Origin of the sequence: Kribbella capetownensis, assembly GCF_004331485.1 — a bacterium.
GTDB lineage: Bacteria > Actinomycetota > Actinomycetes > Propionibacteriales > Kribbellaceae > Kribbella > Kribbella capetownensis.
Window position 1 is genome coordinate 564,687 of the sequence record NZ_SJKD01000001.1, and the last position, 110,652, is coordinate 675,338.

Here is a 110,652-nt window from a genome sequence, read left to right on the forward strand (position 1 = left end):
TGGTCCCCAGCTCGACCCGAGTGGTGCTCGCCGCGACCGCACTCAGCAACGTCCAGGCCTCGCGCATCCCATACATCCGGCCGTCAGGGTCGCGGTAGAAGAAGTGGTCCGCGACCCAGACCGAGTCCAGCCCGTTCTGATCAGCCGCCTGCGCAACCGCCCGCACATCCCGCCACCCCGGCATCCCGCCGTCAGGCCCGTCCTCCCCGCCCAGCGGAAGCATCACACCGATCTTCATGCACTCAACTCCAAGGTCCGGCGCCGCCTCTGCGGTCGACACTGATGTGCCGCCAACGTACGCATATCGCGAGATCATGGCGATATGACGAGGCCGTACGCCGATCGGGCGGCTGCCGGGCGAGCGCTGGCGGCTGAGCTCGGCGAGGTGGCCGGGTCCGTGCTGGTGCTGGGCCTGGCGCGCGGCGGTGTGCCCGTCGCCGCGCCGGTCGCCGAGTCACTGGGCGCGGAGCTCGACGTACTGATCGTCCGGAAGCTCGGGTTGCCAGGTCAGCCTGAGCTGGCGATGGGCGCGGTCGCGGGCGTCGGCGACGAGACCCACACGGTGCGGAACGAGCAGGTACTCCGGGGTGTCAACGAGGAGACTCTGGAGACAGTCCGCGAACGCGAGATCCGCGAGCTGCGCCGGCGCGAGCAGGCGTACCGCGGCGACCGGCCGCCGGTCGACGTACGCGACCGGGTCGTGATCCTGGTCGACGACGGTCTTGCCACCGGCTCGACGATGCGAGCCGCGGTCGAGGCGGTACGACGCCAAGGCCCGGCCAAGGTGATCGTCGCCGTACCGGTCGGTGGCCCGGACAGCTGCCACCGATTGTCGGCAATCGCCGACGAGGTCGTGTGCGCGTGGATCCCGCGGCACTACGCCGCGGTCGGGCAGGCCTACCGCAACTTCGCGCCGGTCGCGGACGACGAAGTACGCCGGGTGCTCGCCGGACGGAGCTGACGACACAGCGCGGCGCCCTGGAGGTGGCCCAGGGCGCCGCGTTGCTGCCGGCCGCCGGCTTCCGACTCGGCGACCGGTGTCCGGTGTCAGCCGAGACGTGCCTTCAGGTGGTCGAGCTCGACCTTGAGCGTGGTCGGGACCGTGTCGCCGAGCTTGGCGAACCACTCCTCGATCAGCGGGATCTCGGCCTTCCACTCCTCCGCGTCGACCTTGAGCGCGATGTCCAGCTCGTCCTCGGTGAGCTCGAGGCCGCTGACATCCAGGCCGTCCGCGGTGGGCACCCGGCCGATCGGAGTCTCGACCGCGTCGGCCTGGCCCTCGATCCGGTCGATGACCCACTTCAGCACCCGGCTGTTCTCGCCGAAGCCCGGCCACACGAACTTGCCCGCGTCGTCCTTGCGGAACCAGTTCACGTAGAAGATCTTCGGCAACTGCGCCGCGTCGTGCTGCTTGCCGACCGTCAGCCAGTGGTCGAAGTACTTGCCCGCGTCGTACCCGAGGAACGGCAGCATCGCCATCGGGTCACGCCGGACGACACCGACCTGACCGACCGCGGCCGCGGTGGTCTCCGACGACAGCGTCGCCCCCATGAAGACGCCGTGCGCCCAGTCGCGCGACTCGGTCACCAGCGGCACCGTGGTCGCGCGACGGCCGCCGAAGATGATCGCCGAGATCGGTACGCCGTTCGGGTCGTCGTACTCGTCGGCGATGATCGGGCACTGCTTGATCGGAGTGCAGAACCGGCTGTTCGGGTGGCTGGACAGCTCGCCCGAGTCCGGCGTCCACTCCCGGCCCTTCCAGTCGGTCAGGTGGTTCGGCGGCGTGGGCGAGTAGCCCTCCCACCAGACGTCGCCGTCATCGGTGAGCGCGACGTTGGTGAAGACCGAGTTGCCCTTCTCGATCGTGCGCATCGCGTTCGGGTTGGTCTTCCAGCCGGTGCCCGGGGCCACGCCGAACAGGCCGAACTCCGGGTTCACGGCGTACAGGCGGCCGTCCGCGCCGAACCGCATCCATGCGATGTCGTCGCCGAGCGTCTCGACCTCCCAGCCCTCCAGCGTCGGGTCGAGCATCGCCAGGTTGGTCTTGCCGCAGGCGCTCGGGAACGCGGCCGCGACGTAGTGGACCTTCTTCTCCGGCGAGATCAGCTTCAGGATCAGCATGTGCTCGGCCAGCCAGCCCTCGTCCCGCGCGATCGCACTCGCGATCCGCAGCGAGTAGCACTTCTTGCCGAGCAGCGAGTTGCCGCCGTACCCGGACCCGTACGACCAGATCGCCCGCTCCTCGGGGAACTGGACGATGTACTTCTCGTCGTTGCACGGCCACGGCACGTCCTTCTGCCCGGCCTCCAGCGGTGCACCGACCGAATGCAGGCACGGCACGAAGAACGCATCCTCACCGAGCTTCGCCAGTACGTCGGCACCGGTGCGGGCCATGATCCGCATCGATGCAACCACGTACGCCGAGTCGGTGATCTCGACCCCGAACATCGGCTTGTCCGCGGTCAAGGGGCCCATGCAGAACGGGACGACGTACATCGTCCGGCCGCGCATCGAGCCGCGGTACAGCCCTGTCATCAGGGCCTTCATCTCGGCCGGGTCCATCCAGTTGTTGGTCGGACCGGCGTCCTTCTCGTCGACTGAGCAGATGAACGTCCGCTGCTCGACCCGGGCCACGTCCGAGGGATCGGTGCGAACCCAGAACGAGTTCGGCTTCTTCTCCTCGTTCAGCCGGACCATGGTCCCGGCCTCGATCAGTTCGCCGGTCAGCTTGTCGTACTCCGCGTCCGAGCCGTCCACCCAGTGGATCCGGTCGGGCTGAGTCAAGGCGGCGACCTCGGCGACCCAGGCCAGCAAGCCGGCGTGGCGGGTCGGTGCGTCGGTCAGGTCGTACTGCGTGGCGACGGCTGGAAGAGGGTCCGTGGCTGCTGCGGGGGCGGTGGTCTCGGTATGGGTCGGGCTGGCGGTTGTCGTCATCGGCGGCTCATTCCCTCTCGGCTGTCGGGCCCGGCGGCCGCCCGGTCCCTCGACGCTGAGGGGGGTACGGCGTCGGCCGCCGGGGTCTCCGGCGGTTCGATTCAGCTGACTGGCGGTGTGATCGCTCGCATACCAGTGCGTCCAGTGGACGTATACCAGTGCGCAAGTGGTACTACGGTACGCGACGGACCCAAGGGCTGTGAACCACCAGAAAGTGAAGCCGGTCACAAAGTTTTCGCGACAATCGCTTTCCGGCGAACCTTGTGAAAATGAGAACGGCCCGCGCTGGTCGCGCGGGCCGTTGCGGAGATCTTGCGGCGGATCAGCTGGTCTGCCGCCAGATGTCGTTCAGCACCTGCTGCACGGTCTGCTCCTCACCGGGCACTCCAGTGACCGCGACGCCGACCAGCCACCACTGGCCACCGCTGCTGAACGCGCGCGTCATCATCAGCGCGAACGGCTTCGTCTGCTTCACCGTCAGCCAGGTCCGGTTGTCCTTCGCGGCCGCCGGCACCGGCGCCTTGAACACCTTGGTCCACTGCTGGTCGAACGACGACCGCTCTGCCAGGCAGCCGGCCAGGTCCTTGCACGGGTGCAGCGCGATCCGCAGGTCCGGCGTGAGCCTCGGGTTGCCCACACCGTCATCGGTCTGCACCCGGCGGTACGCGATCGTCGACGACTCGCCGAGGAACGACACCGCCGGCGGCCGCGGCCAGCCGATCGCGAACGGGAGCTCGGCCGTGGTGATCACCTGCACGTCGCTCCCGGCCGGGTAGGTGAAACCGAACAGGCCTGGGCCGCCGTCGGGCCGCAGGTACGGCGCTGTGGTGACCTTGCGGAACGCCGGGAGGAGCACAGTCTCCGGGAACGGGGATGGGCTGATCGCGGCCTGCGGCGCGGCGTCGGGCTTCTCGTCCTTGACCGAACTGCCGATCGCGGCGCCGACGGAGTACGTGACGGTGAAGACGATCAGCACGACGATCGCGACCACGAGGTAGATCCAGCCGCCGATCTTGCGGCGATACTGCCGGGCGATCTCGATCTTCGAGGGCTGGGCTTGTGCTGCTGGCGCTGCTTGAGGTGCGGGTCCTGCTTCTGGTGCTGGTCCTGCTTCTGGTGCCGGCGCGTAGGACGGGAGGGCGCCGTTGCCGGATGGCGGCTGGCTCGGCGGCTGAGCGCCGTACTGGCTGAGCTGGGCGCGGACCGCCTGCAGCGACTCCTCGTCATTGCCGAGGATGCCGTCGAGCGGGTCGATCAGCCGCTCGGCGCCCGACTGTCCGGGGATGAGTTGCGTGATCGCGTACGGACGCGTGGCGCTGAAGTTCGCGGCCCAGAGCGGCGTCTCCTGCTGCTCAGGGTCGAGCGCGGCGTCCCGGCCGGCGCGGACCAGCCGGTCCCGCACCACCGCGTCCCTCGCAGCCGCGTCACTCAGTACCAGCGCGACAACCTCCATGCCGGTGAAGCTGCGGCCGCGCCAGAGCTCCGCGAGCGGGTGCCGCAGCAACCGCTGGTCGAACTCGTACCCGGAGATCTCCGGCGTGCTGTTCATCTGCTCTCCCAGATCGCCCGGTCCGCCAGCACCAGCACCGCCTGCTCCGCGACGTCGGCCTGGATCGGGCTGGCCGTGTACTCGACCTGTACGACGATGTCCGCCCGCTGCACCAGCGTCTTCACCGTGAACGACTCACCCGCCACACCCCGCACGGTCCGCGCCGACTTGGTCGGGTACTGCCGGTCCGGCACCTTGTCCATCGGCGACCGGTCAAAGGCCCGCTTCGCGGTCTGCTCCGGGGTGAACGGCGGCTGCCCAGCCCCCGCGTCCGCCCCGGCGTACGGCGTGATCGTCACCTTCACCGACGCCGACGTGAAGCTGCTCGACTTCTGGCGACTGACCGCCGCCTCGCAAGTCACCGTGGCCGTCCCACCCTGGTTCATGGTGATGGGCGCCGTACCGCTCGATGCCTTAGGCAACATCACCGACACGTCGCCGATCCGGGCACACACGTCGGCCGGCAACGTCCTGGCCGGCAGGATGTCCTCGGGCTCCACCGGCTCCCCGACCGCGTACCCGAACCCCGCACCCGCGACGGCAGCCACTCCGCACGCGATCGCCGTACCCCGCACCAGTCGACTAGCCATGCCCGCGACCTTAACCACGCACCGGTCCTCTCTCGCCCATCAACCACCCGCCTAGGACGACCAACCCCGCCCACCCGGTTCCACCCGCGCGCCGGTGTCTCTCCCACGCATGCGCTACGCGCGCCCCTCCGTCGCGTGCTCGCGCACACTCCCACCCACCCAACCTTGAGGACGGGCTTTCGCCCGCAGTCGACTACCGAGGCGATCGAGACGCTGGTGCCATTGGACGGTGCTGGTGTCTACCCGCGCATCCGGCAGTCGACTACCTGGACCGGTGGTGGTGCGCCTAGTGGACGCTCCCACTCGGCCGGCTCCGGTCTCGGGGCCCTCGGCAACGACCTGAGGACCGACTCAGTCGAGGAGTGTTTTCACGGAGCCGCCGGACTCGCTCAGCTTGCTGCCAAGGCCTTTCAGCGCGTCGCCGACCGTGGCGAGGATCCCGGACAGATCCTGCAGGTTGCCCGCCAGGCTCTCGATCTCCGTCGCGACCCCGCCGATCTGACCGCTTCCGTCGTTCAGTGTCTTCGCCGCGGCGTCCCCGATCCCGGGGATCTTGTCCAGCTCGCCGGCCAGCCCCGACAGCATCCCGGCAGCCGAGTGCAGCTTGTCCTTGGCGGCGTGCATCGTGCTCGCACTGCCACTCAGCGCCTTCCGCGCGCCGCCCTCCCCATCGTCCCCGACCAGCGCGCCCGCGGCCTTCGCCGCCTGCTCCCCGGCGTCGGCCAGCCCAGACCCGATCGTCTTCAGCAAGTCCGGCAACTTCCCGAGGAACCCGACCGCGTCGTCCGGCAGGCCGCGGACCAGATTCAGCACTTTCTCGAAGTCGTCCGAGTTCTCCATCACGAACCCGACCGCCTTCTTGACGTCCCCCAGATCCCGCCCGCCGAGCAAGTCCTCGATACCCATATCCCGGATCGTAGAGCGGCCCATACCCCGCCGTACGAGCGCCGCACCGCTCCCCCCGAGGCCGATTGGCCTCCACCCACCTCCCCCATGTATCGTTACTCGACGTTGTCCAGCGCTCGTAGCTCAACGGATAGAGCATCTGACTACGGATCAGAAGGTTGGGGGTTCGAATCCCTCCGAGCGCGCAGCAGAAGCCCCAGGTCACGAGCTAGTTGACCTGGGGTTTCGCGTGTCCGGGGCTCCCGGTTGCCAACAGCCTTGCTAACACGGTGCCAGGGCTGAGGGCTCTGGGCCGTCTTCCGGGTCGTCACGTTCTGGGTCGACGGCGGCGGCGAACACGTCAGCGATTCCGGCCGCGCGCTGGCGGATCACGTGCGCGTAGACCCGAAGCGTGATCGACGGATCGGCATGCCCGAGCCGGTCAGCGACGACGTGCACCGGTATGCCAGCCAGCAGCAGCATCAGCATCGTTGCGTGAACATGGCGTCGGCCGCCCTTGGTTGTCCCTTCGACTCGCTGCCCAGCGACCATTCCGACCGATCCACGGATGCGGACAGCCGGAGCGTTCCAGTCGAGATCTGGCCAGCGGAGATTGAGCAGCTTGGCCGGGTGTGGACGATCACGTTCTGCCCCGTGGCTGAGAAGTGTTGCGTACCACCGTCCTAACGGCGAGACTCCCTGGCTATCGCATTTATATGAGTGCTGTCATTTCTGTCGGGAGGACGGATGTACCGTCAGGTTGAGCCTCACGACCACGGCATGCTCGACGTCGGTGACGGGCACAGCGTGTACTGGATGGCGTGCGGCAACCCGGATGGCAAGCCTGCGCTGTACGTGCACGGCGGCCCTGGCTCGGGGTGCGGCGCACGTTCCCCCGGCCAATTCGACCCCGCCGTCTACCGCGTCGTCTCGTTTGACCAACGCAACTGCGGCCGGAGCACCCCTCACGCCAGCGAGCCCGTGATCGACCTGTCCACCAACACCACCGACCACCTGATCCGCGACATGGAGCAGCTGCGCGAGCACCTGGGCATCGACAAGTGGCTGCTGTTCGGCGTTTCCTGGGGTTCAGTGCTCTCGCTGACCTACGCGCTGCGCCACCCGGGGCGCGTCTCGGAGATGATCGTGACCGCCGTCGCCACCGGCAGGCACTGCGAGGTCGAGTGGCTGATCCGCGGCTTCGGCGGCCTGGCCCCCGAGGCGTACGAGCGCTTCCTCGCCGGCGTACCCGATCCGGGCGAGGACATCTCGGCCGCCTATCACCGCCTGCTCATGGACCCCGACCCCGCCGTACACCGCAAAGCAGCAGAGGACTGGTGCGCTTGGGAGGATGCAATCGCCACTGTCCCGCCAGGCCGCGACATCGAGCACGAGCCGTGGGAGCCCCGGTTCCAACTCGCCTTCGCCCGACTCGTCACGCACTACTTCGGCAACCGCTGTTGGTTGGCAGACGACCAACTGGCCCGCAACGGGCACGTCCTGCAGGGCATCCCCGGCGTCATCGTGCACGGGCAGCTCGACCTCGGCGCACTCACCGGCAAACCATGGGTGCTGCACCACGCCTGGCAGGGATCCGAACTGGTGATCGTCGAGCACGGCACTCACGCCGCCGGAACGGCAGAAGCTGTCATGGCCGCAACCGACCGCTTCGCCAAAGCCCCCGTGCACTCTTCATAGCGACGACGCGGGACGACGCCAACACGACCCCTGTGTCGAGCATCAACTGTCGGACGCGTGTCGCACATCAACCGACGGAGCACACCCTCCGGCCGGACTGCGGCCGGACTGTGATCCGACAACAGATCCGCGACACATGTTCGCGACCTGATGTGCGGCACATGGCCTAGGAAACTGTGGGGTTGGCGCCCCGTGGCCGCTGACCTTTGATGGTCCGGACGGCTTGGGTGGTGGCGCGCCGGACGGCTTGCGTGGTGATGCGGCGTACGACCAGGTCGTCGTTGCCGGGGAGCTCGATGGCCGGGGTCGTCTCGTCCACGAGCACCGTGCGAGAGCGGGCGCCTGCACAACGTTCTTGCCTTTGTGGGCTCGCGTTCGGCGGCACCTGTGGTTCAAGTACTGGTTCGAGCAGATGTGGGTGTGGGCCGAGTACGCTGAGCTGGATGGGACTGGCTGGCATCCCACTCTCTGGAGAACCACATGCGCAGCACCGGTAGTGGCGCGTGCCCGCTCCGCGCGCATGTCGATCCGCGCCTCTTGCGATTCAGCGCCGGGGCCACAGCAACCGTGCTCGCCGTCGTACTGCTCATCGTTGAGGTTGCCCGACCATTGAGTCTCGGCCTGCTCGCCTCCCAGGTCGCCGTGTTCGCGTTCACCGCGTTCGTGAGTTTTCAGTGGTCGTTGTGGGCGCAGATCTTTGCCCGTGTCATCTGGCCGCGGATCGCAGCGCCGGCCAAGTTGGAGGATGCTCGGCCGCCGAGATTCGCCCAGTTCGTCGGCTTCGTGTTCACCGCTCCGGCGCTGATCACCTTCGTACTCGGCGTCGATGTCGCCGGCTACGGCCTCACCGCTCTGGCCTTCGGCGTGGCAGCCCTCAACGCATCCATCGGGCTGTGTTTGGGCTGCAAGGCCTACCATCTGATCCGCCGACCAAAACCTGCCTGAGTCTGGTCGACCGCAGGCCCCGCCACGTCCAGCGCGACGTCCCCAGCCGCGCCGCACGGTGCAGCGGCGTCAGGGCTCAAGCTCCAGCCCTCACCGAGGCCGGCGATTGTGTCGGTGCGTCCGCACGAAGTCGTCGTCGAGCCCGACCGGCAGGTTGGTCTCGAGCCGTACGTACGGCTGGTCAGTCCGGGCGGCCCTTCAGGCGGCGGCTGACTGCGCGCTCGACCTCACGGCTCGCCTCGCGTTCGGCGAGTGCATGCCGCTTGTCCCAGGTCTTCTTCCCGCGGGCGAGGGCGATCTCCACCTTCGCGCGGCCGTCCTTGAAGTAGAGCGTCACCGGGACGATCGTCAGCCCGCCCTCATTGACCTTGCGTTCGATCTTGTCGATCTGGGCACGATGCAGCAACAGCTTCCGCTTGCGGCGCGAGCCGCCGTTGAACCAGCGGGCTTGCGAGTACTGCGGGATGTGCACACCGTGCAACCAGATCTCCCGGTTCTCGACCTGCGCGAAGCCGCCGATCAGCGACGCCCGCCCGGCCCGAAGCGCCTTCACCTCCGGCCCCTGCAGCACGATCCCCGCCTCCCAGGACTCGCCCAGGTGGTAGTCATGGGCAGCCTTGCGGTTGCGCGCGACCACGGGTTCGGCGTCTGGCTTCTTCACACGCTGATTCTGCCCCGACAACCCACCCAACGAGCCACCTGGCTTCCGTCGGGGGTTCGGCGTCGTACGAAACGCAGTACTAGCCGGCCAGCTCGGCGACCGTGGCCAGGTACTGCCGTGGTATCTCGGCCCGGGTTCGGAGCTCGATCGGATCGGCGTACGGAACCAGGCGTAACCACGACACGAGCCGGTGCACACCGACCAGCGCCTCGGTGGCGGCGAGGTTCCTCCGCAGCACCCGTGGGTCGGCGTCGAGGTGATCACGCCATACCGCGAGATAGACGTCGAGCAGTTCGGCGTGGTCTGTACGAGACAAGGGCGCTCGAGTCCATTCGGCCACTGAGTCGAGGAAGCCGTGCAGCGAGACGAACGGATGACCCCAGATCGCGTTGCCGAAATCGAAGAACCGCGGCCGGAGTACGCCGGTCGAGCGGTCGGCGAAGATGTTCGCCGGGTACACATCGTTGAGCTCCAGGTCGAGCGGAACGATGTCGCTGAGGGACGCCGTACGTCGATCCAATACCTCAGCGGCGACCTGAACTCGTTTCAGCATGTCTGGCTCGGCCCGCAGCGGATGTCCAGGCTGCAGCGACGCCCACTCCTCGACCACGGCGCGCACTCGATCACCTGCCGTGCTCGGTGCGAGCTCGATGATCCCGGGGTGGTCGGCGACGTTGAGACGGCCGAGGAGGGTGCACTGAAGTTGGGCGAGCGCGCGGACGACGATCCGGCGCGTCGGCTGATGACGGACGTCAGGATGCGTGAGCGTCCTTCCCTGATCGTCCGTGAGCAGCCAATTGCGTGCGCGATCGACTGCGATCGGCACGATGACGTCGTACGGCGCGAGCCGCGCCAACGCGGCGGCCAAACCGGCCTCGAACCGATGGCCAGGATTGTTCTCCTTGAACCACACCAGTCCCTCGACGGACGGATAACAGCGCACCACGGACCAGAAACGCGCCCGATAGGTAACAGCCTCACCACCGATCCGACGCCCCTGCTCAGCAAGGCGACGCCCAACCCAAGAATCTACCGTCTGCGTCCACTCCGCCGATGTCCAACGACGGACCCATTGCCCATCAGCATCTGGACCAAGCGGCCTAGCCGGCGGCGGACAGTGCGGCACCCCCGGAACGCTAACGCCCCGCGCCGGCAGGGGAACCACGACACACGCGACGCACGGATCTGCCGAGGTCAATGCGGCTGATCTTGGTGCCGGGCTGTCGCTAGCATCGTCGCCATGGCGACGCGGCTTGTTCAAATCAACATGAAGGCTCGGGACGATTCCGTGCTGGGCGGTTTCTGGGCGGAGGCACTCGGGTGGGGAGTCTCGAGCGAGGGACCCGGCGTGACCAACCTCGAACCCGAGGGCTTCGTCTACCCCGACCCGGTCGCCGTCGTTCTCGACCTCGTCGCCTCCGCGGAACCCAAGACGGTGAAGAATCGCGTGCACGTCGACCTCGCCACCACCTCGGCGGCCCATCAGGCGGAGCTGGTGGCGCGCTTGAAGGGTCTCGGCGCAACACTCGCCGACGTGGGCCAGGGCGACGTCCCGTGGACGGTCATGGCCGACCCGGAGGGTAACGAGTTCTGTGTACTGGACTGGCACGACGCGATCCGAGACACCGGACCGATCGCCACGGTCGTGGTCGACTGCGCGGACCCGCGAGCCATGGCTCGCTTCTGGGGCCAGGCCATGGACTGGACTCTGCACAAGGTGACCGATCACAACGCGGTACTGCGCTCCGCCAAGGGCGTCGGCCCGTACCTGCAGTTCCTCCGCACGCCCGACGTGAAGACCGTGTGGAATCGAGTCCATCTCGACCTCCGCCCATACCCGGGTGACGACCCGGAGCCCGAGGCGGCCAGACTGCAGACTCTCGGCGCCACGGCCATCGACCTAGGCGACAGCAATGTCACATGGACAGTCCTCGCCGACCCCGAAGGCAACGAGTTCTGCCTCCTCGCCCCAGCCTGACCCCAACCTTTCTTCACCCACCCACCACGGCGACGAGGCTCCGATTCCGCGACCCACCCCAGCCGGCATGCCCGGGATCAGCTCGGCACGTCCGGATCCACCGCGGAGAGTGTGAAAGCTCGGAACTGCCGATGACAGGAAGTTCGTGGAGCCTCCGGTCTACCCTGTGGCTCATGGCTACCGGGGCTGGCTCGACACCCATCGACACCTTCGAGAGCACGCGCCGAGCCATCTCGTCGAGTACCCGGTTGACCCGGTTGACCCGGTTGACCCGGTTGACCCGGTTGACCCGGTTGACCCGGTTGACCGGTTGACCGGTTGACAATGATCTGTTGCTGCTGATCCAGTGCGAGATCCATGGACCGGGTCCACGGCAGCACTGTCTCGACGTACCGCATGCTGCCGTCGTCGGTCTGTCCAGGAGCTCTGATCAGCCTGCTCCGCTCCTTGTGGAGCACGAGGACAATCAAAAGTCGCTGCCCGCCGGTCGCCGAGCACCATTTCAGAGCCGAGTCGAGAAGCTCCGCCGTGGCCGCGGTGGCCTCAGTGAGCTGCCCGGCTCTGCCGCGATCCTTGCCTTCGCATGACGGCCGCCAGGGTCCTCGCCAGGTGGTGAGGACCCTGGCGGTGGGGTCAGGTGGCCTTTGGTTGTGGTTTGAAGCGGCGGACCTCGTGGGGCCAACCGCAGCCTTCTGCGATCTTGCCGGCCCACATGTTGGCCGTCTCGTCATCGGGCACGTCCACCACAGCGAACCCGCCCAGGAACTCCTTGGTTTCGACGTACGGTCCGTCGGTGATCAACACCTCGCCGCTCGTGGGGTCGGCGCTGTAGATTCGGCCGTCCTCCTCCTCGAGTCCCCCGGCGAAGACGTACACGCCGGCGGCCTTCATCTCGTTCACGACCGCCATGGCGCGCGGCCCGCGCCCACGGAACCACTCCTCAGGGTGGTCACCCACCCACTGCTGGTTGAAGTAGATGAGGTACTCGGGCATGTCTGCTCCTCCGGCTCCAGCGGACCCCATGTCCGCCTCCACCAACGCTACGAACGGCCTCCGGTCGATCCGACAACCGACACCAAAAGAATTCGCGGGCGTTGGATCTCCCGGGTCCTGGGCCTACGATCCCGAGGGTGGCGCAGTACATTTTCAACCTCGTGCCGGCGGACGCGGCGAACGGCCAAGCCGTGCGCGAAGTGGCCGCTAGGTGTCTGCGCCCCGGCATGTGGGGCATCGACGCCGACGAGGCGTACGCCGACGAGCTCGCGCCCGGCGATCAGGTCCTCATCTATCTAGGCGCACCCGAGCGCGTGTTCATCGGCCGCGCCGAGCTCGCCTCGGCCGTCCATGATTGGACACCGTCCGAGGCGCAGGGCTATCCGGGCGATCCCACTCGCGGAGTGTCGCTGGCTCAGATCGAGGAATGGGACCCGCCCGTACCGATGCAGTCAGTGCTGTCGCGGATCCCGTCCGAGAGAGCAAGAGCCGACTTCCAAACCGGCGTCGTCCTCATCACACCCAACGAATACGAAACCGCCCTCGCCGTAGCAACCGAACGATAGCCGCCAGCACAACCACAAGCTTGCCTGCGCAGCAGCTACAGCATCGATGACTTCTCAATCCGACGGGCCCCGCTCCCGGGCGGCCGTGCGGTCCTGACGACGTACGGCTGGAGACTCGGTCGTATCAATTGGCACCGCGCGGGTCGAGGTGGACCGATGATTTCCAACAGTCGTTCGGCTCTGACCGCCAGGAGTTGTATCTCGCGATCGATGTCCTTGCCGTCGAGAATGAACTCGAGCGAATCCTCATCGGTCTAGTAGCTGCGGATCACCTGTTCAAGTTCGTCGGCCGATGCATTCTCCATGTGGAGACGTCCGGCGAGAGCGACGATATCGGCAGCGTCTTTGCGGCGCTGGGCGACCAGCTTGGTGGCCAGCAGGAACTCGTCGGTGGCGTAGGTGATGTGTAGACCTGGCCCGTCGCCGCCTTGCAATGCGCCTTCCGGCAGCGGTGGCATCCAGGAAGTGGCTCGGGTGTTCAGCCAGTCCTCGGGGAGCTTGCGTTGGCTTGCCATCTCGCGTGCTTCGTCGACCACGACCTCGTCCCGCGTGATGGCGTCGATGTCCTCCGTACGCCGGGGGTCGTCGTTCGAGGTGACGGCAATCGCAGCGCCTCCGACGACGAAGACCGATGCAGGCGTGCCACGCGTCTTCAATCGCTTGTCGAGCTCAGAGAGGAGATCGACGATTTCGCCGGCCGTGAATTCGTGGCGTGAGCCGGTCATGCAGTCACCAAGTCACGAGCAGGAACAAAGATGTTGGCCCGGGCCAAGTAGTCCGGAGTTTGCTCGATGATCTCGTCCGGCTCCAGGAACGGATGCTCGGGGACCCATGGATCCGAGAGGGCCTCGACCTTGCTCCATTCGGGTGGCTCTTCGCCTGCTGCCTCGAATTCGTGTGCAGTCAGGATGGCGAGCAGCGTATCGAAGCCCGCCTGGCCAGTCGGGCCCGGCGCTGCCTCCCAAGCTGCTTCCGAACCATCGTGACGGCCTAGCAGCAAGCGCAGGTGGTCGCGGCCCTGGAGCAGCATCCGCCACGCCCGATCCTCATCGCTCGCCTCGCGAATAGCCGTCGCTGTAGCCGGGGCGGTCATGATCCGATACTCACGCGCCCTCTGTAGGGCATGAGCAATCCGCCCGGCCCGCAGGACGAACTGCGCCGTCGGTTTGGTTTTGCCAGATCGGTAGGTGGAGAGGCGGGGAGCAGAAGTACGGAGGGCAGTGGCGAACGCAGCCTGAGACAGCCCGCTCTCGGCGAGTGCGTGGTTCAGCAGTTCGATAACCGCCTGGCTGTCCTTGCCCATCGTGGCACCCCTTCATCCCTTATCTAATCAGATAATAGTCCGGTTGTCTCACGAAGCCAACGCCAAGACCTTCCGGTCGCCATCGGCTCCGTGCACGCGGATACCTGGTTGCCTGGTTGCGGGGGCTCGCGCAGACTCCGGTCGCGTGGATGATGGTGGGCTTGAGGGGTTGTTGAGGAACGAGCGGTATCCGCGGTCTGCTGGGTACTCGGCTCGGTGGATGGTTGATGGGGCGATGGGGCCGAACCCTGTGTGGCAGGCGGAGGCATTGACCGATCTGATGCCGCTCGAGCCCGGCATGCGGGTGCTCGACATGGGATGTGGCACCGCTCTGAGTTCGATCTTCCTGGCCAAGGAGTTCGGCGTTGAGGTGTGGGCGACTGACCTGTGGGTCAAGCCCGACGAGAACCTGCGGCGCGTGACCGAGGCGCATGTGGAAGATCGGGCTCACCCGATCTCTGCCGAGGCCCATGCGCTGCCGTTCGCCGAGGACTTCTTCGACGCGCTCGTCAGCATCGGCGCCTACCACTACTTCGGCACCGACGACCTCTATCTCGGCTACTACTCACGCTTCGTGAAACGCGGCGGCCGGCTCGGGATCGTTCAGCCCGGTCTCGCCGAGGACTACGAAACTCTGCCGCCACCACACCTTGCGCCGTACTGGAAATGGGACTTCTGCGCCTGGCACAGCCCCGCCTGGTGACGCCGGCACTGGGAGAAGACCGGCCTGGTCACCGTCGAGGTCGCTGACCGGCTGCCCAACGGGTGGCGAGACTGGTTGCAATGGAACGAAGGCTGCGACCACGACAGCGGTACGCCGGGACAGGAAGAAGCGCAGATGCTTCACACCGACGCCGGCCGCACCCTCGGCCTCTCCCGAGTCATAGCCCGCCGCAACAACTAGCCACTGCGCGGCTCTAGGCGGAGGGTCATGCCGAATACTGGGGACCGACTGCGGCGTACGTCGAACAACAGCACGACATATGGGTTACAGGCCTGGCTACGGAGTACCCCGGCTTCTAAGGCTTACGACCAGAGCGCGGAGTTCGAGGAAGAAAGCATGGAGATCACACAGGTTCGTCTTCCGGACGATGCCGACGAGGTCATCGATTTCGTGGTGAAGCGGACCCCGAAGCGGGACCGGGTGATCCTTCGCTCGGAGCTGGACGGGCAGACCGCGCAGAGCCTCCGCGTCCTGGCGGTTCGAGAGCCCGACGGCACGCTGGCCGGCGTGGCCGCGGCCCGGACCTCCGCCAACCTGCCGGCGGGTGCGCTCCTGGTCATCGTGAGCACGCGGGCCGACTGCGGTAGGCGGGGCCTTGGCTCGCGTTTGCTCGCGGCCGCGCTGGCGGGCCCCGGCGACGACGTGACCCGTGTGGTGGGGTGCGTTCTCGACGGCGACCAGGCATCCACGGAGGTGGCTCTGCATTGGGGATTCGAGCTCGAACAGACGTCGATCACGAGTTCATGCACTCTTGCGGAAGCGCCTCCCGCCGAACCGCCCGGAGGTGTCACCGTCGAGGTGTGCGACGACCTGGTGTTCGACGACGAGGAGGCCGTGGAGGCGATGCTTCGAGCCAGTCAGACGAACCCCGAGTTCGACCTCGGGCTGGTGCTCACGTTGCCGGGCCTGCGTGAGACCGCGGCGCCCGGACAGCGACCAGTGGCCGTGCTCACCCGCTTCCATGGGCGACCCGCCGCGATCTCCTTCGCCCTCGCTGACGCCGACCAGATGCACCTGATCTACACCGGAGTCGATCCGAGCCTGCGGGGACGAGCGCTGGGCCGCTCGACCAAGGAGTCCCTGCACACCCACGCGTACGACCTGGGCATCCGGACGGCACTCACCGAGAACGAAGAGGGCAACGCGGGCATCCGCCACGTCAATGACCAGCTCGGCTATACCCCGCACAGTGCGTGGCGTTGGATGATGCGGCCACTTCATTGACGTCACGGCGTGCTCTACTGGCGGCGGCGTCGCTGATGTCGTTGACTGTTGCCCCAGGCGATGGCGATTCAGGAAGGTAGGACATGAGAGCTCTCCTCACTTCGAGCGGGGTCAAGAACGACAGCATCCGCGAGGCGCTGGTTGACCTGCTGGGCAAACCGATCGCCGAATCCAACGCTCTGTTCATCCCCACCGGTCTCCACCCGTTTCCTGGCGGGCCTGGCATGGCGTGGGAAACGATCTGCGGCAAGCGTTCGTCGTTGTTGTGTGGTCTGGGCTGGAAGTCGTTGGGAATCCTGGAGCTGTCGGTGCTGCCGAGCATCGAAACGGACACTTGGATGCCCACGGTCCGGGACGCCGACGCACTGCTGTTCGGGGGCGGCGACCCGCTGTTTCTCGCCAACTGGATGCGGCGCTCCGGCCTGACCGATCTCCTGCCGACGCTGCGCTCCGAGGCGGTCTACGTGGGTGTGAGCGCCGGGAGCATCGCCGCTACCTCCACCTTCGTCGAGACGTTCGTCGATCCGCCCCGCTCGAGTGACGGACCGCTGAAGACAGAGAACGTCGTCTTCGCCACGCCCGAGGGTGACCTCGACAGAATCCTGGTCACGGGACAGGGAGCGGGACTCGTCGACTTCGGGGTGATTCCACACTTCGAGCACCCGTGGCACCTCGACGCATCCGTCGCCAACGCTGAGAAGTGGGCGGCACGGATCCCTGCGCCGACGTACGCGATCGACGACGACACCGCGATCAAGGTGGTCGACGGCGCCGTCGACATCATCTCCGAGGGCCACTGGAAACTGTTCCAGCTCTGACGAACCGAGGAGCTACGACCGCCCCGCTCCACCGACCAGCCAGCCGAGTAGCGGCCTGTGCGGCGGCCAGCTAAGCCTGAAGCGTCTGGCCGTTCGAGCGGCCTTGCTGGATCTGTTGGAGTGACCAAGGGCTGTCGGGGTAGTCGGCGAATGCGTATCTGCCGTCGGCCAGGAGACGTCAGCTGAGACAATTCCATGGTGGGGAATACCTGCACCGACCTCATGCTCGGCAGTGTTTCAGAGCTTGGCCTGTTGCCAGCTACGGCCGGCGATGTTGGGTGGGTGGGTCAACGAGGGCTGGATTGCGTGCCAGGTTGCGTTCCAGGTTTGTGGGCGCTGCTCGAGGGTGTGGCAGACAGCGCGTGCCAGCTCCGCCGGAGTGTGGTCCGTCCATGGGAAGTTGATGAAGACCTGATAGCTGTTGTCGAGTTGGAGTGCTACCCGGAACACGGCCGAGTTCCGGTAATCGTTGGCGGTCCAACTCGGCTTCAAGCCGTGGGCGAGAAGTGCCTGCCGGTCGAGATCGCGCAGGATGAGTCGTCCCGCGGTCCGGTCGGGCGGTTCCCAGTCGTAGTTGGTCGCCAGGCGATCGACTTCGCTGTCGTATTCCGCCGCGGCGAAGGTGACTCCGCGATTGATGGGGGCTTCGTAGAGCCAGTCCCAGTGGACCAGATCGCCATCTCTCACGATCGTGACGTCGGTCGAACCGCAGCCGTACACGCCGCAGTCGCAGCGCGCGATCGGGATCGTATGGGCCTCGGAGGTGGCGACGAGACGATTGTCAGGGACGAAGACGTCGTACGGGTCCATGCCGAGCCCGGCCCCGACCGCCGTCATCTCGACATCGTTGACGTAGACAAGCACCTGGAATCCGCTGCCGGACTCATCGGGTACGTCGGCCACCTCGAACCGGATCGCATCCACTCCAGGACGACGTACGGTCCCACCTCCGGCAGCGACGGCCTGGCCCGACCGGAGGGTTCCCGGCAGGGGAATCCCGAGCTCGTCGAATGTGGTGTCGACCAGCGTCTGGAGATCACCCAGGCGGTCTTGCGGCGAGGCTCCCGCGAGTTCGCGCAGCGCAGGCGAGTCGAGTCCATCCGCGAGAACGGCACATGCGATATCGATCAGATCGTCTGTGCCGAAGCGGGTCGAACAGCCGCTGCTCCGGGACTACCCGGCCCTGGTGGTCGCTCACGACAGCATCATCCGGCAACACCCGTCCCGATAGAACCGATTTCATCAAGCAGTTGGGTGGCGGCGCCCGGCGACTAAGTGGCTTTGCGGGCGATGACGAAGCCGTGGGCGGGGGTCTTCGGGGATTCGGGTTCCCGGATTGTGGTGGTCCAGAGGGTGAAGCCGGCGTCTTGCAGGAGAACGGCCAGGTCGGTTGGTTGTTGGCGGTACCAGGTGATGGAGATGGGGGTGCCGAAGAGTTCGGACCGGTGCCTGTGTTCGGTGCCGATCTGGAAGGCGAGCATGAGTACGCCGCCTGGCGCGAGGACTCGGTGGAACTCGGCGAAGAGCTGTGGGCGCTGGTCCCACGGGATGTGGATGATCGAGTAGTAGGCGAGCAGTCCGCCGAGGGCGGCGTCCGGCAGATCCATCGCCAGCATCGAACCCTCCTCGAACCGGAGGTGCGGGTGGGTACGGCGGGCCAACGCCAGCATCCCCGGCGACAAGTCGATGCCGAACGCATCCAGCCCCAAGTCCGACAGCAGGATCGTCACTCGGCCCGGTCCGCAGCCGACGTCGGCGACCAGATCGTTGCCTCCGGCCCGTACCAGTTCTGCGAAGGTGGCGAACAGCGCACGGTCGAGAGGTCTGTCATCCAGACTCGATGCCACGATGTCGGCGTGCTCGGAAGCAAGAGCGTCGTATGAGTCCCGCAGGGCGGCAGCAAACGAAGCATCCATCACAACCCGGGACACTAATCGGCACCACCGACAAACGGGATCCGCGCGAGGCGGCGGATCGCTGCCTGGCCGTCAGGGGATCCGGGCGAGGCGGCGGATGGCGGACAGGCCGTCGGGGGATCCGGGCCAATGACGGTCGAGGGCCTCGCTGCCTGCTCGACGCGCGACCGAGCGCAGCGCGAACGCCACGATCACCGCATCGTCGGCGTACCCGATCACCGGGATGAAGTCGGGCACCAGGTCAAAAGGCATGGCAAGGTACGCAAGCAGGAGCCAGAGCCGGACCCGCACCCCACGCGGCAGCGTCGGATCAGCGGCAAGCCGACGCAGGAGCCGGACCAGATCGGGCAGCAACAGCAGAGCATCACGGACGCGCAGTTCGTCCGGCCGGCCGATCCACAGCGCGACGATCAGCGCGAGCCAGAGCAGCAGCACGCCACCAACAACGCCCGCCACCACAGACCACCACGCCGCCGACACGCGACCATTCTGCCGAACTCACAGAGTTGATGAGCCGTTCTCCAGGTAAGCGGTTGTAGACAAAGCGCGGGCGTTCAGGGCGGCTGCGACGCGGGCGTACTGGTTGGTGTCGAGGAGGTGCTCGGCCTCGGTCAGCAGCACGAAGCGAAAGGTGCTCGCTTCGGTTGGGTCGAGGGCGATGCGGTCCATCTCGGAGGGCGTGAGTACGCCGCCATCGAAGATGAACGCGACCACCTCAGTGAAGTCCCCCAACTGCGGCACCCAATCCACGGCAAGCAGCGCGCCGGGCTCCACCACGAGCCCCACCTCCTCCTGGACCTCGCGCTGCGCGGCGCGCCGTGGCGACTCGTCACGTTCGACCGCGCCACCCGGCAGGTCCCAGGTCGACTTGTACGGCGGATCGAGCACCAGCAATCGCCCCGCCTGGTCCGTGAACAGGCAGTCGGCGGCCATCCGTTTGGTCGGGAAGTTCGCGGTGAAATGGACGTCGTCAGTCACGTCGCCCAGAAAACCACAGGTGCTCGGCGGCAGTTTCGTGTTTACGCTCTTTCGGGGAGGGTGAGGTGCGGATCCGGCTGCTTGGGGGATTTGGGGTCGATCGCGGGCAGTTGCCCGTCGATGGCCGGGCTTGGCGTCTGCGGAAGGCACGGACGCTGGTCAAGATGCTGGCGCTGACGCGGGATCAGCGGCTGCACCGCGACGTTCTGCTCGAAGCGTTGTGGCCGGACCGGGCGCCGACGTCCGCGGTGAACAATCTCCATCAGGCGCTGTACGTCGCCCGCCGGGTGCTCGCCGGCGACGAGTCGAGCGACGGCCTGCTCGAGCTGCGCGACGACTTCGTAGTACTGCGAGCCAACCACAGCGTCGACGTCGACGTCCGGACATTCGAGCGGTTAGCAGCGCTCTCCCGCGAGAGCGGTGCTCTCACCGACCTGCGGGCCGCGGTCGCGGCGTACTCCGGCGATCTCCTGCCCGAGGACCGGTTCGAGGACTGGGCCGTCCGGCCGCGCGAGGAACTCCGGGCGACCTACTCCGACCTCCTCGTCGACCTCGCGGACGCGGCCGCCGAGGCCGGAGAGGACGCGGAAGCGCTCGGTGCTCTGCAGCGCGCGCTCACCATCGACCCGCTGCACGAACGCGCCGTCCGCAGCCTGATGCGACGCCACACTGCAATGGGCCGATTGTCAGAAGCGCTGGCGCAGTACGAACGACTCAGAGGCGGCCTGCGTACGACGTACGGCACCGATCCGGACCCGGAGACGCAGCGGGCGTACCGCGACCTGCTGACCGGCAGCGTCACAGTCGACGACCCACCGACGACGGTCCGGCACAACCTCGCGCCTGCGTTGACGAGCTTCGTCGGGCGCGAGCGCGAGATCGCCGACGTACACCGCCTGTTGGAGCGAGGCCGCCTGGTCACGCTCACCGGCGTGGGCGGTGCCGGCAAGACGCGGCTGGCGGAGGAGGCCGCTCGCCGGCTGCACGGGTACGCCGACGGAGTCTGGATCGCCGACCTCGTACCGGTCGCGGATCCGCACCTCGTCGCGGATACCGTCGCGGCCGCGCTCGGACTGGACCCCGCAGCAGGCTCAGACTCGTTGCGCACACTGGTCACCCGCCTGGCTCCCCGGAACCTCCTCCTCGTACTCGACAACTGCGAGCACCTACTCCCCGCCTGCGCCGGACTCGTCAGCGCAGTACTGCGAAGGTGCCCCGGCGTCACGGTGCTCGCGACGAGCCGGGAGCCACTGCATGCTCCAGGCGAGGTGACCTTCCGTGTCCCCTCACTCGAGCTCCCGGAGCCTGCAGACACGGGTGATCTGGACCGACTCGGGACTCTGGCGTCGGTACGCCTCTTCGTCGAGCGCGCCCAGGACGTCCGGCCCGGCTTCGTCCTCGACGCGGACAACGCCGGCGCCGTCGTCGAGATCTGCCGCTGCCTCGACGGCATCCCGCTCGCACTCGAACTGGCCGCCGCGCGCGCCTCGCACCTCGAGCCGGCCGAGATCGCCGAGCGCCTCGGCGAAGCGCTTCCCCTGCTGAGCCGGCACGGCGAGATCACCCGGCATGCGACGTTGCGAGCGGCCCTCGAATGGAGCCACGCCTTGCTGTCGGACGACGAGCAAGTCCTGCTGCGGCGACTTGCGGTGTTCGCCGGCAGCTTCTCGCTCCCGTCCGCCGAGCAGGTGTGCGCGGACGAACGGATCCCCGGTCCGACGGTGCTGGACTACCTCGGCCGCCTGGTCGACAAGTCCCTGTTGGTGGTCGACCACGACGGTCCCCGCTCCCGCTACCGCCTCCTCGAGACCATCCGGCAGTTCGCGCGGGAGCGGCTCGTCGCCGCCCAGGAGATCGGACCGCTGGAGGCCGCGCACTGCCGGCACTTCCTGGAACTGGCCTCCGACCAGGACCCGGAGCGCGCCAGCGTTGTCGTCGAACGTCCACAGTTGCTGGACGCGGACCACGACAACCTGCGAGCCGCACTCGCATGGGCGCTCCACCACGATCACGAACGAGCCCTGCTGCTCGGGGTGAGCCTGGCGCAGTACTGGCTGGCACGCGGTCATTTCGCCGAAGGAGCCGGCTGGCTCGAGCGCATTCTCGAGGCACCCGCTCCACCGTCCCCGGAGCGGGAGCGGGCATTCTTCGCGCTGGCGACCCTCGACGCCCGGAGGGGTCTGAGCGACCGACTCCCCGGCCTCGGGGACGAGGCTGTCGCGGGTGCCGCTCAGTCCGACGACCCCGCAGCCGTCGTGTCCGCCCGGGTACTGCGCGGCAGTCTGCTGCTGGGTAGCGGAGACCTCAACGAGATCGAGAAGATCGCCGCCAACGCACTCGTCCGAGCTGACTTCCTGGCGGCGGCGCCCGTAGCCGCTGCCGCCCGTGGGCTGGCCGCGATGGTCGCGCTGTTCCGCGAGGACGTCGTACCCGCGCAGGAACGCTTTGCCGAATGCCTGCGGCGGCTGAGTGTCATCGACGCGACCGCTGTCCCGTTCTTCCCCGCCGTCACGATGTGTATGCCGCTCGCGCCCGTCGACGGATCGCTGGTTCCGGTGTTCGAGGAGACCTTCCTGCTCGGGCGTCGGGTCGGCGCAGTACAGGGCCGTGGTTACGCTCTGTCCGCCTTCGCCGACGCCCATCGGCTGGCGGGCGACCTGGACGCCGCGCTGGACGCCGTACGGCGGTCGGTCGACACGTTCGCCGGCATCGACGACGCGGCCGGGCTCGGCCACGCTCTCAACCACCTGGGGTGCATCGAACGCGACCAGGGGCTGTTCGAACCGGCCGAGGAGCATCTCCGCGAAGCGCTGCGGATCCGCGAGCAGCTGGGAGATCGCCGTGGTGAAAACCTCAGTCTGGCCAACCTGGGCTTGCTGTCCGCCGCGGCCGGTGATGCCGGAACTGGACGACGCCTCACCCGCATCGCCGTCGACCGCGGTGAGGCCGTCGACGACGTACCCGGTGCGGCGGGCGCACTGCTGAACCTCGTCATCGTCGAACTCTTCGCCGGCGAACGGCACGCCGCCCGGCTGCTCGCCGAACAGGTCATCGAGGCCTTCCATCCGCAGGGGTACCTACGCCTCGAAGCGTGGATCCGGCTCCTCGCCGCCGAACTCGCCGACGAGGACGGTGACACCGAGACACTGGCCAGACACGGCCGGGCAGCGTCCGAACTCTTCGCCCGGCTGGGCTGCCACATCGGTACGGCGCGCGCAGCCGCCCTCCCACAGCGCCCGCTCACGGCGCGCTAAGTCACGCTAAGCCACTGCGAAGGCCGACTTCCTAGCGTCGTGTCGTCCAGGAAAACCTCCTGGGCAGGACGAATCAGGAGTAGCGATGACAACGACGCAAGCGCGGCAGGACACGCTCGGGGAGGCCACGCTCGGCGAGCTCGCCGAGGGACTGCGTGGCGAGCTGGTCCGCCCGACCGACCCTTCGTACGACGAGGCGCGGTCGATCTGGAACGCCGCGCACGACAAGAGACCCGCACTCATCGTGCGGTGCCGTGGGGTGGCCGACGTGATCCGGGCAGTCGAGTTCGCCCGGAGTGAGGGGCTCACACTGGCCGTCCGGGGCGGCGGCCACAGCATCCCCGGCTTCTCGACCACGGACGGTGGACTGGTGATCGACCTGTCGCCGATGAACGCAGTGCGGATCGATCCCGATCGGCGCCGCATCGTGGCGCAGGGCGGATGTACCTGGGGAGATGTGGACGCCGAGGCACAGGCTTTCGGCCTGGCTGTAACAGGGGGCTTGGTGTCCACGACCGGTGTCGCCGGATTCACGCTCGGCGGCGGGATCGGCTGGCTCGTCCGCCGGGCCGGGCTGGCCTGCGACAACCTGGTCGGGGCCGATGTCGTCACGGCGGACGGCCGGTACCTGCACACGAGCGAGGACGAGAACCCGGAGCTGCTCTGGGCGTTGCGTGGCGGTGGTGGCAACTTCGGCGTCGTCACGTCGTTCGAGTTCAAGGCGTACGAGGTCGGTCCGACGGTCTTCGCCGGTCTCGTCTTCTATCCCGGTGACAAGGCGGCCGACGTACTGCGGGGATTCGGTGCGGCAGCGGCCTCGGCACCCGACGAGTTGTCGCTGGCAATCAACCTCACCACCGCACCGCCGTTGCCGTTCCTCCCTGAAGAGGTGCACGGGAAGCCGATCGTCGCCGTACTCGGCATGTGGTCCGGGCAGGCGGAAGACGGTGACGCGGCGACTCGGCCGTTCCGCGAGCTCGCTCCTGTGGTGGCGGATCTGTTCGGTCCGATGCCGTACAACGCCATGCAGACGCTGCTCGACCCGCTGTTCCCGCGCGGTATGCGGAACTACTTCCGGTCGGCGTTCTTCAATGACCTCGGGCCGGCGACCGTCGACGCGCTGGTCTCGTCGCACAGTCAGGTGCCGAACGGCGTGTCCGAGCTCCACGTTCACCATCTCGGAGGGGCCATGGGCCGGGTTCCGGCGGATGCCACGGCATTCGGTACGCGGGACCGCGAGTACATCCTCAACGTGGTCGCGCGGACCCCGGACGCCGATGGCTTCGAGACCGCGGTTCAGTGGGCTCGCGCCGCGGGTGCTGCGCTCGGTCCGGATGCGGCGTCGTACGTGAACTTCACCGGCGAGACGAACGAGGACATCGTCCGGGCGTCGTACCCGCCGGCGACGTACCAGCGGCTCGTCGCGGTGAAGGACACCTACGACCCGACCAACCTGTTCCGGCTCAACCAGAACATCCCGCCTTCGGCGGGTTCGGATCGGCGACAGGGGTAGTCGCCAGCTGCACAGGCCCGGCTCCGGATCAGGTGGTCCGGAGCCGGGCTGCGCTGCGGCCCAGCTCATCAGCCCAGTTCTCGGGCTCAGTTTTGAGCTCAGTTCTTGACGAAGTCGGCGAACATGCCGGGCTCGTACGAGCCGCCGGGCGTGCGCGGGATGACGTTCATCCGGTTGGCCGCGTTGATGATGGCGACCAGGGAGATCAGGGCGGCGAGCTGGTCGTCGTCGTAGTGCTTGCGGGCGTGCGCCCAGGTCTCGTCGGAGACGCCCTGGTGGGTGTCGGCCATCCGGGTGCCCTCCTCGGTGAACGCCAGCGCGACGCGCTCCGCCTCGGTGAAGACCGTGGACTCGCGCCACGTGGCGACCAGGTTGAGCCGCGTCGACGTCTCACCGGCGGCGGTGGCGTCCTTGGTGTGCATGTCGACGCAGAAGCCGCAGCCGTTGATCTGGCTGGCCCGGATCTGGACCAGGAACTGGACGGTCTTCGGTAGCGTCGACTGCTCGAGCATCAGCGCGAGGCCGGCGAAGCGCTTGCCGAGCTTGGCGGCCCACTCGTTCTCCATCATGTTGAATCGGGCGTTCATAGCGTCGTCCTTCGGGTGTGATGTTGTGGTCGTGACGAACACAAGATGCCGACAGTCCGATCCGCGTGACAGCACGGTGAAGTGACGCACGCCACCCCACCGGAGCTGTCACAAAACAGCGGGCTCCGGTGTCTGATGGAAAACACCGTTGCCTGCGCAGAGGAGCCACCCATGGCCGGCCCGGACCCAGCCACCGAGGCGTTCGTTGCCCACCGCAACCTGCTGTTCACGGTCGCGTACGAGCTGCTGGGGTCGGCCGCGGACGCGGAGGACGTACTGCAGGAGACCTGGTTGCGCTGGGTGGGCGTCGACCTCGACTCGGTGCGGGACCAACGGGCGTACCTGGTCCGGATCGCCAGCCGGCAGGCGCTGAGCCGGCTGCGGACACTCGGCCGGCGCAAGGAGTCGTACGTCGGCCCGTGGCTGCCCGAACCGCTGCTCACGACGCCCGACGTGGCGGAGGACGTCGAGCTCGCCGACAACGTCTCCATGGCGATGCTGCTCGTGCTGGAGACGCTCAAGCCGACCGAGCGAGCGGTGTTCGTACTGCGTGAGGTCTTCGCCCTCGAGTACGACGAGATCGCGGAAGCCGTCGACAAGACTCCGGCCGCGGTCCGCCAGATCGCGCATCGCGCGCGGGCTCACGTCGCGGAGCGCCGGCCGCGCGGATCCGTGTCCCCGGCTGAGTCCCGCGGCGCGCTCGAAGCGTTCCGCTGGGCGGTCGAGACGGGCGATCTGCAACGACTGCTCGACATGCTGGCGCCGGACGTCGTGCTCCTCGGTGACGGTGGCGGCGTCAAGCAGGCCCTCCTGCGTCCGATTGTCGGAGCCGATCGCGTGGCGCGGTTGCTGGCGGCCGGCCTGCCGAAGGTCGTCGGCGATTTCACCGTCGAACCGATCCAGGTCAACGGCTCCCCCGCGCTGCTCCTCCGCCAGGACGGCGAGATCGAGCAAATCGTCGCCGTACGCCTCGACGACGGCCTGATCTCCGGCCTCTACGTCGTCCGCAACCCCGAGAAGCTCTCCCACCTCGAAGCAGAAACCACCCTCAACCGCTGACCACTCGGTCCTTGACGAACGCGGTAGCGGCCTCGCGCAGCAGAACGCGGCCGTCTTCGGTGAAGTAGCTCCGCAGTACCCACCCAGGTGCGTGGTGAGTACTGCGCAGCCGCCTAGTTGGCTTCCTTGGTGGCCCAGTAGTGCCACTGTGGGGACGCGGCTGGGGAGCGGGTCAGGCCGTCCGGCCAGGTTGCCGGGAGGTCGTGACTCCGCGCCGCGTACAGGATCACCTCCGATGCGATGCGGTCGCCGCGGACGGCGACACGGGCAGCTGTCTCGGCACGCATGTCGGTGAGGTAGTGGATGGCCGGCAGGAACTCCGCGCTCAGCCGCGGACTCAGCCGGCCGACCGGTTCGTCGTCCAGCCGGACCTCGACCACGATCCGGTGCCGGTCGTTGAAGCTGTCCTCCTCCTCGATCGCGTGCATGGTGCCGTACGCCCAGCACTCGCCTTCCGCGCGGAAGAACGGCGCGAGTATGTCGGGATGCACCTCACTGCCCGGTACGACGATGCCGCTGCCGGGCGGCAACAGGTGAAAGCTGCCCGGCGGAGGCAGATTCACCGGGACCAGCATGTGCGGCTGGCCGAGAGCCACCGCCACGCTGGCATGGAACTCGGTGCCCTGGTCGCCCTTGCCGTCCCAGTCCGCCGGTTCCCACTCACTGACCCACAGGTGGCACGGCACCTGCGGTTGCAGGCCTTGCGCCACCAGTTCTGACAACACCGGGTGGTACCGGTGCGCATCGTCCCTCGGCAGGTAGCCGACAACCTTCCCCTGCACCCGTACGGCGATCGATCGGGGGTCGAAACGGTTGTGCGGTTCCGGGACCAGGTCCGCGTCGGTGTCCAAGTCTGCGCCACGCGCTGGGATGGGGTCGGGAAACAGGCTTCGGATCGCCTGCTCGTGCGGAGCCTCCCGCACGACCTCCTGACCACACCACAGGGCGTCTCCCCACAGACTGAACGGAATCAGTTCCATCCGTGCCCTCCAGTCCACTTGACCGGCTTTACTCGGCTCATCCCGTCCAGAACCCTGGCCGTTACACCGAGTGAGCGTATGAAAACTAGACTGCCCAGTGAAGAGCCGTTTCACGCCTGGGGCAAGGGTCTGTTCCCCAATGGTGTCCCAGGCGTCCGTACTGTGGACGCGGATTGTCTTGTGCAGCGAGCGAATCGGCGAAGATCGTGCAAATGCACGGGAAGGAACGTCATGCAGGGCAGTAGTTCAGTCGCTCGATCGAACGCCGGTGGAGCCGTTGACGCGGCAACGATCGAGGCCGCGGTACGGCGAATCGACGGTGTCGCGGTGCGTACGCCGTTACAGCGCAATCTCCGGCTCTCCGAACGCACCGGCGCGCAGGTCTGGCTCAAGCGGGAAGACCTGCAGATCGGCCGGTCGTACAAGCTGCGCGGCGCGTACAACCTGGTCGCCCAACTCGACGACGAGGCCAAGTCGGCGGGTGTGGTCTGCGCCAGCGCGGGCAACCATGGTCAAGGATTGGCGTATACCTGCCACACGCTTGGTGTACAGGGCAAGGTCTATGTTCCGCGTACGACGCCGCGCCAGAAGCGGGACCGGATCGCGGCGCTCGGCGGCAAGCAGATCCAGGTGATCATCACCGGTGACACGTACGACGATGCTGCCGCTGCGGCGCTTGCCGAGGGCGAGGCGACTGGGGCGACGATGGTCCCGGCGTTCGACGACCCGAGAACCGTTGCAGGGCAGGGGACCGTGGCCGTTGAGCTGATCGAGCAGCTCGGTCAGGCTCCCGACGTACTGGTGGTTCCGGTCGGGGGTGGTGGGTTGGTTGCTGGGGTCGCGACTTGGCTGACTGAGCGGCATCCCGGCGTACGGATCGTTGGTGTGGAGCCGTCTGGGGCGGCGAGTATGGCGGCGGCGCTTGCGGCCGGTGAGCCGGTGACGTTGCCGCATCTCGACAGCTTTGTGGACGGGGCCGCGGTACGGCGGGTTGGGGACGTGACACTGCCGTTGGTGGCGGCCGCTGGGGTCGAGATGATGTCAGTCCCTGAGGGGCTGGTGTGCTCGGAGATGCTTGAGCTGTACCAGACCGACGGGTTGATCGCGGAGCCCGCTGGAGCGTTGTCGACTGGCGCCTTGGGCAACGGTCTTGAGGTGCGGCCGGGTGAGACGGTTGTGTGTTTGCTGTCGGGTGGGAACAACGACGTCAGCCGGTATGGGGAGATCCTCGAGCGGTCGTTGGTGCATGAGGGGTTGAAGCACTACTTCCTGGTGACGTTCCCTCAGGAGCCGGGAGCGCTGCGTCAGTTCCTGGATGAGGCGTTGGGGGCGGATGATGACATCACGCTCTTTGAGTACGTGAAGCGCAACAACCGGGAGACCGGTGTGGCGTTGGTCGGTATCGAGATCAGCCGCCCGACGGACCTCGATGGGTTGCTCGCGCGAATGGACGCCGCACCGCTGGAGATCGAACGCATCAACCCAAACTCCCCGGAGTTCCGGTACTTGATCTGAGAGTCGTACCCACGCATCCGGCCTTGAAGGCGGGCCGCTGCGTTGGTGGGTTGGTGCGGGTAGCGGCCTGCAGGTGGGCGGTTGGCCGGGGCCGGGGGTTAGTGGCTGGTGGGTTTGGGGTTTCGGGGGTCGTGGGGGCGGGTGCCGTCGGTCCAGTGGTCGGGGGATTCGCCGCGGTCGGGGTCCGGCCAGAGGTTTTGGGCTTGGGATTGGTGGTGGGTGGATTCGGTGCGCGCCTCTTGGGCTGCTTCGCGGCGTTCGGTGGCGCCGCCGGCGAGGCGGCGGGCTTCGGCTGACTTTTCGTCGGCGATTGCTTGGGCCTTGCGGGCGCGGGCTTCGACCTCGTCGGCGGCTGCTTGCTGGCGTTCCGCGTGGGCGGCCGACGTACGGGCCTGCTTCTCGTGCTCGTAGGCTTCCTGCTGTTTCCGCTCGGCCCGGCGCTTCGACGAGGTTCGGGTTGCGCCGGCGATCACGGCGACCACGATGACCAGAGCGGCCAGCGCGACGACGATCCAGACAATGGTCATTCCGTCCATCGCTCCTCCTCGGCTCGATGTTCGGCCCCCCGGTACCCCGACCTTCCCGCGCCTAACGTGGGCGGACCTGCCCCACTCACCAAGCGCCGCAAACGCTCGACTGAGGAGGGCAACCGAGCGTCAGGCGGACAGAGTGCACGTGCTTGGTGAGTGGCGCAGGTCCGGGTCGAACTCAGACCAGACCGCGGCGAGCGGCCCAGACGATCGCCTCGATCGCGGTGCCGAAGCCGAGCCGGTCGCAGACGGTTCGAGTACGGCGGCGGACCGTTCGTTCGGACAGATCGAGCCGGCGCGCCACGGAGTCGACCGGGAGGCCGGTGGCGAGCAGGCGAAGGAGTTGCAGGTCGTCGTGACTGATCTCGCGCGGTGGCACGCGGCGGGTGAGAGGGCGGAGTTCCTGGGGGAGGACGGTCATACGGATCACCTAGCTCCGAATAGCCGGGACTCGGCGGCGTCCCAGTCGGCCGGTTTTCCCTGCGGCTCGTAGCGCCGCAGACGATGGGTGGAACGGACCAGGGCGCGCATCGCACCCAGGTCCGGCAACGGCTCGCCCAGTGCGCGAGCCTGAACCAGAACGTTGCCCAGCGCGGACGCCTCGACCGGCCCGGCGAGCACAGGCAACCCACAAGCGTCAGCGGTCAACTGACAGAGCAACTCGTTCTGCGAACCGCCCCCGATGACATGCAGTACGTCGACCGGCCGGTCCGCGATCGTTTGCGCTTCCCGCAACGTCCGGCGGTAGGCGAGCGCGAGACTCTCCAGCACACAGCGGACCGCAGCCCCCCGCGAACGTGGCGGCTCCTGCCCGGTCGCCCGGCAGTGTTCGTCGATCCGCGCCGGCATATTGCCTGGAGCAAGGAACTCCGGAGCGTCCGGATCGATCAGTACGGCGAACGCCGGTGCGCCGGCCGCATCCCGCAGCAGTCCCTCGAGGTCGTCGTCTTCCCAGACGCGCTGGCACTCCTGCAGGATCCACAGCCCCATCACGTTGCGCAGGAACCGGATCCGCCCGTCGACCCCACCCTCGTTGGTGAAGTTCGCCTCGCGCGCCTCGTCCGTCAGCACCGGCTGCTCCAACTCGAGCCCCACCAACGACCAGGTCCCCGACGAGATGTACGCGAACCGCTCATCCCCCGCCGGCACAGCCACCACCGAAGAAGCAGTGTCATGCGACCCCACCGCAACAACCGGCGTACCGTCCGCCAGCCCGGTCTCGGGCAACACCGTCCCGACAAGATCCCCGGGTTCCCGCAACTTCGGCAGCAACCCCAACGGCACACCAACCCGCGCGGCCAACAGTTCACTCCACGCCCGAGCCCGTACGTCGTACAGCTGCGTGGTCGAGGCGTTCGTTCGCTCAGCCCCGATCTGCCCGGTCAACCAATAGCCCAGCAGGTCCGGAATCATCAACAGCGTCGACGCCTGCCGAAGCAAGCCGCCCGACTCGGCGGCCAGCTGATAGATGGTGTTGAACGGTAGTTGCTGGAGGCCCGTAATTCCATACAGTTCGGCGGTGGACACCTTCGCGAGGACTTGGTCCATCACGCCGTCGGTGCGGGAGTCTCGGTAGTGCATCGGGTTGCTGAGGAGGCGGCCCGAGGCGTCGAGGAGGCCGTAGTCGACGGCCCAGGAGTCGATGCCTATGCCGTCGACGGGACCCGCCGCGCGGAGTCCGTCGAGCATGGAACGGTAGAGGTGGAGGATGTCCCAGTACAGCGTGCCGCCCACGGTGACCGGACCGTTCCAGAAGCGGTTGATCTCGGTCAGCTCCAACTGCGAGGAACCGACCACGCCGACCATCACGCGCCCGCTGGACGCGCCCAGATCCACCGCTGCGACTCGCTTCATGGGGAAACGACGGTCAGGTCGAGGTGGAGGAGGTCGGCGACCGCGGCCAGGTCCTTCGCCTTGTGACCGGTCCCGAGCGCCCAGTGGTGCGCGACCCCGGACGCGGACCATGCGTCGGTCCACTCACCCGGGTCGCATCCGAAGTCGACCCGCGACGTCGTGTTCCCGATCTGCAGCAGCGGCCCAGGTACGACGATCCCCTCGGACGCGATCAGCTTGAACGTACCGTCCCGCCGCTGCCCGAGCCCGCAGGCAGTCACCGGACCGTGCTTCACGTCGAACTCGACGGACACGCCCCAGCCCCGCTTGCCGTGGTAGACCCCGAGCCCGCGCAGCAACGGCTTCCGCGCAGAGATCGCGAGGTGCGCCGGGCCGTCGTGCCCCATCTCGACCACGTTGTCGGTGAAGTTCAACGCCTGCAGCTCGGTGAACGAGCCGCCGGCACCGAGCTTGTCCATCACCAGCATCGCCAGCGACGTCCGCAACTCGTACTCACCGGCCGCCGGCACACCCCTTGCCGTCAGCAACGAAGCACCCAGGATCATGCCGGCCGCGACCCGTTCGTGCAGCTCGCCGTCGAGCCCGCGGTGGTAGTAGGCCAGCGAGGTCAGGGAGAAGTCTTCGACCAGCCGATCGAGCGCGACCGAGACGGTCGCGCCCCACCGGAAGTCGTCCTCGTCCACCGAATCGTCCAGCGTGAAGATCTCCCGCGCGACCTTCATCCGCTCTTCGGTCTCCGCGGCACTGACCTTCTCGACCCGGACCCGCAGATCGTCGATCTCCAGGATCTCGACATGCCCGCCGAGCTGCGCGGACACCAGCGTCGGGTCGGTGATCACGTCCATCATCCCCGGGTACAGATGCCCGAGCAGACCGTGCCGCCCGTGCCGGAAGGCCGCGCGTACGCCGGCCGCCAGGATCCACCGGTTGATCCGAGCCCACGCACGCTCGTCCTCCAGGTACCCGGACACCGACCGGAAGTCGACCCCACACCGCTCGAACGCGTTCGCCATCTCCGGCAGCGGACACGCACCGCAGTACGCGAGCCATGCCCCGGTGTCGAACGTCGCGTGGTCCATCGCCTCGGTCGGCTGCAGGTTCAGCAGCAGCACCGGTGCGCCGCTCCGCTGCGCGACCGGAACCAGCATCGACGCGGTCATGTACGTCGTCAGGAAGCCGACAATCAGATCGCAGTCCGCCAGCCGCAGCTTCTCGGCCGCCGCCGCACCTTCCTGCGCGTCCGAGATGAACCCGACGTCGATCACCTCGCAGTCCAGCTCCGAGAACCGCTCGGACACCCGCCGCGCGGACGCCTGCAACTGCGGCAGCAGGTTGGGGAACTGCGGCCAGTAGGCACCGAGCCCACCGGCCACCAGTCCGATCCGGGTCTTGCGCGGCTCGACCCACGGCAGTACTCCGCTGCCGTCGACAGACCGGCTCGGGTCAGTCGTCCACATAACAATCTCCCCGAACTACCGTAGGAACGCCGCGGCGACGCCGGCATCGACAGGAACATGCAGACCGGTCGTGTGAGTCAGGTCCCCACCGGCCAGCGCGAAGACGGCCGCCGCGACATGCTCAGGCAACACCTCGCGCTTCAGCAGTGTCCGCTGCGCGTAGTACGCGCCCAGCTCTGACTCGGGTACGCCGTACACCGCGGCCCGCTGTGCACCCCAGCCCTTGGCGAAGATGCCGGATCCGCGGACGACGCCGTCCGGGTTCACGCCGTTGACGCGGATGCCGTACTGACCGAGTTCCGCGGCGAGCAGCCGGACCTGGTGGGCCTGGTCGGCCTTGGCCGCGCCGTACGCGACGTTGTTCGGCCCGGCGAAGACGGCGTTCTTGCTGGAAATGTAGACGAGATCGCCGCCGAGGCCCTGGTCGATCAGCACCTTCGCGGCGGCGCGCGAGACCAGGAACGATCCCTTCGCCATCACGTCGTGCTGCAGGTCCCAGTCCTTCTCCGTCGTCTCCAGCAACGACTTGGAGATGGACAATCCGGCATTGTTGACAATCAGATCGACGCCGCCGAAGGCGAGTACGGCCGCGCGCAGCGCCTCCTCGACCGCCTCGGCCGACGACACGTCAGCGCCGACGGCAACCGCGACGTCGGACGACCCGATCTCCTTGGCCACCGCTTCGGCCGCGGCCAGATCCAGGTCGGCCACCACCACACATGCGCCTTCCGCGGCCAGCCGCTGCGCGATCGCCTTGCCGATCCCGGAGCCGCCACCGGTGACGAAGGCGACTCGAGTCGCCAGCGGCTTCGGCTTGGGCATCCGCTGCAGCTTGGCCTCCTCCAGCGCCCAGTACTCGATCCGGAACTTCTCCCGCTCGTCGATCGGCGCGTACGTCGACACCGCCTCGGCGCCACGCATCACGTTGATCGCGTTCACGTAGAACTCGCCCGCCACCCGCGCGGTCTGCTTGTCCTTGCCGAAGCTGAACATGCCGACCCCGGGCACGAGCACGATCGCCGGATCCGCACCCCGCATTGCCGGACTGTCCGGCTCGGCGTGCCGGTTGTAGTAGGCGGCGTACTGGGACCGGTAGTCCTCGTGCAACTCCTTCAGCCGGGCCACTGCCTCTTCCACCGAGGCGGAGGCAGGCAGGTCCAGCACCAACGGGCGCACCTTGGTCCGCAGGAAGTGGTCGGGACACGAGGTGCCGAGCGCCGCCAGCGGAGCCAGCTTCTCCCGGGACAGGAACTCGAGCACCACCTCGGAGTCGGTGAAATGCCCGACCTGAGGCTTGTCGGTCGACGCGAGCCCACGAATCACCGGGGCCAGCGCGGCTGCCCGCAACCGTCGTTCCTCGGAAGGCAGCGCCTCGAACCCGGAGACCACGGCGCCGAAGGGCTCCGCGACGCCGCGCTCGGCCAGGAAGCGCTCCGCCGTACGGATGATCTCCAGTGAGTTGGCCTCGCACTCGGCCGAGGTGTTGCCCCAGGCGGTGATGCCGTGCCCGCCGAGGACGCAGCCGATCGCCTCCGGGTTCTCCCGCTTGACCGCCGCGATGTCGAGACCGAGCTGGAACCCGGGCCGCCGCCACGGCACCCAGACCACTCGATCGCCGAAGCATTCCGCGGTCAGCTTCTCGCCGTCGGCTGCCGTCGCGAGCGCGATCCCGGAGTCCGGGTGCAGGTGGTCGACATGCGGCGAATCCACCAGGCCGTGCATCGCCGTGTCGATCGACGGTGCCGCGCCACCCTTGCCGTGCAGGCAGTAGTCGAACGCCGCGACCATCTCGTCCTCGCGGTCGACACCGGGGTACACGTCGACGAGCGAGTTCAACCGGTCGAGCCGCAGTACGGCGAGCCCGGCCGGCGTGAGCGTACCCAGGTCGCCGCCGGACCCCTTCACCCACAGCAGGTCGACGGGCTGCTGCGTGACCGGGTCGGTCACCGTGCCCTTCGCCGAGGTGTTTCCACCCGCGTAGTTGGTGTTACGTGCGTCGGCACCGAGTCTGTTGCTGCGCGCAACGAGTTCGGACGCGGTTTCAGACACCCTCATGCTCCCCATCCGGCCTGCTGGCCGTCGGCTCGGTCCTTGACGATCTGTTCGAAGTACCCGCTGCGCTTGTAGGCGGCGACGGGGTCGGCGTCCAGGCCCTGCGACTCGCGCAGTTCGGCCAGCATCGGCCGGACGTCGGTGTTGTAGGCATCCATCAGCGCCGCGTTCGCCTCCAGCACGTCACCCGAGGTCTGGGCCGCGCGGAGCGCGTCGCGGTCGACCAGCAGGGCCTTCGCGGTGGCCTCCTGGACGTTCATCACCGACCGGATGATCGCGGGGATCTTCTCCTCGATGTTGTGGCACTGGTCGAGCATGAACGCGATCCCGCGGTCCGGGTCGAGCGCGTCGCCCCGGACGATCTCGTTCATGATCCGGAACAGCTGGAACGGGTCCGCCGCCCCGACCATCAGGTCGTCGTCGGCGTAGAACCGGCTGTTGAAGTCGAACGCGCCGAGCTTCTTGGTCCGGAGCAGGGAGGCGACGATGAACTCGATGTTGGTCCCCGGTGCGTGGTGCCCGGTGTCGATGCAGACTGTTGCTTTCGGCCCCAGTTCCAGGCAGTGCGCGTACGCCGTACCCCAGTCCGGCACGTCGGTGGTGTAGAAGGCCGGCTCGAAGAACTTGTACTCCAGCAGCATCCGCTGGTCCTCACCGAGCCGGTCGTACACCTCCTTCAGCGCGGTCGCGAGCCGGTCCTGCCGGTCCTGGATGTCATCCTGGCCCGGGTAGTTGGTGCCGTCGGAGAACCACAGCTTCAGGTCCCGGGACCCGGTCGCGTCCATGATGTCGACGCATTCGAGCAAGTGGTCGGTCGCCTTCCGCCGTACCCGGGGGTCCGGGTTGGTGACGCTGCCGAGCTTGTAGTCGTCGTCCTGGAACACGTTGCTGTTGATCGCGCCCAGCCGGACGCCCTGCTCCTTCGCGTACGCCGACAGCCGGGCGTAGTCGTCCACCTTGTCCCACGGGATGTGCAGCGCAACGCTCGGCGCGACGCCGGTGTACTTGTGCACCACGGCGGCGTCGGCGATCTTCTCCTCCGGCGAGCGCGGCACACCGGGCTGGCTGAACACCTTGAACCGGGTCCCGGAGTTCCCGAACGCCCACGAGGGCAACTCGATCTCCTGGCGACTCAGGGCATCCTTCACAGCGTCGGTCGTCATGGTTCTCAGTCCCCTTCAATCGAAAGCGCAGGCAGGTGGAAGATCTCGGGCAGCAACAGGAACGACTCGTCCGGCGGACGGCCGTCATCTGTGCCTTCTTTTTGGCTGGTGAAGAACTCGGTCATCTGGGCCTGCCAGCGGGTGTTCACCTCGGTCGCCGCCATCGCCTTCTGCGCCGCCTCCAGGTCCTCGGACTCGACGTACCCGATCAGCAGGCCGTCGTCGCGCAGGAAGAGCGAGTAGTTGCGCCAGCCGGAGTCCCGCAGCGCGGCCTGCATGTCCGGCCAGACGTTGCGGTGGCGCTCGACGTACTCGTCCAGGCGGTCGGGCCGGACCTGGAGGCAGAAGCAGTAGCGATTCATGAAGCGCCCCTCACAGTGTGAACGGTCAGAAGTTGAACTGGTCGATGTTGGCGGCGGTGAACTCGGTCGGCGGGCCGAGCACGATCTCGCCGTCGGCGCCGATGGTGTACTCGCCGAGCTTCCCAGCCTTGAACTTCTCGCCCTGGGCGCCGGTGATCTGGCCCGAGCTCATGGCGGCGCCGGCGTACGCGGCCAGGTAGCCGATGTCGGCCGGGTTCCAGAGCGCGAACTTCTTCACCGTGCCGTCCTTGACGTACTGGCGCATCTGGTTCGGCAGCCCGAGGCCGGTGATGGCGACCTTGCCCTTGTAGCTGGACGCGCTCACGTACCGCGAGGCGGCCGCGATGCCGACCGTGGTCGGGGAGACGATCACCTTGAGGTTCGGGTACGACTGGAGCAGGCCCTGTGCCTCGGTGAACGACTTCTGGTCGTCGTCGTTGCCGTAGGCAATCTTGACCAGCTTCAGCTTCGCGTTCTCCGGCTTGGCCAGCTCGGTCTGCATGACCTTGATCCAGGAGTTCTGGTTGGTCGCGTTCGGGGTCGCGGACAGGATCGCGATCTCGCCGGATCCACCGGCCAGCTCACTGGCCATCTTCACCAGGCTCTCACCGATGCCCTGGGTGGTGGCCTGGTTGATGAACGCGTCCCGGCACGTCTTCGACGCGTCGGAGTCGAACGTGACCACCTTGATGCCGGCCTTGCGGGCCTGGTTCAGCGACGGGCAGACCGCGTTCGGGTCGTTCGCGGCGACCACGATCACGTTCTGCTGCTGCTGGATCAGGGTGTTGATGTAGCTGACCTGCGACGACGCGCTGGCGTCGTTCGGGCCGACCAGCTTGTACTCGCCTTTGATCTCGCCGACCGCGACCTTGCCGCCACCGACCTCCACGTCGGTGTACGGGTTGTTCAGCTGCTTCGGCAGGTAGGCGATCTTCAGCCCCTCCTTGAGCGGGGCGTTCGGATCGGCCTTGCCCGCGGAGGTCTCCGGGGCCGCCGTGTTCTGGCCTTCGGTGCTCGACTTCGTCGTACCGCCACAGGCGGCCAACGTGAGTGCGACGACGGCCAACACCGCCAGGTTCTTGCGTTGAGACATGGTTCGACCTTTCAGGTGCGGCGCCGTTGCAGCACGGAGCGGGCGAGGTTGGGGGCGAGGACGGAGACGATGAGCAGTACGCCGGTGACGACGTTCAGGGCCTCGTTGGACACATCGGACAGGCGGAGCGCGTTCTGCAGCGACCCCAGCAGCACGACGCCGGCGATGACACCGGGAAGTGCGCCCTTGCCGCCGAAGATCGAGACGCCGCCGAGCAGGACCGCGGCCACCACGGCCAGCTCGAGACCGGCGCCGTTGTCGGCCCGGGCGCTGGAGTAGCGCAGCGTCCACAGCACTCCGGCGAGACCCGAGATCAGACCACTGGCGACGTACAGCCAGAACTTCAACCGGCCCGGACGTACGCCGGCGAACCGGGCGGCCTGTTCACCGGCACCGACCGCGAACACGGCCCGGCCGATCGGCGTCGCGTGCAGGACGACGCCGAAGACCACAGCCAGGACGACGATGATGATCAGCACGTCCGGGATCGACGTACCGCCGATGGTGCCGGTGACCCAGTCGGTATAGACGGCCGGGAAGTCGGCGACCGCGCTGTCGCCGAGGACGACGAAGGCGAGGCCGCGGTACAGAGCGAGGGTGCCGATGGTGACCGCGAGCGACGGCAGCCCGAGGACCGTCACGAAGAGTCCGTTGACCGCGCCGAGGACGGCCCCGAGCAGCAGGCAGAGCGGGATGATCGACTCGATCGGCTGGTTCGCGTTCCACAGGTAGCCCATCACCGCACTGGACAGGCCGAGCGTGCTCGCCACCGAGAGGTCGATCTCACCGGTCACGATCACCAGCGTCATCGGCAGCGCGACCAGGGCGATCGGCAGCAAGTCCAGGACCAGGAAGCCGAAGTTCTGCGAGGTGCCGAAGCTGTCCACGGTCGCCGCGGCCACGATCAGCACGATCACGGTGAGGGCGATGATCGCGACGTTCCAGTTCAGGAACCGGGCCGCGCGGACCTCGGTGAGCTCAGCTGACATGGGAGCCCCGCTTCTTCAGTCCGGCCGCGACCCGAACGGCGACCAGGCGGTCCGCGCCGATCGCGAGCAGGATCAGTCCGCCGACGATCGCCTGCTGCCAGAACTGGTTGATCTCGAGCACCGCCAGCGAGCTGGCGATCGTTGTCAGCAGCAACGCACCGAGCGCCGCACCCCAGACCGTCCCGCTGCCACCGAACACCGCCACTCCACCGACGACCACAGCAGCGACCACGTTGAGCTCGTACCCCGTGCCGGCCGCCGCGTCGATGGTCCCGAACCGGGCGGCGAACAGTACGCCGGCGAGTCCCGCCAACGCGCCGCTCACCACGAACGCCCCGATCGTCCGACGCCCGACCGGGATCCCGGCGAGCCGTGCGGCTTGCGGGCTGGAGCCCATCGCGTACAACTCCCGACCCGTCCGGTAGTTGCGCAGGACAACACCGGTCACGACGAGCACCAGGATCGCGAGCAGGACCAGGTACGGGATCCCCAGCACAGTGGCGTTGCCGAAGTCGAGGAAGCCGGATGGGAGTTCGTCGGCGTTGATCTGGCTGCCGCCGGCCCAGAAGTACGTGATGCCGCGAACGACGTACAGCGTGCCGAGCGTGACGACGAGGGCGGGGACGTTGCCGAAGCGGACGAGCGCACCGTTGACGACGCCGCAGACCGCGCCGACCGCGGCGCCGACGACGAGAACGACGATGACCGGCAGGCGCGGACTGTTCTGCAGCAGCGTGCCGACGGTGAACGCACTCAGCCCGAGCACCGAACCGACCGAGAGGTCGATGTTGCGGGTGATCACCACCACGGCCTGGCCGACCGCCAGAACGGCCAGGATCGCGGTGCCGAGCAGAATGTCGCGGATGCTCTGACCGGACAGGAACCGCGGGTTCGAGATCGTCGTCACCGCGACCAGCACAGCCAGCGCAATGACGATACCGAGCTCTCTGACCTTCAGGACGACATCCAGCGAGGACCGGCGCGGTGCGGGGAGGTCGACAGCCGTCATACCCTCGCCTCCTGCCCGGTCGCGGCGAACATGACGGACTCCTCGGTGGCGTCGCTGCGGCTCAACTCGGCGACCAGGCGGCCCTCACGCATCACCAGTACGCGATCGGCCATCCCGAGCACTTCGGGCAGCTCGGAGGACACCATCAGTACGGCGACGCCCTCGGCGGCGAGGCTCGACATCAGCCGGTGGACCTCGGCCTTGGTCCCGACGTCGATGCCACGAGTCGGCTCGTCGACGATCAGCACCTTCGGATCGGTGGCCAGCCACTTGGCGAGCACGACCTTCTGCTGATTACCGCCGGACAGTGTGCCGACCTCGTCGGAAAGCCTTCCGTACTTGGTCTTCAGCCGTTGCGTCCACTCCCGGGCCGAGCGGCGTTCGCGGCCGCCGGTCAGGAAACCGAGCTGCGACAGCGATCGCGACCTGGGCAGCGTCACGTTCCGCTCGATCGACAGCTCCATCAGCAGGCCCTGCTGCCGGCGATCCTCCGGGACCAGCGCAACACCGGCGGCCATCGCCTGTTTCGGCGAACCGGGCTTGAGCGTCCTTCCGACGACCTCGACCGTTCCCGAATCACGCGGGTCGACGCCGAAGATCGACTGCACCACCTCGGACCGCCCGGAGCCGACCAGCCCGGCCAACGCGACGATCTCCCCCGCGCGTACGTCGAACGAGACGTCGAGGAACACGGGATCGCGGCTCAGACCACGGACGCTCAGGGCGACCGCGCCGGGTGTCACGTCCTGCTTGGGGAACAGCGCACCGAGGTCGCGGCCGACCATCTTGCGCACCATCTCGTCGACCGTGACGTCGGTCAGCAGGTCGGTGGAGACGTGCCGGCCGTCACGCATGATCGTCACCCGCTCGCAGAGCGCGGTGACCTCCTCGAACCGGTGCGAGATGAACATCAACGCGGCACCGTCGTCCCGCAGCGACCGCGCCACGGCGAACAGCCGCTCGACCTCCACCCCGCTGAGCGCCGCGGTCGGCTCGTCCATCACGACGACGCGAGCGTCCGCGGACAACGCCTTGGCGATCTCGACCAACTGCTGATCGGCGATCGACAGGCCACGGGCCGGCCGGTTCGGATCGATCGACACGCCGAGCCGGACGAACAGCTGCGCCGCCTGCTGGACCATCGCGGCCCGGTCGATGGTTTTGAAACGACCCAGAGGCTGGCGACCCATCGCGATGTTCTCGGCCACGGACAGATCCGGGAACAGCGTCGGCTCCTGGTAGATGACCGCGATCCCGGCCGCCTTCGCATCCGCCGGACCGCCGAGGTCGATCGCGATGCCGTCCAGTTCGATCGTGCCGCTGTCCGGACGATGCACCCCGGCCAGCATCTTCACGATCGTGGACTTCCCGGCTCCGTTCTCGCCGACCAGGGCGTGCGCCTCACCGCCGTACAGGTCGAAGGAGACGTCCCGGACGGCGGCGACCGCGCCGAAGGACTTCGACACCTCGCGCACACTGAGCAGCGGGCGGCCGTCGGGCATGGTCACCTCCAACTCGGCGCGGTGGAGTTGCTGAAAGGTTTCAAGACGATTGCATGAACGTAAGCGTGCACGGCTGGAGGCGTCAAGACCTCGCCCGCTTTTCGGCCGCCCTCCGGCGGCCGGACCCGGACGAATGCTGCGGATCCCCCGGCCCGAACAGGTACGCTCCACCGCTAAGACGTTTCAAACCGGTCCATCCCAGGACCACGACACAGGAGGTCGCGCATGCCGGACAGCGCGTCCGAAACCTTGCCTTCAGGAGGCGGCAAGCGGCGGAAGGCCGCCAAGCGCCATACCGCCGGTGTGAAGGCAGTTGCTGCGGCGGCTGGGGTGTCGCTGGGGACCGTGTCGAATGTGCTGAACCGGCCGGAGGTGGTCAGCCCGCTGACCCGGGCCAAGGTCGAGGCGGCGATGGCCTCGCTCGGGTTCGTCCGGAACGAGTCGGCCCGGCAACTGCGCGCGGGCAGCAGCCGGATCCTCGCCTACCTGATGCTCGACGCCGGCAACCCGTTCTTCACCGACGTGGCCAAGGGCGTCGAGGAGGCGGCCCAGGCGGCCGGCCTCTCGGTCTTCCTGTGCAACAGCAACGAGGACGCCGACCGCGAGGCCGACTATCTCGATCTGCTCGAGCAGCAACGCGTCCAGGGCGTCCTGATCACCCCGATCGACCAGAACTCCTCCCGCCTGCGCAAACTCCCCTCCCGCGGTACGCCGGTCGTCGTGGTGGACCGCAACATCGACGACGGCGAGCACTGCTCGGTCGCGGTCAATGACATCCTCGGCGGCGAGCTCGCCATCGCCCACCTGCTCGAACTCGGCCACGAGCGGATCGCCTACGTCGGCGGCCCGAACACGATCGGCCAGGTCGTCGACCGGCGCGACGGCGCCCGGCGGGCCCTGCGCAAGGCCGGGAAACCCCCGGAGAACCTGATCGAGCTCACCACCGGTGCGCTCACCGTCGCCGAAGGAAGGGGCGCAGGGCAACGACTTGCCGGCCTCCCGGCAGCCCGCCGGCCGACCGCCGCGTTCTGCGCGAACGACCTGCTGGCGTTGGGATTGCTGCAACAGTGCGTCAGCCTCGGCCTGCGCGTGCCCGAGGACCTGGCCATCGTCGGGTACGACGACATCGAGTTCGCCGAGGCGGCCGCCGTACCGCTGACGTCGGTGCGTCAGCCGCGGCAGCTCCTCGGCCGGACCGCTGCCGAACTCCTCCTCGACGAGTCGTCGAACCCGGACCACGAGCACCAGCGGGTCACGTTCACCCCGGAGCTCGTCGTCCGGACCTCGACCCGCGGCACCCTCTGAGGCCCGACCGACCGACCGATCGGCCACGCAGGTCGCGCTATCGTGGCGAGGCGACTCGTCCAGTGAGCGGGGTGAGACATGCGCGTCGCCGGCGGGGCTTTGGTGCGGCGTTGGGGCGGCCGCGCTGTCGGCTTGGCCATTACCGGCGCCGGTCTGTACATCGTGGCGCCGAGCCTACTGTCCCTCTTCGGAACCTGGCCACGTCTCGCGGACATAGAACCCTGGTGGTTCCCGGCGCTCGTCGTACTGGAGACCTGCAGCTTCGCCGCACTGTGGTGGCTCGCCAGACTGGCCCTGGCCCAGCGCGCGGGGGACGGGGAGCCATCGCCCGTCCAGTCGGGCTGGGGCACGATCGCGACGGCGCAACTGGCCGGGAACGCTGCCAGCAAGGTCGTCCCCGGCGGCCCGGCCGCCGGCGGAGTCCTCCAAGCCAGGCTCTTGATCCAAGCCGGGCAGCCCGCGGCGGTCGTCGCCTCGGCCCTGACCGCGATCGGCCTGATCACGACCGGCGTGCTGTTGTTGCTGCCCATCCTCACGGTGCCCGCCCTGCTGGTCGGTCCACCCCCGGCCAAGCAACTGGAGCTCGGCCTCCTGGTCTCGCTGGTCCTGGCGATCGTCATCGTCGGTCTCGGGGTCACCGCGCTCACCTGGACCCGGTTCGTGGTGCTGATCGGCCGCGCGGCCGGTCGCGTCATCCACCTCGTCAAGCGCAGCGTGACCGCGGACAGTTGCTCCGCGACGCTGATCGCGCAGCGGGACCGGGTTGCCGCTGCCTTCGAGGGTCACTGGTGGAAAGCGGTCTTCGCGGCGGCGGCGAACCGCATGTTCGACTACGCCGCACTCGTGGTCGCGCTGGCCGCGCTCAACGCACATGCCCGCCCCTCAGAGGTGCTCCTCGCGTACGTCGTTGCGCAGGCCCTCACCCTGATCCCGATCACACCCGGTGGTCTCGGCTTCGTCGACGCCGGTCTGACCGCGCTGCTGGTCGTCATCGGAATCAGTGCCGACACCGCCCTCATCGGGACGCTCCTGTATCGGCTCATCTCCTTCTGGCTGCCGATCCCGGTGGGCCTGCTGGCGTGGACGGGCTGGCGGATCCACCTGCACATCACCCGTCCGTCGAGGAAGAAGGCGGCCGAGCCCCCTGCCGCCGGGGACGACGAGTAGCGGCTACGCGCCGTACGCGGCGAGGAAGACGTCCACCGCCTGATCGGCGAGCTGGTCGAGCTCGCCGGCGACCGGCCCGGCCTGGGTGCCGGCGAACATCGCCCGGTTCATCGGCTTGTACATCACCAGTCCGGCGAATTGGTACGCCGCCAGTGTCGGGTCTTCGAGCTCACGCAGCAGACCGCGCTCAGTCAACCGGGTGAGCGCTTCACCCAGTGCCTCCAAGGACTTCTCGAACCCGGTGGTGAACCAGGCTCCGCAGACCTCCGGGAATCGGTCGGCCTCGGCGATGACGAGCCGGCGTAGCTGGAGCACGCTGCCGGCGGTGAGGCTGTCCAGGAGCCGCCGGGCCAACGCCCGAAGAGCTTCGCGCGGGTCGGTGGCTCCCTCGAGCGTTTCGGCGTACGCCTGGGCCAAGCCGTCCATCAGCTGATCGCTGGTGCCGAGGACGATCTCGGCGAACAGGCGTTCCTTGTTCTCGAACTGCTTGTAGACGGTCTGTTTGGACACGCCCGCCTTCGCGGCGACCTCGTCCATGCTCGCGCCGAGGTAGCCGTGCTGCAGGAAGACCTCGGCCGCCGCGGCCAGGATCGCCCGGCGTTTCCGCGGCGTACGGCCCTCGCCCTCGATCTCGACGGCCTGTCCGGGCTGCCAGACGGCAGTGCGTTGTCGGTACTCCACGCGGTCCTCCTCGGGTCTTCCCGAAAATCATACTAGACAGTCCAGTTCTTCTCTGAGTACTGTACGGTCTAGTTCCCGACGACACCAGAAGGAGTACGACGATGAGCACAGTGAGGTCCGCCGACGGTACGACGATCGCCTTCGAGGCCTGGGGATCCGGGCAGCCGTTGATCATGATCGACGGCGCCACCGCGCACCGCGCGGTCAACCCGTCGAACGCCGAGGTCGCGAAGCTGCTGAGCGACGACTTCCGGGTCTACGCCTACGACCGGCGCGGGCGCGGCGAGAGCACCGACACCCAGCCGTACGCGATCCAGCGGGAGATCGAGGATCTCGCCGCATTGATCGAGGACGCCGGGCAGCCGGCGATCGTGTTCGGCTGGTCGTCCGGTTCACTGCTGGCGCTGGACGCCGCGGCCGCCGGGCTCCCGATCACGGCGCTGGCTCTGTTCGAGCCGCCCGTGGTGGTCGACGACGGGCGCCCGCCGCTGCCGTCCGACTACGTCGAGCAGCTCGATGCGTACGTCGCGGCCGGGGATCGCGGCGCTGCGGCGGAGTTGTTCATGACGGCCGCGGCCAACCTGCCACCCGAGTTCGTCGCCGGCATCCGGCAGAGCCCGTACTGGGCTCCGGTCGAGGAGATCGCGCACACCATTTCGTACGACGGACGCATCATGGGCACGACCATGTCCGGCAACCCACTGCCGGCCGAGCGCTGGGCCGCGGTCGACGTCCCGGTCCTGGTCATGCACGGCGACGCCACCGCGCCGTACCTGATCAGCGGCGCCGAGGCTGTCGCCAAGCTGCTGCCGACCGCGCGTCTGCTCCCGGTCACCGGCGAGAACCACAACGTCGAGCCGCCGGTGCTCGCCCCGGTCCTGCGCGAGTTCGCGCACGACCTCTGAGTCAGCGGATCAGGTGGGCCGTGAGTTGCCAGGACTTCGTGGCGCCTGCCGGGAGGATCTGATGGGTGCCCGCAGCAACGCCGTCGTTGACGGAGAGGGGGTGGCCGGTGCAGGGCTCCAGGACGAGGACGTCGAGGCCGCGCCAGCCTCCGCCGTACGAGGCGAACAGCCAGCAGGACGGTAGGTCGGCGCGGTCCCACGACAGCCGCAGGCCAGTGCCGGCAGACGGATGCCGTACGCCGCACTCGCCGCGTTCGAGCGTGGTGGCGATGAGGAACTCCGAGACACCGCGGCTGGAGGTGTCAGGAAGAGTGCGGAGGTCGTGGCCCGAAGCCCATGGCCAGGTGAAGCTGCCACCGTCTGGCCGGACCCGCGGATCACCGAACTCGTGCATCAGGACGTCGCCGGCCGCGAGGTCGACGACCGTGTCCGAACGCAGCTCGACGGCCACATGGGACTTCCACAGGAACGGCTGATCGGTCCGGCCGGTGTTCGCAATCCGATAGTCGGCAATCAGGTCCGGACCGGCGCCAAGCGTCAGCCGCTTCGTCACCTCGGTCCCCGTCACGGCACCGCGGACGTTCAACTCGAGCCACACCTGACCGGGGTCCGAACCACTGCTCCACTGCCACGGCACGGCCCAGAGTTCGCCGTGGTCAGGCACAGGTTCGCGCGCCAACTCCTCGGGCTCGTCGTTCGGGTACAGCTCGTCCCAGCCGCCGAGGAACTGGTCGTCGTACCCGGACCCGAAGGCGGCCGGCCGGACCGGGACGCGGTCGTTGCGCCAGAGCAGTTCGGCGTCGACGCGCTTGTCGACGATGCTCACGACCTTGCCGCCGAGTCCGGGCAGGACGACGACCCGGGTCTCCGCATTCTCGAGAATCACTGCCTGCTGGCCGGCCAGCGACCATTCGGTCGACAGGCGTGGGCTAGTCGACACGAAGCTGCTCCATCACGTCGGTATCCACCTCAACCCCTAGCCCTGGCTGGTCGAGGGGGACCTTGACCGTGCCGTCGGCGAACGCGATCTCGCGCCGGACCAGGTCGCGTGCGATCGGCGAGGTCGACACGGTGTGCTCGATCAGTCCGCCGTTCGGGATCGAGGCCGCGAAGTGGGTCGACGCCGCCACCAGTACGCCGCTCTTGAACGCGTGCGGCACCAACCGCCGGTGCCGCGTGTGCGCCAGCCAGGCCAGCCGACGCCCCGCGGTCAACCCGCCGCAGCGGGCCAGATCCGGCTGGATCAGATCGAGCTCACCCTCGTCGATCAAGGTCTCGAAGGCTGCGTAGCTGCTCTCCTGTTCGCCGCCTGCGATCGTCAGCGACGTACGGCGGGAGAGCTCGCGGTAGCCGGTGATGTTGTCGGGGGCAACGGGTTCCTCGAGCCAGGCGATGCCGTAGTCCTGGTACATCGCGGCCATCCGCAACGCGGTCTTGGTGTCCCACACCTGGCCGGCGTCGATCATCACGTCGATGTCGTCGCCCACGGCCCGCCGGATCTCCTTGACCAGTTCCTCGTTGAAGTCGCGGTCCTGACCGATCGGCCCCCAGCCGAACTTCATCGCCCGGTATCCCTGCTCGGCATGGTCCGCCGCCGCCTTCGCGGCCAGCAGAGGCGTGTCCGGCATGACCAGACTCGCGTACGCCGTGAGCCGGTCACTGCGTGGGCCGCCGAGCAACCGTGCCACCGGCACTCCGAGGACCTTGCCGGCCAGATCCCACAGCGCGATGTCGACGCCGCTGATCGCATGCATCGTCGCGCCGCCGGAGAAGTAGCGACTGCCCTCCACCATCGCGTGCCAGGCGACCTCGATGTCGAGCGGGTTGCGGCCGAGCAGGATCGAGCGCAGACCACGGGCGATCAGGTGCGACGGCTCCGCCTCGACGACCGCCTTCGCGACCAGCGGCGCCGAGTCGACTTCACCGACTCCTACGGAACCATCGCTGGCCGTGACGAAGATCAGCAAGGTGTCCTGCGTCCCGTCGCAGCGATCCGCGTCCACCGCGGACAACCGGAGGTGGACGGCCTCGACGTCGGTGACGGTCAGATTCGTTGCTGTGGTGGACATTCAGCCTCCGGTGACGGGTTCGGGAGCGTGCAGGACCGCGCCGCCGAGTTCCTCGGTGACGATCTCGCGGATCCGGGGCACCCAGCTGACGAGGTCTTGCGGCGTCGTCCGGCTCACCACAGCACTGATGCTGATCGCGCCGGTCGGGCGGGTCGGCGAGTCCAGGAACAGTGGCAGCGCGACGCAGACGATGCCGAGATCGTTCTCCTGCATGTCGAGCATGTAGCCGTTGCTGCGGCCTTCCGCGAGGGCGTCATGCAACGCATCCGGCGTACGCAGCGTGTGCGGTGTCCGGGCCTCGAGCGGCCCGTACTCGGCGACGTACTGATCGACCTCTGTCCGGTCGGTGAGCTCGTACATCAGCAGCGCCTTGCCGAGACCGGTGCGGTAGGCCGGATTCGAGCCGCCGATCACCGAGCTCATCTGGAACGTCTGCCGGCTGGGCGAGACCTTCGCCTGGTAAACGATGTTGCCGTCGACAAGGACTCCGTAGTGGGTCGTCTCGCCGGTCTCGTCCGCGAGCCGGCGCAGCAGCGGGCCCACGGTGAGACTCGGCGCCCGCGCCTCGTGGTACCCGAAGACGAGCCGGAGCAGGTCGAAGCCGAGATGGTAGGCACCCTGGGCGTCCTGCCGGGCGAATCCCGCCTGGACCAGCGCACCGAGAGCACGATGGGCGCTGGACTTCGGCGCGTCGAGGGCCGCTGCGACCTCGCCCAACCGTGTTCCCGCAGGGTGCTCGGCCAGGTGGCGCAGCACCGCCAGAACGCGTGCCGAACCGGTCAGGGCGCTCGCCTCTACGACACGCTTCCCATCTGTCTCCATCAGCCCCCTGCTTTCGTCCAAACGGTTGACTCCACCCTCATCTTTGCTCCTACTATGCCAACAGGTCCCGCTGATAGGAACAGCGTTCCGATAATTGGAACGAGGGAGTTATGGCACAACGTCTTGCAGTCCGCCCGGCGGCCGAGGAACCGGTGGCGAGTACTCCGCCCCGCCGCGGCCTGACCATGACCCGGCGCCAGGCGTTGTGGTGCTACGTCTTCATCGCGCCCGCCGTCCTCGGCCTGCTGCTGTTCTCGATCGGGCCGATGCTCGCGTCGCTGGGCTTGAGCTTCACGTCGTACGACATGCTGACGAACCCGGTGTGGACGGGTGGGGACAACTACAGCGCCCTGTTCGCCGACCCGATCTTCCGCAAGTCCCTGAGCGTGACGCTGATCTACGGCGTGGTGAGTGTTCCGGTCACGATGATCCTCGCGCTCGTGCTGGCGATCCTGCTGAACAGCAAGCTGCCTGCGCTGAAGTTCTTCCGCTCCGCCTACTACCTGCCCAGCGTGATCAGCGGCGTCGCCGTCGCGATGGTGTGGAAGTGGATGTTCAACGGCGAGTACGGCCTGATCAACGCCGCGCTGGCCAAGGTCGGCATCGACGGCCCGTCCTGGCTGACCGACGAACAGTGGGCGCTGCGTGCGCTGATCTTCATGAGCCTGTGGGGATTCGGCGGCACCATGCTGATCTATCTGGCCGGCCTCCAGGGTGTGCCGAAGGAGCTCTACGAAGCAGCGAAGGTGGACGGGGCCTCGACGTTCCGCCAGCACCTGCACGTGACCGTGCCGATGCTTTCGTCGGTCACCTTCTTCAACCTGATCATGGGCATCATCAACAGCCTGCAGGTGTTCGCCGAGCCCTTCGTACTGACCCAGGGCGGGCCGAACAACTCGACCCTGCTGCTGTCGGTGTACCTGTACCAGAACGCCTTCCAGTACCTGAAGATGGGCTACGCCTCGGCGATCGCCTGGGTCGCGTTCGCGATCATCATGGTGCTCACCCTGCTGGTCTTCCGCTCGATGCCGATGTGGGTCCACACCGAGACGGAGGACGACCGATGACGAAGCGCAAGGGTCTGCCGCTCGGGACCTGGATCCGGCTGATCGTCTTGTCCGTCGGCTGTTTCGCGGTGCTGATGCCGGTGGTCTGGATGGTGCTCACCTCGCTCAAGGCGCCGACCCAGGTGTTCGTGACGCCGCCGATCTGGAAGTTCACCCCGCAGTGGCACAACTACGCCGAGGTGTTCCAGCTGGTGCCGTTCCAGCGCTACATCCTGAACACCGCGACGATCGTCGGCCTGGTGGTCCTGGGCACGCTGCTCAGCTGCTCGTTCAGCGCCTACGGGTTCGCCCGGCTCCAGGCCCCCGGCCGGAACACGATCTTCCTGGCGCTGATGGCGACGCTGATGCTGCCGACCACGGTCACCCTGGTGCCGACGTACATCGTGTTCAACCACCTCGGCTGGCTGAACACCTTCAAGCCGCTGATCCTGCCGGCCTTCTTCGGCTCGGCGTTCTTCATCTTCCTGTTCCGGCAGTTCTTCATGGGCATCCCCCGGGAGCTGGAGGAGGCGGCCCGGATCGACGGCGCCGGCTACCTGCGGATCTGGTGGACGATCTTCCTGCCGCTCAGCTGGCCGGTGATCGCCACCGTCACCGTCTTCACCTTCATTGCCTCCTACAACGACTTCTTCGGCCCGGTGATCTACCTGTCGGACGAGTCGAAGTACACGATCGCCGTCGCCCTGTCCTACTTCAGCGGTTCGCCCCGGATCGGGCCGCAGATGCACCTCACCATGGCCGCGACCACCATCGCCGCGCTCCCGTCGATCCTGGTCTTCCTGCTGGCCCAGCGCTACTTCATCCGGGGCATCGCCGTCAGCGGCGTGAACAAGTAGCCCGACCGTCACGTCGAAGGAGACGATCCATGTCGAAGAACACTGTGAGCCGCCGGATCCTGCTCGGCGGTCTGACCGCCGCCGGAGCGGCAGGCCTGGTCGGCTGCTCCGGCAACGGCAGCGGCGGTCCGGCCGCCGCGCCGGCACCCACCGGAACCGAGCTGGTCGGCAAGACCAACCTGGAGATCTACGCCTGGACGAACGGCCCGACCATCGACGCGAACTTCCGCAAGCGGGTCGCGCTGTTCAACAAGGAGTTCACCGGCAAGTACACCGCGAAGATCAACTTCCTGCCGTACGACCAGTACTGGCAGAAGGTGCAGTTGCAGTACGCCGCGAAGAAGCCGTTCGACATCTACTACTGGGATGTCCAGGCGTACGCCCACTACAAGAAGAACCTGGTCTTCAACGAGCAGCCGGTGATCGACACCACGCCGATGGTGGACGCGAACGCCTACCCGACCAAGCTGTACGACCCGTGGAAGTTCGACGGCAAGAACCTGTTCTGCGTGCCGGAGAACATCCAGTCGATGGCGATGTTCTACAACAAGTCCCACTTCGACGCCGCCGGGCTCGACTACCCGGACGCGACGTGGACCTGGGACAAGGTGGTCGAGACCGCGCCCAAGCTGCAGAAGTCGACCGGCAGCAAGGTGACCCGGTGGGGCCTCGACATCGGCTCGCTCGGCATCTGGTGGGGGATCCAGTCGCTGTCCTGGGCGGCCGGCTCGTCGTTCGTGGACAAGCCGCTGGAGCCGACCAAGTTCCAGATGACCGACCCGAAGGTGGTCGAGTCGATGCGGTTCGTCCAGGACATGATGTGGTCCAAGCACATCGCGCCGCGGCCGGACGAGCGGGCCGGGGTCGCGCAGAACAACGGTGGCTTCGCCTCCGGTGCGTACTCGATGATTGCCGACGGCACCTGGAACATCTCGTCGTTCCAGCAGATGAAGGACAAGTGGGCGATGGCCCCGTTGCCGAAGTACGAGGGCAACAGCGTCGCGCCGTACTGGCTCGGCGGCTGGGTGATCCCGCGGCAGTCGGCCGCGTTGTCGGCGGCGCAGGCCTTCGCGACCTGGAGCGCGACCAAGTTCCAGCCGCAGATGGCCAAGGACCACGACTGGATCCCGCTGCAGAACGCGGCCCGGGAGTCCCAGGACATGCTGAAGGGGATGCCGGAAGGCTTCGAGGCGGCGATGAAGGACCTGTCGAACGCGCGCATCGGCGACATCTACACCGCCAACATGCAGCAGATCTTCAACGAGGTCTACGGCAAGAACTTCGAGCAGCTGCTCAACAACAAGCTCACCCCGGAGGACGCCGCACAGAAGATGCAGGACGCCGCCACCAAGTTGCTCGGCTGAGGAGCGTTATGCAGGCGCTGGTTCTCAGCGACGTCGGGCACTTCGACCTGGTCACCCTCGACGACCCGGTCCCCGGGCCGGGCGAGGTACGCATCGCAGTCACGGAGTCGGGGATCTGCGGATCGGAGCTCGGTGGGTTTCTCGGCACGGACGGCCTGCGTAAACCCGGGCTGGTCTTCGGGCACGAGTTCGTCGGCGTGGTCGATGCGTACGGGCCCGACGTACCGATGGAGCAACACCTGCCGCTCGGTGCGTCGGTCACCGCCAATCCGCTGCGGTCGTGCGGGGTCTGCCCGATCTGCGTGGCCGGACACGAGAACGTCTGCCCGCAACGCAAGCTGCTCGGCGGCCACATCCACGGCAGCAACGCTGGGCTGATCGTCGTACCGGCGAAGGCGGTGCACCGGGTCGACCATCTGCCCGACCCCAGCTCCAGCGTGTTCGCCGAGCCGACGGCGTGTGCGCTGCGGGCGGTCGGACGTACCCGGATCTCGGCCGGTGGATCCGCCCTCGTCATCGGTGCCGGTCCGATCGGCCTGCTCCTGCTGGAGGTACTGCGGTTTAGGGGCGTCGAGCAACTGTTCTTCACCGAGCGGGTCGAAGGACGGGTCGCGGCGGCCGAAGCCAGTGGAGCGACACGGCTCAGCGACGACCCGGAGGCCCTCGTCCGGCAGATCAAGGAGCTCACCCGCGGACTCGGCGCGGACGCGGTGTTCGACGCGGTCGGCAGCGCCGATACCCGGACCTCGGCGACCCTCGCCGCACGGCCGGGCGGGGACGTCTGCTTCGTCGGGCTGCACTCCGCCGACGGCATGCTTCCGCTGCGGGACCTGATCCGCCGCGAGGTCGCCTGCACTACCAGCTTCGCGTACCGGCCCGACGAGTTCGGCCAGGCGGTCGAGCTGCTCGGACGCGGCGAGTTGGTGTTCCGCGGCGAGGTGGTGCGCGCGGGTCTGGCCGACGGACAGCACTGGTACGAGCAACTGATCAAGGGCCATCCGGCGGGCAAGGTCGTACTCCAACCCAGCAACCCAGGGACGTGATCGAGATCGAGACACCGGAACTCATCCCCGCACTGCCGGGAGCCGAGGTCGGACTGGTCCGGCAATCCGTCGCTGCGGCGACCTACGCGGTGACCGTCACTCAGGCTGGTGAGTGGGAGCCGCGGGTCGGCTCCATTGTGTTGCCCCGGGCAACGTCGATCGACGGCTTCACCAGCGGCTGGGGACTCGAGTACCAGCCGGTGACCCTGCCAGTGGACGAGCCGGCCGAGCTCGCAGTGACCACGGGCCGTTCCACGCAGGGCGCCGTACCGTGGCTGGCGATCGAAACCGAGGCCGGTGTGTACGTCGTGACGCTGCACTGGAGCGGGAACTGGCGAATCGCCAGCACACCGGTCGACGACGGCGTACGAATCGACGTCGCGCTGCACCCCGACGGGCAGCGGATCATCCTGGCCGACACCGAGACGTTCACCTTGCCGGAGGTCAGCGTCGCGTGGGGCGAGACGCGTGCCTCCACTTCCGCCGCCCTGGCGCAGCACCTCTCCGAGCAGGTCCCGGCCGGACCGCCGCTGCTGACCGAGTGGAACCACTGGTGGCCGTACGAGGACGCCGAGATCTCCGAGGACGTGTTCCTCGCGAACGCGTCCGTCGCCGCGGATCTTGGCCTCGAGGTCGCGCTGCTGGACGCGGGCTGGTTCGGCCGCCCGGAGGCGGACAGCCAGTGGTTCGCGGAGCGCGGTGACTGGCACAAGGTCAACGCGGCACGCTTCCCGCACGGACTCGCCTGGCTCGCCGATCAGACGCGTGCCCTGGGCATCGAGTTCGGCATCTGGATCGAGGCCGAGGCGATCGGCGCCCGCGCGTCCATCGCCGGCGAGCGGCCCGAGGTGGTCGCCACGGACACGGCAGGTTCGAGCCTCGGCTACGTCTGCCTCGGGTCCCCGGCCGGACAGGCGCACGTTTTCGCCGGCGTGTCCGGTCTGATCGAGACCACCCGCGCCCGCTGGATCAAGTGGGACTTCAACCTCGATCCTGGAGCCGGTTGCACCCGCGACGACCACGGCCACGGCTCGGAGGATGGACTGCTACGCCACTACCTCGGCCTGTACGACGTACTGGATCGGCTGCGTGCGGCCTATCCGGAGACCGTGCTGGAAGCCTGCTCGTCCGGCGGACTGCGGATTGACGCCGGACTGGCCGCGCATGTCGACGCGTTGTTCCTCTCCGACCCGGACTGGACCGAGCACCACCTCACCTGTCTCTGGGGTGCTGCTCAACTGCTGCCGCCTCGTCAGCTACTGCACTGGCCGCAGAGTGAGTGGCGCGGCGAGCATCGGTTCCAGAAGGTCGACTACTCGGGGACGTTGATCACGGCCGCCCAGTTCGACACGAAGATGCGGGCGGCGTTGCTGCATCGGTTCGGTGTGTCGGTGCGACTCACCGAGATGCGGCCGGAGCTGTTGCGGCGGCTACGGGATCACGTGGGCAGCTATCGGTCGGTGATCAGGCCGTTGGTCGAGACCGGCGTACTGGTTCCGCTGACCGAGCAGCCATTGCGCGAGGAGAAGGGCTGGCGTCAGCCCGCCTACCAGCTGACCGCGGACGACCGGCATCTGGTGGCCGGCTTCCGGCTGCACCCGACCGGAGGCTGGGAGCCGGTGCGACCGGTCGGGCTCGACCCGATGGCGACGTACGCCGTGGACGTGCTCGAGGACGGGCAGCTGCGCCGGGCCGAGCGGCGGACCGGGAAGGACCTTGCCGAGGCCGGGTTGGTCGCGACTGCCGGGACCTCGATCCTGTGGCTGTTGAGCCGTGCCGAATGAGGTCGTCAGTCCGGGTAGGGATAGCAGCGGGCGGTGGCGCCGCCGTCGACGGTGATCGACTCGCCGTTGACGAACGACGCCTCGTCCGACAGCAGGAACGCGACCACCCGGGCGATCTCCACCGGTTCGATCAGGCGGCGGATCGGGTGCAGGTCGGCGTACTCCGCGAGCAGGGCCTCGGGATCGTCGGACGCGTCGAGGAACGACTGGGTCAGCGGTGTCATCACCGCGCCCGGACGGACCGCGTTGCAGCGGATGCCCTGGGCGGCCTCCTCGACCGCGAGTTGGCGCGTCATCGCGTCGATGCCGCCCTTCGTCGCGGCGTACACGAACGACTCCGGGAATCCGGCCAGCGAGTGGATGCTCGACATGTTGACGATCGCGCCGCCGGTGCCGCGCAGTGCCTCGGTGGCGACGGCACAGCCCAGCATGGTGCCGATCAGGTTGACCTGGACGATGGCCTGCAGGTCGTTCTCGTCCAGGGCCCTGGCCGTCGTCGGTCGCTCGATCCCGGCGTTGTTGACCCATCCGGTCAGCCGGGCGTGCTCGGTGCCGACCTGACGGGCTCGCTCGTGGTCCGCGCGCCGGGTGACGTCGCCGGTGACGCCGACGAACTTGTCACCCAGCTCGTCGCGCAGGCTCTGCAGCCGGGGTTCGTCACGATCCAGCCCGATCACTGTCCACCGGCGTTCGACCAGGAGGCGGGCGATCGACTCACCGATGCCGTTGGCCGCACCGGTCACCACCACCGCGTTGCTGTCCACGGCCCCAACCCTACGAGAGCCGACCACAATGACTGACTTCGGAATAGCGCATGCCACCGTCGAGGACCACGTCGGTCCGTTCCTTCGCCTCGCGACGAGGCTGACCCCGGCCGCACCCCTTGCCGAGATCGAGCTCGAGGCGAACGAGGCGGTCGTGGAGTGGTTGCATCTGTTCAGCTGGGACGCGGCTGATCGAGGTGTGGTCACGCCGACCAGGAGGTTGGCCGAGGGCGATCTCATCTGCCTGCACGCCGGACCGTACGGGACGGCCGATGCCGTTGCCCAACGCAACGGTGAGCCGATGCGCTTTCCTGACATCAAGGACGGGCATCGCTATCTGGAGGGTGCCGCGCCGGGGCCGGACGACGATCACCAGGATGCGGCTGCGTGGACGCTGGTGGAGTTGGCTGGGCAGTGCGCCGTACTGGCGTGGGAGTACAGCGGTTCGCTGACGATAGAGGTGACGGTCCGGGACGGCCGGACGCGGATCACCAGCCGGCTGCCATCGGACACCTTCCACCCGACTGGCTCGGTGGACTGGGAGGGGCCGGTCGGATGGGTTGCTCTGGTTCCGGGCGGTCTGGATGAGGGTACGGCGGCACTGCGGTCGCTGGTGATCGACGAGGTCGTGACGGCACCTGACCTGAGCGGGATGCCTGGCGACCCGGAATTCCCTTGTGTGGTGGCGAATTCGTGGGGTGTCCAGGAGAACACGTCCACCGAGCGGATCATCGGGATGATGGACGCGACGGCGGCGATCGGTGCCGAGGTCTTCGTGGTGGACAAAGGTTGGGAACGCTCGGTCGGCGACTGGCACGCCAACGACCGGTTCGCTTCCGGTATGCGGTGGCTGTCGGACGAGGCACGCTCGCGCGGTCTGGGCTTCGGTGTCTGGTGTGGTTTCGGGAACGCCGATCCGGCATCACCGGTCGCGCTCGAACATCCGGAGTGGTTGGCCAGCTGGCGAGGTATGACCCCGAAGCTGAGCTTCGGCAACCATGCACTCTGCCTCGGCCATGATCCGGCCCGGGACTGGATCCTCGATGAGCTCCGGCGGATGGTCGACGAGTTCGGGCTGACCTGGTTCCTGCACGACTTCGAGTCCATCGCGCGCTGCGATCGCGAGGATCACACCCACGATGCGGGCGCCGGCGAGCACGCCGCCGAGCGTGCGTGGCACCACATTCTGCGCACCTTGCGGACCGAGTTTCCCCAACTGGTGCTGGAGAACTGCTGGAACGGCGCACGTCCGCTGGACCTGGCCATGGTGCGCAGCCACCACACCACGATCACCGAAGACCACTGCCGTACACACTGGAACAGCCTGGCCAAGGTTGGTCTCGGTCGATACCTGCCGCTGGACTGGCAGAGCGCGTACATGGGCGCCGACGAGCTCTCCCCGCGGGCGCGGATCGCGCCGTACGTGATCGGTGGGCCGTGGGTGCTGATGGACGATCCCGAGACCTGGAGCGACGAGACCCGCGAGGCGATGGGGCAGGCGGCCGCGGTCTTCAAGCGCTGGCGCGGTCCGTTGCGTACGGCAACCGTCCGCCGGCCTATCGTCGACGTCGACTCGGTCCAGGCGACGACCGAGGACGGACGCGTACTGCTCGCAGTCAGTCTGCAGGGTGATGTCGACGAGGTGCACGTCGCACTCGACGGGCTCGAGGGCCGCTACATCCTGTGCGACGAGTGGACCGGCGAGACGCGTCCGGTCACTCTCGACGACAAGGGCTTGAGGCTCGCTGGGAGTGACGGCCTTCTGATCAGCCTGACGCCACTACGCACTGTGGCGGATCGAGCGGATGCGTGACCTCGCGCTGCCACTGGGCGTGATGGGTCCGACCGCTCTGCAACTGCGCTACACGTACCGGCAGCCGCGCCCGTTCGTCCGCGACCCGCCCACCACACCGCTCTGGACGACGTTTGGTAAATCACACCGGATCAGCGCTCCCGTTGGGGGGTGGGGCGGTGAGAGGCTGTGGGGGTGGACAGGGATGGTTTCTGGGGACTGGTCGAGGGTGCGCGGGGTGCGGTGGATGACACCGTCGCGGACCCGGACGGGGTTGCGGACGCGCTGGTCAAGGTGCTCGGTGGACTCGAGGCCGACCAGATCGCGGGGTTCGGGGTCGAACTCGCGCGGTTGCAGGTCGAGTCGTACCGGTGGGACCTGTGGGCAGCGGCGTACCTGATCAACTCGGGGGCCTCCGAGGACGGGTTCGACTCGTTCCGGGGCTGGCTGATCGCGCAGGGACGGGAGGTGTGGGAGGGCGCGCTGGCAGAGCCGGACTCGCTCGCGGACGTGGTCGACGAGGACAGGCCGGAGGACTTCGAGGGGTTCGACGGCGAGGCGATGCTGTCCGTCGGCAGTCACGCCTACAAGAACGTGACCGGCGACGAGGCGGCGTACTGGAAGGCGGTCGAGGCGGAAGCACCGGATACGCCGGACCTGCCTGCCGGCAAGGAGATCGACTTCGACGACGATGACGACCTGGAGACTCATCTGCCCCGGCTGGCCGTGCTGTACGGACAGGCCTAGGCCGGTTCGCCGCCGAGGCGTTCGATCGCGGCACGGAGACGGCGGCGCCAGCCCGGCTGGCCGGCGTCCTGGTCAGCCGCGGCCAGGCTGACCAGGTGCTGCGCCATCTCGAACCCCTCCGTCGTCTGGGGCTCGGTGTCGGTCAGTGGTACGCCGCTCTGCGGTTCGTCATGGTCGAGCTCGATCGGACGGCTCGTCCAGCCGAACCCATCCGGCACCAGCAGCTCAGGCACCAGCGTCTCGTGGCTGAGTGACGTCAGCTCCTTGTCACCGTTGCCGATGCTGAAGATCGTCGTACCACGCCGCCGTACGTCGCTGATGCGTTCCAGCAATGTGTCCGCGGGGTCCTCCTCCGCCACTACCAGCAGAGACTCACCCCGCCCGGTGTCACGCAGACGGTCCAGTCCGATCGCCAGGTGTGGCGGTGCATCCGGTGGTGGCGCCCAGCGGACCAGAGCCGGGCGGATGTCCTCGACCCCGGCCCGGTGCAGTTCGTCGTCCAGGTGCGCCGTCAGGTGCCACGGCTCGTCGTCGGCCGGCCCCAACAGCATCAGACCGCCGTTCCGGGTGGTGAACCTGCGCAGCGAGTGCGCGAACTCCGTCGTCCGGGTGCCGAGCTCGGTGCCGGTCAGCATCTCCCGGAGGAGGGAAGCCCTGGTGAGATCCACAACCCCAAACCTGACACATGTCCGGGGGCACCGCGAGTCAGATCAGGCGGTCGGCCTTGGACTGGAGGTAGTTGCGTTCCGGGACACTCGTCGTACGGCGGGCCGCGTGCAGATAGCTCTCGCGGGCGCCGGCCAGGTCGCCTGACATCTCCTGCAGGTGGGCGCGGACCGCCTCCAGCCTGTGGTTGTCGGTCAGGCGGTCGTCGGACTCCAGTGGCTCGAGTACGGCGAGGCCCTCCTTCGGACCGACCGCCATGGCGACCGCGACGGCGTGGTTGAGTTTGACCATCGGGTTGTCCGACATCTGCTCCAGCACGTCGTACAGCGCAACGATCTGCCGCCAGTCCGTGTCGTCGGCCTGCTCGGCCGTGTCGTGCACCGCTGCGATCGCCGCCTGCACTTGGTAGGGCCCGAGCTGCGTGCGCGACAGCGCATCGGTCACCAGCGACTCGCCCTCGACGATGGTGTCCTTGTTCCACAGCGAACGGTCCTGCTCGGCCAGCGGGACCAGTGCGCCGTCCACACCCGTCCGAGCGGGCCGCCGCGCGTCGGTGAGCAGCATGAGCGCGAGCAGCCCCGCCACCTCGCCGTCGTCAGGCAGCAGCTTGCGTACGCCGCGCACCAGCCGGATCGCCTCCGTGGTGAGCTCGGCACTGTGCAACGCCGTACCCGAGGACGCGGTGTAGCCCTCGTTGAAGATCAGGTAGAGCACATGCAGTACGGCGCCCATGCGCTCGTCCCGCTCAGCCTCCGGCGGCATCTCGAACGAGCTGCCCGCCTGCTTGATGCTGCGCTTCGCCCGGCTGATCCGCTGCGCCATGGTCGGCTCCGGCACCAGGAACGCGGCTGCGATCTGCGCAGTGGTGAGACCACCGACCGCGCGCAGCGTCAGTGCGATCTGCGACGCCGGGGACAGCGCCGGATGGCAGCACAGGAACAGCAGCGTCAGAGTGTCGTCCCGGCCGCCCGGATCGTCGATCTCAGGGCCTGCGGCAACGAACTCCTCGGGCGCAGCCATCTGTGCCGCGTTCTCCTCGCGGCGCCGCCGGGCCGACTCGCTGCGCAGCAGATCGGTGAGCCGACGTGACCCGACCCGGATCAGCCAGCCACGGGGGTTGTCCGGCACGCCCTCGTCCGGCCACTGCTGGGTGGCCGCGAGCAGCGCCTCCTGCACGGCCTCCTCGGCCAGATCGAAGTGGCCGTAGTGCCGGACCAGTGCGCTCAGCACCTGCGGCGCCTGCTCGCGCAGCAGCAGATCGAAGGCAGTCACATCTCAAGCCCGGACGCGTCCATCACCGGCCGTACCTCCACCGCGACGTACTTCGCGTCCGGCATCCGGGCCGCGTAGCCGATCGCCTGGTCGATGTTGTCGCACTCGACCAGGTAGAACCCGGCCAGGTGCTCCTTGGCCTCAGCGTACGGTCCGTCCGTGGTCGTCGTGGTGTCGTCACGCACCGACACCGTCCGGCTCGTGATCGGGTCAGCCAGCCCGGCAGCGCTGACCAGCAGACCCTGCTCGCTCAGCTCACGGGTCAGGGACTCGTGCGCTCGGCTCAGGCCTTCGCGCTGCTCGGCGGACAGGCTCGCCCAGCTCTCCGGGTTGCTGTAGATCAGCAGCATGTACTTCACGGGCACCATCCTGTCGCTCGCGGAGGCCGCTGTGGCCCCCTGTTACCCGGTACGTCGTAACAGCTGTACCCACTTCGACAGATCCGGGATGTCGAAGTGGTCCGGCCAGGCCCGACGTCTCCACCGAGTGACGCTCAGCCGGAGCGTCCCGCCGTACTGGAGATGTTCACATGGTGACCGAGAAGAAGCGCTGGTTCGCGCTGGCGCTGCTGTGCCTGACCGGATTCATGATCATCCTGGACGCGTCGATCGTGCTGGTCGCCGTGCCGTCGATCGAGCGTGAACTGATCTTCTCGAGCGGTGGTGTGCAGTGGGTTCCGAGCGGCTACGCGCTGATGTTCGGCGGACTGCTGCTGCTCGGTGGGCGCATCTCCGACCTGCTGGGCAGGCGGCGGGTGCTCATGACCGGACTGGTGCTGTTCGGTGCGTGCTCGCTGCTGTGCGGGTTCGCCTGGAGTGGTGACGCGCTGGTCCTCGCGCGTGGCCTGCAGGGCGCGGCGGCCGCCGTACTGGCACCGAGTGCGTTGTCGATCGTGATGACGACGTTCCCGTCCGGAGCGGACCGCAACAAGGCACTGGGCATCTGGGGCGCTACCAGCGGCGTCGGCGGTACGGCGGGGTCCCTCATCGGGGGGCCCGTGACCGATGGGCTCGGCTGGCAGTGGATCTTCTTCATCAACGTGCCGGTGTGCGTGCTGGTCCTCGTACTGGCTCCCGTACTGCTGATGGACAGCCGCGGCCCGGGGCGGCGTGGGTTCGACGTGGCCGGCGCGGCCAGTGTGACGGCCGCGCTCATCGTCCTCGTGTACGCCGTCATCGAGGCACCGGAGTCGTCCGTCGGGCGGACCGTCGCGTTGATCGTCTTGTCCGCGCTGCTGTTCGGTCTGTTCGTGCTGGTGGAGAAGCGGTCGGCCGCACCGCTCGTACCGCTACGGATCTTCCGCTCGCGCAGTCTGGTCGGCGGCAACCTGATCACAGTCGCCTGGGGCCTGGCGGCGTTCGGGCTGAACTACATCTACACGCAGTACGCCCAGCTGGCCTTGGGTGTCTCCGCAATCCGCTACGGCCTGATGTCCGCCGTACTCGCGGCGGCCGCTGTGGTCGCGTCGATGGTCGGACAGCACCTGGTCACTCGCGTCGGCCCGCGCGTGGTCGGGTTCGTCTCGCTGGTGATCGCGGGAGTCGGTACGACGCTCATGTGCAGGGTGACCGTGGACTCCGGCTACTTCGAGCTGGCCTTCTGGGGTCTGACGATCTTCGGCGCCGGTCTGGGCGCCGGAACGGTCGCCGGCGCCATCGCCGCCCTCAGCGATGTGGCCGGTGAGGACTCCGGGGTCGCATCAGGTCTGCAGAGCGCCAGCTTCCAGATCGGCGGTGCGGTGGGTGTCGCAGTACTGTCCGCCGTCGCCACTGCGGCCACGACCGGGACCACACCGATCGCGCTGACCCACGGCTACCGAATCGCCTTCCTGGCCGTCTGGAGCTTCATCGTCTTGGGCCTGGCCGGCTGCGGTCTGCTCGTCAGCCGCAAGCAGTCGACCCAAGGGCAACTGGAGCCGGTGACCTCCTGAGATCAAACACTTGTTGGAGGTTTGGGCCCGCCGGAATGGGCACCGGATGTGGGTGGCCGCCATCACCTCCGCCCGGCGGTCCTGAGAAGGAGGCTTCATGCTCATCCTCGGTTTGATCCTGTTGATTCTCGGGTTCCTGCTGAGTATCCCGGTCTTGTGGACGATCGGCATCGTCCTGCTCATCATCGGGGCCGTGCTGTTCCTGCTCGGATCCACCGGCCGCGCCGTCGGCGGACGACGTCATTGGTACTGATCCGGCGCACGCCACAGAACCCCGCGAACCGCCCCGGTTCGCGGGGTTCTGTCCGTCCACGTCGTTACGGTGATCCCATGAAATACGTCGTGATGATCTTCCGGAGTACCGACCGCACCTGGACCGACGAGGACCAGCGTGGGCTCGGCAGGCTGATCAAGCTCGAGAGTGAGCTCGCGGCCAGCGGCGAGCTGGTCAGCTCAGAGGGCCTGCAGCCGCCGGAGGAGGGCCGCATCGTGCGGATCCGTGACGGTGTCCAGGTGGTCACCGACGGCCCGTTCGGCGAGACCAAGGAGCAGCTCGCCGGCTATTTCATGGTCGACGTCGCCGACGACGCGCAGGCCGAGGCGATCGCGGCCCGGGTCTCGGCCGCGGTCGGCGACCGGGTCGAGCTGCGCGGCACGCTGATCTCAGCCTGAGCGGTGCCACGGGAAATCGGCTGAGCGCTTCGCGGTGAACGCCGCGATGCCCTCCGCGAGCTCACCACTGGCGATCGTCTCCCGGTAGCGCCGCAGCGCCGGCGCTTCCGCATCCGTCCCGGCCAGCAGGGCGTTGACCGTCTCCTTGGCCGAGCGGATGGTCAGCTGCGACCGCGACACCATCGTCGCGGCGAACGCCTCGGCCGCCGCCAACGGATCGTCGGCGACGCGATCGACCAGGCCCTTCAGCTCAGCCTCGCCGGCGCTGAGCAGTTCGCCACTGAACAGCAGGTACTTCGTCGTCGCAGGACCAACCAGGTCCAGCAGCACCTTGATCGCATCCGGCGGATAGACGACCCCGATCCGGGCCGGCGTCACTCCGAAGGTCGCGTCCCGTGCCGCGAACCGGAAGTCGCAGTTCACCGCCAGCTCGAGCCCGCCACCGATGCAGTGCCCTCGCACGACGGCGATCGTCGGCTTCGGGAACTCCCGCAAGGCCACCTGCGCCCGCAGGTTGAACGCCCGCAGCTCGGCCATCGGGTCGGCCGGATCGGCTCCGGAGACCAGCTCCCCGATGTCCGCCCCGGCGGAGAAGCTCGGCCCGGCGCCGGTGACGAGCAGGACCTTCACCTCGTCGTCGGCGGCCAGTTCCGCGAGCAGACCGGGCAGCACCTCCCACATCGCGCGCGTCAACGCATTCCGCTTCGCGACGCGGTCGATCACCAGCCGGGCCACCGCCCCGCCCTCGACCCGGAACCCGAGCTCATCCACTCCCGCAGTCAACCAGCAACCCGGCCGCCCCGCCGCGCGCTGGATCACATGGCGCGCTTGACCCGGGACTTGGCGCGCGCCATCCGGAACAGGTAGGCCGGGGTCGGCGGGACCCAGCCGAGCTGCTTCGCCTGACCGAGCTCGTCGCGGTTGGCCCAGTGCTCGACGACCTTGCCGTCCTCCAGCCGGAACCAGTGCGACTGCGTGATCGCGAACGTCTGCCCGGTCGGAGGGAACACGGTGTCCACCGCGCCCGCCGGCGTGTAGACCACGAACGGCGCGACATGCCGCCCGCTCATGGTCGAGTTGATCGCCACCAGGTTGCCGTTGGCAACCACATGGTGGATCTCGTACGCCAGCCCTTCGAACGCGGTCCGCAGCCAGAGTGCTGTCGCGTAGTAACCGGCCGGGCCCCCGACCCGGCACGCCGGCGGCTCGACGTCGTCCTCCCGGTTGACCGCGTCCGGATGGATCAGCGCGTCGAAGTCGGCCCGGTCGCCGTCGGCCATGATGCGGATGGAACGGACGGCGAGCTCACTCGCCGACACGCCTGCTGTGGTACTCATCGCTTCCCCCAATAATTCGATACAGTGTGACTGTACTCAAAAGCATGGGATCGGACATGGCCGAAGTCAAGAGGCAGTACGACGCCACCGGACGGCGCGAGCGCGCCCGGCATCGCCGCCGTGACGTCGTGATCGCGGCGCGCGATCTCTTCGAGACGGACGGTTTCCAGGCGACCACGATCAGTGCGGTGGCGAAGCGGGCCGGCGTCTCGGCCGAGAGCATCTACAAGGGCTTCGGCACCAAGGCCGTGCTGGCGAAGGCCGTCTTCGACTTCGTCATCGCCGGCGACGACGAGCCTGTCCCGATGGCCGAGCGTCCCGAATCCCAGGCCGTCCAGGCCGAGCCCGACGTACGCCGGAAGATCTCGCTGTACGTCGACGGCCTCCTCGTGCGGCAGCAGCGGTCGGCCCGGGTGCAGATCGTGATCCGGGACGGCCGGCTCAGTGACGAGACCCTGCGCGAGACCTGGCAGACGCTGATGGACGAGCGGCTGACCGGGATGACGATGCTCGGCCGCCATCTGCTCGAGACGGGTGACCTGCGCGACGGAATCACCCTCGAGGAGGTCGCCGATGTGCTGTGGACGTACATCTCGGTCGAGCTTTACGAACTCCTGGTTCTGGTCCGCGGATGGTCACCCGAGCGGTACGCCGGGTTACTCAAAAGCGCCGTGATCGACGCTTTGTGTGGACCAAGCGTTTGATCTCAGGACGATCACATCCGGATAGCGGGCAGATCACGCTCGGCACCCGTGGCGGATGTTCGTAATGCGTTAAAACTGTGGGTCGATTGCGAACCCTGCAGGGATCTGTGCTTGACTCCTCCGGTCGATAACGTTTTGGTCTCGGCAGATTGGGTTCTAGAAGTGTCTGCAGGACGGCATAGACAGGCGCGGCACCGTCAACCGCGCTCGAAGGTGATCCGGCCCGGCATCGTGAAGGTGGCGATTCCCGGCGCAGCAGTGGCCCTGGTGGCTACCGGTTCGGCGGCCGCACTCCCTGGTCAGCAAGTCCACCTGAACACCTCGATCGCCAGCTCGTCCCTGCAGCTGGCGCGCGACTCGGCCATCAGCCGGGATGCTCTGCGTCCCCCGCTGGACGTCACCCCTTCGGCTCCGGCTCCGAAGCCGAAGGCGGCCCCGACGGCCAAGCACCTGAAGAAGCAGGCGCCGATCCCCAAGCCGACGCCGACGAAAACCCGCACTGCCGAGCCGCCCAAGGTGACCGGCTCGAAGTACACCACCACCGACGTGAACCTCTGGTCGCTCCCGCTGACCGGCGTCCTGCTGGACGTGCTGCCGAAGGGCACCAAGGTGTCGGTCTCGGGCAAGGTCGACGGCATCTGGGCCGAGGTCGTCAGCGACGGCAAGTCCCGCTGGGTCAAGGCGCAGTACCTGTCCGCCACGAAGCCGGTGGCGAGCACGGCGGGTGCCATCTCCCAGGCCGCCTGCAAGTCCGGTTCGTCGGTCGAGGACGGGCTGACCCAGGACGCGATCCGCGTCCACCGCGCGGTCTGCGCCAAGTTCCCGGACATCTCGTCGTACGGCGGTCTGCGGTCCGGCGACAGCGGTTCGGAGCACTCCAGTGGCCGCGCGCTCGACATCATGGTCAGCGGTTCGGAGGGCCAGGAGGTCGCCGACTGGCTGCACGCGAACTACAAGAAGCTCGGCATCAGCCAGCTGATCTGGTCGCAGCACATCTGGACGGTCCAGCGCAGCAGCGAAGGCTGGCGTTCGATGGAGGACCGCGGCAGCACCACCGCGAACCACTACGACCACGTGCACGTGAGCGTGTACGGCAACTCGGGCACAGTCTGAGCCGAGCGGTCTCGAGCGAACCGGTCCCCAGCCCTCCCGGGGACCGGTTCGCTGTGTTCAGGGGCGGATGTTCGCATTCAGGTGGAAGAAGTTCGCCGGGTCGTAGGCCCGCTTGACCTCCCGCAGCCGGCGCAGGTCGTCCGGTGCGTACGCGGTGTCCGCGCGACCGGGGTCGCCGAGGAAGTTCACGAACGTGCGGCCCGAGTTCGGCACCAGGTCCGCCGCGACCTCCCGGTCGATGATCAGCGAGTACGACGCTCCGCGGTGACCGACCGGTCCGGCGCCGGGACCCGGGTGAGCCATCGCGCCACCCCAGTGCCGGATCTCGACGGTCGGTGCTTCCTCGTTCTCGAAGCCGGTGACCGCGTCGATCACGTCGTCGGTCAGCGTGTCCAGGAAGTCGAGGTGCCGGGCCGGCGTACCTCCCATCGCGGCCTCGCCGTACTCCAGGGTGCGTAGCTCGCCGGCCAGTCGCGGTCCGGCGACCTCGAACAGCGGCTTCAGCAGGTGTTCGGCCAGTTCGGCGTCACCGGCGTACAGGACCTTGATCGCGACGGCGCGCTGTTCGGTGCCGGGTACCCGGGTCAGGACGACGGCGGTGCTCAGTTCGTTGGGGATCGTGGCGGTCCAGTCGCGGTACCGGCGCAGGATGTCGGCGGCGCGGTCGATGCCGTAGTACACGATGCCGGCGTGGACCTGGCGGACCGGGTACAGCCGGAACTCCAGCGAGGTGACGATGCCGAAGTTGCCGGTGCCGCCGCGGATCGCCCAGAACAGGTCCGGGTGGTGTTCGGCGCTCGCGGTGACGAACCGTCCGTCCGCGGTGACGACCTCGGCCCGGATCACGCTGTCGGCCGCGAAGCCGTACTTGCGCGCCAGCCAACCGACCCCGCCGCCGAGCGTGTAGCCGGTGACACCGACGTCGCGGTGCGATCCGGACAGCGGCGCCAGCCCGAACTGACCGGCCGCGTCCAGCACAGCACCCCAGCGCGCACCCGACGCGACCTTGGCGACCCGGCGCTCCGGGTCGACCAGCACGGTCGTCATCTGCGTCGTCTTCAGCAGGATCCCGCCGTCGGCCGGTACACGCGTCCCGTGACCGGTGGCCTGCACCGCGATCGGTACGCCGTACTCGCGCGCCGTCCACACTGCCGCCTGTACGTCGGTCCGGCTGTAGGCCTCGGCGACCACCAACGGCCGCGAGTCCACTGTCGGGACCACAGACTTCCGCTGTACGTCGTACTCCGTCTCACCCGGCAGCCGGATGGCGCCGTTGAACCCGGCCCCCAGCAGCCCTGCCACCACATCACTCGCAACCGGCACCAGCGCCTGCGTCGACATCCGAACCACTCCCTCGCCGTATCCGCTTCTAAAGACACGTCGAAGGACCGGTCCCGTTATCGACACCCCCAGCAAACTTGTCTCGATGACACACACAGTCGAGGCTGACGACTCGGTCCTCACCAAGCACTACACGTCCTGGTCCCGCGACGAACCGGGTCGCGAATGGGCGGCTCTCACCTTGCTGTCGCGCCAGGTCCCGGACCTCGTACCTGCTCCGCTGGCGCGCGGGACCGACTCACAGCCGTGGGTCTCGATGTCGGTTCTCCCAGGTCTGCCGCTCGGCGGCTCGCTCACTCCTGAGCAGCTCGACGGGCTGGGCGAGGCGCTCGGGGCGCTGTGGTCGACCGATCCTGACGGCCTCCCGTCGGTCGGCGTCCCGGCAGTGATCGATCGGACCTCGCGCTCGCTCGCCGTACTGCGCGAAGGCGACGGCGTGATCGCGGACGCGGCCACGGCGGCCGCCGATTGGCTCGGGACCGCGGTGGAGGTGCTGACCGCGGTTCAGGATCCGGTGGTGGGCCACGGCGATCCGAACCTGGCGAACTACCTCTGGGACGGGACCCGGATCCGGATCGTCGACTTCGAGGACGCCGGGCTCGGCGACCTCACGCTCGAGCTCGCCAATCTCGTCGAGCACCTGTCCGGCCGCGAGACGGACTGGAGCACGCTGCTGTCACGCTTCCCCGTCGATCCGGAGCGCTTCCGTGCCGCCCGCTCACTGTGGGCCGCGTTCTCGCTGACGCTCATCGGACCCGGCGGGCCGAGCGCCGCCCGGAACCCTCCCGGTACGGCGGAGGCCCAGGCGGAGCGCGTGATGTCCCTGGTCAGGCCGACAGCTTGAGCTGCTGGGTGCGGTCGACGTCGGCGAGGATGTTGATCTCGGTGATCCTGCCGTTCACGACGGTGATGTCCATGACGCCCATCACCCGGCCGTTGAGGACCGTGACGGTTCCCGGCATGCCGTTGATCAGGGCGTGCTCGGTGTGCGGCGCCATCCGGGTGAACAGCAGCGCCTGCTCGACCACGGCGCGGGCACCGCGGACCAGCTTGGAGACCGCCGGTCCGGCGTACTCCGCCGACGCCGCGCCCGCATCGGCCCGCAGTACGACGTCCGGGTCGAGCAGCTCGAGCAGGGCCTCGAAGTCGCCACCGCGCGACGCGGCGAGGAACGCGTCGACGATCTCCCGCTGACGCCCCGGATCGCCGTCGCCGGCCGGCGCGCCGTGGACCCGGCGCCGCGCCCGGCTGGCGAGCTGTCGCGTCGCGGCCGGCGACTTGTCCACAATCTGCGCGATCTCGTCGAAGCTGACCCCGAACATGTCGTGCAGGACGAAGGCCAGCCGCTCCGCCGGCGCCAGCGTCTCAAGAACGACGAGCATCGCCAGACCGACCGCATCAGCCTGGACTGCCTGGTCCTCCGGGCTCGGACCGTTATCCTGCCGGATCGAGATCGGGTCCGGCACGAACGTGTCCAGCGAGTCTTCCCGCCGCGACTTGCGGCTGCGCAGCATGTCCAGACAGACCCGCGACACCACCGTGGTCAGCCAACCGGCCAGATTGCCGACGCCACTCACGTCCGACCGGTTCAGCCGCAGCCATGCTTCCTGTACAGCGTCCTCGGCCTCCGTGAGCGAACCGAGCATTCGGTACGCGACAGCTCGCAGCTGTCCCCGGTGCTGCTCGAACTCTCGCGCCAGCTGGTGGGTGTCGTTCACAGGGCCTCCCTCATCCCGGTCCACCTCATCTGACGGATCGGGCCACCATGATGTGACAAGACGGTCCGAGGACCCATCATGGGGGCATGCCCACGACCCGTGGTGAGCTGGTCTTCGAGGACCGCTTCGAGGGTGCCGCACTGGATGAGTCGGTGTGGTCGCCGTACTACCTGCCGCACTGGAGCTCCCGCGCAGCGTCTGAAGCCTCGTACACCCTGGGTGACTCAGGTTTGACCCTCAGCATCCCTGCGGGCCAGGGACTTTGGTGTTCCGGGGACCACAAGCCGGATCTGCGGGTGTCGGGGATCCAGTCCGGCAACTACTCCGGCCCGGTGGGGAGCACTGTCGGACAGCAGCCGTACCGCGAGGGTCTGGTCGTCCAGGAAGAGCAGCCGCCGTTCTGGGGCTGGACTCCAAACGGCGGGTACGTCGAACTCCGGGCGCGGGCCGACATCAGTGCACGCTCGATGGTGTCGCTGTAGATGGTCGGGCTGGAGGACAGTCCGGAGCGGTGCGGGGAGATCTGCGTGATGGAAGTGTTCGGCGATGCGGTCGTCCCCGGCGAGACCACCTCGGTGGGGATGGGCCTGAAGACCATCCGCGACCCGTCGGTGCCGCAGGACTTCGAGGCGGTCCCGCTCCCGATCGACCTGCGCGACTTCCACACGTACGCCGTCGAGTGGACCGCCGGCCAGGCCGACTTCTCCGTCGATGACGCTCCGATCCGCACCTGCGCGGGTGCCCCGTCGTACCCGCTGCAGCTCATGCTCGCCGTCTTCGACTTCCCCGACCGCAGCATCGGCAACGACGACGCCCTGGTCCCCACCTTCACCGTCGACCACATCCGCGGCTGGAACGTCGCGCAGGAGCTCGTCGCCTAGAGATTGCGCTGCGGATGATTGCTTGACTATCGTCACTGCCATGTTCCTGCGCGCGGGTATGTGGTGGGCCGTCGACTAGACGGCTGCTTCCGCGTGTAACCAACCGGCCGTCTCCTGCGAGGCGGCCGTTGTCATGTCCTCGTGGGCGGCCCAGCACCCCTGAGGATTGCCGATGGCAACAACGCTCCGGACCTGGTCCGGACTCATCTCCGCCCTGCTGGCCGGCTCCGACCTGACCGAGGCGGACACCGGCTGGGCGATGGACCAGTTGGTGCTGGGCGAGGCGTCGCCGGCGCAGATCTCCGGCTTCCTGATCGCACTGCGCGCCAAGGGCGAGACCGCCGCCGAGATCACAGGGCTGGCCACGGTACTGCGCTCGCACGCCACGCCGGTGCGGATCGGCGGACCGTTCGTGGACATCGTCGGGACCGGCGGCGACCGGACCGGGGTGGTCAACATCTCCACGATGGCCGCTGTGGTTGCGGCGTCGACCGGCGTGACCGTGGTCAAGCACGGCGGGCGGGCCGCGTCCTCGTCGGCGGGCGGCTCGGCCGATCTGGTCGAGCATCTGGGCGTACCGCTCGACCTGTCCGCGGTGGACGCGGCCCGGGTGGCGGCCGAGGCCGGACTGACCTATCTGTTCGCGCCTCGCTTCAATCCGGCCTTACGACATGTTGCGGTAGTACGCCGTGAGCTCGCAGTACCGACGGCCTTCAACGTGCTGGCGCCGCTGCTGAACCCGGCGGACCCGCAGCACGCGTTGGTCGGCGTTGCGAACCCGCAGATGCTGCCGGTGATCGCTCAAGCCCTTGCGCAGCAAGGGAAGACGGCTCTGGTCGCACGCGGCGATGACGGACTCGACAAGCTGACCACCACTGGATACTCCCGCGTGTGGGTGGTGTCCGGTGGGACAGCGTCGGAGGTGGTGTTCGATCCGCGGTCGCTCGGGTTGAGACCGTCGTCGTTGGCTGAGTTGCGTGGCGGTGACGCTGCGTTCAACGCCCGGGTACTGCGGGATCTCGTCGACGGTGAGTCCGGTCCGGTGCGGGACGTCGTACTGCTGAATGCCGCTGCGGCTCTGGTCACGCTGGAGCTCGGGACCGGTCTGCTGCTGCAGCAGCTGGCTGACTGTTTGGAACGGTGTCGCGAGGCCGTGGACAGTGGGAAGGCCGCTGACACATTGGAGCGCTGGACGTTAGCGTGCAGGTGATGCATGAGCTCTTGGATGCGGCACGTGCCGGTGATCAGGACGCCTTCGGACAGCTGGTGGGGCCGTGGCGTGGGGAGTTGCATGCGCACTGCTACCGGATGCTCGGGTCCGATGCCGACGCGGAGGACGCCGTCCAGGAGACGCTGCTGCGGGCGTGGAACGGTCTGCGCGGGTACGACGATCGCGGATCGATCCGGCCGTGGCTCTACAAGATCGCCACGAACCGCTGTCTCACGCTGATCGAACGGCGTGGGCGGCGGGAGCTTCCGGTCGATTTCGACGGCCGCAGCGAGGTCCTGTGGATGGAGCCTTATCCGCAGAGCCGGCTGGAGTGGACTGCCTCGCTGAGTCCAGAGGCGCGAGTGCTGGCGCTGGAGTCGGTGGAGCTGGCGTTCGTGGCGTCGCTGCAGCACTTGTCCGCGCTCCAACGGGCAGTGCTGCTGTTGCGCGACGTACTGGCGTTCGCTGCTCGTGAAGTGGCCGAGCTGCTGGAGACGTCGGTTGCCGCGGTCAACAGTGCGCTGCAACGGGCTCGGGCGGTCGTGAGCTCAGTGCCTCGTCAGCAGTCTGCACTGCCTGAGGCCGCGGAGCGTGACCTGGTACGCCGGTACATGGCCGCGTGGGAGGCGGGTGACGTCGACACGATCGTGGCGATGCTGGCGGAGGACGCGAAGTACTCGATGCCGCCGCTGCCGGAGTGGTTCACCGGTCGGGCTGCGATCCGCTCCTTCCTGGTCGACGGGCCGCTGCGAGACGAGTGGCGGTTCCTGCCGGCGCGGGCGAACGGGCAGCTCGCGTTCGGGACGTACCTGTGGGACGGGTCGCGCTTCGTGCCGGGTGGGCTCGACGTACTGGTGCTGCGCGGGCCGGAGATCGTCGAGGTCGTCTCGTTCCTGGAGGCGGATTTCCCGTCGTTCGGGCTGCCGTCGTCGCTGTCGCGATGAGTTTCCGCCGGGCGCCGGGTTGTAGGCGGTGACAGTTCCTTCGGAAGGACGGACGAGAGATGACCGACGAGCAGGAGATCCGCACGCTGATCGAGAACTGGGTCACCGCGGTCCACGCCGGCGACCTGGACGCGGTCCTGGCCGACCACGCCGGCGACATCGTGATGTACGACGTACCGCCGCCGTACGACGGGGTGCGCGGGATGGAGGCATATCGCGAGACCTGGCCCGGGTTCTTCGAGTGGCAACGCGCCGGGGCGTCGTTCGCGCTGGAGTCGCTGGAGGTGGTGGCGGGGGCGGATGTCGCGTTCGCCTTTGCGTTGCTGCGGTGCGGGACGGTGGCCGAGTTGGAGGCTCAGCCCGAATTGCGGCTCCGGCTGACGATCGGTCTGCGGAAGCAGGACGGCCGGTGGGTCGTGACGCACGAGCACCACTCGTTCCCGCATGACGACGTACCACCGGCTGTGGCTGTTGCAGACATACGCGATGTGTTCGACGGCTGGTCTGTTGGCACCGCCGCCGGCGACTTGGACGCGTTGATGGAGCCGGTCGCCGAGGACGTCGTGTCCTATGAGGTCGACGGCAACTACACCGGCAAGGCGGCCGTCCGCTCGGTGTGCGCGGCGGGTCTCGACTCCAGTCCGAACCCGATCAGCTTTGTGGTGCCCGACTTCGACTTGGCGGTGAGCGGCAACCTGGCTGTCGCCTGGTCGATCGACCACGTCACCGCGGACGGCACCGAGACCATCTCCCGCGCGACCCGCGTCCTCCGTAAGACCGCTGACGGCTGGCGAGTGGTCCACCAGCACCTGTCGTATCCAGCGCGTGCCTAGGCTCGTGGCATGGAGCCTGCCGTGTCTCTCCGTCCGCTGGTGCTGTCCGATGTGGCGACGTACGCCCTCTGGGGACTGGACCGGCGGTTCTGCGAGCACGCCGGCTGGACCGTCGACCTCCCACTGCCCGACCACGAGGCCCACTGGCACGAGCTGGTCACCCGGCCACCTTCCGACCTCCTGCGCCTCGCGGCAGTCGCCGGCGAGGAGGTGGTCGGGTACGTCGACCTCCATGGCGAGGAGCCGCGTCGGCGTGAACTCGGGTACGTCGTCGGCCCGTCCGCGCGCTGGGGGCAGGGCCTCGGCTCTACCGTCGCCCGCCTCGGCCTCGTGCACGGCTTCGACGCCCTGGACCTCCGGGAGATCTGGGCCGAGGCCGTGGATGCGAACCGGCCCTCGATCCGCATCCTCACCGCCCTGGGCATGACCGAGACCGGCCGCGGCCACGACGAGCTCTTCCTCGGCGTCCCGTCCTTCTACCGCCAGTTCGCCATCGCCAGAACGTCGTGGGAACTCGCTAGCGGCCGGCCACTCTGAGGATCGTTTCGGCCACGAGGGCCGGGTCCCGGAGGCTCGGGAGGTGGTCGACGCCGGGCATCCAGATGAACTCGGCATCCTGGATCCGTGCCGCGGTCGCACCCGCAACCGCGACCACGATCGGTTGGTCCTTGTCGCCCACCATCACGACGGTCGGTTGTCGCACCTCGTGCAACCTGTCATAGACAGGCGGATCCGGTCGAAGGTGTTCATCTTCCGACAGCCAGCCGGGGACGGCTGCACGCAACTGGCCAACCGCCGCGTCGTCATGGCCGGCCGCGGCCCCGATCCTCAGTCCGAACCGCACGAGGCCTTCGATATCGTCGGCGGACTTGAGCGCCTCGTACTCCGCGTCCAGCTCGGGCTCGTCAGGCCTCGGGAACCCCGGCACCCCCGGACAGAGCAGCACCAGCCCCTGCACTCGTCCGGGATCCGTTAGCGCGAGGCTGAGCGCCGTACCGCCACCCATGGAGCACCCGACCAGCACCACCCGCTCGAGCTGCAACTGGTCCAGCACCACCACCAGATCCTCGAGCCGCGAGTACCCACTGGTCGGAGCCTCCGATCGCCCGTACCCACGCACGTCGTACCGCACCACCCGATGCCGTGCAGTCACCTCCGGCATCACCGGATCCCACACCCGCGAATCCCCGATCCCAGGATGCAGCAACACCACCGCCACCCCATCCCCCGCCACATGCTCCGCCCAAACCTCGCCACCCACAACGGGAATCCTCAGCTCCATACCCCCACCCTGTCAGCCGAACCGTGCCAGGTAGTGCCACACCCGCTTCAGATCCTGCGCGTCGTACCGACCAGCAGCCTCACCAATAACCCGCGGAGTCAGCACCCCATCCACCGCGATCCGCGCCCCCACCTCGACGTACTGCACCGCCCGTCGTGTCAGGTCCATGGCAGTCCAGAGCGGAGGATGCCGGTGCGGTTTTGCCAGTGGCGGCCGGAGTGTAGGTGGGTTACGTAGGCGCGTTGGAGGGTGGTGGTTTGCGGGACTTGGGCCAGGGCTTCGTCGTTCAGCGGACCGTCGGGGACTGGCAGGTGGAGGCCTAGGCGCATTAGTTCGCGGTCGCCTTCTGCGGGGTCGTCGGGCGGCACCAGCGGGAGGAGATTGAAGCGCCGCTGGAAGCGGATGATGTTGGAGTCTGGTCGCAGGTACTCGGCCAGCTGCGGGTCGAGCAGCCACGACGTACAGACGAACGCCGTCAACGGTTCCTCCGGATACCAGCGGGCGAACGACTCGGCTGCTGTGGCAACGGACCGTTCGGAAGCCTGCGCGTCCAGCGGACCGATGGGCGGGATGTGCATCATCAGCACGTGTCCGGAGACACCGTCTCCGAGGCCCAGTTGCGCGCGGGTGAAATCGTGGCGGCCGATCTCGTAGTCCGCACCGCGAAACCTCAGCGGCGGTCCCCAGAGGTACATCAGCCCCACGCCGGCCCGACCGGTGATCTGACGATGAGTCGCCATCACACCTCCCAGTGCGGAGACCGTTGCGATGCTCACCGACTCCGGAACACCCCGCTTCGCGTGCAGCTCGAGCAGCCGAGGCAGATGGGCCAGCAACGCCCACGCGGCGGCGAACAACCCCACCGGCGATGCCGAGGCAGGCACAGTAGGCCACGCTTTGAAGCCGGTCGACGGGACTGGCTGACCCATCTCCTGGTCGAGCTGACCAGCCATGGCTGACATGACAGCCCACCAGTCCGGATCGCGCACGGGGTCCGGTCGCGCCGCGAGCATCTCCCGACGATCGGCCGCGGCCACTCCGCAGTACTCCATCAGCGACTCGGCCTCATCCGGCAGCTGCACTTCCTCGCCGACAGGCAATCCCCGCAGCCACGCACGATCCGCCGCCCCGAACCCGAGCCGCTGTGCCGCACCATCTACATCCACGGCCACATCCACGTCCGCATCTCTTCACCGAGGCCGATCACTCACCTCGACCCCAGCACGGGCCGCGGTCGAAAAGCACGACTCGTGTGAGCCACATCACAGGCCGGAGTTCCTCCGGTAGGCGCCCGGCGTGATGCCGTACTCGCGCTTGAAGGCAGCGGCGAAGGCGTACTCGGTCGCGTACCCGACCCGGTCTGCGATCTGCGCGAGCAAGAGGTCCGTACTGCGTAGCAATTGGCCGGCGACGGTCAGGCGCCACCAGGTGAGGTAGGTGACGGGCGACTGACCGACGAGGTGCTTGAAGCGTTTGGCGAACGCCGCCCGCGACAGTCCGACCAGATCCGCAAGATCCGCGACCGTCCACGACCTGTCGGGTTGGTCGTGGATCGTGCTGAGCGCCTTGCCCACGAAGACGTCGGCGAGAGCGGTGCTCCAGGCGACATCCGGGTGTTCCGCGTGCCAGGTGCGCAGGACCTGGATGAACAGGAGGTCGAGCAGGGACGAGACCGCCGCGTCACTCCCCGGACGACGAGCCGCCAACTCACCGGCGAGGAGAGAAACGGTGGCACCGAGATCACCCTCGCGGCCGAGACGTGCCGGCAGATGCAGTACGTCGGGAAGCCTGCCCAGCAGGGGATGACGTCGCCCCTGATCGAAGAAGTAGACGCCGCACAGCATGACCGACCGGGGACCTGCCGACCGCGGCCCGTCCGGTCCGATGACCACCACGCCATCGTCGTACTGTCCCGATGAATCGTCGACCAACTGCCTGACCTCCCGCGCCGGATCGTCGGCGAGGACGTGGTCGGAGCCGGCCGGCAGCAGGAGTACGTCGCCCACCGCGAGCGAGGTGATCGCGCCTCCAGGGCTGACGAGGTACACGGATCCTTCGAGGATCAGGTGGAGACCGGCGCCCGGGACAGCCGAGTACCGCCGGGCCCACGGCGGATGGCACTCGACGACGAACGATCTCGGTCGGCCCATCCGCGTCGCGGAGACGAGCTGGCTCAACACGTCCATATTGCACAGCCTAGTCGAAGACGCTCGCGTATTTTTCCGAGCTGCTCACGCATGGAGAGGGTTCGGCCTGGCGACTAGCGTCGACCGCAGAGTCAATCCGGTGAAAGGCAGACACAGTGACCAAGATCGCGATCATCCTCGGCAGCACGCGCCCGGGCCGTCTCGGCGAAGGCGTCGCCGCGTGGGTGTACGAGCAGGCGCGCCAGCACGGCGGGGCCGAGTTCGAGTTGATCGACCTCAAGACGCTCGAGCTCCCGCTGCTCGACGAGCCCGGGGTGCCCATGATGGGCCGCGGGCAGCAACCACACACCATCCGCTGGGCCGAGATCGTCGAACGCTTCGACGGTTTCGTGTTCGTCACCGCGGAGTACAACCACGGAGTCCCGGCCGCCCTCAAGAACGCCCTGGACTTCCTGTACGCCGAGTGGAACCACAAGGCCGCGGGCTTCGTGAGCTACGGAGCCGATGGCGGCGCGAGGGCGGTCGAACAGCTTCGCCAGGTGATGGCCCAGCTGCGGATCGCGGACGTCGGCCCCCAGGTGACACTGAGCCTGGCCACCGACTTCGTCGCCTACAGCGAGTTCAAGCCGCAGGCCCACCAGGACGCCAACCTGAAAGCCGTCCTCGACGAGGTCATCACCTGGTCCGAAGCCCTCCGCGACGTCCGGTCCGCAGCCTGAGCACTCACTCGCCTTGTTCCAGGCAGAATTCGTTCCCTTCGGGGTCCGCCATCATCACCCAGCCGCCGGGGGTTGCGGTACGGCGGTCGTCGACGATGGTGGCGCCCAGAGACTGCAGTCTGGCGAGTTCCTCGTCCTGTGGGCCTTCCTGTGGCAGGAGGTCGAGATGGACCCGGTTCTTGACCGTCTTGGCCTCGGGGACCTGGACGAAGACGAGGCGAGCGGCGGCTTCGTTGTCCGAGGCAACCACCCAGAACGGGTTGCCCGGCATGTCGACGTACGTCGCCGGCCAGCGCGTGACGCCGCTCCAGAACTCGGCCTGGGCGGCAGAGTCACTGCAGTCGAAGGTGACGTTCAAGATCGTGCTGTGCACTTGATTCCCCACTTCAGAGAGTTTCTCGCAGCGTGGTGAGGATGGCGAGTTGCTGGGTTGCTCGGGTCATTGCGACGTACCGGTCGACGGCTCCTTCGATTCCGTCGCCGAAGGTTTCCGGATTGATCAGGATGACCAGGTCGAACTCGAGGCCCTTCGCCAAAACGGGTGTCAGTGAACGGATGCGTGCATCGACCGGCACCCCGGCAGGCGTCGTACCGTCCGCGGTGATCACGCACGCGACACCATCCTGCTGGCCGGCGAGCCAGCTCTCCAGGATCCCACCGAGGTCAGCGATCGGACCATGGACGACGGGGTGATCGCCGTGGCGGATCGATGTCGGCACATTCGCGTCCGGCAGCGCCGCCCGGATCACCGGCTCGGCCTCGGCCATGACCTGGTCCGGAGTCCGGTAGTTGACGGTCAACGTCGCCAGCTTGATCTGGTCGATTCCGACCCGCTCGAGCCGCTGCTGCCAGGACTCGGTGAACCCGTGCCTGGCCTGCGCCCGGTCGCCGACGATCGTGAAGCTTCGCGACGGGCAGCGCAGCAGCAACATCTGCCACTCCGCATCGGTCAACTCCTGCGCCTCGTCCACCACGACGTGCGCGAACGGCCCGGCCAGCAGATCCGGATCGGCTGCCGACAGCCCGGCCTCGTCGACGAGCGCTTCGTGAAAGTCCTCACCACGCAGCATCGACACCAGCCCCTCGCCGAACTCGTCGCCGGCGGCCTCGATCAGATTGTCGACAACACCCGCCATACGCTCCCGCTCAGCAGCGGCCGCAGCCTGACGACGCCGACGCCGCCGGGACGCCTCCGGATCACCGAGCCGCTGCCGCGCCGCATCGAGCAGCGGCAGGTCGGACACCGTCCAGGCCTGTACGTCGGACCGCTGGAGCAGCCTGACCTCCTCGGGCGAGAGCCACGGCGCACATCTGCGCAGGTACGCCGGCACCGACCACAGATCCCCGACCAGGTCGTACGGATCGATCAACGGCCACGCCTTGTCGAACGTCGTCCGCAGCTCCTCGTTCTGGTCCAGCGATCGGCGCAGCAACTCCTCGGAGACGTCGTCGTCCTCGTAGTCCTCCTCGTGCTTGTCGATCAGGATCGTGAGCAGTTTTTCCCAGACCTCGTCGCGCGCCAGGTTGTGCGGCGTACCGGGGTCCGCGGCTCCGAACGCTTCGGCCCAGTTCGCCGTACTCAGATAGATCTCGGACCAGTGCGTCACGACCGTCATCGGCTTGGTCGGCGCCTCCTCGTACAGGCCGACGGCCGGCTCGATGGCCTTCACCATGCCGGCGGACGACTTCAGCCTGGCCACCTCGGGATCGGCCTCGGCCGGCACCGAAGCACCCTCGGGAACCAGGTCCCGCAGCGTGCAGGTCTGGACCCCGTCCTCACCCAGACTCGGCAGCACATCGCCGACGTACGCCAGGTACGGCTGATGTGGACCGACGAACAGTACGCCGCCGCGCCGCTGGTCCAGCCGCGGATCCGAGTAGAGCAGGTACGCCGAGCGGTGCAGCGCGACGACCGTCTTCCCGGTGCCCGGACCGCCGTCGACGATCAGCGCACCCCGGGAGCCGGCCCGAATGATCGCGTCCTGGTCGGCCTGGATCGTGCCGAGAACGTCGCGCATCCGGGGCGACCGGCTGCTGCCGAGGCTGGCGACGAACGCGGACTGGTCGTCGAGGGCAGCGGCGTGCCGGGCGAACTCGTCGGCGGTGAAGACCTCGTCCCAGTAGTCGGTGATCCGGCCGCGGGTCCAGCGGTACCGGCGGCGGCTGAGCAGGCCCATCGGGTTGCCGTGCGTCGCTCCGAAGAAGGGCTCGGCGGCTGGGGATCGCCAATCGATCAGCAGCCGGCGGCCGTCGCTGTCGGTCAGGCCGAGACGGCCGATGTACACCGGCTGCTCAGGGTCGTCCGCGCTGACGATGTGACCGAGGCACAGGTCCAGCCCGAACCGTCGCAGCGTGCGCAGCCGGCTGGTCAGCCGGTGCACCTCGAGGTCGCGGTCCATCGCCCCCTGACCGATGCCGCCGGCCTCCTTCCGGGTCTCGTCGAGACGGGCGGACAGCTCGGCGATCGACCGCTCGAGCGACTCGGCAATGGCGGCGAAATGCTTGTCGTCACCGGCGATCAGCGCCGGTTCGGCTTTGGCAGTGAGGTTCTCGGGAAGGTCGAACGCACTGGTGGACAGGGTTTCTTCACCTCGAAGGTCCGAAGGATTGATGGCCACGGCCGACGATTGTGAGGCATCAACCGGGGCTTGCGGCAAGCCCCGGTCTCCGTTATAAGTTGTAAATGGAAGGGAGCACCTGCTCACCTTCTTTTTTTCTGTCCCGAGTCCGCCGCCGTCGCCGCGGTCCACGCCCTTCGGGCGGCGGACTTGGTTGATCAGGTCAGGAGCCTATTGAGTTCCAGAAGGCGCACTGGTGCTCCTGAGCCAGGTCGGCTGAGGCGATTCTCGACGGGTCGAGGGACTGGACGTGGTCCTTGTTCTGGAATGGCTGCCACCGTGGCTGACCCGGAGCGTTCGGGTTCCCGGTGCGTGCGAACTGCGTCCAGTACTGCATCATCGTCGCGGAGAGTTGTTCCTGCGCGGGTGTGCTCGGGCCGGGGAGTTGCTCGTCGGTGAAGAGGTACTGCAGTTCGGCGCCGTGGAACGCGCCGGTCGGGAAGTTGGGTTTCGGGAGCGTGCTGAACCACGGAGCCGTCTCGTCGGCGAACTCGTACGCATACAGCGGTGCCTGCGCGGCGAGTGCGCGATCTCGATCGAGGACCGGGCAGCCCCACGCCCAGTCGGTGACGACGGCCGACAACGCCTCACCGGCGGAACGGAACCGTTCGACGGGATAGCGCGCCAGGATCCGCTCGGCGTCCGACTGGTCGAACAGCGTGTGGATCTCCTGGCTGTAGCTTGCCGGGGTCGTCACCTGACCGGTCGCTGTTTCGATGGCCGCGGTGAACAGGCGGTGCTCGTCCCGCGTGGTCCCCTGGATGATCGGTACGTGCCTGAAGCGGCCGGTTGCGAAGGCGCGATCCGGGCTGAGAGGCAGCACGCCACCACCGACGGTGGGTCCTGATCCGACCCCGACGTCAGACCACTTGGCGAGCTCGTCCGTCGGTTTGGCCCGCAGGCAGGCCGCAGCGGTACGCGGGTCGGAGCAGCCGACCTTGGCCGCGACATCGAGACCGTTCTGCTCGCGCTCGGACCGTGGCAGCGGAAACCAGGTCGGCGGTCCGGGCGACCACTTCTGTCCGGTGCATTGAGCGCTCTGCAGGATCGCCTTGTCGAACAGTCCTGCGGATCCTGGCGCGACCAGATGGGAACAGACGCTGGTGCCTCCAGCGGACTCACCGAAGATCGTCACGTTGCCTGGATCGCCGCCGAACGCCGCGGCGTTGCGCTGGACCCATCGCAACGCAGCCTGCTGATCTTCGAGGCCGAAGTTCCCCGAGAGTTGCCGGGCTCCGCCGTGGTCCAGCGCCGGATGGGCGAGGAAGCCGAAGATGCCCAGCCGGTAGTTGGGGCTGACCACGACGACCTGGCCGCTGTTCGCCAGCTGCTGTGCGTCGTACAGGCTGCCGGCTCCGCTGATGAAGCCGTTGCCGTGGATCCACACCATGACCGGCAGCTTGTGTGCTCCGGTATCGCGTGGCGTGGTGACGTTGAGGTAGAGACAGTCCTCGGTCGTACTGGGCGCGTCGATCAGCCCCTCGGCCTGGGCACAGCGGTTCCCGGGCTTGGTGGCGTCCCGGATGCCATGCCATGACGCCGCCCGTTGCGGCGATGCCCAGCGGAGCTCGCCGACCGGCGGTGCGGCGTACGGGATTCCCTGGAAGAGCCGGGCATCCGGAGTGAGCGTGCCGCGTACTGCCCCGGAATCTGTCGAGACCAGGGTGTCCGCCGGAGTACCCCGGCTGTTCGTCGTGGCTTCGGCCGCTCCGCCAGAGGCTGCCGCCGAGCTCGTGAGCAACGCCGCGGTCAGCAGCACTCCGAGCCGGCGAGAAAGGCCGAACCGCGGTCGTTGCCTGTTGTGGTGATCCTGCTGTCGCATCGCACTCTCGCATCCTCGACTGTATTTGTGTGTGGTTCCCACTAATATAAAGTGTAAGGTACACACGAAGTCAAACACTGAGTTTCGCGGGGCTGAGGAGCCGACCTGATGCCGTTGACCGACGATGCGCACCTGCCACCGGGGCTCGTGCTGGCGTGGGGCCTGCCCGCCAAGTCGAACAAGCTCGGCCGCAAGCCGACGCAGAGCGTCGAACAGATCGTCGACGCAGCCCTCGAGCTGGCCGATGCCGACGGGTTCGCCGCGTTGTCGATGCCCAAGATCGCGCAGAAGCTCGGGCTGACCGCCAACGCGATCTACAGGTACGTCAGGTCCCGCGACGAGCTGCTGGTACTGCTCGGTGAAGCAGCCTGGGGTCCGGCACCGGACGGGGTCGTCGAGGCACGGGACTGGCGAGCCGCAGCGACCGCCTGGACGCAGGCGATGGTCGATCGGTGCGACGTCCACCCATGGCTCTGCGATCTTCCCATCCGCGGAGCGCCGGTGACGCCGAACCTGCTCGGCTGGGCTGAGGCGATCCTGCGGGTGCTGACCGGTGCCGGACTGAGTCCCACCGAGAGCCTGTCGTGCGCGTTGCTGCTGGACGGCTATGCCCGTCGGATCGCGAGCGCGCGTCGCGATCTGCGCGACAGCATCACGACCTCCGTCCAGCCGGCAGCGGTGACACGATTCCTGGAACCTCGGCTGCACGAACTCGGCTACTCGATCCTGGCCGACCTGATGGCCGGCAACCAGTACACCGACGAGATCCACGGCGCCGACGTAATCTTCGGCCTCGACCGAATCCTGGACGGCATCGACGTACTGATCACACAGAAGATGTCTTCCAGGGCCGACTAGGCCGGCGCCAGGTAGCGTGCGAGGGAGCGAACCACGTTGCGCAGGTGGCGCTGGAAGAGGCTGTGATCCCCGTCGTGCAGGAATGCGGCCTGTTCTGTCCAGGTGATGGTTGTTCCCGGTGGGGTTGGCGTGAACTGGATGGTGGCTAGCGCTGCGACTGCTCGGGTGTCGTCGACCCGGACGTCGTACGCGTAGATGATGCGCTCGTCAGCGACGACGTCCAGGTAACGAGCCTCGATGGTGTGCACCTCGCCGCCGGGTGGGCCGCCAGAAAAGATCTCGTGACCGCCGACCCGAAGGTCCAGCTCATAGTGCGGCTTCCAGTCGGCGGGGCCCAGTGACCACGCCGCCTTCGCCGCCGGATCTGCGAACGCCCAGAACACCTGAGCCGGAGGTACCTCGAGTACGTGTCGAACGGTGAATGTCTGATGCGCAGTCATACGTCTTGAGACGGATGAGGGCCCGAGAACTCATCGGAAAGCACGAAGCGGACGAAAGAGCAGCTGCAGTTTCGGACCCCTCTCGTCGTAAACGAGTTGCGAAGCGTGCCGTGAGACAGGACCCTGCCGACGTGCAGACCAACATCGAATTTCGCGAGTGGGCCGACGAACATCTGCCGGAGGTACTCAAAGCGCAGGTGCTGTCGTTCTTGCGCATCATCTGGCCGGACGGATTCACCGGATCGAACCGGTTCCGTGATTGGACCTCTCATCCTGACTTGAGGCCTCACCACCTGCTGTACGCGGCCGGCTCTCAGCTCGTGAGTCACCTGGAGGTCGTCACTACGACCGTCTCGGTTGGTGGAGAGAACTACGTCGTGCAGAGCCCGACAGCGGTGATGACTTTCCCTGCCTTTCGAGGTGAGGGCTGGGCCGGACGGTTGGTCGCCGCCGCGGTTGCCCGCATCGACGCCGGCCAAGCAGATGTGGGGGTCCTGACTTGCGGCCCGCACCTTGTCGACCTCTACAGTCGAGCCGGCTGGGAGATTGCCCCCGGTGCGACGATCCTGGCCGGAGAGGACGGGAGCACCTGGGTCTCCGATGACGTCCTCCTGACCCGATCGGTAGGTCCTCGCAGCGCTGCATTCAAGGCCTCCCTACGCGAGCATCCGATGCGCGTGGCCGACGAGTGGTAACCCTGCGTCCAACCCGAAGCCGAGGCTGACCGAAGCGGACCCGAGATGAGCGGAGGGTGTCGGATTCGAACCCACGAGGACGGTCACCCGCCCTACCGGTTTTCAAGGCCAAGGCGTCCGAACACTCCAAATGTGGCCCTGACCTGCGCGAACGCAAGATCGCGAAGCTCCAGCAACTCGCACGTCTGCACATATTCTGCACGATCCCTGAAAACATGCCCGTGAACGTGGCTCAGCGCGAGCTTGGTTCCGTCCTGGTGACGACACCAGACCTCGCCATCATCGTCGACGGGGCCGGCGTGCCGATGGGCGGATGCCACCACGGCGTGGCCTGGTATGCGCAGCAATTGGGAGCACAGACGCTATCCGCGCTCAGCGGACGTCCAGGCATCCCGCTGACCAAAGTCTCTATGAAGCCTTGGCAGCCGTAGCGGCATTGCACTCCGACACTTGCGGTCTTTCTGATCCAGGTACGCCCTGCGCAGCGGTCGGGATTCTGCGGATCGGCGCAGACACCATCGACACGCTTGCACTCTCGGATGTCACGCTAATGGTTGAAACCGAACAAGGAGCGCAGATTACTTGCGACCTACGAATTGAAGAGATTTCCGGTACTGAACCGGCCGCCGTCGAGGGCATGCTGTTCGGAACGCACGAACACAAGGCGGCAATCTCTGCACTTGTGGAAAACCAAACTCAAACTCGTAACCGTCCAGACGGCTGGTGGGTCGGGCGATCGGTGCCGCGGCCCGCGACCGAGGCCGTCTTCACCTGTGAGTTCCGTCGGCCCGAAGGTCGGGCTTCCCGATGGCGGGGCGGTGGCCGGCCGGTGATGATTGGCGGCATGGGAACGTCCGCAGACGCCGGTGACGCGTCGGCCGGGCAGGGGCACACGCTGTCCCTGCCTGAGCCGACCGGTCCGTGCCCGGTCGGCACCACGTCCTTGTGGCTGACAGACGCCTCCCGCCCCGATCCGTGGGCCGCGGGGGTGAACACACGGGAGCTGATGGTCTCGCTGTGGTATCCGGCGGCGCCGTCGGACGGGCGGCGGGCCTGGTACATGACGCCAGCCGAGTCCGAAATCCTCATCGCAAGCGCGCGCATCACCGGCCTACCACCGGACGCGCTGAGCACTGTCCGGGCCAACGCGGTTGTCGACGCCACGCCGGCCGGGCGTCAGCGCAGCCTGCCCCTAGTCCTACTCTCGCCCGGCTTCACCAACCCCCGCAGCACGCTCACCGCCCTGGCCGAGGACCTGGCCAGCCACGGCTACGTCGTGGCCGGGATTGACCACACCTACGAGAGTGACGCCACAGCCTTTCCCGACGGGCGGGTCACCACCTGCCTGGCCCGCCAGGCACCCCGGCCAGGCAGGAACGAGAAGGTCGTGGCCGGCCGGACCGCAGATGTCTGCTTCGTGCTCGGCGAACTGACCGGCGCGCACCCGGCATGGCCGGGCGCCGGGCTGATCGACACGTCCCGGATAGCGATGGCCGGCCACTCCATCGGCGGCGCCGCCACCATCTCCGCCATGCTGGCCGACTGGCGCATCCGCGCCGGCGTCGACATGGACGGCGCCACCCGCGCCCGGATCCCGGCGGAAGGCCTGTCACGGCCGTTCCTCTTCATGGGCACGCAAGCCTCGTACACTCCCGGCACCCCTGGAAGGAAAAGTTCCGTAATCACCTGGGAGCGTGACTGGAAGCTCCTGACCGGCTGGAAGCGGTGGGTCCTGGTGGAAGGCGCGATACACGCCTCCTTCACCGACCTCGTGCTCCTGGCCGATCAGGCCGGCATCTACGTCGGCGCCGGCCTGTCCGGCGCCCGGTCCCTGGACATCAGCAGCGCCTACGTCCGGGCCTTCGTCGACCAGCACCTGCGCGAGACGCCGCAGGCCCTGCTGGACCGGCCGTCACCACGCTACCCCGAGGTCACGTTCTGCTCCCCGGAGGCTGAAACCCGCGCATAGGACACCGGCCAAAGCAGGAACGCGCCATGGCCCGGCGCGACGGAAAGAACCGAACCTACAACGAGACCACGAGCTCCACTCGTCGCGCCAGTCTGGATGGTTGCGCCAGGCGGTCGAGAGCTTTTGGATAGTCCTACGGATCACGGTTGAGGCGGCTGGGTCGGTGTCCCTCGTCTCGCCGTACTGGGCGAGGATCAGCCGGATCGCTGCACAGAGTCGGCGGATGTAGAGCGCGTACCGCACCAGGGCCGGCCCCAGTGGCTGGTCGCGGTTCTCGGCGGCCTCGGTTGTGACCTGAGTTTCCCACTGAAGGACTCGGCCGCACACGAACCCGAGCAGCACATCACCACGGGCATCGCGCAGCTGCGGAGCGGGCCTGGAAAAGGTCTGGTCCATCCACGACTTCGGCTGCCCGAGCACTCGCCGTACATCACCGATCCCTCGACTTGTCATCCTCATATAGGAAGACATGTTCGATTCGAGCAGAAGCCCGCCCCGCATGTTCCAGCCCGCACGAGGTGAGTCGCGAGGGCTGGAACATAGGGGATGGGCCATTGCACGGATTCTGCATGGCGAACCGAAACCAACCGATCGCAATCGGACAAGGTCAGACCCAGCCGGACACCTGCCCCGGGCGAGGTATGCGAGTCCGTTTCCCCAGGCCAGGAAGGCTTTCGGGATGAGATGAGCGGAGGGTGTGGGATTCGAACCCACGAGGACGGTCACCCGCCCTACCGGTTTTCAAGACCAGCGCACTCGGCCACTATGCGAACCCTCCAGGCGACGTGGTCGCCGATCGTGAGGATAGCAATGCGCGTGCGGGGGTTGAGGTTGGCCGGTAGGGTCTCGGCAGAGGCGGACTGGCCGCCTGGGGTACGGACGGAGGTGAGAGCAATGTCTCGGTCGTTCGAGGACATGGCACGCACCGTCCGGTCGGCGCGCTGATCTGCCGCCGACCGGGCCGGTTGCCGGCGTCGGAGTGACGCCGGTCGTTCCGGTTGTTCCGTCATGCCCTCTGGAGCTCTCGTATGCCTTCCCTCCGTACGTTCCTGCTGCCGTCCGAGCTCGGATCCGACTTCCGCAAGATCTGGCCGGCCGCGATCATCTCGAACCTCGGCGACGGCGCCATGCTCGCCGCCGGCCCGTTGCTGGTCGCATCCATCACCACCGAGCCGGCAGCGGTCGGTGCGGCCGCCTTCATCCAGCAGTTGCCCTGGCTGCTGTTCGCCCTGTTCAGCGGTGCTCTCGTCGACCGGCTCGACCGCCGGCTGATGATCGTTGCCGCTGACACCTTTCGCGCGATCGTCATCGGCGCGCTCGGTGCCGCCGTACTGCTCGGCACCGCACCCCTGTGGGCGATCTACGTCGCCCTGTTCCTTCTCGGTACGGCGGAGACGTTCGCCGACAACGCATCCGGTGCACTGCTGGTGGACGCCGTACCGAAAGACCAGCTGGGCAAGGCGAATGCGCGCCTGTTCGCCAGTGGCACCGTGCTCCAGGGGCTCGGTGGTCCGCCGCTTGGCGCACTGCTGTTTGCGGTCGGAGCCGGAGTACCGCTCGTGTTCAACGCCGTCACGTTCGGCGCCGCAGCCGCTCTGGTCGCGCGAGTCGCCGTACGTCCACTGCCGGCCGAGTCCGCAGGTACGGCGCTCTGGGCCGAAGTACGCGTGGGAGTCCAGTGGCTGTGGCAGCACGCGGGAGTGCGGACGTTGGCGTGCTCGATCCTGGTCATGAACATCACCTTCTGCGCCGCGTTCGCGACGTGGGTGCTGTACGCGCGGGAGCGGTTAGGACTCACCGAGACGCAGTTCGGCCTGCTGGTGTCGGTCGGCGCGATCGGTGGCGTCCTCGGCATGCCGGTGTACCACCTGCTCGAGCCGCGGGTCGGCTCACTCACCCTGCTGCGTGCCGGACTGGTCATCGAGACGACGGTCCACCTCATCCTGGCGCTCACCCGAAGTCCGTGGGTGGCGGGCGCGACCATGGTGGTGTTCGGCGTACATGCGGTGGTGTGGGGCATCGTGTCGACCACTGCGAGGCAGTTGGCGACACCGGAGCCGCTGATGGGACGGGTCAACAGCGTGTACCTGCTCGCGTCGGTCGGCGGCGCTGCGATCGGCTCTGCGCTGGGCGGCGTACTCGCGCAGCGGTTCGGACTGGCCGCACCGTTCGCGACTGCCTTCGTGGCGATGGTGCTGATGACGGCCGTCGCGTGGCGACCGCTACGGCACGTGTCCGTACGTCGGGTCGTCGCAACGGACTGAAAACGGCTAGAGCGGCTCGGCAACCGTTTGCTACTGTTTTCGGCCGAGAGCCCCAACTGTAGTCAGGGGAACGCCCCTGGTGGAGTGGTCTCGTAGCCAGCGCTGCGAGTGGGCCGAGTCGATGCGATCGGAGCACTCTGTCATGCCTACAGCCACGTCCCTCGGCCTCCCGAACGTCCGCGGCCGCGTACCGCTGCTCGCCGGTCTGGCGATCGACTCGTTCGGCGGCGGCTGCGCCGGACCGCTGCTGCTGCTGTTCTTCGTGCGGGTCGTCGACATCCCACTCGGGACTGCCGGAGTGCTGCTGACCGTTGCGACGCTGTTCTCCATCGCAGCACCCGCCGCAGTGGCCGTTGTGATCGACAAGGTCGGGCCGCGGAACCTGGTGGTGATCGCACAGTTCGCGCAGGGGCTCGCGTTCACCGGATTCTTCTTCGGACGGTCGGTGTGGCTGGTGTTCCTGTGCGCACTGCTGACGACCAGTGGCCAGCGTGTGTTCTGGTCGGCGATCTTCAGCCTGCTGGCCGATGTGGCCGACGAGGGCGACCGGGACAGGTGGTTCGGACTCGGCGGCATGATGCAGGCTGCCGGCTTCGGCCTCGGCGCACTGGCTGCCGGTGCGCTGCTGGCCATCGGCGGCGATGCGCCGTTCCTGATCGCCATGGCGGTCAACGCGGTGACGTTCTACCTGGCCGGCTTCCTACTGCTGCGTCTGAACCCGGCTCACCACAAGCGCGCCGTTCAGGACACCGGTCCGGCACCGCTGCTGCGCAAGGACAAGGCTTTCCTGGTGCTGATCGGCGCCAACACGTTGCTGGCCCTCTGCACGATGCTGCTGGGCGTCGGACTACCGGTGTACGTCGCTGAAGCGTTGCCGGCGCCCAAGTGGTTGATCGGTGTGTTGCTGGCCGCGGTGTCCGTCGTACTGGCGACCGGGCAGACCCTGGTGGTGCGGCACACCGAGAAGCGTCGCCGTACAAACGTGATCATCGTTGCCGGTGTGGCGTGGGCGGTGTGGGGCGTGCTGATGGCCTCACTGCTGCACGTCCCGACCGCACTGGTCGTGCCAGGGTTGATTCTGGCGACAGTGGTGTTCGCGTTCGGCGACGTACTGCACGCAGCGACCGGCAACGCGCTCGCGGCAGCGGTAGCGCCGGTGGTGGGGAACGCAAAGTACCTCTCCTACTGGCAGTACTCCTTCACCTTCGCCAGCATCCTGGCCCCGGCGTTCTTCGCTCAGCTCTTCGAGCTGCAGCACGAGCTCCCCTGGCTGGGCATTTCCCTCCTGGCGATGATCGCGGCCGCCACGATCCTCATTCTCGACCGGGTCATTCCCCACTCGACCACCCAGCGCCAGTAACTCCCGCCGACTTGTCGGTCGCCGGTGATAGGCCAGACGAGTAAGTGTTCCTCGAGGAGAGGAGAGTCATGCGGTGGGAAGAGTTGGAGTCGAATCAGCCGCGGCTGGCGGAACTGGGACGTGACCGGCTGCTTGGGCCGGGCGTCGTACTCGTCGGGACCATCCGGCGCGACGGCACACCACGCATCAGTCCGGTGGAGCCGTGGGTCATGGCCGGAGATCTCTGGTTGTCGATGATGTGGGGCTCGACCAAGGCGAAGGATCTCGGTCGTGATCCGCGCGTCCTGGTGCACAGCGTCATCACGGCTCGCGACGGCAGCGAGGGCGAGTTCAAGGTGCGCGGACAAGCGCGCGCTGAGAGCGACGAGTCAATGCAGCGGCGGTACGCCGACGAGGTGGCGGCCGGCCTGGGCTGGCGTCCGGAGCCGGGGAAGTTCCACCTGTTCGCGGTGGACATCTCCGACGTCACCTTCGTCCGGTACGTCGACGCCACCGGCGACCAGTTCGTGACTCGCTGGCCGGCCGGACGCGAGTTCGTACGGCGAGGGACCGGTGCGACCACGGTCGGTGAACCCGAGCCGTATCAGGACCTGCTCGACCCGAGCAGTCTCCCGTAGCCGTCGAGCTGGAGTGTCGTCCGGGTCGCGGCCAGGATCGAGTAGAGCAGCACTTGGTTCGCCTCCACGACCAGTTGCCCGGTGCGGTGCTCCAGCATCTCGATGGCTTGAGCAGCACGAAAGCCGTTGCCTGCGATGAAGATCGCCTCGGCCGAGGTGCCCACGTGGCTGCTGACCCAGTCGATCACGTGCTCGGGCCGCACCTGCTGGGGGTCCTTGGGAACCGACGTCGCGGTCGTGACCGCGACGTCGAACCCCTGACTGCGGAAGTACGCGGCGGCGAGGTCTCCTATGTCGTCGTCGAACCATGGTGGATGGAACACCGCGACTCGGCGTACGCCGAAGGCCCCCAACGCCTGCGTGGCCGCGATCCCGGTGGTCACGGCCGGCAGCTTCGACAGGTGGTGCAAGCGCTCGACCAGCTCGAGTTCGGCGGCGCGCCCGATCGTGTACCCGGTCGTCGTCGAGGCGTAGGCGATGACGTCGACCGACGCCTCACAGAGCCGTGCGACCGCCGGTTGCAAGGCCTCAGGCCCGGTCCGCTCGACCACTACATCGACATCTGCCGGCGCCATCTCGGGGATCTCAACCTCAGGTCCCGGTGACACATGCGGCGTCAGCACGCCCACCCTGAGCGTCCTGCGTCCGGTCGCCTGCACACCGCCCATCAGACTTGCCTCGTCAGCCGCGCTGCGGTCGATAGACCTGCACAACGATGCCGCTCGGGAACGCTGTGCTCTCGACCAGTTCAAGGTGCCGCGTCTCCGGCAGCTGGTCGAACAGTGCCTCCCCGCGGCCCAGGATCAGCGGCTGGACCAGCAGGCGGTACTCGTCGATCAGGTCCGCCGCGGCGAGCGCGCCGGCCAACCTGCGACCACCCCAGACGATCACGTCCGCGCCGGACTCGGCCTTGATGCCGGCGATCTCGGCGGCGAGGTCGCCCCGCGCGACCCGGGTTTCGGGCCAGCCGGCCTCATCGTCGCTGAGCGTCTTCGAGAACACGACCTTCGGGATGGCGTTCATCGGCGACGCGTAGGGGTCGTCGGACTGCGGCCAGAAGGACGACATCTCCTGATACGTGACCCGGCCCATCAGGTGCGCACCGGCCGTGCTGATCCGGTCCAGCTTCCACTTCTTCAGCTCAGCACCCTCTGGGATCGCGGCGCCTGGGTGCTCACGGTCGCTGCCGACGAACCCGTCCAGCGACATCGACATGTACAGGATGACGTTCCGCATGACTTCCTCTCGTTGGTGGTTTCTCCTGTCCTGACGTTCGCAGCCGGATCAGCCGGTATCAACGCCGGCTTGGGTCACGCACCATGTACCGTGAATTCACGATGGCCGACATCGAGTTGCGGGAACTCACGTTGTTCATGGTTCTCGCCGAGGAGCTGCACTTCGGGCGCACCGCGGAGCGGCTCGGCCTCACCACGTCGCGAGCCAGCCAGACGCTGCGAGCGCTGGAACGCAAGCTCGGCGGACGACGCCTGTTCGACCGCACGAGCCGCGTCGTCACCCTGACCGCGGCCGGACAAGCCCTCCACGACGAACTCGCACCCATCGTGACCGACCTGGACAACGCGCTCGCACGGGCCCGCGGACGAGCGGCCGGACCGGGGCTGATCCGCATCGGCGTCCTCAACGCCGCGTCCGGGAGCCTCGTCCTGAACGAGGCGGTCAGGCTCTTCGAGCAGTCGTACGACGGCGCCGAGGTACGACTCGTCGCGACCCCTCTGACGGACCGGCTGGGGCCACTACGCCGGCGCGAGGTGGATCTGTCGGTGACTCGACTGCCCCTCGACCAATCCGACATCGTGATCGGTCCCCTGCTCTCCCGAGGCGATCCACGCGTGGTGATGGTGGCCGTCGACCATCCGCTGGCCAGTAGGAGTCAGGTCTCGGTGGAGGACCTCGCGGACTATCCGGTGAGACGACCGGCCGACCCGCCAGAGCTGGCGGAGGCCAGCTGTCCCACCCACACTCCGAGCGGCCGCCCGATCGTGTCCGCCGACGTCCACGTCAACGACAGCTCCGAGCTGCTTCTGCTCATCGCCCAAGGACGGCTGGTCCACCCCACCGTGGCTCCCTTCGCCGAGCACTTCCGGCACCCCGACATCGCGATCATCCCGATCGAGGACCTACCAGCCTCATCAACGGCGCTGGCCTGGCTGCGGGGGTACCAACACCCCGCCCGCGACGCCTTCCTGGCCACCGTCGAAGACGTCGTCAGGTCACACCCACACCTGGCTGGAACGTCGGCCTGAAAGTCTGGCGCACAGCAGTTGCAGGCAATCGAACATCTGTTCTAATGTTTTCCCAGTTCGCGGTTCTCCACCCCGGACGTCCGGCCGGCCGAACCTCCCACCTCCGATGTGGACCGGCTCTCCGGACACCGCCGCCCGGGTAGTGAGGGCCCGGGCTGTGGAGATCCGCAGACGATCGGGTACAGGCGCACGGAAGACAGGTGATGCTCAACGAAGGGACAGCGCGATGCTGCTCGAACATCGCGGCCGACGACCGGTCGTGCCCGAATCCGCTTATGTCGCACCATCCGCAGTCCTCTGTGGCGCCGTCGTACTGGGCGAAGGCAGCAGAGTCCTGCACGGTGCCGTGCTGACCGCGGAGAACGGTGAGGTCCGTGTCGGTGCGAACAGCGTGGTGATGGAGAACGCCCTGATGCGCGGCCGGGCGAGTCATCCCACCCTGCTCGGAGATGCGGTCCTGGTAGGTCCCCATGCACACGTCAACGGCGCCACGGTCGAGGACGAAGTCTTCATCGCCACGGGCGTCGCGTTGTTCCCCGGTTCTGTCGCCGGCGCGGGCGCGGAACTCCGGGTCAACAGCGTGCTGCACGTGAACTCGCGCCTGGAACCCGGCACGGTCCTCCCGATCGGATGGATCGCCGTCGGCAACCCGGCCCAACTCTTCGCCCCCGATCGGCACGAAGAGTTCTGGCCCATCCAGCGCGACCTGGACTTCCCCGGCACCGTCTACAACGTCCCCCGCGGAACGCCGATGCGCGACATCATGAGCCGCCAATCCACTTTCTTCGGCAGCCACCAGTCGGACCGGGAGCTACCTAGCCCGGACTGAGTACGCCGGGCTGTTCGGTCGACTGTGGTGGGCTCGGGCGGTGGGGCGCGGAGGTCCGCTCTGCGCCCATGCCGGCCAGGACGACGAAGGCGATGCCGAAGACGGGGAGCAGGCCTGGCAGCTGATGAAGGATGAGCCAACCGACGAGGAGGGCCAGCGCGGGTTCCAGGCTCATCAGCGTGCCGAACACGCCTGCGTCCAGGCGGCGCAGGGCCAGGTACTCCAGGGTGAACGGGATGACCGGGAGCAGCAGCGCCAAGCCGAAGCCGATGGCGACCAGATCCCAGGTCATCAGCGGGATCGTGGCCGGCCCGGCAACGATGGTCGCGACCACGGCCGCGACCGGGATCGACACGCCCAGACCCTGAAGACCGGAGACGTTGTCGCCCACGTGCTGGGTGAGCAGGATGTACGCCGCCCAGCAGACGGCTGCGCCCAGTGCGAACAAGACGCCGAGCACATCCAGCGACCCGCCGACCGGTATCCCCGACTCATGCGCCACCGACGCAGAGCCGCCGACGAAACGCCACGGCTGGGTCAGCAGCATCACCCCGACGAACGCCAGCCCAGGCCACACCAGCCCGGCCCGCCTTCCGCCGAAGCCGCGTAGCCCGGGGATCCGGACCGCGGCGGGTTGCCGCGCGTTGCGTACGACGGCGACGCTCAGCGGACCGAGGAACTCCAAGGCGCTGGCCACGCCGAGCGGGATCCGCGCGGCCGCAGCCATGAAGAGAAGCGTCACGCCACCGGTTGCGATCCCCAGGCCGACAGCGGCGAGAAGGGAGCGGCGATCGAACGAGCGGAGGCGGGGACGGAACAGGACCAGCACGATCACGGCCGCGAAGGACAACCGCAGCCACGCCGCGCCCTCAGGGCCGAGCCGATCGAACAGGCTGACCGAGACGGAGAGGCCGAGCTGGACGCAGCTCATCGACATGACGGCGAACGCCACGCCGGTGCGGCTCTCACGGGTGCTCATGCACTCCAGTGAAGCTCGCGAATCCGTTCGCGTCCACGTGAGAATCGTGGACATACCGTTCGGGATCACTGAACAATAAGAACCATGGATGTACGCCGTCTCGAGCTCCTGCTGGCGTTGTCCCGGCTGGGCTCGATGCGTGCCGTCGCGGAGACCCTCAGGGTGACCACCTCGACCGTCTCCCAGCAGATCGCTGCGCTGGCCCACGAGGTCGGCACGCCCCTGCTGGAGCCCGACGGACGCCGCGTCCGACTCACCCCGGCCGGCCAGCGGTTGGCCGGGCATGCGGTGGACATCGTCGCCGCGGTCGAGGCCGCCCGTGCTGACCTCGATCCCTCCTCCAAACCGGCTGGAACGGTTCGCGTCGCCGCCTTCCACACCGCGATCCGGGACACCGTGCTACCCGTCGTCCAGCGGCTCGTCGCCGCGCATCCCGACGTACGGCTGGAGATCCAGGAGCAGGAGCCGCCTGAGGCGTTGACGCTGCTCGAGCGCGATCAGGTCGATCTCGCGGTGAGCTACGACTACAACCTTGCTCCCGCGAACGTCGACCCTGGCCTGGAGATCACCCGGTTGTGGCAGGCGACATGGGGACTCGGCGTGCCGTCTCGCTCCGGGCGTACCTCGGGAACTACTGCCGAGGTGGCCGCTGCGTTCGCAGACAGCGACTGGATCGTGAACTCCCGCCACTCCGGAGACGAGCAGGTCGTGCGCACCATCGCCTCGTTGGCCGGCTTCGAGCCACGCATCACGCATCGCGCCGACAGCCTCCCGCTGGTCCGGGACATGATCGTCGCGGGCCTTGGCGTCGCGCTGCTTCCGACCGGCGGCCTGAAGGCTCCGGGCATCTCGCTACGCCGGTTGCGCGATCCGGTGCCGATGTTCCGCACGTACACACTCACCCGCCGCGGCCGAGGCGGATGGGCTCCGCTGGCGTTGGTCCAAACACTGCTCGAACAGCAGCGGCGAGCGCCGGACGCGGTCAGCTGGACGTGATGCTGTGCAACTGGAAGCGGCGGACCGTGGCCGGGGCGGTGCCTGCACACGTAAGCCGCGCATCGATCGTGTCCAGATGCGCCGACACCTCGACGGTGACCAGGCCGGCGTCGTCGGGCAACGCGAGATCCACCTGCCAGTGATGGCCGGCCAGTCCACGAACAGCTCTGGGACGGAGCTCGTCGACGAGGCGTGAGTGACCAGCAGCGCGAGCGAAGTGCTGCGCGGCTTGCACCGGTGCGACGAACGCGCCTGATCCACGGAGCAGATCCGGAACCACCCGTCCTTCGTCGTGATGCTTGGCGAGCTCGACCGCGCGAGCAACCGGAACATGGCCGTAGAACAGCCCCTGCGGCAGTACGACGACGTTCGCGGCGAACCGGTCACCGCCGACATGGCTGCACTCCCACGTCCGCTCCGGATACGCACCGGCGAGCGCCGCCGCGACCGGCCGCCCACGTACGGCGCAACACGCGTCGTGCCGTCCGTGCGTGCAGACGAGGTACACCGGCTCACGACTGACCAGTCCCGGTTCAGCGTCGCCCCGAAGGACCGGCAGTAGATGCTCGTCCGACGGAAGATCGCCCCATCGGACTGACTCACGGCCTGGCCGGCAGTCGGCCAGGGCGAACCGTCGCGGAGCCGTCCGGTCCAGCCGTCCGTAACGTCTGATCAGCGCGGGACGGTACCCCAGTTGCCGGCAGAGCCGCGCGACCTCCGCGCCCAAACCCTCGGGCCGGAGTGCGGCAAGAGCGTCCCGCGGCCAAGCGACGCGGGACTCGATCAGCAACCAGCGCTCCGCGGGTGGTGCAGTCGCGACCAGCGAGTCGCCACGACGGTCCGCGAGTGCGGCACAGCCCGTGTCGGCCCGGTAGCGACCGTCAATCACCACGCCAGCCATGCTCACCCCACGTCACCGTTGCCCTTCGCAACTACCGGCTGTAGTTTACGCGTCGGCGATCAGGACAGCTTCGGTGAGGAGGCGGCGGACGAGGACGAGTTGGTCGGCCTCGTCCAGACCGGGTAGCTCGCCGACCTTGAGGTCGCTGCCTGAGCACAGCTGCACAACCGCGTCGCCGGTGACTGCGGGTAGCGTGATTGTCCGGTCTGGCAGTTGCAGCACGACCGGATCCCCAACCACGACTCGGCAGCGCAGACCGGTCCGGAGGCGGACCGTCGTACCCACCGCCAAGGAGGCGATGGAGGCGGCGTGCGCCAACGGTCCGAGTGGCGCAGGGCGGTTGGCAGACCACGTACGGCGGCGGAGCCGAGCAGCCAGGTCCTCCGGAGTTGTCGACTGGATCTGCTGGACGAAGAGGTCCGCCACCTCGGGCAGGACTGCTCCGAGCTGCTCCGGGTCGCCCGGATCGAATCCGAGCGGCAGAGCACCGCGCAGCGATGCCTCGTTCGCGGCAGCTGCCGCAAGCTCCTGCACGAGCATGTAGCGAGTCATGGTGTGCAGTCCGACCGTCAGATGCGCACTGATTCCGCCCAGAGCCTTCGCCGAGTGCAGGAACCCACGCGGCACGTACAGCGCGTCACCGGGCCTCAGCACCTCATCGATCATGGGTGCCGTGTCACGAGCCGCAGCCGCGACGGCTTGCGAGTGGTCCGTCCATGGCTGGTTGCGGAGTGGATCGACATGCACCGGCTCATGGACAGTCCAGTGCTTCTCGCCGGCTACCTGCAATACGAACACGTCATGGACGTCGTAGTGCGCGGAGAACCCCTGTGACTCGGCGGGAGTGATGTATGCGTTGATCTGCACCGGGTGACCGGCGTCGACCGACAGCTGGGTGGAGAAGTCGACCAACGCTGGCCAGGTGCGGTGCAGGGCCTGCAGTACGACGGTGTGACCGCTCGCGAACAGCGCAGCGACCTTGTCGTCGCGGATCTGGTCGGCGATCTCCGCCCCGACACCGCCCGACCCGGTGAACTGCCCGTCGCCGACGACAGCACCGTTCTTGGCGATCCGCAGGAACGGTGTACGGAGGCCGCGGCGCGACAGCAGCTCGTCTGCAGCTTCCAGGCTGAACAGATCGTCGTACGGCGCAGGCAGGTCCGGGCCGTGGGACAGCAGAGCCCGCGAACCCCAGTAGGAGTTCGCGAACTCATCCAGATCACCGGCTACACAGCGCCGGAGAGCCGGACGCTCGTCAGGCTGCGTACCGGCTCCCGGCACCGTCGTCACCAACTTCCAGAACCTCCACTGGCCCCGCCGTCGGCGCCACCGTCGGTCGCGTTCGAATCGGCGCCGCCATCAGCGGGTCCCTCGCCACCTCCGGCGCCACCATCCGCACCGCCGTCAGCTCCACCATCACTCATGCCAGGCGAGGCTCCACCGTCCGCAGGTCCCTCGCCACCGCCGTCGTCACCTGCGCCGCCATCGGCACCACCGTCAGTGCCACCCGGCGTCGCACCGCCATCAGCCGGTCCCTCGCCACCACCAGCGCCGCCATCCGCACCACCGTCGGCGCCACCGTCACTCACGCCAGACGACGCTCCACCGTCCGCAGGCCCTTCACCGCCGCCCGCGCCACCATCGGCGCCGCCGTCACTCATGCCGGCCGTCGCACCGCCGTCCGCCGGCCCTTCACCGCCTCCGGCACCACCGGCCGCGCCACCGTCGGCGCCGCCATCCGTCCCACCTACGGTCGCTCCACCGTCGGCCACACCTTCGCCACCTTCGGACGAGGTCGTCATGTCGTCGTCGTTCAGACCCATTGTGCTGCTCCCTTCGCGAATGGCCAGATGAGTGCCGGAGGGGCGAGCAGGGCACTCTGCGACCATCCTGTGCGCAAAGTGCAGGTGGACTAAACCCCTCGCGGGTTACAGCGACCAATCGGTTCGGCGGCGAACCCCCGCACGGCCCCGAACGCGCCTACGTCGTCAGGTCGCGCCACACCTTCGCGAAGGCGTCGGTGACGTCCTCCGGCCGAACCGCGATGCGCAGCCAGTCCGGTCCGAGACCCGGGAACGTGTCGCCCCGACGGACCGCGAATCCACGCTCTCGCAGGGATTCTCGCAGTACGGCGCCTCCCTCGACGTGCACCAGGACGAACGGTCCACGAGGTAGGCCGTACGTCGGAACCGGGCCGAGGCTGTCAAGCAGGTGGGCACGTTGCCGCTCGATGTCCAGCGCGGCCTGAGCCGCTTCGGCGACGGCACGCTCGTTGCTGCAGGCAATCGCCGCGGCGAGAGCAGGAGTGGACACCGGCCAGTGCGGCTGCACGGCGGCCAGTTGTTCGATCAACCCGGCCGCGGCCAGCACGTAGCCGACCCGCAATCCCGCGAGTCCCCACGTCTTGGTCAGGCTGCGGATCACGACCAGACCGGGGATCGAGGCTCCGGCCAGCGACTCCGGCTCGCCCGGTATGGCGTCCATGAACGCCTCGTCGACCACCAGGATCCGGTCCGGCCGCGCCAGTTCGCGCAGGTCGTCGGCGTGGTGCAGTACGGACGTCGGGTTGGTCGGATTGCCGATGACGACGAGGTCAGCGTCGGCAGGGACGGCTCGCGGATCCAGGACGAACCCGTCCTCCGGCCGCAGGACGACGCGGTCGACCACATGCCCGGCCGACCGCAGCGCCGCCTCCGGCTCGGTGAACTGCGGGTGTACGACGACCGCATGCCGCGGCCGGAACGCCCGAGCGATCAAGACGAACGCCTCTGCTGCCCCTGCCGTCAGCAGCACCCGGTCAGGCGAGACATCGTGCCGGCCGGCAACCGCTGCCACCGCAGCGTCCTGTCTCGGGTACGCCGCCAGGTCGGTGAGGCTGGCCGTGATCTCCTCGATGAGCCAACCGGGCGGAGTGCCTGCCCGCACGTTGACTGCGAGGTCCACCAGCCCGTCCCCGACCTCGAGGTCCCCGTGATGATCCAGATCGAACCCATCCGCCACCCCAGGAGGCTAACCCGCTCGCGGCGATGCCGGCCGGGCAGTCCGCGCACCGGGCGTCAGCGAGGGCTGACCGTGTAACGACGGTTCAGCAGCGACGGGTTGCGCCGCCGTACGTCGGTCAAGCGGTCGGCGGAGACCTCAGCCACCGCGTACCCGTCTGCCTCGCCCACTGCGGTGAGTGCGATGCCCTGCGGGTCGATGACCTGGCTGAGGCCGCAGTACTTCTTGCCGTTCTGTGCTGCTGCTGCCACGTAGCAGGTGTTTTCCACAGCCCTGGCCGTGAGCAGAGTGGTCCAGTGGTGCTCCTTGAGCGGTCCGCGAACCCACGCGGCCGGTACGACGAGGATCTCGGCGCCGGCGTCGACCAGTGCGCGGGACAGCTCGGGGAAGCGCAGGTCATAGCAGGTCATCAGGCCGAGCGAACGCCCAGCGACCTGCACCACGACCGGTGCGACATCGCCCGGGGTCAGCTGGTCCGACTCCTTGTAGCCGAAGGCGTCGTACAGATGGATCTTCCGGTAGGCGCCGAGAAGCGAGCCGTCGGCGCCGACGGCCAGGAGCGTGTTGTACGGCCGGTGCTGGTCGCAGCTGCGCTCGAACATCCCGGCCACGATCGCCACGCCGTGCTCCAGCGCGCACTTGCGCAGCGTGTCCACGAACTCGCCGTCGAGCGCCTCGGCGGCCTCCGCGACCGATCCGCCTTCGACGGCGAAGTCGGCCATGATCGCCTCAGGCAGGACGATCAGGTCCGGATGGTCCCGCGCCGCGTCGGCGACGACGCGCGTCACCAGGTCGCGGTTGGCGGCCTTGTCGTCACTGCTGGCGGTCTGCACCACGGCGATCTTCACCCCTCCATGGTGCCGCAGAAGATCCGGACTTGAACCTCACGCCACGTGAGGACCTACGGTCGACGACATGGACACCGACGAGAGGACCTGGCGCGTCGGCGAGCTGGCGGAGGCCACCGGCCTCAGCGTTCGCACGCTGCATCACTACGACGAGATCGGCCTGCTGTGCCCGAGCGATCGGAGCGCGTCCGGACACCGTCGGTACGACGCCGACGATGTCCGCCGCCTGCATCGGGTGGTCGCGTTGCGCGGGTTCGGGCTGACGCTCGCCGAGGTGGGGCAGATCCTCGACGGGGAGCTGACGGATCCCCGGGAGCTGATCCGCAAACAGCTCGACGTCGTCGAGGAGCAACTCGCCGCCGCGGCCGAGGTGAGACGCAAGCTGCTCGGTGTCCTCGGTGGATTGGACCGGGCCGACGAGCCGTCGGCCCAGGCACTTCTGGAACTGATCGAGGTGATGACTGCGATGTCCCGTGCACTGACACGCGAGGAATTCCAGGAGCTGGCGCAGAGCCGGCTCCGCGCCGTGGCCGATCTGACCGCGGCTGAGTTGGAGGCTCTGGCCGAGGAGCGGAAGAAGGCGATGGCCGCGCTGACGCCTGAGGAGCGCGAGGTACTGCGGAGAAACCGGGAGGAGTTGATGCCGAAGGACTGACCCGGCGAGACTGCTTCCGTGGACTTCGACGCGCTGGTGCTCGCTGGGGGTGGTTCGACCCGGTTCGGTGGAGTGGACAAGGCGATGCTGGTGCTCGACGGCGCGACGCTGCTGGATCGGGTGCTGACGGCAACTGATGCCGCCGTGTCGACCGTGGTGGTCGGCCCGGTCCGCACGACCTGCCGAGAGGTTGGCTGGACGGTCGAGGATCCGCCGTCCGGGGGCCCGGTGGCAGGGATCGCGGCCGGACTGGCCCACGGTTCCGCTGCGGTTGTCGTGGTGCTGAGCTGTGACCTGCCGTGGCTGGCGAAGGCCGACGTCGCGCGTCTCGTCGACGGTCTCGGGGATCATGACGGTCACGGGCTCCGGGACACCGACGGGCGTGGGCAACAGCTGGCGACGGCGTACCGGCGGACCGCTTTGGCCGAGGCGATTCGGCGCATCGGCGATCCGCGGGACAAGTCGGTACGGCGGCTGGTGGCCGACCTGGATCTGGTGTGGTCCGACCCGACTCGGGCCGGCGACGACGTCGACACCTGGGCTGACTTCGACGACTGAAAAGCGTTCGACAGCGCTTCTACTGTGAGGCTGTGGATGTTGCTGCGATGGTCGCGAGAGCATGCCCGGACAGTCAGATAGACGAGGTTGTCCAGCGAACTGGTGGGCAACTGAGCACGGTGTTCGAGGTACGGCGGACCGACGACGATCCGGTGATCGTCAAGGTCTACGCACCTGAGTGGGCGTGGAAGCAGGCCAAGGAAGTGCATGTGTACGGTCTGCTCGCCGCGGAGCTCGACGGATCGATTCCGCGCGTCGTGCACGCTGAGCCGGCTGGGGAGTTGGACGCGTTCACGGTGCTGACCAAACTGGACGGCGTACCGCTGTCGGAGCTGAAGCCACCGGACTGGCGGGCGACCTACGAGCAGCTCGGGCAGTTGGTCGCGCGGGTGCATCGCATTCCGCAGCCGGCGTACGGGTATCTGACTGACCGGATCCTCGAGCCGTTGCCGGACAACGATCAGTACATGCGGCGTCAGTTCTCCAAGAAGCTCGGTGAGTTCGAGCAGCTTGGCGGGGATGCGGTGTTGCGGGAGAAGATCCGCGGGTACGTCGACGAGCACGCCGGACTGTTCGCGGCGAATCAGGCGGCGACCTTGTGCCACAACGATTTCCACGAGGGCAACGTGCTCGTGGATCCAGTGACCTGGCGGGTGAGAGGCTTCATCGACGTGGAGAACGCGATCGCTGCCGACCCGTTGATCGATCTCGCGAAGACCGTGTCGTACTCGATCCACGACAACACGGACAAGCTCGCCGGCCTGGTCGACGGGTACGGCCCGCTGCCGGCCGACTGGCAGCAACGCGTGCTGCTTTATCGCGTCTACCACTCGCTCGAACTATGGGACTGGTTCGCCTCAACAGGCGAGACCACTCACCTGGCCGGGATCGCCGCCGAGCTCGCGGAACTGGTCAACAGCTGACGAACCGGCTCGACGGTTCAGCGCGCACGCGGGCGGGAGCTGACCGCGGACGTGGGCGGGAGCTGACGGTGGCCGGGGACGGGGTTCGGGTGGTTGCGCGGGTACGGTGTGGGGCATGCGAGCTGTGGTGTGTGAAGGTGCTGGCGGGATCGAGGTTCTGACGGTTGGCGAGATTCCGGATCCGACTCCGGCCGTCGACGAGGTCGTCATCGACGTCGTCGCCGCGGGTGTGAACCGGGCCGATCTGCTGCAGCGGCAGGGGTTCTATCCACCGCCGCCGGGCGCACCGGGGACGATCGGGCTCGAGGTGTCGGGGACGATCTCCGAGGTCGGCTCCGAGGTCGAAGGCTGGTCCGTCGGCGACGAGTGCTGTGCCTTGCTCGCGGGTGGCGGGTACGCCGAGAAGGTCGTCGTACCGGCGCCGCAGGTGATGCCGATTCCCGACGGGCTCGACCTGATCAGCGCCGCCGCCCTGCCTGAGGTGGTCGCGACCGTGTGGTCCAACGTGTTCATGAGCGCGCACCTGAAGGACGGCGAGACGCTGCTCGTCCACGGCGGCGCGTCGGGTATCGGCACGATGGCGATCCAGCTCGGGGTCGCGCATGGTGCGCGGGTCCTGACCACGGTCGGGAGCGCCGACAAGATGGAGTTCTGCACCCGGCTCGGCGCGGACGTCGCGATCAACTACAAGGAAGCCGAGTGGGCCTCGGTGGTGAAGGAAGCGACAGCGGGCGCCGGCGCGGACGTCATCCTCGACATCATCGGCGCGAAGTACCTGACCGACAACGTGAAGTCGCTCGCGTACGACGGTCGCCTGGTAGTGATCGGCATGCAGGGCGGCGCGAAGGGCGAGCTCGACCTGGGCCGCTTGATGAGCCGCCGCGGCCAGATCATGGCCGCCGGTCTCCGTCCCCGCTCGGTCGCCGACAAGGGACGCATCATCGCGGACGTCGTCGGCCACGTCTGGCCCTTGATCGCCGAAAAGAAGGTCCGCCCGATCATCCACACCACCTTCCCCCTCGCCGAGGTCGCCAGCGCCCACCAAACCCTCGAAGACTCCACCCAACTAGGCAAAGTCCTCCTCACCACCTAACCCAAACAAGCGGCAGCGCCGGGTCTCCAGGACGCCGAGGCGCCGGTGGCGTCGGTGACACCGACGTCCCGTCGCCGGGCTGCCATCGCCGGGGTTGCCGTCGCCGGGGTTGCCGAGGCGCCGGCGTGGAAGCGTGAGGGTTGGCGTTACGTTGCGGGGGTGTTTGCGGCTAGCCAGGCTGGGTCGGGGGCTACTAGCTGGATGACGTCCAGCCAGGTGCCGGCGGGGTCGCGTACGAAGAAGTGACGTTGGCCGAATACCTCGGTGACTGGTTGCGTCTCGAGCGGGACGCCTGACTCCGTGAGGGCGGCGGCGACCTTGTCGGCGTCGTCGACGACGAAGCCGAAGACGTTCGTGCTCTCGGTCAGGGCGGACACGGCTGCTGGGACCGTCGCGTGGCCGCGCTGGCAGATGGCGAGCTCCCAGTCCGCCTCGCCCCGGCGCACGGTGATGAACCAGCCGAGGTCGATCGCGATCTGCAGGTCGAAGTACTGCTGATAGAACGCGGCGACCTCCGCCGGACGGTCGGTGACCACGGTCGCGCCGAATGCCGCGGGTTGCATACGCTCTCCTGACTACTACAACTGTTGTTGTTGTGTACGACATTTGTAGTGGATAGCTGCTAGCCTGTCAACCATGCCCCGGAACCCGGAACGCCGTACCCAGCTGGCCGACGCGGGCCTCGCCGTCCTCGCGGAGGCCGGCGCCCGCGGCCTGACCCACCGAGCCGTCGACGCCGCGGCCGGACTCCCCGCGGGTACGGCGTCCAACTACTTCCGGACCCGGGATGCGCTGCTCGGCGCGCTCGGCGAGAGGATCTTCGAGCGACTCGCGCCGGACGAAGCAGTACTCGAGCCGCTGGCGAAGCGCGAGCCGACGATCGACCTGGTCGTCGACTACGTCCGGTACATCGTCGAGCGCCTCCTCGGGCGACCTGAACTGACGCTGGCCCTGCTCGAACTCCGCCTCGAAGCAGCCCGCCGGCCAGGACTGCACGAGATCCTGTCCCGCACGCTGAGGCAGGGCTTCGACGCCGACGTCTCATTCCACGTCAACGCCGGACTACCCGGGGGCGCCGAGGAAGTCCGCCTGCTCCACTTCGCCATCGACGGCCTCGCACTCGACCACCTGACCCCCGGCACCGGCCGCCCGTACGACGTCGACGCCGTAACCACCCGACTCGTCCATCGCCTAGTCCGCGCGGACTGAGGCGCCACACAAGGACCACCGGCGCTGAGCGCCCCACTCCCCAAGACCAGCCGGCGCTGAGCGCGCCAGTCCCCAAGACCAGCCGGCGAACCGAAGCGGCCACCCCTGGCCAGCCCGCCGACCGAGCACGCCACTCCAGGCCGCCTGACGCACCGAGGGCGCGACCCCAAGCCAGCCCGCAGACCGCGCACCACTCCAGCTTCTTGAGGTTGGTTGGTTGACGGGGGGATACTGGGTATGCATACTCGGTATTCATGTCGATCAAGCATGGTTTGTTGGCGTTGCTTCGGGAGGGGCCGAAGTACGGGTATCAGTTGCGTGGGGAGTTCGAGGCGGCGACTGGTGCTACCTGGCCGCTGAATATCGGGCAGGTGTACACGACGCTCACCCGGCTTGAGCGCGACGGGCTTGTTCGCGCCGCGTCCGGTGAGGCTGAGGCGGACGGCCGGTCGATGTACGAGATCACCGACGCCGGTCAGGACGAGTTGGCCAAGTGGTTCGAGACTCCGGTGACACGGGAGTCGCGACCGCGTGACGAGTTGGCCATCAAGCTGGCGCTCGCACTCTCGGTGCCGGGGGTGGACGTCAGCGCCGTCGTTCAGCGACAGCGTATGGCGACCATGCAGTCGCTGCAGGAGCTGACGCGGCTGAAGCGCGGCGGCGGTGAGATCTCTTGGCTGCTGGTGCTGGAGTCGATGATCTTCGGCGCTGAGGCGGAGATCCGCTGGCTCGACCACTGCGAGGCGATGCTGCTGCGCCACCGGACCGCCGGCACGACGCGGACCGCCGGTACGACGCCGGCCGCCGCAACGACGCGGGTCGCGAGCGACCAAGGGCGTACGGCGGGAGTGGGCGAGACGTCGAGCACCACCGACGTACCGGATCAGCAGGAACACCACACGGGGGCCAAGAAATGAACGTCATTCTCGACATCCGCAATCTCACCAGGACCCACGGCCAGGGCGAGCAAGCCGTCCACGCGTTGCGCGGTGTCGACCTGGCCGTGCCGGCCGGGGAGCTCGTCGCGGTCATGGGACCGTCCGGCTCGGGCAAGTCGACGCTGCTCACCTGCGCCGGCGGCCTCGACCAGCCCACCTCCGGCGAAGTCCTTGTCGACGGCAACGACCTCGCAACCCTGAGTCGCAACGCCGTCGCCGCCCTGCGCCGCCGCCGGATCGGCTATGTCTTCCAGGACTTCAACCTGATCCCTGCCCTCACCGCCGCCGAGAACGTCGCTCTCCCGCTCGAACTCGACGGCACCCGCTCCCGCACCGCCCACAAGTACGCCGAAGCAGCCCTCGCGGAGGTGGCCATCGGTGACCTGGCCGACCGATTTCCCGACGACATGTCCGGCGGGCAGCGTCAGCGCGTCGCGATCGCCCGCGCGATCGTCGGCGAACGCCGCCTCCTGCTCGCCGACGAACCCACCGGCGCCCTGGACTCCGAGACCGGCGAAGCCGTTCTCCAACTCCTCCGTGACCGCTGCGACCAGCACGGTATCGCCGGCGTCCTGGTCACCCATGACGCCCGCCACGCCGCCTGGGCCGACCGTGTCGTTTACCTTCGCGATGGCGTGCTGGTGGGCCAGTCCGGTCCGCTGTCCGACGCCGACGCTCTGCTGCAGGAGAGCCACTGATGGGCGGCTGGCGCCCGCCGCTGCGCATCGCCCGCCGTACCACCAGGAAGTCGCTCGGCCGGACGTTCCTGGTCGCAGCACTGATCGGTCTGCCGGTGCTCGCGGCGACCTGGATGGGCGTGATCTTCAAGACGTCCAGCCCGGAAGGCGAAACGCTGGCCAAGATCACCGTCGGTCAGGCCGATGCGCAACTGACAGTCACGCAGTACTCCAAGCTCACGAAGCTGACGAGCCCACCGGCGCTCGAGATGGGTGAGCCGCCGCCGGCCGCCGGAGCCGAGGAACCGGCGCGCACGCCGGGCACATTCGATCCGCTGCCGCTGCTGCCGCCCGGGACCACACTGGCCCGGCAGTTCACCGACGGCGGCACCGTGGAGATCCACGGCCGGGATGCGAAGACGTCGGTCGGCCTGGTCACGGGCGACGGCAAGAGCCCGCTGACCGAGGGCACCGTCAAGCTCGACAAGGGCCGGCTCCCGGCCACCCAGAACGAGGTCGCGATCTCGCCGTCACTTGCCGACCGCCTCGGGATCTCCGGCCCGACCGGCACGGTGGTGAGTGCGAGCGGTCAGAACTACACCGTGGTCGGGATCGCGCGCAGGATGTCGCAGCAGGGCGCCGAGACGATCTTCGCCACCCCTGACACCAGCCTGGCCACGCCCGATCCGACCATTTCCGTGACCTACCTGGTCAAGCTGCCCGCGGGCGCCGACGCGGACACGCTCGTTCCACAGCTCATCGACCACGGCATGCTGTTGTTGCCGAGAGCAAACATTGTCGATCCGCCGCCGAGCCCGTACGGCTCGGGCAGCACCGACATCGGCCCGTACGCCGCGATGGCCCTGATCATCGGCTTCGGCGTACTCGAGATCGTCCTGCTCGCCGGTACGGCGTTCGCCGTCGGAGCCCGTCGGCAGACCAGGGAACTCGGACTGGTGATGGCGACCGGCGGTACGCCGCGCGACGTCCGGCGGATCGTACTGATGCAAGGACTGTTCGCCGGCCTGGTCGGTGTGGTCGGCGGACTCGTCACCGCGGCCGTACTGGTCCTCGCCGGCAAACCACTCTGGGAGAAGTTGACCGGAGCGGTGTTCACCGCGTGGCAGATCCCGTGGCTGAACGTCGGACTGATCGCACTGCTCGGTCTGGTGGCCGGTCTGGCGGCGGCCGTCGTACCGGCGCGGAGTGCTAGCCGCCAGTCGCCGGTCTCCGCACTCGCCGGCCGGTTCGCCGTGAGTGCGAAGCAAGCGCGGATCAGGAAGCCTGCGGTGGTACTGCTGGTGGCCGGTGTTGCGTGCGTGTTCATCGGTAGCGCCCTGATCGCCGCGGCATTGCAGGAAGCGCAGCGAGCCGTCTCACAGGAGGACCCGTACCAGGCAACGGTCACACCGACCGGTCCGATCGCTCTGGTGCTGCTAGGGATCACCGCGACCATCGCCGCGCTGGTCTGGATGCTGCCGAGCCTGGTCGGCAAGTTCTCGCGGCTCGCGCGCGTACTGCCACTCAGCGCGCGGCTAGCGGTTCGCGACGCCGCGCGCCACCGGCACCGCACTGGTCCGGCCACGGCCGCGATCATGATGGCCGTGGCTGGAACGGCGGCCGTCGCGTTCGCAGGGTCGAACGCGATCGCGGCCGAGGCGAAGAACTACACCGCGGACGCACACTACGGCGACGCATCGATCCGCTTCGGCACCGGCGGCCCGGACTCGGTGCAGTACTCCAGCAGTACGGTCGACCGCGTCGGTGCACTGCTACCGGTCCGGCACCAGTACGAGCTCGGCACGGTGTCGTTGCCCGAGGCAAAGGCCAACGAGTACGGCTACATCCCGCTACTCTTCGCCGCCAGCGGGCAGACCGAGGGATCCACGTCGTACGGCCTGCTTGCGGTCGACCCGGCGTACATCGCCCGTTTCGGCGAGTACGGCGCCAAGGCCGCCGCCGAACTGCGGGCCGGGAAGGCCGTCCTCCCGCTCGCCACGCTCGCTCCCGGACAGAAGAAGACCGAGGTGAGCACCGAAGGCGACTCCGGGCAGGAGCGGATCGTCGGAACGCTCGTCGCGGCCACCGTGGGCAACACGCCAAGGGTCAGCTACCTGCAACAGAGCGCCCTGATCAGCCAGGACGCGGCGCGCAAGCTGGGCAAGATCACGGTCTACCAGGTCCACTACGAGCTCACCCGGGAGCCCACCAAGGACGAACTGGGCGCAGTCGCCCGGTTCCTCGGCAGCGACGAAGTACTGCAGGTCGAGCGCGGCTACCAGAGCCCGGCACGGCTGTTCCTGCTTGGCATCCTCGGAGCGGCCACAGTTGTCACGCTGCTCGGCGTCGCGATCTCGGTGTCGCTGTCCGCTGCCGAGGGACGGGCGGACCTGGCCACGCTGGCCGCGATCGGTGCACAGCCGCGCCGGCGGCGGAACCTGGCGGCGGCACAGGCCTGGGTGCTCGGGCAGCTCGGCTGTGTGCTGGGAGTAGGCGTCGGCGCACTCTACGGCTACACGGCGCACGCGGCGTTCGGTTCACCGCACTTCATGGTGCCGTGGGTGGAACTCGGCGGCATCGTGATCGCCGTACCACTGTTCGCCGGGCTGCTCGCCTGGCTGATGACCCGCTCACACCTCCCCATGGTCAGCCGAATCGACTAGGGGCACGCAACGGGGGACAGCGGTGTGCTTGTGACCCTCCATCGGCCGCAAGCACACCGCTGGTAGACCACCAGGCCGTCGCTGACCTGATGGGAGGACACCACGCTCCAGCGGTGGCGATGGACATCGATTCTGGTCGTCATGCGTCCATCGTGATGTAATGCCATTATGCATCTCAACCCTTACGGCGCCGATGCGGTCCTGCTGGCGGTCAACCTCGTCACCCGGCCGGCGACCACCCCCGAGGAACTGGCCGAGCGGTGCGAGGAGAGCGGCGTCGAGAGCCGCCTGGTTCGCGAACGCCGCGTCACCGCCGCAGACCTGGCCGCCGTCCGGATCGCTCTGGACGAGTGGCTGGAGGTCGTGGACGCGAAGGACGAGCAGAGTCGCGTCGGTCTGGTCAACGCGATGCTGGCCAAGTACACCGAGCATCCGCGGCTCACCAACCACGCCGGCGACGGCTGGCACGTGCACTACCGGCCCGACAAGGTGCCGGTCGGGCGCCTCGTCGCGACCCTGATCAGCACCGGTACGGCGCTCCACCTGGCGGGCCGCGGGATCAGTCGCCTGGGACGCTGCGCGACCGCCGGATGCGAGAACGTGTACGCCGACCTGTCGCGGACCGGCCGGCAGCGGTACTGCAGCCCCGCCTGTGCGAACCGTGACGCGGTCCGCCGCCACCGCGCCCGCGCGTCCTAGGAGTCCAGCGCCGCCCATGCGGCCGGATCGTCAGGCGCGCCCTCGGCCCGGGGCGGGCCGATCTAGGATGGGGAAATGACCGAGAGCAGCAGCGAGGGCCAGGAAGTTCCGATGGCCGGGGCACGGACCGAGGACGGCAAGGTGCTGATCGTCGGGCCGGACGGCATGGCCGTCGAGGGGCCGCCGCGCTCCGACAGCGACCGCGGCCACGACGAGCCCGACGAACCGCGGTCGGTGACCGAGCTGGTCGAGCAGCCGGCCAAGGTGATGCGGGTCGCGAACATGATCCGCCAACTGCTCGAGGAGGTGAAGTCCGCACCACTGGACGAAGCCTCGCGGCAGCGACTGAAGTCGATCCACGAGGTCTCCATCAAGGAACTGGAGAGCGGGCTGGCGCCGGAGCTGGTCGACGAGCTGGAACGACTCAGCCTCGGCTTCACCGACGACACCGTGCCGACCGAGGCCGAGCTGCGGATCGCGCAGGCCCAGCTGGTCGGCTGGCTCGAGGGTCTGTTCCACGGCATCCAGACCGCCTTGTTCGCGCAGCAGATGGCAGCCCGGCAGCAGCTGGAGGGCATGCGTCGCGCATTGCCCGGCGGACAGCAGATTCCCGCCGATGAGGCGCCCGGCTTCCCCGGTGCACCGCAGGCCGGCCGCACCGACGGACCCGGCAGCGGTGGGATGTACCTGTAGTTCCTTGATTTCAAAGGGTGAAACAACTCAAGACCGGAACAATTCTTCGAGGACGGCGGCGACGCCGTCCTCGTCGTTTGCGGGGCACACCTTGTCCACCACCGCGAGTACGTCGGGATGCGCATTGGCCACCCCGTACGACGTACCGGCCCAGGCGAGCATGGGCAGATCGTTCAGCGAGTCACCGAAAGCGATCGACTCGTCCGCCGAAATCCCTTGCACAGCAGCGAAATCGGCGAGCATCGCGGCTTTCGACACTCCGTTCGCGGAGATCTCCACCAGGTTGGTGCCGCCGCTGTGGCTGGCGGTGACGCGAGCGCCGACCACTGGTGTCACCCGCGCGAGCAGTTCGTCGGAGTGCCAGCTCGGATGACGGACGAGCAGTTTCGCGGCCGGCTCGGACAGCAACACCTCGACTGCGGCTACGAGCGCACCGTCGGGCACCGGCCAGCGGTTCACGTAGTTCGGCTCCTGTCCGTAACGGTCCGATCGCTCGATCGCGAACTCCACTTCGGGAATCTCGGCCCGGATCGCCTGCGCCACCTCGAGTGCGACGGCCGGATCGATCAACCGGGTGCGGATCGCCTTGCGCCGCACGACGTCGTACAGAATGGCGCCGTTGGCAACTATTGCGACTCCGTGATCGCCGACCAGGTCGGACAGGTCGTGCAGCCAGCGAGGTGGCCGGGCGGTGACCATCACGAAAACACTTCCGGCATGCTGGGCCGCGAGCACCGCCGATCGGGTCCGGTCGGAGATCGTTCCGTCACTGTGCACCAACGTTCCGTCAAGGTCGGTGGCGATCAGCCGGGGCAGGCGGAGATGCTGGGATGCCGTCACCCGACCACCGTATCCGGCGGCCTCATTACTCCTCCGACCGCGTTCTGCGCAAGCGAATGGACGCCGGTTTCAAAGGTTTCTGACCAATCTGATTGAGCTTTTGACAACGTCACCAGACCGTTACGGCAGGATGCTGCAAAGGCAGCAAGTTCCCCTGCGCAGCCCCGAGGACGCGTGATTTCATGCGGTGTCTGGCGGGGAACCGGGGGCGATTCGGCCGCGTCGTACGTCTGTTCTGGATCAGCGCGACTGATGCCGCCCACCGACCCTGATGCACACACAAACGCCGTGAAACCGTTGCGGAATTGGCTGCAACCAAAACCACAGCGGCGGCGTCAACAGTTATGGATCGGTGCGTCCTTTACGGGACGACACGGTGGATCGGCAAAAAGTTCGTCGGTCCATCAGTTAGTGGATCCACGTGATCGGGCGGCATTCATCGCTCGTTCATTCGGGTCCTGAAGACTTGGGGAGCCACGATGACCGTCAACAGCGCCAATCTAGCCGGGCCGGGGGGCACTAGCGCCCGAGCGGCTGTGGACATATCTTCCAGCACGGAAGGGGCAACGACCGGATGCATCGCCCGGTCGGACATCTTCCAGCACCGCTTGATGGAAGAGCCGCCGCCCGCATCCGCCACCCGCCGCACCCGCGAGCGGTACGAACAGCTCGTCCGCGAGGCCAAGACCCTCTGTGCCTCGTGCCCACTGTTCACCGACTGCTTGTACAGCGCCGTTGCCGAACACGATGTGAGCGGTTTCGTCGCCGGAACCACTGCTGCACAACGCCGTTCGATGCGGAACCTGCTCGACGTCGAGGTACAGGCAGACGACTTCGACCAGCTCGCGGGGGCCCGCGGCACCCGCCGGCCGGTCAGCCACGAAGAGGTGCTGCGGCTGCGTACGCAGTACCCCAACGACAGCCTGGAGTCCCTGGCCATGCGGCTGGGATGCTCCCTGTCGACGGTCAAGCGGCACCTGCGTCGCGCCCGCCGCGGCCAGAGCCCGGCCGCCAAGACGCCGCGCCCGCGGCCGCAGGTCAGCGCCGTGCTCGACGCCTTCGACACGGTGGTCGACCAGCAGCTCCAGCCGCGCCGGACCGGCGGTAGCCGAGTCGCCTGATCCGGTCTTCGGCCCGCCAGCGGACGATCGGACACTGATAGCGAAGGCCCGGAAACCCTGTGTGTACAGGGATTCCGGGCCTTTCGGTTGCCCACAGCAAGTTGCGCTTGTCAAGCCTTTCGATGCTGACCGAAAGACTCAGAACCATCGGTTGAGGATCGCGGCGACGCCGTCGTCTTGCACCGACTTCGTCACCTCGTCGGCGGCCACCTTCACCTCGTCCGGCGACGACCCCATCGCGATCCCGCGGCCGGCGTACGTCAGCATCTCGATGTCGTTGCGTCCGTCCCCGATCGCGAGCAGGCCGTCGGGCTCCAGTCCGAGCTG

At 67.9% G+C, this 110,652-nt stretch carries 116 protein-coding genes, 2 tRNA genes and 1 pseudogene (2 of these 119 running past the window's edge); 58 read left to right on the forward strand and 61 right to left on the reverse strand.

Features of this window, described 5'->3' with window-relative positions:
* A protein-coding gene (locus E0H75_RS02750) for an LLM class flavin-dependent oxidoreductase (protein WP_165553408.1) crosses the window boundary here: on the reverse strand, positions 1-238 show its 5' portion. Its footprint begins 656 nt before the window's first position; only the first 238 of its 894 coding nucleotides appear in the window; the start codon lies at positions 236-238; its stop codon lies beyond the left edge, outside the window.
* Between the two features lie 84 nt (positions 239-322).
* On the opposite strand from E0H75_RS02750, the gene E0H75_RS02755 reads away from it, so the two are divergent.
* The gene (locus E0H75_RS02755) at positions 323-961 is read left to right on the forward strand and encodes a phosphoribosyltransferase (RefSeq protein ID WP_131511430.1); all 639 of its coding nucleotides are present in this window, start codon (positions 323-325) and stop codon (positions 959-961) included.
* Between the two features lie 86 nt (positions 962-1,047).
* Here the strand turns inward: E0H75_RS02755 and E0H75_RS02760 are convergent, their stop codons facing one another.
* The 4 genes from E0H75_RS02760 to E0H75_RS02775 form a co-directional block, all read right to left on the reverse strand.
* Positions 1,048-2,934, reverse strand: a complete 1,887-nt coding sequence (locus E0H75_RS02760; protein WP_131511431.1) for a phosphoenolpyruvate carboxykinase (GTP) — start codon at positions 2,932-2,934, stop codon at positions 1,048-1,050.
* 322 nt (positions 2,935-3,256) lie between these two features.
* Positions 3,257-4,483, reverse strand: coding sequence for a hypothetical protein (locus E0H75_RS02765; RefSeq protein WP_131511432.1), 1,227 nt, complete (start codon positions 4,481-4,483; stop codon positions 3,257-3,259).
* Positions 4,480-5,073 carry a hypothetical protein gene (locus tag E0H75_RS02770; protein WP_131511433.1) on the reverse strand — a complete coding sequence of 198 codons (594 nt, stop codon included), beginning with the start codon at positions 5,071-5,073 and terminating at the stop codon, positions 4,480-4,482. The genes E0H75_RS02765 and E0H75_RS02770 overlap by 4 nt, the downstream gene beginning before the upstream one ends.
* A gap of 351 nt (positions 5,074-5,424) precedes the next feature.
* Positions 5,425-5,979: a hypothetical protein gene (locus E0H75_RS02775; RefSeq protein WP_131511434.1), complete on the reverse strand. Its 555-nt coding sequence runs from the start codon at positions 5,977-5,979 to the stop codon at positions 5,425-5,427.
* Between the two features lie 112 nt (positions 5,980-6,091).
* Between E0H75_RS02775 and E0H75_RS02780 the strand changes: the two genes are divergently transcribed.
* Positions 6,092-6,164 (forward strand) — tRNA-Arg (locus tag E0H75_RS02780).
* Positions 6,165-6,240: 76 nt separating this feature from the next.
* On the opposite strand, the gene E0H75_RS02785 is transcribed toward E0H75_RS02780, so the two are convergent.
* A complete protein-coding gene (locus tag E0H75_RS02785; RefSeq protein ID WP_165553324.1) occupies positions 6,241-6,447 on the reverse strand; it encodes a site-specific integrase in 207 nt (68 codons plus the stop codon).
* Between the two features lie 258 nt (positions 6,448-6,705).
* On the opposite strand from E0H75_RS02785, the gene pip reads away from it, so the two are divergent.
* Positions 6,706-7,656 carry a prolyl aminopeptidase gene (gene pip / locus E0H75_RS02790; RefSeq protein WP_131511436.1) on the forward strand — a complete coding sequence of 317 codons (951 nt, stop codon included), beginning with the start codon at positions 6,706-6,708 and terminating at the stop codon, positions 7,654-7,656.
* Between the two features lie 166 nt (positions 7,657-7,822).
* Here the strand turns inward: pip and E0H75_RS42875 are convergent, their stop codons facing one another.
* Positions 7,823-7,975 (reverse strand): hypothetical protein, encoded by a 153-nt coding sequence (locus E0H75_RS42875; protein WP_165553410.1) that lies wholly within the window; start codon positions 7,973-7,975, stop codon positions 7,823-7,825.
* Between the two features lie 161 nt (positions 7,976-8,136).
* Between E0H75_RS42875 and E0H75_RS02795 the strand changes: the two genes are divergently transcribed.
* Positions 8,137-8,601, forward strand: coding sequence for a DUF4395 domain-containing protein (locus E0H75_RS02795; RefSeq protein WP_131511437.1), 465 nt, complete (start codon positions 8,137-8,139; stop codon positions 8,599-8,601).
* A 181-nt stretch (positions 8,602-8,782) separates the two neighbouring features.
* Here E0H75_RS02795 and smpB read toward each other — a convergent pair whose 3' ends face one another.
* Both smpB and E0H75_RS02805 read right to left on the reverse strand, forming a co-directional pair.
* Entirely contained in the window at positions 8,783-9,262 is a 480-nt protein-coding gene (smpB, locus tag E0H75_RS02800; protein WP_131511438.1) for an SsrA-binding protein SmpB, read from the reverse strand.
* Between the two features lie 79 nt (positions 9,263-9,341).
* A complete protein-coding gene (locus E0H75_RS02805) occupies positions 9,342-10,205 on the reverse strand; it encodes a hypothetical protein (protein WP_131511439.1) in 864 nt (287 codons plus the stop codon).
* A 297-nt stretch (positions 10,206-10,502) separates the two neighbouring features.
* Between E0H75_RS02805 and E0H75_RS02810 the strand changes: the two genes are divergently transcribed.
* Entirely contained in the window at positions 10,503-11,240 is a 738-nt protein-coding gene (locus tag E0H75_RS02810) for a VOC family protein (protein ID WP_131511440.1), read from the forward strand.
* A gap of 173 nt (positions 11,241-11,413) precedes the next feature.
* Positions 11,414-11,554 (forward strand): hypothetical protein, encoded by a 141-nt coding sequence (locus E0H75_RS43895; protein WP_165553326.1) that lies wholly within the window; start codon positions 11,414-11,416, stop codon positions 11,552-11,554.
* 319 nt (positions 11,555-11,873) lie between these two features.
* On the opposite strand, the gene E0H75_RS02815 is transcribed toward E0H75_RS43895, so the two are convergent.
* Positions 11,874-12,233, reverse strand: a complete 360-nt coding sequence (locus E0H75_RS02815) for a YciI family protein (protein WP_131511441.1) — start codon at positions 12,231-12,233, stop codon at positions 11,874-11,876.
* 137 nt (positions 12,234-12,370) lie between these two features.
* Here E0H75_RS02815 and E0H75_RS02820 point away from each other — a divergent pair, with 137 nt between their 5' ends.
* Positions 12,371-12,799: a hypothetical protein gene (locus tag E0H75_RS02820; protein ID WP_131511442.1), complete on the forward strand. Its 429-nt coding sequence runs from the start codon at positions 12,371-12,373 to the stop codon at positions 12,797-12,799.
* A gap of 254 nt (positions 12,800-13,053) precedes the next feature.
* On the opposite strand, the gene E0H75_RS02825 is transcribed toward E0H75_RS02820, so the two are convergent.
* Entirely contained in the window at positions 13,054-13,524 is a 471-nt protein-coding gene (locus tag E0H75_RS02825; RefSeq protein WP_131511443.1) for a DUF6036 family nucleotidyltransferase, read from the reverse strand.
* Complete coding sequence (locus tag E0H75_RS02830) at positions 13,521-14,102, reverse strand: helix-turn-helix domain-containing protein (protein WP_131511444.1); 582 nt, start codon at positions 14,100-14,102, stop codon at positions 13,521-13,523. The genes E0H75_RS02825 and E0H75_RS02830 overlap by 4 nt, the downstream gene beginning before the upstream one ends.
* A gap of 235 nt (positions 14,103-14,337) precedes the next feature.
* Between E0H75_RS02830 and E0H75_RS43900 the strand changes: the two genes are divergently transcribed.
* The 3 genes from E0H75_RS43900 (at position 14,338) to E0H75_RS02845 (ending at position 16,868) form a co-directional block, all read left to right on the forward strand.
* Positions 14,338-14,805, forward strand: a complete 468-nt coding sequence (locus E0H75_RS43900) for an SAM-dependent methyltransferase (RefSeq protein ID WP_238162786.1) — start codon at positions 14,338-14,340, stop codon at positions 14,803-14,805.
* A gap of 357 nt (positions 14,806-15,162) precedes the next feature.
* Positions 15,163-16,050 carry a GNAT family N-acetyltransferase gene (locus E0H75_RS02840; RefSeq protein ID WP_165553412.1) on the forward strand — a complete coding sequence of 296 codons (888 nt, stop codon included), beginning with the start codon at positions 15,163-15,165 and terminating at the stop codon, positions 16,048-16,050.
* Positions 16,051-16,133: 83 nt separating this feature from the next.
* A complete protein-coding gene (locus tag E0H75_RS02845) occupies positions 16,134-16,868 on the forward strand; it encodes a Type 1 glutamine amidotransferase-like domain-containing protein (RefSeq protein ID WP_131511446.1) in 735 nt (244 codons plus the stop codon).
* A gap of 237 nt (positions 16,869-17,105) precedes the next feature.
* On the opposite strand, the gene E0H75_RS02850 is transcribed toward E0H75_RS02845, so the two are convergent.
* From E0H75_RS02850 to E0H75_RS02865, 4 genes are all read right to left on the reverse strand, one after another.
* On the reverse strand, positions 17,106-17,792 hold the full coding sequence (locus E0H75_RS02850) for a hypothetical protein (protein ID WP_202872804.1): 687 nt from the start codon (positions 17,790-17,792) through the stop codon (positions 17,106-17,108).
* Between the two features lie 347 nt (positions 17,793-18,139).
* Positions 18,140-18,784, reverse strand: a complete 645-nt coding sequence (locus tag E0H75_RS02855) for a class I SAM-dependent methyltransferase (RefSeq protein WP_131512977.1) — start codon at positions 18,782-18,784, stop codon at positions 18,140-18,142.
* Positions 18,785-18,856: 72 nt separating this feature from the next.
* On the reverse strand, positions 18,857-19,240 hold the full coding sequence (locus E0H75_RS02860; protein ID WP_238162788.1) for a YkvA family protein: 384 nt from the start codon (positions 19,238-19,240) through the stop codon (positions 18,857-18,859).
* A gap of 42 nt (positions 19,241-19,282) precedes the next feature.
* Complete coding sequence (locus E0H75_RS02865; protein WP_202872805.1) at positions 19,283-19,762, reverse strand: NUDIX domain-containing protein; 480 nt, start codon at positions 19,760-19,762, stop codon at positions 19,283-19,285.
* Between the two features lie 65 nt (positions 19,763-19,827).
* On the opposite strand from E0H75_RS02865, the gene E0H75_RS02870 reads away from it, so the two are divergent.
* Both E0H75_RS02870 and E0H75_RS02875 read left to right on the forward strand, forming a co-directional pair.
* Positions 19,828-23,016, forward strand: a complete 3,189-nt coding sequence (locus tag E0H75_RS02870) for an ATP-binding protein (protein WP_131511448.1) — start codon at positions 19,828-19,830, stop codon at positions 23,014-23,016.
* An 85-nt stretch (positions 23,017-23,101) separates the two neighbouring features.
* Positions 23,102-24,529: an FAD-binding oxidoreductase gene (locus tag E0H75_RS02875; RefSeq protein ID WP_131511449.1), complete on the forward strand. Its 1,428-nt coding sequence runs from the start codon at positions 23,102-23,104 to the stop codon at positions 24,527-24,529.
* 98 nt (positions 24,530-24,627) lie between these two features.
* On the opposite strand, the gene E0H75_RS02880 is transcribed toward E0H75_RS02875, so the two are convergent.
* Positions 24,628-25,116 (reverse strand): carboxymuconolactone decarboxylase family protein, encoded by a 489-nt coding sequence (locus E0H75_RS02880; protein ID WP_131511450.1) that lies wholly within the window; start codon positions 25,114-25,116, stop codon positions 24,628-24,630.
* A gap of 171 nt (positions 25,117-25,287) precedes the next feature.
* On the opposite strand from E0H75_RS02880, the gene E0H75_RS02885 reads away from it, so the two are divergent.
* Positions 25,288-26,175, forward strand: coding sequence for an RNA polymerase sigma-70 factor (locus E0H75_RS02885; RefSeq protein ID WP_202872806.1), 888 nt, complete (start codon positions 25,288-25,290; stop codon positions 26,173-26,175).
* A gap of 113 nt (positions 26,176-26,288) precedes the next feature.
* Here E0H75_RS02885 and E0H75_RS02890 read toward each other — a convergent pair whose 3' ends face one another.
* On the reverse strand, positions 26,289-27,155 hold the full coding sequence (locus E0H75_RS02890; protein WP_131511452.1) for an HIRAN domain-containing protein: 867 nt from the start codon (positions 27,153-27,155) through the stop codon (positions 26,289-26,291).
* 231 nt (positions 27,156-27,386) lie between these two features.
* On the opposite strand from E0H75_RS02890, the gene ilvA reads away from it, so the two are divergent.
* Complete coding sequence (gene ilvA / locus E0H75_RS02895) at positions 27,387-28,670, forward strand: threonine ammonia-lyase IlvA (protein ID WP_131511453.1); 1,284 nt, start codon at positions 27,387-27,389, stop codon at positions 28,668-28,670.
* Between the two features lie 98 nt (positions 28,671-28,768).
* Here ilvA and E0H75_RS02900 read toward each other — a convergent pair whose 3' ends face one another.
* The 11 genes from E0H75_RS02900 to E0H75_RS02950 form a co-directional block, all read right to left on the reverse strand.
* Complete coding sequence (locus tag E0H75_RS02900; protein WP_131511454.1) at positions 28,769-29,206, reverse strand: hypothetical protein; 438 nt, start codon at positions 29,204-29,206, stop codon at positions 28,769-28,771.
* Between the two features lie 172 nt (positions 29,207-29,378).
* A complete protein-coding gene (locus tag E0H75_RS02905) occupies positions 29,379-29,621 on the reverse strand; it encodes a LuxR C-terminal-related transcriptional regulator (protein WP_131362600.1) in 243 nt (80 codons plus the stop codon).
* A gap of 5 nt (positions 29,622-29,626) precedes the next feature.
* The gene (locus E0H75_RS02910) at positions 29,627-31,054 is read right to left on the reverse strand and encodes a rhamnulokinase (protein ID WP_131511455.1); all 1,428 of its coding nucleotides are present in this window, start codon (positions 31,052-31,054) and stop codon (positions 29,627-29,629) included.
* Entirely contained in the window at positions 31,051-32,511 is a 1,461-nt protein-coding gene (locus E0H75_RS02915; protein WP_131511456.1) for an L-fucose/L-arabinose isomerase family protein, read from the reverse strand. Before E0H75_RS02915 ends, E0H75_RS02910 begins: the two co-directional genes overlap by 4 nt.
* Positions 32,512-32,526: 15 nt before the next feature.
* On the reverse strand, positions 32,527-34,566 hold the full coding sequence (locus E0H75_RS02920) for a bifunctional aldolase/short-chain dehydrogenase (protein ID WP_131511457.1): 2,040 nt from the start codon (positions 34,564-34,566) through the stop codon (positions 32,527-32,529).
* Entirely contained in the window at positions 34,563-35,726 is a 1,164-nt protein-coding gene (gene rhaI, locus E0H75_RS02925; RefSeq protein ID WP_131511458.1) for an L-rhamnose isomerase, read from the reverse strand. The genes E0H75_RS02920 and rhaI overlap by 4 nt, the downstream gene beginning before the upstream one ends.
* A gap of 5 nt (positions 35,727-35,731) precedes the next feature.
* Positions 35,732-36,088 carry an L-rhamnose mutarotase gene (locus tag E0H75_RS02930; protein ID WP_131511459.1) on the reverse strand — a complete coding sequence of 119 codons (357 nt, stop codon included), beginning with the start codon at positions 36,086-36,088 and terminating at the stop codon, positions 35,732-35,734.
* A gap of 25 nt (positions 36,089-36,113) precedes the next feature.
* Positions 36,114-37,181 carry a rhamnose ABC transporter substrate-binding protein gene (gene rhaS, locus E0H75_RS02935; RefSeq protein WP_131511460.1) on the reverse strand — a complete coding sequence of 356 codons (1,068 nt, stop codon included), beginning with the start codon at positions 37,179-37,181 and terminating at the stop codon, positions 36,114-36,116.
* Positions 37,182-37,192: 11 nt separating this feature from the next.
* On the reverse strand, positions 37,193-38,170 hold the full coding sequence (locus E0H75_RS02940) for an ABC transporter permease (RefSeq protein WP_131511461.1): 978 nt from the start codon (positions 38,168-38,170) through the stop codon (positions 37,193-37,195).
* Entirely contained in the window at positions 38,160-39,179 is a 1,020-nt protein-coding gene (locus tag E0H75_RS02945; RefSeq protein ID WP_131511462.1) for an ABC transporter permease, read from the reverse strand. Before E0H75_RS02945 ends, E0H75_RS02940 begins: the two co-directional genes overlap by 11 nt.
* Positions 39,176-40,681, reverse strand: coding sequence for a sugar ABC transporter ATP-binding protein (locus E0H75_RS02950; protein WP_165553414.1), 1,506 nt, complete (start codon positions 40,679-40,681; stop codon positions 39,176-39,178). Before E0H75_RS02950 ends, E0H75_RS02945 begins: the two co-directional genes overlap by 4 nt.
* A gap of 225 nt (positions 40,682-40,906) precedes the next feature.
* On the opposite strand from E0H75_RS02950, the gene E0H75_RS02955 reads away from it, so the two are divergent.
* Both E0H75_RS02955 and E0H75_RS02960 read left to right on the forward strand, forming a co-directional pair.
* On the forward strand, positions 40,907-41,986 hold the full coding sequence (locus tag E0H75_RS02955) for a LacI family DNA-binding transcriptional regulator (protein WP_131511464.1): 1,080 nt from the start codon (positions 40,907-40,909) through the stop codon (positions 41,984-41,986).
* A gap of 78 nt (positions 41,987-42,064) precedes the next feature.
* Positions 42,065-43,153, forward strand: coding sequence for a lysylphosphatidylglycerol synthase transmembrane domain-containing protein (locus E0H75_RS02960; protein WP_131511465.1), 1,089 nt, complete (start codon positions 42,065-42,067; stop codon positions 43,151-43,153).
* A 3-nt stretch (positions 43,154-43,156) separates the two neighbouring features.
* Here E0H75_RS02960 and E0H75_RS02965 read toward each other — a convergent pair whose 3' ends face one another.
* Entirely contained in the window at positions 43,157-43,834 is a 678-nt protein-coding gene (locus E0H75_RS02965) for a TetR/AcrR family transcriptional regulator (protein WP_202872807.1), read from the reverse strand.
* Positions 43,835-43,935: 101 nt separating this feature from the next.
* On the opposite strand from E0H75_RS02965, the gene E0H75_RS02970 reads away from it, so the two are divergent.
* Positions 43,936-44,739 carry an alpha/beta fold hydrolase gene (locus E0H75_RS02970; RefSeq protein WP_131511466.1) on the forward strand — a complete coding sequence of 268 codons (804 nt, stop codon included), beginning with the start codon at positions 43,936-43,938 and terminating at the stop codon, positions 44,737-44,739.
* A gap of 1 nt (position 44,740) precedes the next feature.
* Here E0H75_RS02970 and E0H75_RS02975 read toward each other — a convergent pair whose 3' ends face one another.
* Genes E0H75_RS02975 through E0H75_RS02985 form a run of 3 tightly spaced genes read right to left on the reverse strand, consistent with a single transcriptional unit; the run spans position 44,741 to position 47,630 of the window.
* Positions 44,741-45,679: an aldose epimerase family protein gene (locus tag E0H75_RS02975; RefSeq protein WP_131511467.1), complete on the reverse strand. Its 939-nt coding sequence runs from the start codon at positions 45,677-45,679 to the stop codon at positions 44,741-44,743.
* Positions 45,669-46,808: a mandelate racemase/muconate lactonizing enzyme family protein gene (locus E0H75_RS02980; protein WP_202872808.1), complete on the reverse strand. Its 1,140-nt coding sequence runs from the start codon at positions 46,806-46,808 to the stop codon at positions 45,669-45,671. The genes E0H75_RS02975 and E0H75_RS02980 overlap by 11 nt, the downstream gene beginning before the upstream one ends.
* The gene (locus E0H75_RS02985) at positions 46,809-47,630 is read right to left on the reverse strand and encodes an IclR family transcriptional regulator (protein ID WP_131511468.1); all 822 of its coding nucleotides are present in this window, start codon (positions 47,628-47,630) and stop codon (positions 46,809-46,811) included.
* Positions 47,631-47,740: 110 nt separating this feature from the next.
* Between E0H75_RS02985 and E0H75_RS02990 the strand changes: the two genes are divergently transcribed.
* The 5 genes from E0H75_RS02990 to E0H75_RS03010 are packed head-to-tail and all read left to right on the forward strand — an operon-like array spanning position 47,741 to position 53,724.
* Entirely contained in the window at positions 47,741-48,697 is a 957-nt protein-coding gene (locus tag E0H75_RS02990) for a carbohydrate ABC transporter permease (protein ID WP_131511469.1), read from the forward strand.
* Positions 48,694-49,533, forward strand: a complete 840-nt coding sequence (locus E0H75_RS02995; RefSeq protein ID WP_131511470.1) for a carbohydrate ABC transporter permease — start codon at positions 48,694-48,696, stop codon at positions 49,531-49,533. Before E0H75_RS02990 ends, E0H75_RS02995 begins: the two co-directional genes overlap by 4 nt.
* Positions 49,534-49,562: 29 nt before the next feature.
* The gene (locus E0H75_RS03000; RefSeq protein ID WP_131511471.1) at positions 49,563-50,897 is read left to right on the forward strand and encodes an ABC transporter substrate-binding protein; all 1,335 of its coding nucleotides are present in this window, start codon (positions 49,563-49,565) and stop codon (positions 50,895-50,897) included.
* Between the two features lie 8 nt (positions 50,898-50,905).
* The gene (locus tag E0H75_RS03005; RefSeq protein WP_131511472.1) at positions 50,906-51,940 is read left to right on the forward strand and encodes a zinc-dependent alcohol dehydrogenase; all 1,035 of its coding nucleotides are present in this window, start codon (positions 50,906-50,908) and stop codon (positions 51,938-51,940) included.
* A complete protein-coding gene (locus tag E0H75_RS03010; RefSeq protein ID WP_165553416.1) occupies positions 51,937-53,724 on the forward strand; it encodes a glycoside hydrolase family 36 protein in 1,788 nt (595 codons plus the stop codon). The genes E0H75_RS03005 and E0H75_RS03010 overlap by 4 nt, the downstream gene beginning before the upstream one ends.
* Before the next feature lie 5 nt (positions 53,725-53,729).
* Here E0H75_RS03010 and E0H75_RS03015 read toward each other — a convergent pair whose 3' ends face one another.
* Positions 53,730-54,488 (reverse strand): SDR family NAD(P)-dependent oxidoreductase, encoded by a 759-nt coding sequence (locus E0H75_RS03015; protein ID WP_165553418.1) that lies wholly within the window; start codon positions 54,486-54,488, stop codon positions 53,730-53,732.
* 28 nt (positions 54,489-54,516) lie between these two features.
* Between E0H75_RS03015 and E0H75_RS03020 the strand changes: the two genes are divergently transcribed.
* Positions 54,517-56,301 (forward strand): glycoside hydrolase family 36 protein, encoded by a 1,785-nt coding sequence (locus E0H75_RS03020; protein ID WP_165553420.1) that lies wholly within the window; start codon positions 54,517-54,519, stop codon positions 56,299-56,301.
* Positions 56,302-56,475: 174 nt separating this feature from the next.
* Positions 56,476-57,027 carry a DUF4240 domain-containing protein gene (locus tag E0H75_RS03030; protein ID WP_131511476.1) on the forward strand — a complete coding sequence of 184 codons (552 nt, stop codon included), beginning with the start codon at positions 56,476-56,478 and terminating at the stop codon, positions 57,025-57,027.
* Here the strand turns inward: E0H75_RS03030 and E0H75_RS03035 are convergent.
* From E0H75_RS03035 to E0H75_RS03045, 3 genes are read right to left on the reverse strand one after another with little or no spacing between them, the layout of a single operon-like run.
* Positions 57,024-57,695, reverse strand: coding sequence for a hypothetical protein (locus E0H75_RS03035; RefSeq protein WP_131511477.1), 672 nt, complete (start codon positions 57,693-57,695; stop codon positions 57,024-57,026). The genes E0H75_RS03030 and E0H75_RS03035 overlap by 4 nt on opposite strands.
* Positions 57,696-57,732: 37 nt before the next feature.
* Complete coding sequence (locus E0H75_RS03040) at positions 57,733-58,965, reverse strand: RNA polymerase sigma factor (protein WP_131511478.1); 1,233 nt, start codon at positions 58,963-58,965, stop codon at positions 57,733-57,735.
* Positions 58,962-59,315 carry a YciI family protein gene (locus E0H75_RS03045; RefSeq protein ID WP_238162925.1) on the reverse strand — a complete coding sequence of 118 codons (354 nt, stop codon included), beginning with the start codon at positions 59,313-59,315 and terminating at the stop codon, positions 58,962-58,964. Before E0H75_RS03045 ends, E0H75_RS03040 begins: the two co-directional genes overlap by 4 nt.
* A gap of 179 nt (positions 59,316-59,494) precedes the next feature.
* On the opposite strand from E0H75_RS03045, the gene E0H75_RS03050 reads away from it, so the two are divergent.
* The 3 genes from E0H75_RS03050 (at position 59,495) to E0H75_RS03055 (ending at position 61,567) form a co-directional block, all read left to right on the forward strand.
* On the forward strand, positions 59,495-60,895 hold the full coding sequence (locus tag E0H75_RS03050) for an MFS transporter (RefSeq protein ID WP_131511479.1): 1,401 nt from the start codon (positions 59,495-59,497) through the stop codon (positions 60,893-60,895).
* Positions 60,896-60,992: 97 nt separating this feature from the next.
* On the forward strand, positions 60,993-61,148 hold the full coding sequence (locus E0H75_RS42885) for a DUF6131 family protein (RefSeq protein ID WP_165553422.1): 156 nt from the start codon (positions 60,993-60,995) through the stop codon (positions 61,146-61,148).
* A gap of 77 nt (positions 61,149-61,225) precedes the next feature.
* Positions 61,226-61,567 (forward strand): YciI family protein, encoded by a 342-nt coding sequence (locus E0H75_RS03055; RefSeq protein ID WP_131511480.1) that lies wholly within the window; start codon positions 61,226-61,228, stop codon positions 61,565-61,567.
* On the opposite strand, the gene E0H75_RS03060 is transcribed toward E0H75_RS03055, so the two are convergent.
* Together E0H75_RS03060 and E0H75_RS03065 are read right to left on the reverse strand one after the other, a co-directional pair.
* Positions 61,559-62,338 carry an enoyl-CoA hydratase/isomerase family protein gene (locus E0H75_RS03060; RefSeq protein ID WP_131511481.1) on the reverse strand — a complete coding sequence of 260 codons (780 nt, stop codon included), beginning with the start codon at positions 62,336-62,338 and terminating at the stop codon, positions 61,559-61,561. The genes E0H75_RS03055 and E0H75_RS03060 overlap by 9 nt on opposite strands.
* Positions 62,339-62,382: 44 nt before the next feature.
* Positions 62,383-62,904, reverse strand: a complete 522-nt coding sequence (locus E0H75_RS03065) for an ester cyclase (protein ID WP_131511482.1) — start codon at positions 62,902-62,904, stop codon at positions 62,383-62,385.
* A gap of 56 nt (positions 62,905-62,960) precedes the next feature.
* Here E0H75_RS03065 and E0H75_RS03070 point away from each other — a divergent pair, with 56 nt between their 5' ends.
* Positions 62,961-63,608, forward strand: coding sequence for a TetR/AcrR family transcriptional regulator (locus E0H75_RS03070; RefSeq protein WP_131511483.1), 648 nt, complete (start codon positions 62,961-62,963; stop codon positions 63,606-63,608).
* Positions 63,609-63,875: 267 nt separating this feature from the next.
* Positions 63,876-64,721, forward strand: coding sequence for a VldE C-terminal domain-containing protein (locus E0H75_RS03075; RefSeq protein WP_238162789.1), 846 nt, complete (start codon positions 63,876-63,878; stop codon positions 64,719-64,721).
* A 57-nt stretch (positions 64,722-64,778) separates the two neighbouring features.
* Here E0H75_RS03075 and E0H75_RS03080 read toward each other — a convergent pair whose 3' ends face one another.
* Positions 64,779-66,062, reverse strand: coding sequence for an FAD-binding oxidoreductase (locus tag E0H75_RS03080; protein ID WP_131511485.1), 1,284 nt, complete (start codon positions 66,060-66,062; stop codon positions 64,779-64,781).
* An 85-nt stretch (positions 66,063-66,147) separates the two neighbouring features.
* Between E0H75_RS03080 and E0H75_RS03085 the strand changes: the two genes are divergently transcribed.
* Entirely contained in the window at positions 66,148-66,906 is a 759-nt protein-coding gene (locus E0H75_RS03085; RefSeq protein WP_165553424.1) for a phosphotransferase family protein, read from the forward strand.
* Here the strand turns inward: E0H75_RS03085 and E0H75_RS03090 are convergent.
* Positions 66,890-67,780, reverse strand: coding sequence for a sigma-70 family RNA polymerase sigma factor (locus E0H75_RS03090; RefSeq protein WP_131511487.1), 891 nt, complete (start codon positions 67,778-67,780; stop codon positions 66,890-66,892). The two genes, E0H75_RS03085 and E0H75_RS03090, sit on opposite strands and share 17 nt — an antisense overlap.
* Positions 67,781-67,866: 86 nt before the next feature.
* Here E0H75_RS03090 and E0H75_RS43480 point away from each other — a divergent pair, with 86 nt between their 5' ends.
* From E0H75_RS43480 to E0H75_RS03115, 6 genes are all read left to right on the forward strand, one after another.
* A complete protein-coding gene (locus tag E0H75_RS43480) occupies positions 67,867-68,262 on the forward strand; it encodes a LamG domain-containing protein (protein WP_202872809.1) in 396 nt (131 codons plus the stop codon).
* Entirely contained in the window at positions 68,263-68,661 is a 399-nt protein-coding gene (locus E0H75_RS43485) for a glycoside hydrolase family 16 protein (protein WP_202872810.1), read from the forward strand.
* 172 nt (positions 68,662-68,833) lie between these two features.
* On the forward strand, positions 68,834-69,871 hold the full coding sequence (gene trpD, locus E0H75_RS03100; protein WP_131511488.1) for an anthranilate phosphoribosyltransferase: 1,038 nt from the start codon (positions 68,834-68,836) through the stop codon (positions 69,869-69,871).
* Positions 69,871-70,815: a sigma-70 family RNA polymerase sigma factor gene (locus tag E0H75_RS03105; protein ID WP_131511489.1), complete on the forward strand. Its 945-nt coding sequence runs from the start codon at positions 69,871-69,873 to the stop codon at positions 70,813-70,815. Before trpD ends, E0H75_RS03105 begins: the two co-directional genes overlap by 1 nt.
* Positions 70,816-70,874: 59 nt before the next feature.
* Complete coding sequence (locus tag E0H75_RS03110; RefSeq protein ID WP_131511490.1) at positions 70,875-71,648, forward strand: YybH family protein; 774 nt, start codon at positions 70,875-70,877, stop codon at positions 71,646-71,648.
* Between the two features lie 9 nt (positions 71,649-71,657).
* The gene (locus E0H75_RS03115; protein ID WP_131511491.1) at positions 71,658-72,185 is read left to right on the forward strand and encodes a GNAT family N-acetyltransferase; all 528 of its coding nucleotides are present in this window, start codon (positions 71,658-71,660) and stop codon (positions 72,183-72,185) included.
* Here E0H75_RS03115 and E0H75_RS03120 read toward each other — a convergent pair.
* The 4 genes from E0H75_RS03120 to E0H75_RS03135 all read right to left on the reverse strand — a co-directional run bounded on the left by E0H75_RS03120 (position 72,166) and on the right by E0H75_RS03135 (position 75,116).
* Positions 72,166-72,930, reverse strand: a complete 765-nt coding sequence (locus E0H75_RS03120; RefSeq protein WP_131511492.1) for an alpha/beta fold hydrolase — start codon at positions 72,928-72,930, stop codon at positions 72,166-72,168. The genes E0H75_RS03115 and E0H75_RS03120 overlap by 20 nt on opposite strands.
* A gap of 12 nt (positions 72,931-72,942) precedes the next feature.
* A complete protein-coding gene (locus E0H75_RS03125; protein WP_202872811.1) occupies positions 72,943-73,098 on the reverse strand; it encodes a hypothetical protein in 156 nt (51 codons plus the stop codon).
* The gene (locus tag E0H75_RS03130) at positions 73,089-74,108 is read right to left on the reverse strand and encodes an acyltransferase domain-containing protein (RefSeq protein ID WP_165553426.1); all 1,020 of its coding nucleotides are present in this window, start codon (positions 74,106-74,108) and stop codon (positions 73,089-73,091) included. Before E0H75_RS03130 ends, E0H75_RS03125 begins: the two co-directional genes overlap by 10 nt.
* A gap of 84 nt (positions 74,109-74,192) precedes the next feature.
* Positions 74,193-75,116 (reverse strand): AraC family transcriptional regulator, encoded by a 924-nt coding sequence (locus E0H75_RS03135; RefSeq protein WP_131511494.1) that lies wholly within the window; start codon positions 75,114-75,116, stop codon positions 74,193-74,195.
* A gap of 116 nt (positions 75,117-75,232) precedes the next feature.
* On the opposite strand from E0H75_RS03135, the gene E0H75_RS03140 reads away from it, so the two are divergent.
* Positions 75,233-75,796 carry an NADPH-dependent FMN reductase gene (locus E0H75_RS03140; RefSeq protein WP_131511495.1) on the forward strand — a complete coding sequence of 188 codons (564 nt, stop codon included), beginning with the start codon at positions 75,233-75,235 and terminating at the stop codon, positions 75,794-75,796.
* Positions 75,797-75,800: 4 nt separating this feature from the next.
* On the opposite strand, the gene E0H75_RS03145 is transcribed toward E0H75_RS03140, so the two are convergent.
* The 3 genes from E0H75_RS03145 to E0H75_RS03155 form a co-directional block, all read right to left on the reverse strand.
* The gene (locus tag E0H75_RS03145) at positions 75,801-76,181 is read right to left on the reverse strand and encodes a VOC family protein (RefSeq protein WP_202872812.1); all 381 of its coding nucleotides are present in this window, start codon (positions 76,179-76,181) and stop codon (positions 75,801-75,803) included.
* A gap of 1 nt (position 76,182) precedes the next feature.
* Positions 76,183-78,414 carry an RNA polymerase recycling motor ATPase HelR gene (gene helR, locus E0H75_RS03150; protein WP_238162790.1) on the reverse strand — a complete coding sequence of 744 codons (2,232 nt, stop codon included), beginning with the start codon at positions 78,412-78,414 and terminating at the stop codon, positions 76,183-76,185.
* Between the two features lie 163 nt (positions 78,415-78,577).
* Positions 78,578-80,236: a carboxylesterase/lipase family protein gene (locus E0H75_RS03155; RefSeq protein ID WP_131511496.1), complete on the reverse strand. Its 1,659-nt coding sequence runs from the start codon at positions 80,234-80,236 to the stop codon at positions 78,578-78,580.
* A 108-nt stretch (positions 80,237-80,344) separates the two neighbouring features.
* Between E0H75_RS03155 and E0H75_RS03160 the strand changes: the two genes are divergently transcribed.
* Positions 80,345-81,094, forward strand: coding sequence for a TetR/AcrR family transcriptional regulator (locus tag E0H75_RS03160; RefSeq protein ID WP_131511497.1), 750 nt, complete (start codon positions 80,345-80,347; stop codon positions 81,092-81,094).
* Here the strand turns inward: E0H75_RS03160 and E0H75_RS03165 are convergent.
* Positions 81,091-81,534: an SRPBCC domain-containing protein gene (locus E0H75_RS03165; protein WP_131511498.1), complete on the reverse strand. Its 444-nt coding sequence runs from the start codon at positions 81,532-81,534 to the stop codon at positions 81,091-81,093. The two genes, E0H75_RS03160 and E0H75_RS03165, sit on opposite strands and share 4 nt — an antisense overlap.
* 131 nt (positions 81,535-81,665) lie before the next feature.
* Between E0H75_RS03165 and E0H75_RS03170 the strand changes: the two genes are divergently transcribed.
* Genes E0H75_RS03170 through E0H75_RS03180 form a run of 3 tightly spaced genes read left to right on the forward strand, consistent with a single transcriptional unit; the run spans position 81,666 to position 84,198 of the window.
* Positions 81,666-82,229: a GNAT family N-acetyltransferase gene (locus E0H75_RS03170; protein WP_165553428.1), complete on the forward strand. Its 564-nt coding sequence runs from the start codon at positions 81,666-81,668 to the stop codon at positions 82,227-82,229.
* A gap of 56 nt (positions 82,230-82,285) precedes the next feature.
* Positions 82,286-82,660, forward strand: coding sequence for a hypothetical protein (locus E0H75_RS03175; protein WP_131511500.1), 375 nt, complete (start codon positions 82,286-82,288; stop codon positions 82,658-82,660).
* Complete coding sequence (locus E0H75_RS03180) at positions 82,648-84,198, forward strand: alpha/beta hydrolase family protein (RefSeq protein ID WP_238162791.1); 1,551 nt, start codon at positions 82,648-82,650, stop codon at positions 84,196-84,198. Before E0H75_RS03175 ends, E0H75_RS03180 begins: the two co-directional genes overlap by 13 nt.
* A 689-nt stretch (positions 84,199-84,887) precedes the next feature.
* Here E0H75_RS03180 and E0H75_RS03185 read toward each other — a convergent pair.
* A tRNA-Ser gene (locus E0H75_RS03185) sits at positions 84,888-84,976 on the reverse strand.
* Between the two features lie 250 nt (positions 84,977-85,226).
* Here E0H75_RS03185 and E0H75_RS03190 point away from each other — a divergent pair.
* The 3 genes from E0H75_RS03190 (at position 85,227) to E0H75_RS03200 (ending at position 88,439) form a co-directional block, all read left to right on the forward strand.
* A complete protein-coding gene (locus tag E0H75_RS03190) occupies positions 85,227-86,462 on the forward strand; it encodes an MFS transporter (RefSeq protein WP_131511501.1) in 1,236 nt (411 codons plus the stop codon).
* Between the two features lie 142 nt (positions 86,463-86,604).
* A complete protein-coding gene (locus E0H75_RS03195; RefSeq protein ID WP_131511502.1) occupies positions 86,605-87,822 on the forward strand; it encodes an MFS transporter in 1,218 nt (405 codons plus the stop codon).
* Between the two features lie 68 nt (positions 87,823-87,890).
* Complete coding sequence (locus E0H75_RS03200) at positions 87,891-88,439, forward strand: pyridoxamine 5'-phosphate oxidase family protein (RefSeq protein ID WP_131511503.1); 549 nt, start codon at positions 87,891-87,893, stop codon at positions 88,437-88,439.
* Here the strand turns inward: E0H75_RS03200 and E0H75_RS03205 are convergent.
* Entirely contained in the window at positions 88,406-89,014 is a 609-nt protein-coding gene (locus tag E0H75_RS03205; protein WP_131511504.1) for an aspartate racemase/maleate isomerase family protein, read from the reverse strand. The genes E0H75_RS03200 and E0H75_RS03205 overlap by 34 nt on opposite strands.
* 106 nt (positions 89,015-89,120) lie before the next feature.
* Positions 89,121-89,675 (reverse strand): dihydrofolate reductase family protein, encoded by a 555-nt coding sequence (locus E0H75_RS03210; protein WP_131511505.1) that lies wholly within the window; start codon positions 89,673-89,675, stop codon positions 89,121-89,123.
* A gap of 83 nt (positions 89,676-89,758) precedes the next feature.
* On the opposite strand from E0H75_RS03210, the gene E0H75_RS03215 reads away from it, so the two are divergent.
* Both E0H75_RS03215 and E0H75_RS03220 read left to right on the forward strand, forming a co-directional pair.
* Positions 89,759-90,703: a LysR family transcriptional regulator gene (locus E0H75_RS03215; RefSeq protein ID WP_131511506.1), complete on the forward strand. Its 945-nt coding sequence runs from the start codon at positions 89,759-89,761 to the stop codon at positions 90,701-90,703.
* Between the two features lie 226 nt (positions 90,704-90,929).
* Positions 90,930-91,532: a gamma carbonic anhydrase family protein gene (locus tag E0H75_RS03220; RefSeq protein WP_131511507.1), complete on the forward strand. Its 603-nt coding sequence runs from the start codon at positions 90,930-90,932 to the stop codon at positions 91,530-91,532.
* On the opposite strand, the gene E0H75_RS03225 is transcribed toward E0H75_RS03220, so the two are convergent.
* On the reverse strand, positions 91,519-92,511 hold the full coding sequence (locus tag E0H75_RS03225) for an EamA family transporter (RefSeq protein WP_131511508.1): 993 nt from the start codon (positions 92,509-92,511) through the stop codon (positions 91,519-91,521). The two genes, E0H75_RS03220 and E0H75_RS03225, sit on opposite strands and share 14 nt — an antisense overlap.
* A gap of 84 nt (positions 92,512-92,595) precedes the next feature.
* Here E0H75_RS03225 and E0H75_RS03230 point away from each other — a divergent pair, with 84 nt between their 5' ends.
* Positions 92,596-93,507, forward strand: coding sequence for a LysR family transcriptional regulator (locus E0H75_RS03230; RefSeq protein WP_131511509.1), 912 nt, complete (start codon positions 92,596-92,598; stop codon positions 93,505-93,507).
* On the opposite strand, the gene E0H75_RS03235 is transcribed toward E0H75_RS03230, so the two are convergent.
* The 5 genes and pseudogenes from E0H75_RS03235 to E0H75_RS03255 all read right to left on the reverse strand — a co-directional run bounded on the left by E0H75_RS03235 (position 93,494) and on the right by E0H75_RS03255 (position 98,256).
* Entirely contained in the window at positions 93,494-94,399 is a 906-nt protein-coding gene (locus tag E0H75_RS03235; protein ID WP_165553430.1) for a sucrase ferredoxin, read from the reverse strand. The two genes, E0H75_RS03230 and E0H75_RS03235, sit on opposite strands and share 14 nt — an antisense overlap.
* Positions 94,400-94,453: 54 nt before the next feature.
* Positions 94,454-95,698, reverse strand: coding sequence for a cupin domain-containing protein (locus tag E0H75_RS03240; protein WP_131512989.1), 1,245 nt, complete (start codon positions 95,696-95,698; stop codon positions 94,454-94,456).
* Positions 95,695-96,231, reverse strand: coding sequence for a BatC protein (locus E0H75_RS03245; protein WP_131511511.1), 537 nt, complete (start codon positions 96,229-96,231; stop codon positions 95,695-95,697). The genes E0H75_RS03240 and E0H75_RS03245 overlap by 4 nt, the downstream gene beginning before the upstream one ends.
* A 157-nt stretch (positions 96,232-96,388) precedes the next feature.
* A pseudogene (cobC, locus tag E0H75_RS03250) lies at positions 96,389-97,393 on the reverse strand (Rv2231c family pyridoxal phosphate-dependent protein CobC); the annotation flags it as partial.
* Between the two features lie 71 nt (positions 97,394-97,464).
* A complete protein-coding gene (locus E0H75_RS03255; protein ID WP_131511513.1) occupies positions 97,465-98,256 on the reverse strand; it encodes a carbon-nitrogen hydrolase family protein in 792 nt (263 codons plus the stop codon).
* Between the two features lie 67 nt (positions 98,257-98,323).
* On the opposite strand from E0H75_RS03255, the gene E0H75_RS03260 reads away from it, so the two are divergent.
* From E0H75_RS03260 to E0H75_RS03275, 4 genes are all read left to right on the forward strand, one after another.
* The gene (locus tag E0H75_RS03260) at positions 98,324-98,911 is read left to right on the forward strand and encodes a MerR family transcriptional regulator (protein ID WP_131511514.1); all 588 of its coding nucleotides are present in this window, start codon (positions 98,324-98,326) and stop codon (positions 98,909-98,911) included.
* An 18-nt stretch (positions 98,912-98,929) separates the two neighbouring features.
* Positions 98,930-99,469: a molybdenum cofactor guanylyltransferase gene (gene mobA / locus E0H75_RS03265; protein ID WP_131511515.1), complete on the forward strand. Its 540-nt coding sequence runs from the start codon at positions 98,930-98,932 to the stop codon at positions 99,467-99,469.
* 32 nt (positions 99,470-99,501) lie between these two features.
* Positions 99,502-100,392: a phosphotransferase family protein gene (locus E0H75_RS03270; RefSeq protein ID WP_238162792.1), complete on the forward strand. Its 891-nt coding sequence runs from the start codon at positions 99,502-99,504 to the stop codon at positions 100,390-100,392.
* Between the two features lie 115 nt (positions 100,393-100,507).
* On the forward strand, positions 100,508-101,485 hold the full coding sequence (locus E0H75_RS03275) for an NAD(P)H-quinone oxidoreductase (protein ID WP_131511516.1): 978 nt from the start codon (positions 100,508-100,510) through the stop codon (positions 101,483-101,485).
* Positions 101,486-101,631: 146 nt separating this feature from the next.
* Here the strand turns inward: E0H75_RS03275 and E0H75_RS03280 are convergent, their stop codons facing one another.
* Positions 101,632-102,048: a VOC family protein gene (locus E0H75_RS03280; RefSeq protein WP_131511517.1), complete on the reverse strand. Its 417-nt coding sequence runs from the start codon at positions 102,046-102,048 to the stop codon at positions 101,632-101,634.
* 73 nt (positions 102,049-102,121) lie between these two features.
* Here E0H75_RS03280 and E0H75_RS03285 point away from each other — a divergent pair, with 73 nt between their 5' ends.
* The 6 genes from E0H75_RS03285 (at position 102,122) to E0H75_RS03310 (ending at position 108,364) form a co-directional block, all read left to right on the forward strand.
* Positions 102,122-102,694, forward strand: a complete 573-nt coding sequence (locus E0H75_RS03285) for a TetR/AcrR family transcriptional regulator (RefSeq protein WP_131511518.1) — start codon at positions 102,122-102,124, stop codon at positions 102,692-102,694.
* A 254-nt stretch (positions 102,695-102,948) separates the two neighbouring features.
* Positions 102,949-103,611, forward strand: a complete 663-nt coding sequence (locus E0H75_RS03290) for a PadR family transcriptional regulator (protein WP_131511519.1) — start codon at positions 102,949-102,951, stop codon at positions 103,609-103,611.
* On the forward strand, positions 103,608-104,330 hold the full coding sequence (locus E0H75_RS03295) for an ABC transporter ATP-binding protein (protein WP_131511520.1): 723 nt from the start codon (positions 103,608-103,610) through the stop codon (positions 104,328-104,330). Before E0H75_RS03290 ends, E0H75_RS03295 begins: the two co-directional genes overlap by 4 nt.
* A complete protein-coding gene (locus tag E0H75_RS03300) occupies positions 104,330-106,972 on the forward strand; it encodes an ABC transporter permease (RefSeq protein ID WP_131511521.1) in 2,643 nt (880 codons plus the stop codon). Before E0H75_RS03295 ends, E0H75_RS03300 begins: the two co-directional genes overlap by 1 nt.
* 168 nt (positions 106,973-107,140) lie before the next feature.
* On the forward strand, positions 107,141-107,671 hold the full coding sequence (locus tag E0H75_RS03305) for a CGNR zinc finger domain-containing protein (protein WP_131511522.1): 531 nt from the start codon (positions 107,141-107,143) through the stop codon (positions 107,669-107,671).
* Positions 107,672-107,746: 75 nt separating this feature from the next.
* Positions 107,747-108,364 (forward strand): bacterial proteasome activator family protein, encoded by a 618-nt coding sequence (locus tag E0H75_RS03310; RefSeq protein WP_131511523.1) that lies wholly within the window; start codon positions 107,747-107,749, stop codon positions 108,362-108,364.
* A 27-nt stretch (positions 108,365-108,391) separates the two neighbouring features.
* On the opposite strand, the gene E0H75_RS03315 is transcribed toward E0H75_RS03310, so the two are convergent.
* A complete protein-coding gene (locus E0H75_RS03315) occupies positions 108,392-109,204 on the reverse strand; it encodes an HAD family hydrolase (RefSeq protein ID WP_131511524.1) in 813 nt (270 codons plus the stop codon).
* A 536-nt stretch (positions 109,205-109,740) separates the two neighbouring features.
* Here E0H75_RS03315 and E0H75_RS03320 point away from each other — a divergent pair.
* The gene (locus E0H75_RS03320; protein ID WP_238162793.1) at positions 109,741-110,325 is read left to right on the forward strand and encodes a WhiB family transcriptional regulator; all 585 of its coding nucleotides are present in this window, start codon (positions 109,741-109,743) and stop codon (positions 110,323-110,325) included.
* 138 nt (positions 110,326-110,463) lie between these two features.
* Here E0H75_RS03320 and E0H75_RS03325 read toward each other — a convergent pair whose 3' ends face one another.
* Positions 110,464-110,652 carry the final stretch of an HAD family hydrolase gene (locus tag E0H75_RS03325; protein ID WP_131511526.1) on the reverse strand. 621 nt of this gene lie beyond the right edge of the window, so 189 of the gene's 810 nt are visible here — the last part of the coding sequence; its start codon lies beyond the right edge, outside the window — the gene reads right to left on this strand; its stop codon occupies positions 110,464-110,466.

What these genes read in the sequence shown, in the direction of transcription:
- E0H75_RS02755 (WP_131511430.1), top strand. Translation starts at nt 323, where the DNA reads ATGACGAGGCCGTACGCCGATCGGGCGGCTGCCGGGCGAGCGCTGGCG.
- E0H75_RS02760 (WP_131511431.1), bottom strand. Translation starts at nt 2,934, where the DNA reads ATGACGACAACCGCCAGCCCGACCCATACCGAGACCACCGCCCCCGCA.
- E0H75_RS02765 (WP_131511432.1), bottom strand. Translation starts at nt 4,483, where the DNA reads ATGAACAGCACGCCGGAGATCTCCGGGTACGAGTTCGACCAGCGGTTG.
- E0H75_RS02770 (WP_131511433.1), bottom strand. Translation starts at nt 5,073, where the DNA reads ATGGCTAGTCGACTGGTGCGGGGTACGGCGATCGCGTGCGGAGTGGCT.
- E0H75_RS02775 (WP_131511434.1), bottom strand. Translation starts at nt 5,979, where the DNA reads ATGGGTATCGAGGACTTGCTCGGCGGGCGGGATCTGGGGGACGTCAAG.
- E0H75_RS02785 (WP_165553324.1), bottom strand. Translation starts at nt 6,447, where the DNA reads ATGCTGATGCTGCTGCTGGCTGGCATACCGGTGCACGTCGTCGCTGAC.
- pip (WP_131511436.1), top strand. Translation starts at nt 6,706, where the DNA reads ATGTACCGTCAGGTTGAGCCTCACGACCACGGCATGCTCGACGTCGGT.
- E0H75_RS02795 (WP_131511437.1), top strand. Translation starts at nt 8,137, where the DNA reads ATGCGCAGCACCGGTAGTGGCGCGTGCCCGCTCCGCGCGCATGTCGAT.
- E0H75_RS02810 (WP_131511440.1), top strand. Translation starts at nt 10,503, where the DNA reads ATGGCGACGCGGCTTGTTCAAATCAACATGAAGGCTCGGGACGATTCC.
- E0H75_RS43895 (WP_165553326.1), top strand. Translation starts at nt 11,414, where the DNA reads ATGGCTACCGGGGCTGGCTCGACACCCATCGACACCTTCGAGAGCACG.
- E0H75_RS02815 (WP_131511441.1), bottom strand. Translation starts at nt 12,233, where the DNA reads ATGCCCGAGTACCTCATCTACTTCAACCAGCAGTGGGTGGGTGACCAC.
- E0H75_RS02825 (WP_131511443.1), bottom strand. Translation starts at nt 13,524, where the DNA reads ATGACCGGCTCACGCCACGAATTCACGGCCGGCGAAATCGTCGATCTC.
- E0H75_RS02830 (WP_131511444.1), bottom strand. Translation starts at nt 14,102, where the DNA reads ATGGGCAAGGACAGCCAGGCGGTTATCGAACTGCTGAACCACGCACTC.
- E0H75_RS43900 (WP_238162786.1), top strand. Translation starts at nt 14,338, where the DNA reads ATGGGGCCGAACCCTGTGTGGCAGGCGGAGGCATTGACCGATCTGATG.
- E0H75_RS02840 (WP_165553412.1), top strand. Translation starts at nt 15,163, where the DNA reads ATGGAGATCACACAGGTTCGTCTTCCGGACGATGCCGACGAGGTCATC.
- E0H75_RS02845 (WP_131511446.1), top strand. Translation starts at nt 16,134, where the DNA reads ATGAGAGCTCTCCTCACTTCGAGCGGGGTCAAGAACGACAGCATCCGC.
- E0H75_RS02855 (WP_131512977.1), bottom strand. Translation starts at nt 18,784, where the DNA reads ATGGATGCTTCGTTTGCTGCCGCCCTGCGGGACTCATACGACGCTCTT.
- E0H75_RS02875 (WP_131511449.1), top strand. Translation starts at nt 23,102, where the DNA reads ATGACAACGACGCAAGCGCGGCAGGACACGCTCGGGGAGGCCACGCTC.
- E0H75_RS02880 (WP_131511450.1), bottom strand. Translation starts at nt 25,116, where the DNA reads ATGAACGCCCGATTCAACATGATGGAGAACGAGTGGGCCGCCAAGCTC.
- E0H75_RS02885 (WP_202872806.1), top strand. Translation starts at nt 25,288, where the DNA reads ATGGCCGGCCCGGACCCAGCCACCGAGGCGTTCGTTGCCCACCGCAAC.
- E0H75_RS02890 (WP_131511452.1), bottom strand. Translation starts at nt 27,155, where the DNA reads ATGGAACTGATTCCGTTCAGTCTGTGGGGAGACGCCCTGTGGTGTGGT.
- ilvA (WP_131511453.1), top strand. Translation starts at nt 27,387, where the DNA reads ATGCAGGGCAGTAGTTCAGTCGCTCGATCGAACGCCGGTGGAGCCGTT.
- E0H75_RS02900 (WP_131511454.1), bottom strand. Translation starts at nt 29,206, where the DNA reads ATGGACGGAATGACCATTGTCTGGATCGTCGTCGCGCTGGCCGCTCTG.
- E0H75_RS02905 (WP_131362600.1), bottom strand. Translation starts at nt 29,621, where the DNA reads ATGACCGTCCTCCCCCAGGAACTCCGCCCTCTCACCCGCCGCGTGCCA.
- E0H75_RS02910 (WP_131511455.1), bottom strand. Translation starts at nt 31,054, where the DNA reads ATGAAGCGAGTCGCAGCGGTGGATCTGGGCGCGTCCAGCGGGCGCGTG.
- E0H75_RS02915 (WP_131511456.1), bottom strand. Translation starts at nt 32,511, where the DNA reads ATGTGGACGACTGACCCGAGCCGGTCTGTCGACGGCAGCGGAGTACTG.
- E0H75_RS02920 (WP_131511457.1), bottom strand. Translation starts at nt 34,566, where the DNA reads ATGAGGGTGTCTGAAACCGCGTCCGAACTCGTTGCGCGCAGCAACAGA.
- rhaI (WP_131511458.1), bottom strand. Translation starts at nt 35,726, where the DNA reads ATGACGACCGACGCTGTGAAGGATGCCCTGAGTCGCCAGGAGATCGAG.
- E0H75_RS02930 (WP_131511459.1), bottom strand. Translation starts at nt 36,088, where the DNA reads ATGAATCGCTACTGCTTCTGCCTCCAGGTCCGGCCCGACCGCCTGGAC.
- rhaS (WP_131511460.1), bottom strand. Translation starts at nt 37,181, where the DNA reads ATGTCTCAACGCAAGAACCTGGCGGTGTTGGCCGTCGTCGCACTCACG.
- E0H75_RS02940 (WP_131511461.1), bottom strand. Translation starts at nt 38,170, where the DNA reads ATGTCAGCTGAGCTCACCGAGGTCCGCGCGGCCCGGTTCCTGAACTGG.
- E0H75_RS02945 (WP_131511462.1), bottom strand. Translation starts at nt 39,179, where the DNA reads ATGACGGCTGTCGACCTCCCCGCACCGCGCCGGTCCTCGCTGGATGTC.
- E0H75_RS02950 (WP_165553414.1), bottom strand. Translation starts at nt 40,681, where the DNA reads ATGCCCGACGGCCGCCCGCTGCTCAGTGTGCGCGAGGTGTCGAAGTCC.
- E0H75_RS02955 (WP_131511464.1), top strand. Translation starts at nt 40,907, where the DNA reads ATGCCGGACAGCGCGTCCGAAACCTTGCCTTCAGGAGGCGGCAAGCGG.
- E0H75_RS02960 (WP_131511465.1), top strand. Translation starts at nt 42,065, where the DNA reads ATGCGCGTCGCCGGCGGGGCTTTGGTGCGGCGTTGGGGCGGCCGCGCT.
- E0H75_RS02970 (WP_131511466.1), top strand. Translation starts at nt 43,936, where the DNA reads ATGAGCACAGTGAGGTCCGCCGACGGTACGACGATCGCCTTCGAGGCC.
- E0H75_RS02980 (WP_202872808.1), bottom strand. Translation starts at nt 46,808, where the DNA reads ATGTCCACCACAGCAACGAATCTGACCGTCACCGACGTCGAGGCCGTC.
- E0H75_RS02985 (WP_131511468.1), bottom strand. Translation starts at nt 47,630, where the DNA reads ATGGAGACAGATGGGAAGCGTGTCGTAGAGGCGAGCGCCCTGACCGGT.
- E0H75_RS02990 (WP_131511469.1), top strand. Translation starts at nt 47,741, where the DNA reads ATGGCACAACGTCTTGCAGTCCGCCCGGCGGCCGAGGAACCGGTGGCG.
- E0H75_RS02995 (WP_131511470.1), top strand. Translation starts at nt 48,694, where the DNA reads ATGACGAAGCGCAAGGGTCTGCCGCTCGGGACCTGGATCCGGCTGATC.
- E0H75_RS03000 (WP_131511471.1), top strand. Translation starts at nt 49,563, where the DNA reads ATGTCGAAGAACACTGTGAGCCGCCGGATCCTGCTCGGCGGTCTGACC.
- E0H75_RS03005 (WP_131511472.1), top strand. Translation starts at nt 50,906, where the DNA reads ATGCAGGCGCTGGTTCTCAGCGACGTCGGGCACTTCGACCTGGTCACC.
- E0H75_RS03020 (WP_165553420.1), top strand. Translation starts at nt 54,517, where the DNA reads ATGACTGACTTCGGAATAGCGCATGCCACCGTCGAGGACCACGTCGGT.
- E0H75_RS03045 (WP_238162925.1), bottom strand. Translation starts at nt 59,315, where the DNA reads ATGCTGCTGATCTACAGCAACCCGGAGAGCTGGGCGAGCCTGTCCGCC.
- E0H75_RS03050 (WP_131511479.1), top strand. Translation starts at nt 59,495, where the DNA reads ATGGTGACCGAGAAGAAGCGCTGGTTCGCGCTGGCGCTGCTGTGCCTG.
- E0H75_RS42885 (WP_165553422.1), top strand. Translation starts at nt 60,993, where the DNA reads ATGCTCATCCTCGGTTTGATCCTGTTGATTCTCGGGTTCCTGCTGAGT.
- E0H75_RS03055 (WP_131511480.1), top strand. Translation starts at nt 61,226, where the DNA reads ATGAAATACGTCGTGATGATCTTCCGGAGTACCGACCGCACCTGGACC.
- E0H75_RS03065 (WP_131511482.1), bottom strand. Translation starts at nt 62,904, where the DNA reads ATGAGTACCACAGCAGGCGTGTCGGCGAGTGAGCTCGCCGTCCGTTCC.
- E0H75_RS03070 (WP_131511483.1), top strand. Translation starts at nt 62,961, where the DNA reads ATGGCCGAAGTCAAGAGGCAGTACGACGCCACCGGACGGCGCGAGCGC.
- E0H75_RS03080 (WP_131511485.1), bottom strand. Translation starts at nt 66,062, where the DNA reads ATGTCGACGCAGGCGCTGGTGCCGGTTGCGAGTGATGTGGTGGCAGGG.
- E0H75_RS03085 (WP_165553424.1), top strand. Translation starts at nt 66,148, where the DNA reads ATGACACACACAGTCGAGGCTGACGACTCGGTCCTCACCAAGCACTAC.
- E0H75_RS43480 (WP_202872809.1), top strand. Translation starts at nt 67,867, where the DNA reads ATGCCCACGACCCGTGGTGAGCTGGTCTTCGAGGACCGCTTCGAGGGT.
- E0H75_RS43485 (WP_202872810.1), top strand. Translation starts at nt 68,263, where the DNA reads ATGGTCGGGCTGGAGGACAGTCCGGAGCGGTGCGGGGAGATCTGCGTG.
- trpD (WP_131511488.1), top strand. Translation starts at nt 68,834, where the DNA reads ATGGCAACAACGCTCCGGACCTGGTCCGGACTCATCTCCGCCCTGCTG.
- E0H75_RS03105 (WP_131511489.1), top strand. Translation starts at nt 69,871, where the DNA reads ATGCATGAGCTCTTGGATGCGGCACGTGCCGGTGATCAGGACGCCTTC.
- E0H75_RS03110 (WP_131511490.1), top strand. Translation starts at nt 70,875, where the DNA reads ATGACCGACGAGCAGGAGATCCGCACGCTGATCGAGAACTGGGTCACC.
- E0H75_RS03115 (WP_131511491.1), top strand. Translation starts at nt 71,658, where the DNA reads ATGGAGCCTGCCGTGTCTCTCCGTCCGCTGGTGCTGTCCGATGTGGCG.
- E0H75_RS03120 (WP_131511492.1), bottom strand. Translation starts at nt 72,930, where the DNA reads ATGGAGCTGAGGATTCCCGTTGTGGGTGGCGAGGTTTGGGCGGAGCAT.
- E0H75_RS03125 (WP_202872811.1), bottom strand. Translation starts at nt 73,098, where the DNA reads ATGGACCTGACACGACGGGCGGTGCAGTACGTCGAGGTGGGGGCGCGG.
- E0H75_RS03135 (WP_131511494.1), bottom strand. Translation starts at nt 75,116, where the DNA reads ATGGACGTGTTGAGCCAGCTCGTCTCCGCGACGCGGATGGGCCGACCG.
- E0H75_RS03155 (WP_131511496.1), bottom strand. Translation starts at nt 80,236, where the DNA reads ATGCGACAGCAGGATCACCACAACAGGCAACGACCGCGGTTCGGCCTT.
- E0H75_RS03160 (WP_131511497.1), top strand. Translation starts at nt 80,345, where the DNA reads ATGCCGTTGACCGACGATGCGCACCTGCCACCGGGGCTCGTGCTGGCG.
- E0H75_RS03165 (WP_131511498.1), bottom strand. Translation starts at nt 81,534, where the DNA reads ATGACTGCGCATCAGACATTCACCGTTCGACACGTACTCGAGGTACCT.
- E0H75_RS03190 (WP_131511501.1), top strand. Translation starts at nt 85,227, where the DNA reads ATGCCTTCCCTCCGTACGTTCCTGCTGCCGTCCGAGCTCGGATCCGAC.
- E0H75_RS03195 (WP_131511502.1), top strand. Translation starts at nt 86,605, where the DNA reads ATGCCTACAGCCACGTCCCTCGGCCTCCCGAACGTCCGCGGCCGCGTA.
- E0H75_RS03200 (WP_131511503.1), top strand. Translation starts at nt 87,891, where the DNA reads ATGCGGTGGGAAGAGTTGGAGTCGAATCAGCCGCGGCTGGCGGAACTG.
- E0H75_RS03205 (WP_131511504.1), bottom strand. Translation starts at nt 89,014, where the DNA reads ATGGCGCCGGCAGATGTCGATGTAGTGGTCGAGCGGACCGGGCCTGAG.
- E0H75_RS03210 (WP_131511505.1), bottom strand. Translation starts at nt 89,675, where the DNA reads ATGCGGAACGTCATCCTGTACATGTCGATGTCGCTGGACGGGTTCGTC.
- E0H75_RS03215 (WP_131511506.1), top strand. Translation starts at nt 89,759, where the DNA reads ATGTACCGTGAATTCACGATGGCCGACATCGAGTTGCGGGAACTCACG.
- E0H75_RS03220 (WP_131511507.1), top strand. Translation starts at nt 90,930, where the DNA reads ATGCTGCTCGAACATCGCGGCCGACGACCGGTCGTGCCCGAATCCGCT.
- E0H75_RS03225 (WP_131511508.1), bottom strand. Translation starts at nt 92,511, where the DNA reads ATGAGCACCCGTGAGAGCCGCACCGGCGTGGCGTTCGCCGTCATGTCG.
- E0H75_RS03230 (WP_131511509.1), top strand. Translation starts at nt 92,596, where the DNA reads ATGGATGTACGCCGTCTCGAGCTCCTGCTGGCGTTGTCCCGGCTGGGC.
- E0H75_RS03245 (WP_131511511.1), bottom strand. Translation starts at nt 96,231, where the DNA reads ATGGGTCTGAACGACGACGACATGACGACCTCGTCCGAAGGTGGCGAA.
- E0H75_RS03260 (WP_131511514.1), top strand. Translation starts at nt 98,324, where the DNA reads ATGGACACCGACGAGAGGACCTGGCGCGTCGGCGAGCTGGCGGAGGCC.
- E0H75_RS03275 (WP_131511516.1), top strand. Translation starts at nt 100,508, where the DNA reads ATGCGAGCTGTGGTGTGTGAAGGTGCTGGCGGGATCGAGGTTCTGACG.
- E0H75_RS03280 (WP_131511517.1), bottom strand. Translation starts at nt 102,048, where the DNA reads ATGCAACCCGCGGCATTCGGCGCGACCGTGGTCACCGACCGTCCGGCG.
- E0H75_RS03285 (WP_131511518.1), top strand. Translation starts at nt 102,122, where the DNA reads ATGCCCCGGAACCCGGAACGCCGTACCCAGCTGGCCGACGCGGGCCTC.
- E0H75_RS03290 (WP_131511519.1), top strand. Translation starts at nt 102,949, where the DNA reads ATGTCGATCAAGCATGGTTTGTTGGCGTTGCTTCGGGAGGGGCCGAAG.
- E0H75_RS03295 (WP_131511520.1), top strand. Translation starts at nt 103,608, where the DNA reads ATGAACGTCATTCTCGACATCCGCAATCTCACCAGGACCCACGGCCAG.
- E0H75_RS03300 (WP_131511521.1), top strand. Translation starts at nt 104,330, where the DNA reads ATGGGCGGCTGGCGCCCGCCGCTGCGCATCGCCCGCCGTACCACCAGG.
- E0H75_RS03305 (WP_131511522.1), top strand. Translation starts at nt 107,141, where the DNA reads ATGCATCTCAACCCTTACGGCGCCGATGCGGTCCTGCTGGCGGTCAAC.
- E0H75_RS03310 (WP_131511523.1), top strand. Translation starts at nt 107,747, where the DNA reads ATGACCGAGAGCAGCAGCGAGGGCCAGGAAGTTCCGATGGCCGGGGCA.